The sequence below is a fragment of the Corynebacterium sp. HMSC064E07 genome, from assembly GCF_001815745.1.
GTDB classification, from domain to species: Bacteria; Actinomycetota; Actinomycetes; order Mycobacteriales; family Mycobacteriaceae; genus Corynebacterium; species Corynebacterium jeikeium_D.
This window is the reverse complement of the sequence record NZ_KV821813.1, coordinates 881-116,223: the sequence shown is the minus strand read 5'-3', so window position 1 is coordinate 116,223 and position 115,343 is coordinate 881. Positions and strand designations below refer to the sequence as shown.

The following is a 115,343-nucleotide window of genomic DNA, read 5'->3' as shown; positions in this document are numbered from 1 at the left end:
TGCATGATGGGCGCCCCTCCTCGGAAGTAAAAGCTGAATTGGGTTTGGGCGCAATTTTTCGAAGTATGTGCAAGAGAAGCGATGTCATCGCAATTCCGACGTGAGAGCACTGAAAAACAAGAACGTAAATTGGGCGGGTCATGTATGTGCGACCCAACTGTGAGTAATCAACTGTTGAATATTGAGTGTGCGGGCGAAAAGGCCCAGGAAGAGCCCCAAATGGCTAATAATGAAATGAATGGCAGCGTCGAGGAAAACCGCGAGGATCAGCGCGAAAACCGCGAGGACGCAATTGTGAAGGCCGAGGATGTAGTGGCCGAGGAAGCACCGGTGGTCGAAGAGAAGGCCGCTGAGGAAAAGACCGAAAAGGCCGAGGTCAAGGAAAAGTCCGAAAAGGCTGAGAAGAAGGCCGAAAAGAACAAAGACGACAACGACGACACCGTCGGCTTCGATGAGCTTGAGCTGCCGGATGACATTGTCAATGCAGTTCGCAAGGTTGGGTTTGAGACTCCGTCCCCAATTCAGGCTGCTACTATCCCGACTCTGATGAGCGGCCGCGACGTCGTCGGCCTGGCTCAGACTGGTACCGGTAAGACCGCGGCGTTTGCGCTGCCGATTCTGGCTCGCATTGATCGCTCCGTCCGCGCACCTCAGGCTCTGGTGCTTGCTCCGACCCGTGAGCTGGCGCTGCAGGTTGCGGACTCCTTCCAGTCGTTTGCTGATCACCTGGGCAAGATTCAGGTCCTGCCAATCTACGGTGGTCAGTCCTATGGAGTGCAGCTGTCGGGTCTGCGCCGAGGTGCGCAGATTATCGTCGGCACGCCTGGTCGTGTCATCGACCACCTGGAGAAGGGCTCGCTGGACATTTCCGACCTGCGTTTCCTGGTGCTGGACGAGGCCGATGAGATGCTGCAGATGGGCTTCCAGGAGGATGTCGAGCGCATTCTTGCCGACACCCCGGATGACAAGCAGGTCGCGCTGTTCTCGGCTACCATGCCGGCTGCGATTCGTCGCCTGTCCAAGCAGTACCTGACGGAGCCGGAAGAGATTACCGTCAAGTCCCAGACTCGCACTGCGGACAACATTCGCCAGCGCTTCCTGATGGTCAGCCACCGCAACAAGCTGGACGCGCTGACCCGCATCCTCGAAGTCGAGGAATTCGAAGCGATGATCATGTTCGTGCGCACCAAGCACGAGACCGAGGAGCTCGCCGAGAAGCTGCGTGCCCGCGGATTCTCCGCTGCTGCCATCAACGGCGACATCCCGCAGACTCTCCGTGAGCGCACGATTGATCAGCTCAAGGACGGTCGCCTGGACATTCTGGTGGCAACCGATGTGGCTGCTCGTGGCCTGGACGTTGACCGCATTTCCCACGTGGTCAACTACGACATTCCGCACGACACCGAGTCCTACGTCCACCGCATCGGTCGTACCGGCCGCGCTGGCCGCTCCGGCGAGGCGCTGCTCTTTGTCACCCCGCGTGAGGGACGCCTGCTGCGCTCGATTGAGCGTGCAACCAAGTCGCAGCTGCACGAGATGAAGCTGCCGACCGTCGATGAGGTCAACGACTCTCGCAAGCAGAAGTTCGCTGATGACTTGACCGAGGCGCTTGCTGATTCGCAGGTTCCGGTCTTCCGTGAGCTCATCGAGGAGTACGCAGAAGAGCACGACACCCCACTGGTTGATATCGCCGCCGCTATCGCTGCGCAGGCACAGTCGGGCGACTTCCTAATGAAGGAGCCGCCGCGTGGCCGTCGTAACGACCGTGACCGTGATCGTTTCGACCGCGACCGCAACCGTGGCCGCGATGGTCGCTCCCGTGGTGAGCGCGGTCAGGGCAAGCGCGCTGACCTGGTCGAGTTCGACCGCGAGGGCACCGCAACCTACCGCATCAGCGTCGGTCGTCGCCAGCACGTCCGCCCGGGTGCCATCGTCGGTGCCATCGCCAACGAGGGTGGCCTGTCCTCCAAGGACTTCGGACACATCGACATCCGTGGCGATCACACTCTGGTCGAACTGCCGGCCAACCTGCCGCAAGAAGTCATCAACAACCTCTCCGATACCCGCATCTCCGGCCAGCTCATTGGACTGAAGCTTGACGACGGCACCTCGGTCGACGACAGCGATAACTACCGCGGTGGCCGTGGTGGCTACCGTGGCGATCGTCGTGATGGCGGCCGCGGTCGCGGAGGATACCGTGGTGGTCGCGGTCGCGATGACCGTCGTGGTGGTGGCCGTGGCCGTGGTGGCTACCGTGGCAACTTCGATGACGGTGACGATTTCGGTGGCCGTGGTCGCGGTCGCGATGACCGTCGTGGTGGCGGTCGCGGCCGTGGTGGCTACCGTGGTGACCGTGATGACCGTCGCGGTGGTTACCGAGGCGGACGCCGCTAAACCTGCTAGGTGAAGTGAGCTGGGCGGTCGTCGTCAGGCGACTACCGACTACCGCCCTTGGCGCTGACCTAGAAAATAAAAAACTGCCGGTGCGCATGTACTTCCAAACCCGATTAGTCGGGCCGAAACGTACAGACGCACCGGCAGATTTGTTGTCTCTGAACGGTGAGCTCTAGATGAAGAACATCAGGATGCCGGCGACAACCCACAGCAGGGAGAAGATGCCGGAGAACATAGCCAGCTGGCCCTTCTGCTTGTCCCAGTCGAGCTCTTCAGCCTTCTTGCGACGCTCGATGAACTCCGGATCGTCAGCATCCTCGTCTTCGTCAGCGATGCCGAGGCCGGCCATCATCAGACGCTGACGCGGAATGACCAGGAAGAACAACAGTGCCCAGGCGATGATAGCCAGCAGAATTGCGGCGTGCATTGCCCCGGACTTCATGTAGGTCGACACATCGGTGAACATGACACCGAAGCCGAGCAGCGGCACGAGCAGCGACCACATGCCGTAGGTGCGCGAAATGGCGTGCATGGTGCGCGCGGCGCCGACCGTTCCAGCCTCTCCGCCGCGGGCTGCAAGCGCGAGCTTCGGGAACATCGAAATTGCGACAGTCACCGGTCCAAGCAGCAGGATTGCCGCCAGGACGTGAACCATAAGAACTACGTTTTGCACGTATTACCTTTCCACGACTGAATGTAGGCCTCGCGTTCAAGCGAGGAGTGGCCTGGATATTTCTTTATTAAGACCAGTCCTTAACTTAACGTGCTCGCACTATTTTCTCTATTTCGTGCCTTTTCTCGCGCGGATTCCACACGCAGCTGCCATCGCCTTCCAGTCTGCCGAGGATACGGGCAGGTCCCATTTAATGGCCACCGCTAAGTAACGATGCGAGTAGTCACACGCCTTTGCATCCTCGGGAAGCCATTCGGCCGGGCTGGCATCTCCTTTATCCCGGTTGACCGCGCTTCGTGTGGGCACGAGGTTGGTCTCGATATCGTTGCCAAATTGCCGACGCCTCTCGGAATCCCAGGCGTAGGCTCCGAAATCCCACGCCGCTGCCAACGGATAAATGTGGTCGATATCGACCTCATGCGCACCAACCGGGTCACCCGTGTAAGGGTCGGGGATTTCGCGCGGGGAGCCGTCGTCAAGCGAACACGCAGAGCCCCCGAACCAGGCCGCCAACACTTTATGGCGTGTATTGCAATCGGCAGAACCTGTCCAGACGTCAAAGCGCTCGCGTTTGTATCCGGTGACGGTGGGGCGGTCGGCGACGACGCGCACGGTGCGCAGTTGCTTGACGACGGCTTCCGTCTCCGACCCCGCGGGGGAGGAGGTGACGAGAACTCGCGTAAGCGCAAAGGATGAGACAAAGGCGGCAGTCAGGGCGGCGGCCAGGATGGCAAATAAAAAAGGGCGCATACCTAGTTGGGCGCGAAAAATACTTTTTCGGTTCCCTTGTAGGTATGCGCCGGGGCTAGCCTGCGGGGCTAGCGGAGGCCAAGCCTAGATCAAGGCGTTAGACCAGAGCCTGCTTTGCTGCGTGGTCGAACTCTTCCTTGATCTTCTCGTTCGGCTCCTTGGTAAGCAGCGTGACAATAATCATCACGACAGTTGCAGCGGCGAAGCCCGGGACGATCTCGTAGAGAGTGTCGCTGAGCGAGCTCATGCCCCATGCGAAGGAGACAACCGCACCGGTGATCATGCCGGCAGCAGCACCAGGGGTGTTCAGACGCGACCAGTAGAGGGCGGCCAGCAGCACCGGGCCGAATGCTGAGCCGAAGCCAGCCCATGCGAAGCCAACCAGATCCAGAATGGAGCTGTTCGGGTTAGCAGCGATGATTGCGGCGATGATGGCGATCAGCGCAACGGCGACGCGGGAGAGCGTCATGTAGGTCTTCGGACGCAGGGACTTGTTGACCGTTGCCTTAAACAGGTCCTCAATCAGCGCGGAGGAAGATACCAGCAGCTGCGAAGAAATGGTGGACATGATTGCTGCCAGCACTGCAGTCAGAATCAGGCCTGCAATCAGCGGGTGGAACAGGATGCGGGTCATGTCCAGGAAGATGGTCTCGTAGGAAGACGCATCAGTGACCGAAGCATCTGGGTTCGTAGCGAAGAAAACAGTTGCGGTCAGGGCCACGAGGACCGAGCCGAGCATGCACAGTGCCTGCCAGCCAACGCCCCAGCGGCGACCCTCAGTTGCGTCCTTTGCACTACGCAAAGCCATGAAGCGGACGATAATGTGCGGCTGGCCAAAGTAGCCCAGACCCCAGCCGAGCAGACCGATAATCGTGATTAGCGGAATGCCGGCGAACGGATCGAAGAAGGTCTCAACCGGCTGTCCCTCGCTGCCCGGGTACGGGTTGTTAGCAGCAAAGCTGAAGATGTCCGAGAAGGAGTTGCCGTTGTTAATCAGGTAGATAATGCCGACAGTCGGAACCGTCAGCAGCGCAATGAACATGATGATGCCCTGCACCGCGTCCGTGTAGGAGACAGCAAGGAAGCCGCCGAAAAGAGTGTAAGCGACAGTAATCCCCGCAACCAGCAGCATGCCGACGAGGTAGCTGCCACCGAACGTCGACTCCCAGTAGCGGCCACCTGCGACCATGCCCGAGGAGACGTAGAAGGTGAAGAACAGCAGAATAATCAGGCCTGCGGAAACGCGCAGTACCTTCGACGTATCGTGCAGACGGTTCTCCAGGAACGACGGCACGGTAATCGAGTTACGAGCAATCTTGGTGTAGCTACGCAGGCGCGGTGCGGTGAACTTCCAGTTCAACCATGCGCCTGCGACCAGGCCGATTGCAATCCAGGTCTGATTCAGGCCTGAAAGGTAAATCGCGCCGGGCAGACCCATCAGCAGCCAGCCGGACATGTCCGATGCACCCGCTGACAGTGCTGCGACGAACGGATGCAGACCGCGACCGCCAATCATGTATTCGTCATACTCTGCGGTCTTTTTCCATCCGGTCCAACCGATGTAGACCATCAACAGCAGATAAATGACTAGTGCGATGATGAACCATGTTTGTTGGTCCACAGGGCAACTCCTCATTATTTATTAGGCGTACAGTCGGACTCACGCACTGCCCAGCACGCCGGAAACCGTTTCCTGGCGCATCACTCAATTTCAATTGAGTCAGTCCGCTTGACGACGTTCACAGCGTCGCAGCAAAATCGAGCCAGAAAGTGGCCGACAGAAACAGCGGAACCTGCGATTCGCAATGAAACACAACTTCAGCTTCCAGGCTGCCTACGACAGTCAGCGGAGCCTACTGGCACATGCGAACCATGGCAGAACTATTGCGCGAGTCACACATTTTTAATTCTTGTAGCTCATACGACGTTTGCATGTGATGCGCTGCATTGCAAGATAAGAAGCGTTGAAAAAGGTTTTAAAAATCGGTTAAGTGCGACAAATTACCTGGGAAAAGGGGTATTTGGGTAGAAGGGGACTAATTTTTGCAAGATACATAATTCGAACATGCGTGCTAATGTTGTGGTGTGGTGGAAAAGCTGATCCGGGGTGCGTGGCAGAATCTTCATTGAACAAATATCTGGCGGCGAAGTCGCCGGGTGATTAGACGGTGATGACTGAGCAAGCAGTGGGGAGGAAGTAATGGGCCAAGTTGCTAAGTCAGCGGTGCCGTTGCTGCTGCACGCGGTCTGGAAGGATGATTCGGGTCTTCACCTGTGGGTGGAGCGGCCAGAGGGGCACCGGATTATTGCGGACGTGGATTTGCTGGAAGTCCCGGCGCATCAGCGTCGGCTTTTTGCAGTCCTGGACCGGGGGAGTCGAGCACAACTGACGCTAAAACTGCGCACACCGAAGGGGCGGGCAGTAGAGAAAGCGGTACCCACATGGGTGTTCCCGCCATGGGCTGCGGTGACAGCACTGGTGCAATTGCAGGAGGAAGTTTCCTCGACGGCGATGGCGCCGGATCTTAGGTTCTTTGTAGATGTTGTGCAGGGATTGGATGCTTTCGCACGCTCTGGGCGGGCATTGGTGGCGCTGACGTGGGAAGACAATGAGTGGTGGCCGACGTGGCGGATGTCTGAGGGGTTGAGTGAGATTGCCTGGCAGAGTCAGGTCGTTTCCCGTACACCACCGGTGTTGATTGATAACGGAGGTGCCACGGTGGCTGAGGATTTCATCAATCGGATGTTTCATTGGGTCACCAACGCGCTCCTGGCCGATTTGGATGAACCGGCAGAACAGCGCCAGAGCTTCGTGCGGTCGTTGTTGCAGTCGGAGTCCCTGGGGCGTGCGACACCGGGGGTGGCGCAGTCGCTGGCAAAGTGGAGGCTGTCGGCCGATGGTGAGGATGTTCGCCTGCAGCTAATGGTGCAGGAACCCGTTGGTTTTGAAGGCCAGCTGGAGGACTTGCCGGATGTGGATCTTCCGCAGCTGTTGGAGTTGCGGGATCGAGCGGATGACGAAGGCGGCTCAGTAACTCGCCTCAATCCTCGTTCAGCTGCGGTGGAACATGAGACTCTATGGCCATTGCGGATGTACTACCGCATCGGCGTCGCAGCTCCGGAACGCCTGAACCCAGAAATGTGTCGCCGGTCCGTGCTGTCGCTGCTTCGCCCGCAGCTATTGGCTGCACAAGAGGCATTTCCAACGCTCAAATATGCGAAAGCAGCGGGTCACCCGGGCTTAGATCTGCTGCTGACCTCAGAGCAGCTGATAGAGCTTATGACTGATGGCATCTCGCAGCTGGCAAAGGTCGATATCGATGTGATGCTGCCACCGAACTGGAAGTCGGTGGAGACCACCCTGCAGTTGCACACTGAAGTCGTCCAGCTAGACCCGACGGGGCCTGCTGGGCGCCGTTCGGAACCGAAACTCGGATTTGACCAACTGGTTGATTACGAGTGGAAGTTGGCCGTGGGGGATGCCGTACTGACGGAAGCGGAAATGCGTGAGCTCGCTGCATCGAGTACGGGGCTAGTGCATCTGCGTGACCACTGGGTGCACGCGAACCCAGAGGTAGCTAGAGAAGCCCTGAAGTTTTTGGTGGAGCAGACTAAGGCCGGGGAGGAAACCGGTAAAGGGCAAGCCACCCTGAAAGAGTTGGTCTTCGACGGTGGCTTGGAGTCGCAAGCACCAGCAGCAGTGCCCGTCGCCCCCAGGGATCCCTCTTGGCTCAAGGCGTTAGTGTCGAAGTACTCAGACGGTTCCACGGCCCTCGCAGAGTCGGTCGAGGTACCACCGAGTTTTGTCGGTGAGTTGCGGGAGTATCAACAGCGCGGTGTGGAGTGGCTGGCGGATATGTCCAACCGCGGCTTTGGTGTCATTCTCGCTGACGACATGGGGCTTGGTAAGACTGTGCAAATTTTGGCGCTGTTGGAGTTTGAGCGCTGCCGTCGTCAAGCGGATGCGAAGGATCAAGAGCACAAGGCTTCGCTTCTGGTCGTTCCGACAGGTGTGCTGCGCAATTGGGCAGCAGAAGCGGCAAAGTTCACTCCAGAGCTCAAGGTTGGGCTGCTGCATGGTTCACACCGCCCTCATGGTGAAGAACTACAGGAATTTATCGGGAAACACGATGTTGTTGTGACGACCTATGGTGTTGCTACCCGCGATGTGAACGAACTTTCCCAAGTGCAGTGGGATCATGTGATTGCTGACGAAGCGCAGGCAATTAAGAACCCCAACGCCCAGGTATCCAGAGCGCTGCGGAGCCTGGGCTCGCGACACAACATCGCCATGACTGGTACTCCGGTGGAAAACGACTTGGGCGAGCTGCGCACCATCATGGATTTCTGTAATCCAGGCATGCTGGGGTCGGCGAATGCATTTCGCAACAAGTTTGCGATTCCCATCGAGCGTGATGGGAATGCGGAAATGCTACTGCAATTGCAGTCGATTACAGCACCTTTTATTCTGCGCCGACTCAAGTCGGATCCAGCTATCGCGCCGGACCTGCCCAAGAAGAATGAGCAGGTGGAGATGGTTCCTCTCACGACGGAGCAGGCTTTCTTGTATCAGGAAGCTGTGAAGGACATCGAGGACAAGCTCAAGCGCTCGAAGCGGAATCGCTCTGGCAACTTCGGGCGAAAGAGCATCATCCTCGGCGGCATCATGAAGTTGAAGCAGATTTGCAACCACCCAGCGCACTACCAGCACGACGGCTCAGGGCTGCTTAATCATGGGCAGCATCGCTCGGGCAAGGTTGCACGGCTGGAAGAGCTCGTCGATGAGATTGTCCAAAACGGTGAACGCGCGCTTGTGTTCACGCAGTTCGTGGAGTTCGGCAAGATGCTCGCCCCTCATTTCAGCAAGCGCCTGGGCGTGGACATTCCGTTTATCCAAGGGGCAATGACTCCGGCACAGCGCGAGAAAGTAGTGGCAGAGTTTAATGCCCCGGACGGCCCACCAATCATTTTGCTGTCTACTCTCGCGGCAGGTGTTGGCATCAACCTGGTTGCCGCCAACCACGTCATTCATATTGACAGGTGGTGGAATCCAGCAGTTGAAAACCAGGCCACGGACCGTTCCTACCGCATCGGTCAGCGTAAAGACGTACACGTGCACAAGCTGGTCAGTGTGGGAACGCTGGAAGAGCGTATCGACGAGCTGATTTTCGAGAAGGCAGAATTGGCCGATGCGGTTGTACGCGCTGGTGAAACCAAGCTGACGGAGATGGACTTTCACCGTTTGCGGTCTCTGTGGCAACTGGACAAGGACAAGATTCAGTCACTGCGTGAATCGATGGACGCAGCGGAGGCAAAGTCCGGTGGGACGGTGACTGATGGGGTGAACCCGGAGGGCACGGCATCGGACTCCACAACCTCGGATGACGATTCGATTCCCAACAATGTGACCCCGTTTAGAGTCCAGAAGAGGTGGTACTGATGGCCGGTGACGGAGACGTGACATGGGGCGACAATGTCATCTTTGCCGAGTTTGGCAAGGGGCCCTCTGGAAAGCGTGGTCGTAAAAGGACTACGGCGCGAAGCGCGCCAGCAACCAGCTCGACGATTGAAAAGCTCCTGGCCACCCAGGACTGGGCTGGCGCATTTACCGGACAGCAGCGACGTGGAACCGCAGCGCGCGTGGCGGTCGAGCCACGTACAACTTTTGCCCGGTGGGTGTGGGAGTTCATCATCCGTGGCGCTGATTCGGGTCGTGTTCACAGAGGTGAGAAGTACAGGTTCGACGGCAATGTGCTGGGGCTTCGAATCGCGGATGGCTACATCATCGGTGAAGTGCAGGGCAGCCAGCCGGAACCATTTTCAGTCTTTATTCGGTTCCCACGGCGGGAGCAGAAACAAACTGACGACGTACTGCGGTGGTTGGTGAACAATCCGTCGGCCTTCACAGAGTTTGAGCACGGTGAATTGCCGTATGAACAGATGGAAATGCTGTTGTGCGATGGTGAAGAGCACATTTACAGCGAATGCACCTGCCCGGACCCGGCACCTGTGTGTAAGCACACCGTTGCAGTTGCCGCTCAACTCGTTGCCGATATCGACCGCGATCCGCTGTCGCTACTGCAGCTGCGCGATTATCCGCAGCGCGAATTGCAACGCCGGCTTCAGGAACTAACACAGCTACGAAACCGGACTGCGCCGAAGCGCCTCGGGCTTGGCGGCGCGGTTCGGGTGGATCCCGATAAAACCGCCGAGAAGTCGGATGAAGCTGGTGGAAATGATGGCGGTGACAACGAGCAGAAAAAGGTTGCCGAGCTTTTTGCTGTCGAAGCCGACTACTGGGGCAATGACTTGGAACGAGTCAGCGTTCCTTCGCTTGAGGTTATTGACCCACTAACAGTTACCGACCGCAGTTTGCTGCATGAAGCATTGCAGCCAACCTGCGTAATTTCGAGAGAGACCATTCGTGCAGTCGCCGATTTGGAAGATTGTTGGCAACATCTGCAGGAATCGCTGAGCCTGGGACAAAAGGAGCGCTAGTCATGAAATTCATTCACACCTCAGATTGGCAACTGGGAATGACTCGGTGGTTCCTAGAGCTCGACGGCGGTGAAGCCCAAGCTAGGTTCCACGAAAGTCGCCTCAACGCCATCGATCGCATCGGCGAGTTGGCGACCAGCGAAGGCGCTGAGTTCATTGTCGTCGCTGGAGACGTGTTCGATTCCAACACGTTGCCGGACAAGGTGTTCTTGCGAGCTCTTGAGCGAATCGCCAAGCTACCCGTGCCGGTGTATCTCCTACCCGGCAACCATGATGCGCTTGATGCTTCTTCCATTTATCGACGTAGCGCCTTCGAATCTTTGGAAGACCGAGGAGTTTACGTAATTCGCGACAGCGCGCCCATTGCCATCCGTGACGGGGTGGAACTCATCGGCGTGCCAGTGCGCGGCAAGTATTCGGCAGACGACATCGTGGCGGAAATAGCCACGGAGCTTGAGCCCGCCGATGGAATCCGAGTGATGGTCGCACACGGCCAAGTAGAAGGCTTTGGTGCTGATGCAGGAGCCACCATTGATCTGACCAGCTTGGAACAAGCTATTGAGCGCGGGGCGTTGCACTATGTTGCGCTGGGGGATTCCCACTCCACGAGCCAACTCGATCATGCTGGCAGAGTTTATTTCTCCGGCGCACACGAAACCACAGCGTACGACGACAAAGAACGGGATTCCGGCAATGCACTCGTCGTCGACATTGTAGAGAGCGGCCCCGAAAAGGGCTCAGTTACCGTGGCCTCCCACCGAGTGGGGCAGTGGGCTTTTCATGCCATTGACATGGATATCACTGGCGCGGAAGACCTCGATGAGTTCTTTGCTGAACTGGACGGTATCGAGGCGAAGACAGACACAGCGGTGAAGTATTCATTGCGAGGAACCGTGACACTGTCGGAGTCGACTACCTTTGAAAATCGACTTGAGCAGTATCAACAGCTTTTCGCTGCACTTTATCGCCGAGAAAGTGGTTCCGATTTGACGGTGGTTCCGTCCGAGGGGGATATCTCTAATCTCAATCTCACCGGTTATCCGCTCTTAGCTGCAGAAAAACTAACGGTCTTGAGCAAAGGGCGAACCGAGAGCGGCAGACCGTTATCAGAATCTGAAACCACTGCAGCAGCCGATGCGCTTCGCTTGCTGGCGCGCCTGGCCGGAGAGAAGGAATAAATCATGCGTTTTCACGACATCGAATTACACAATGTACGTGCGATTGATTCACTCTCAATCACAGGGCTAGCCGAGCGGGGCGTGGTAGTGATTTCCGGTGAAAACGAGTCGGGTAAGACGACAATCGCCAAAGCTATTCACGTTGCGCTGACGACAAAATGGAAGTCCAGGTCAAGCGAAGCGCTTAGTCTGAACAGTCACTCCAGCCAGGAAAAGCCGCAGGTTAAGCTCCGGCTGGAGCTTGACGGCTACGAATTTACGCTGGACAAGATCTTTGGTAGCACCAAGGACACCGGCACAATCGTCACCGTCCACTCTCCGACAGCCGAGGTTCTTAAAGATGACCAGGCGGAAGAGTGGCTGGCCGCACGAATGCACAATGCGGACACCAAGAACCTGTGGCAGGTTTTCGTTGCTGAACAGGGGCAAGCACAAAAGACACTCTCCTTGGGCGGGTATGCGCAGGTCACGAGCGCATTGCAGTCGGCATCGGGACAGCGCGCCGAAACCGCAGAAGAGGTAGGTCTGTTTGAAGCCGTTGAAGCTGAATACGGCAACTATTTCCAAAAAAATGGCAAAGAGCGCAAGCAGCTTACCGACGTAGACAAGGAGCTGGCGGAAGCCCAGCAGGTGCGCGACGAAGCGGCGAAAAAGGTCCGGGAATTCGAAGCGCTCAATGAGGAAGCTGCTCGTAATGAAGAAAGCCAAAACACGCAGCGGGCATCGTTGCCAGAGGCCAAAAACGAAGTCGAGCATTGGGCGCAGGCACTCGAAGAACTCGAAAAGTTCAGGGTTGCCGTGTCCCAGGCACAGGAGGTCTCCGCAGCGGCGAAGCAGCAGCTGGACTTAGCTAAACAGGCTCAGCAAGAGCGGGAAACCTTCATTCAGCAGGCACAAGATGCCAAGGACCAGCATTCCGTCGCAGAGAAGAGAGTTGCTGAACTTAAGGAAGCGTTCGATAAGGAGGTCGCAGCTTTAAAGAAGGCGCAGGAGGATCGCGATGCGGTTGTGACCGCGTACCGCGAAGCTCGAAAAGCAGAAGAGCTGGCTGCAGCTGAAGTCGCATTGGGGGAGAAGCGCGGCTTGGTTAAAGCCTTGTCGAAGCGAGTGGAGAAGCTCGATGCGCTCCGCGCGCAATTGGCAGAGCAAAAGGAGGTAATTGCTCGGAATTCCGTTACCGAGGAGGTAATGGAAAAACTGTTGACCTGCGAACGCGAAGTTGCAACAGCCACCGCTGTGCTGGAGGCGTCGAGCCCGAGTGTGCAGCTCTCGGCTAGTAGTGCGCAGGAGGTCACAGTCGACGGCGAGAAAGTGGGGCTAGCTCCGGAGGCTGAGACAGTTCAACGTGCGGTTACTAAGCCGTTGGCCATCGAAGTTGGCGACGTCACGGTTGCTATCCAGCCCGGAGACGGCTCAGATTCGCAGCAGCGCAAGCTAGAAAAAGCAGAGATATCGCTCAAGGAACAGCTTGAGGCGGCAGGCGCTGATTCCGTCGCGGAAGCACAAGAGGCACACACACGACGTCGTGAAGCGGAAAAAGCAAGATTCCAGGTGGAGACATCCATAACTGCGGTGTCCGACGGTGTGGAGTATCACCAGCTCACCGCAGAGTTGGACGATGCGAAGGAAGAAGCACGAGTACAGGGCGAGCGGTATCGGGCACTTGCGGGCGAGGATGCGCCGACGGAGATTGACTTGGTAGCGGCGAAGGCGCGGTTGGAAGAAGCTGCAGCGGGGCGTAGGGATGCCGAGTCGAAGCGTGACAATGCCGATATGCGCTTGTCGAAGCTGGAAAAGCGTCCTGCACACGCCAACTATACGAAGGCCAGCAGCGAGCTTGAAGGGGCTCGGTCCGTCCTGAAGGTCCGCGAAGATTCGCTCACGGCGGCGCGAGAAAAAGCCTCGGATGCCGAGATCTTTGCTGCGGTGGAAAACCGAGGCAAGGACTATGAGGCGGCAGAAGAGCAACTGGCTGCGGCTCAGAAGGAACTGGCGCAGCGGGATGCCGACGACGTGGAAGCATCGCTCGCGGGCGCTAAGCAGCGACGGGATGCAGTTGAGAATCGCCTGGCTGAGCTGGAAAAGCGTCGGCAAGAGATTCGGGTGCACTTGGACTATTTCGACAGTGCGAATGAGAAGCTGGCAGCTGCTGAGGGAGTAGTGGAGCGAACACAGCGAGATCGGAATTCAATGCGTCGACGTGCAGCTGCCGCCAAGACTCTCATGGAGGTAATGACACAGGCACGCGCGGCATCGCGGAATGCGTTGGCTGACCCCTTGCTCCGCAAGCTCGAAGAGTACGGTGGCGGTGTGTTCGGTGCGGGAACTCAGTTCACGATGAATGAGGACTTGCGGATTGAGTCACGGTCCAATGCCGATGGCAAGTTCGATGTCGATGAGCTATCTGGTGGAGCGCAGGAGCAGCTGGACATTCTGCTGCGCTTGGCCGTTGCCGGTGTCATGGAGGGCGGGCAAGGCGCTCCGGTGATTATTGATGATGCATTAGGTTATTCAGACGAACACCGTTTGCGGCGGATGAATAATGCTCTTGCCAAAGCGGGGCGCGATATGCAGGTATTAGTCCTGACGTGCGATGAAGCCCGGTTTGATCGTGTGACGGGAGCGGAGTTTATGAAAATTCAGGATTTGGTTTCAAGATAGTAGGCTCTGTACATATGCAAGATGTTCCGTGGTTAAGTGATGAAGAGCAGCGGTTATGGCGCTCAATTCTGAACGCTAAACGGGCCGTTGACAGGTCAATCGACCTTCAGCTGCAAGATTCTCTCGATATTTCCACTGCAGATTTTTCGGTTCTGGTTGTTCTCTCCGAGGCTGAAGACAATGTAGTGCGCATGCGCACCCTGTGCGAATCCCTGGAATGGGACCGCAGCCGAATGTCGCATCAAATTACTCGCATGGAGCGACGCGGGCTAGTAACTAAGGAACGCTGCGCCTGCGATAACCGTGGTATTGATGTCACGCTTACTGAACACGGTCGAACCGTGATTGAGAAGGCGGCGCCGAACCATGTGAAGCTTGTGCGCCATGTTTTGTTTGATGTGCTCGGTGAAAATATCGACTATCAGGGGATTTCCGCTGTGCTCGATAAGATTGCAGAGACCGCCAATGCTACGGTTACCGATTCAGTCGATGGAAAAGCAGAGTAGCCAGAAGTTTTTTGTGAGTGTTTTCTCATTTGTCTCCGCTACGAGGCTCTCACCATTAGCCTAGAGCAGTATGAACTCATTTGAATGGCTGAGTGATGATGAACAGCTCTTTTGGCAGTCGATGGTAGCTGCTTTTCGCGAGGTAGAGCGCAATATCGAGCGAAGCCTACGCACTCGAACCGGGCTGACGTTCGCGGACTTTACCCTGCTCATCGCTCTGCATGAGGTAGAGGATGGGATTCTGCACGTTGACAAGATTTGTGATCGACTGAAGTGGAACCATCCCCGCGCGCTGCTGCATACCAACAGGTTGGAAAAGCGCGGATTTATTCACACCGAAGACCACGGCGAAGACCCGGACTCGGATTATGTCGTCGTCTTAACAGGCGTTGGTCGGCACGTGTTTGCCGAGGCGGCGCCGGATTATGTAGACACTGTTCGCCAGGAAGTTATTTCACCACTTGCTAATGAAGACCGCGAAGTGATGCTGAGGTGCTTCCAGTCGGTTCTCGAAAGGAAGTAAGACTTCCACGCCCTGCTAGTAAAACAACCACTAGCAGGGCGCTTTTTTCTCTACGTTTCAAGCTGTAAGGTAAGGCGTGCCTAAAGCAAAGGGGTGACTGTTCACTTCTCTTTGTGCACCCTAAGTACCAAAAATTACGCAGAAATAAACAAGGCAGAAACTGAAACGCATGAGAGTCAATATTTTCGCCAAGGCTAAAACCGCGCCAAAGACCAAAACTCTGGCCGCAATCGGGTGTGCAGCGCTGAGCTTCGTCGCTACAGCATGCGGTGCGGACGCAGAGTCGAACGAGGCTGCCGACAACAAAGGAGAACTCACTGTCACTGATGTCGCAGGTCGCACTGTGACCTTCGACAAGCAGCCAGAACGAGTCGTGCTCGGTGAAGGCCGCGCCATGTTTGTCACCGCGATGCTTGACCAAGAAAACCCGGGTGACCACGTTGTCGCCATGGGCAGCGATTTGCATTCGGGCGCACCGTCGTTTGAAACCAAGCTTTTCGAGACGAACCCCGAGCTGAAGGATATGCCGACCATCGGCAATATCGCCAAGGGCGATGTCACAGTTGAAAACCTCATCTCCCACGACCCAGACGTGGTCGTCATGACCCTTGACCACAAGAAGGCCGCGGAGCAGTCCGGTTTCCTCACCAAGCTCGATCAGGCAGGTCTGAAGTACGTATTCACCGACTTCCGGCAAAAGCCCCTGGAGAATACCGCCAAGTCCGTCGAGCTCCTCGGCCAGATCGTCGATGAGCAGGACAATGCCAAGAAGTTCACCGACTTCTACACAAAGCGCGTCAACGAGATCACCGAACGTGCCGCCAAGCTCGAAGACAAGCCAAAGACCTTCGTCTGGCGAGCAGCCGGTCTCAAGGATTGCTGCTCGACCGTCAACAAGTCCAACCTCGGTGACCTTGTCACAGCAGCCGGCGGTGAGAACCTCGGAGACAGCCTCCTCGACACCGAATCGGGCGACGTGACCGCAGAGAAGGTCCTGTCCGTCCAGCCGGAGAAGATCATCGCCACCGGTGGTTCTTGGGCGCTCGATCCGAAGAAGCCGGAAGTGCTGCCACACGTCGAACTCGGCTACACCGCCACCCCAGAGACCGCACAGCGCACTCTGGAAGGCCTGCTGAAGACTCCGGGTTTTGACACCCTGACCGCGCCGAAGAAGGGGGACCTGTACGCCGCCTTCCACCAGTTCTACGACTCGCCGTACAACGTCTTCGCCCTCGAGCAATTCGCCAAGTGGATTCACCCCGAAGAGTTCGCTGACCTCGACCCAGTCGCTGACTTCGCCAAGTTCCACAAGGACTACCTACCCTTCGAACTCAGCGGCACCTTCTTCGCCGCGCTGGAGCCGACCAAGTAACCCATCTTCCACCATCGAAGAAGGAATCCGATGACTTACACCAATCTGCACGCTCCCGCGTCAGGGCTTGACGACGAACCCCGCGAGCCCACCTCCACCAACGACAGTGGCGGTCAAGAGTCGCAGCCCGCCACCGAACAGCACGAGTGTCCGTCGTCAAGCACGACCTACGACTCTGCGCGACAGTACCGACGACGCTCCGCCCGGAAGATTGCCGTTATTGCGGTGCTGGTGGGGCTGGCCGTGTGCGCGTTTGTAGTAGCGACGATCGTGGGGCCGATGTCACTGAGTGTGGGGGATGTCGTGCGGGGTATCGTGAGCCCGAATGACGTTGATGAAACCACTCGTACGGTGCTGTGGAAGCTGCGCCTTCCTGCATCAGTGATGGCAGTGCTGATTGGTGCAGCGCTGTCGCTTGCCGGTGCACAGATGCAGACAATCCTCGACAACCCACTGGCGGAGCCGTTTACCCTCGGTATTTCGGCTGCAGCGGCGTTCGGTGGGGCGGCATCGATTGTGCTGGGCTGGGTGATTATTCCGCATGCGCAGTTCAACCTGGCGGCCGTGGCCTGGGTATCATCCGTCATCGCGGTGGCGATTGTGGCGGCGGCGTCGGTATGGCGCGGCTCGGGTAAGGAATCGATGATTCTGCTGGGTATTGGTCTGGTGTTTCTATTCCAAGCGCTGTTGGCGCTGTTGCAATACCGCGCGACTACCGAGGCGCTCCAGCAGATTGTGTTCTGGACGATGGGCTCGCTACAGCGCGCGAACTGGGTGGCCAACGGCATTATTGCGGCGGCGCTGCTGATCGCCATTCCGTTCACCATTCGCTATGCGTGGGCGCTGACGGTGTTGCGGCTTGGCGATGCCCGCGCAAAAGCCGTGGGCATCAATGTGGATAGGCTGCGCATTGCGACGCTGATTGTAGCCTCGCTGCTGGCGGCAACCGCAGTGGCCTTTGCCGGCATCATCGGCTTCATCGGACTGGTCGGTCCACACATTGCGCGCATGCTGGTCGGTGAAGAACAGCGCTTCTTTGCCCCGGCATCGATGGCGGCAGGCGCGGCGCTGCTTGCGGCAGCTCATGCGGTATCCATCACGGTGGTGCCGGGTGTGGCAGTGCCGATTGGCATCATTACCGCAATCGTCGGTGTCCCATTCTTTGTCGGTTTGGTTTTCCTGCGTAAGAGGACGGTGTGGAACTAATGGGCGTATTTCTCGATGTCAACGAAGTAGCTGCAGGCTATGGTAAGCGGAAGGTGCTGCGCGGGGCGTCGATGCGCACGCTGAAGCCGGGTACGGTGACGGGTTTGCTCGGGCCAAACGCTGCGGGTAAGTCCACACTGATGACCACCCTGGCGGGGATTCGAAAGCCAATGGCCGGGGAGATTGCACTGACCCGTGACAATGAGCGGGTCGTCGGCTCCGAACTGCGCGATGTCGTCGGCTACGTGCCCCAGGATTTGCCAGCAAGTGCCTCGCTGACCGCATTCGAATCGGTACTGGTCTCTGGCCGGCGCGCCGGGCGTCTGCGCGTGCGCGGCTCCGAGATTGAGCATACTGCGGCGGTTCTCCGGAAGGTTGGTATTGAGCACCTTGCCGACCGCTTCGTCGGCGAGCTCTCCGGCGGTCAGCGTCAGCTCGTCGCCGTCGCGCAGATGTTTGTCCGCGATCCCGAGGTCATGCTTCTCGACGAACCCACCTCCGCCCTCGACCTGCGCCACCAGGTGGAACTCCTACAGCTCGTCCGCGCGGAAGTCGCCTCACGGAGCTCCTTGGCGCTCGTGGCAATCCACGATCTCAATCTCGCAGCCCGCTACTGCGATGAGCTTGTCATGCTTCACGACGGCCACGTGGTTGCCCAGGGGAGTCCTGCTGACGTTCTCACACCGGATCTTTTGGCCCGCGTCTATGGAATTCGAGCCCGCGTGCTTAATGATGGAGGCGTTCCTGTGGTGTGTCCTATTGAGGAAGACCAGGTTTCTGAGGCCGCATAGTGCGGATTTGGCTGGGGTGCGGGGCATTTCGCTAATCGCCCCAGCCAAGTGGTAACATCTTTTCTCGTTGCACTTGTTGTGCTTGTGCCACACGCCCCCGTAGCTCAGTGGATAGAGCGCCGGTTTCCGGTACCGAAGGTCGGAGGTTCGACTCCTCTCGGGGGCACGTCTTATCCCTTAAGCGGTTAGGTTCGATTAGATTCGCCTGGTTGCTTGAGGGATTTTTGTTTCGGGTGTACCTGGCGGAAGCGGACCAATCCGAGTTACTGACTGCGTTTATGACAAAAATGACCCAAAAAATGGCCTGAAAGTGTCATAAACTCACACAGTTTCACATGTGCAGCCCGTCGGGGGATCCCGGTTAATTGACCGGGCGACGAACCGTACCGTCCGGATAGCGGGCAAAGCGCCCCTCTTCAAAGGGTGCAACCGGATCGTTGGAATCAAACCGCCATGCGCCGAACTCGCCACGCTGGTAGGCATCGAATGCCTCAACGAGCTCTTCGCGGCTATTCGCGACAAACGGGCCATGCTGATACACGGGAGCGCCAATTGGTCGGCCTTGGAGGATGAGCGCGAAGGCCCCCTCGTCACCTGCAGAAATGTCCAGTGCCTCGGTTGAGCGTAGCACTGCGCCCTCTTGCACCAGCGTTTCGCCCTCGATAGTGAGGCTGCCGCGTAGAGAGTAGAGAGTCCGAATTGTCTCGGCATAATTGGTTGGTGGCAACGTTAGCTGTGCGCCCGGCTGCAGGCGCAGCACCCACACGGCTACATCGGAATCTGGTGCAGCGGCCCAGGATTCCGGTGGCGGAGCAAGCGGCTGAGTATCGCCGAATGCGCCCGCGATGACCTTTACGTCGTAGCCGTGGCCATTGTCATCAGTGCCGGTGACATGCGGAGTGTCTTCTGCCCAGAACATCTGGAAGTGCGGCTTTGCCTCCTTGCCTTCGGGCGGCAGGTTCAGCCAAATCTGAAACATGTGGTGAGGATTGGGGCCGTCGTTATGCAGAAGCGGGAACATTTCAGCATGCGCAGTGCCTGCGCCGGTGGTCAGCCACTGCGTGTCGCCGTCGCCGTAACGAGCCTGTGCACCTTCGGAGTCGGTGTGGTCGACGTAACCTTCCTCGACAATCGAGATAGTTTCAAAGCCGCGGTGTGGGTGGGAGGGGAAGCCGGGGACGGTTGTGCCGTGGTACATGGACCAGCCGTCCTTGCCGGAAAAGTCCATGCCGATATTACGGCCGAGCAGCGAGGCATCTGGTGTCATGGTTGTGCCCTTGGCCTGCGGGTATAGGTCGTAATGGTGGACCGCGAACAGGAAGGGATCCATGCCGGGGAGCTGTGGGTTGTCGGCTACTGAGAACTTTTGAATGATTGCGCTCATGGAAGGCTCCTTTAGCTAGGTTGTTCCATTTTCCATAACGCATTGTTGTCATGTCAATATTCCGAGGTTTGGTTGAAACCGCTGTGGAGCTTCGATTTGAGGTTTAGCCTGGAATCTATGACGGAAACCGAAGTTGCGCTGAAAAGACCCAAAAGCCCTAGTGCAGTATGGGGACAAGCAGTTATCTATGCTGCCATTTTCGGGTTCTTAATCGGAGTCATTGCATGGGCGGGATTGACAACTAAGTGGATTTTTCCCGGTGTGTTGCTACTAATCGCGGTTCAGTTCGTTTTTGATTACCGCAATAGGGAAGGGGTCTTTGACCCGGACTGGGAGGACAATGCCTTCAAATGGGATAAAAGGGCGCGACAAGGTTGGGCTGCAGTCCTTGCGCTGGTTATTGTGCTGGTAGTTGCATCAAATGTGCCGCGGCACCATGTTGGCGCTACCGCTGCGGTGACAATCGTGGCGGTAGCGGTGATGCTATTCGTGTCAGTCAAAAGGTACTGGCCAGGGCGATAACAGGGAGTATTCGCCCCTACCCAGCAATAATCACAATCAAGGTGCGCGGGCCGTGGACACCTTCGACGCGGGAAAGCTCGATATCCGAGGTCGCAGAAGGCCCGGAAATCATAGTGATTGGAGCCGTGGGGTCAACCTCTCGCAGGCGGGAAATGGCCTCCGGAATGCCAGAGACAATCGTTTCTGCTGGGACGACACAAATATGCTTATCCGGCACCAAGGTCAGGGCTCGGCGCCCGGAGGTAGCGGAGCCGTCCAGGAAAATGGTGCCGGTCTCCGCGCAGGTAACCGCAGAGCTGGTGACAATGGCATCGAGTTCGTCCAGTTCGCGGGCGTTGAAACCGGTATCGACGCGGATTTCGGTCGCCCCTTCAGCAGTCTCGCCAGAGCCAAGCCCCGCAACCCAGTCGCGGTCCAAGCCCTCGGGGATACCAATCAGCGAGGCCCCAACATCCGCAATAGCCTTCTTCACTGCGTCATTGATTTCAGTTGCCGAGCTGCCACAACGGCGCACATCGGCTTTGTAATCGGCGATGCGTTCGTCGGCAAGCGAAACGATGTCCTTGTGGGGCAGCTCCGAGCTTCGTTCATAGTCGCGTGGAACGGAGAAGTGCGCGCCGGGCTCGCCGGTGATAATGCCCACGTCAGAGGCTAAATCGCGGCCCTCAAAGGCAATCTTCTGCGCGTTGCGGATGCGGCCGAGAATGTCGTTTTTGGCGCCAGAGTTGGTCATCGCTAGGACTCCTTTTCGCTTTGGCCATTGATCTTGGTCGGTACCTGATGCGCCGATTCACGCGCCAACTGAGCGGAGAGATCCTCCGAACCCCACACGGAGCGGAAGGGCTTCTGCGGCGGCACCGGCGTGTCACGCACATCGGACCAACCGCTGAGGAACAGCGGCAGGGCGTGAATTTCGCCGTCCTTGAGGCCCAGCACGCGGGCGAGGGAGGCCATCTTTGCGCTCATATTCCAGAGCTTCTGATTGCCCATGATGAACCCGAGCGTGGCAAACAGCTTGCCCTCCACCGGCGGGCGGTGTTCCGTGACCTTACGGTGGCGCAGCTCCAGCAGTGCCGCAGGGATGTCAATTCGCACCGGGCAGACCTCAAAGCAAGCCCCGCACAGCGAAGACGCATAGGGCAGCGAAGCATTCGGATTATCGTAGGAATCCATGCCAGTGAGCTGCGGGGACAAAATCGCACCAATCGGGCCCGGGTAGACCGAACCGTAAGCGTGCCCGCCCACGTGTTCATAAACAGGGCAGATATTCAGGCATGCCGAGCAGCGAATGCACTTCAGCGCTTCACGCCCAATCGGATCTGCAAGAGTGGCCGAGCGCCCATTGTCCAGCAACACAATGTGGAAATTCTTCGGGCCGTCGCCGTCAGTCGTTCCCGTCCACAGAGAGGTGTAGGGATTCATACGCTCGCCTGTCGACGACCGTGGCAGTAGCTGCAAGAAGACTTCCAGATCCTGGAAGGTGGGAAGCAGCTTCTCAATACCCATCACCGAAATCAGTGTTTCCGGCAGTGTGAGACACATACGGCCGTTGCCCTCAGATTCGACGACGGCTACCGTGCCGGTTTCGGCTACACCGAAGTTGGCGCCGGAAATCGCAACCTTGGCCTCCATAAACTGCTCGCGCAGGAACTTACGGGATGCCTCGGCGAGATCGGCCGGATTGGCTTTCAGGTCCGGGTCGACTCCTGGGATTCCATTGAGGAAGATCTCGCGGATATCCTCGCGATTGCGGTGGATAGCAGGAACCAGGATGTGGCTCGGCATGTCGTCGGCAAGCTGAACGATGAGTTCCGCCAGGTCGGTTTCGCGGGCGGTGATGCCGGCGTCGGCAAGTGCTTCGTTCAAGCCGATTTCCTGTGTGGCCATCGACTTAATCTTGACGACCTTTTCTTCGCCGGTCTCTTTCACCAAGTCCGTGATGATGCGGTTTGCCTCGGCGGCATCGCGCGCCCAGTGGACGTGACCGCCGGCGTTCGTAACTGACTCTTCAAACTGCTCCAGCAGTTCCGGCAGACGCGCCATAACATCGCGCTTGATGTGGCTGCCCGCGAGCCGCAGCTGCTCCCAGTCATTCTTCTCGGCTACGACATGCGCGCGCTTCTGACGAATCGAACGCGTGGCATGACCGACATTTTCGCGCATGCGAGTGTTCTTGAGTTCCTCGTGCGCTGCGGCCGTGAACCCGCGCGTACCGCGCAGATGCCCGACGTTGTGCGGCGCGCGGGGAGGAAGGGCTGGCATGCCGACGTTAATTGCGACCATTACTGTTCACCTCGCAGGGAAGCCTCTTGGCGGTTGTGCACATCAAACGGGGTCTCCTTGGTGGAGGCCAGAATCTCGGCCATATGGATGGCGTGCACGCCAGAGTCCTGGCGACGCAACGCGCCACCGATATTGAGCAAGCAGGAAGCATCGCCAGCGGTGACGAACTCCGCTTCCGTAGCGCGGATATTGGCTGTCTTGTCGGCAACCATTGCAGCGGAGGTCTCCGCATTCTTCACCGAGAAGGTGCCGCCAAAACCGCAGCACTCCGCCGCGCCGGGCAGCTCGCGCAGATCGATTCCATCGACTGCGCTGAGCAGCCGCCACGGACGGTCGCCCACCTTGAGTACCCGCAAGCTGTGGCAGGTGGAGTGGTAGGTCACTGAGTGGGGGAAGTAAGCACCGACGTCAGTCACGCCAGCGACATCGGTGATGAACTCGGAGAGATCCAGCGTCTTGTTCGCGCAGGCCTGTGCCGCGTGGACTTGGGCACGGGTACCGTAGCGGCCCGCGATCATCGGATGCTGGTGGCGAACGGCGCCGGCGCAGGAACCGGACGGGGCGACAACGTAGTCAATCGAGGAATCTGCAAAAGCATCAGCGTAGGTGTCCAGCTGAGGAAGGACTTCCTTTTGGTACCCGGTGTTGACGTGCATTTGGCCGCAGCAGGTTTGTTGTGGTGGAAAGACCACATCGCATCCTAGGCGCGTGAGAACTCTGGCGGTCGCACTCACTGCATCTGGAAACATCATGTCCCCGATGCAGGTCGCGAAAAGTGCTACTTTCACGGTCGCTCCAAAAAGGGTTGAGGGGTAAGGCAATAATTTCCTACCTGAATGCTACGCCTAGCCCCGGATTAAATCTGTTCTCAACCTGAATTCGGCTGGACCGTGAAAGCGGTGTAGGACAGCCGGACGCGGTGGCCTGCAGATACCCCTCAAATCAATCTTTTGGTGGCTGATGTTTCCACGACTGCGATTGACCTAATAGGATAGGCAATCGTGAATCCTGCTGATCTTGCTGTACTAGTCCGAAAAGTCACCGTCGAGGTTTTGACTGCCCACGATGCCGATGTCTCTATCGTGCCGGAAAACCCGACCGTCGAGCGTCCGCGTAACCCTGAGCACGGCGACTATGCAACCAATATCGCCATGCAGCTGGGCAAGCGCGTCGGCATGGTGCCGCGTGACTTGGCAACTGAAATTGCCACAGCGCTCGGCGCTTCTGAGGGCATCGATGAAGCAACCATCGCAGGCCCGGGCTTTATTAACATCCGCCTGGCCTCCGATGCCCAGGGCAAGATCGTCGAGGACGTCCTGGCAGCGGGGGAGAAGTGGGGTCATGCCGACTTCAACTCCAACCTCGACGTGAACCTGGAGTTCGTCTCCGCGAATCCGACCGGGCCGATCCACCTGGGCGGTACTCGCTGGGCAGCAGTCGGTGACGCTCTCGGTCGTGTCCTGTCCGCCACCGGTGCCAAGGTCACTCGCGAGTACTACTTCAATGACCACGGTCGCCAGATTGACCGCTTCTCCGACTCCTTGGTTGCAGCCGCTCGCAACGAGCCGACTCCGGAAGATGGCTACGGCGGAGAGTACATCCAGGACATCGCCGCTGCTGTGCTGGAGAAGAACCCGCAGGCACTCGAGGGCTCTGAGGAAGAGGTCCAGGAGCACTTCCGCGCCATCGGCGTGGACATGATGTTCGAGCACATCAAGAAGTCTCTGCACGAGTTCGGCACCGATTTCGACGTTTACTTCCACGAAAACTCGCTGTTCGAGTCCGGTCAGGTAGAAGCAGCTGTCAATTCCCTGAAGGAAAACGGCAAGCTCTACGAAGCTGACGGCGCATGGTGGCTGAAGTCCACCGATTACGGTGACGACAAGGACCGCGTGGTCATCAAGTCCGACGGCGACGCAGCCTACATCGCAGGTGACATCGCATACGTTAAGAACAAGTTCGACCGCGGCCACAACCTGTGCATCTACATGCTGGGTGCCGATCACCACGGCTACATCGCGCGTCTGCGCGCGGCCGCTGCAGCGCTCGGCTACAACGCCGATGGCGTCGAGGTGCTCATCGGTCAGATGGTCAACTTGCTTCGCGACGGCAAGGCTGTCCGGATGTCGAAGCGTGCGGGCACAGTGGTCACCTTGGACGACCTGGTTGAGGCAATCGGCGTCGATGCTGCTCGCTACTCGCTAATCCGTTCCTCTGTGGACTCCAGCCTGGATATCGACCTGGGGCTGTGGGCTTCGCAGTCCAGCGACAACCCGGTCTACTACGTCCAGTACGGCCACGCTCGTTTGTGCTCAATCGGCCGCCGTGCCGAAGAGGCCGGTGTGACCAGCGAAGGCGCTGACTTCTCCCTGCTGGTAGAGGACCGTGAAGGTGAGCTCATCCGCACTATCGGTGAGTTCCCGGCCATCATCAAGTCTGCTGCTGACCTGCGGGAACCACACCGCATTGCCCGTTACTCTGAGCAGCTCGCCGGTGTCTTCCACCGCTTCTACGACACCTGCCAGATTCTGCCAAAGGCAGACGAAGAGGTATCTGAGCTACACCGTGCTCGTCTCGGCCTGGCTGAGGCTACCCGCCAGACGCTGGCCAATGCTCTGCAGCTGCTCGGTGTTACCGCACCTGAGCGCATGTAGTCGAACGCGCCCGTAAAACTACACCCCGTTGCTCCGCCCGGGTAACGGAGAAAGAGAGCTGTTTCGTGCCTATCGACGGCAATGGTTTCGAACTGGGTGGCTACACTCGACCCGATTCCACCCAATTTAATGAACTACCAGCGCATGTCTGGCCAACTACCGCCCGTCGTCGGGGCGATGACGAAGATAACCCCGGCTCGGTGGAAATTGGCGGCGTGAGCCTGGTCGACATTGCCAAGGAATTTGGCACTCCGGTTTTTGTCGTCGATGAGCAGGACTTCCGCTCCCGCTGCCGCTCGATGGCCAAGGCCTTCCGCGGCGCGGAGAATGTCCACTACGCATCCAAGGCTTTCCTGTCGAAGACCATCGCCCGCTGGGTAATGGAGGAGGGGCTGCATCTCGATGTCGCCTCGGGCAACGAGATGGCTATCGCTCTGGCTGCGGGATTCCCAGCCAAGGACATGACCTTCCACGGCAACAACAAGTCCACCGCTGAGCTGCGTGATGCTATCTCCGCCGGCGTGGGCAAGATTGTGCTTGACTCCCGTTCGGAGCTACGTCGCCTGTCCGAGGTAGCGGCTGAAGCAGGCGTGGTGCAGGACGTGCTCGTTCGCGTGAAGCCCGGTGTGGAAGCGCACACCCACGAGTTCATTGCTACTGCGCATGAAGATCAAAAGTTCGGCTTTTCCCTCGCGTCCGGTTCGGCGCTGGAAGCTGCCAACCTCGTAGAAGAGGACGACAATCTGCGCCTAGTTGGTCTGCACTGCCACATCGGCTCCCAGATTGTCGATTCCGACGGTTTCATTCTCGCCGCCGAGCGCGTGTTCTCACTGGTGGAAAAGCTGGTCGAACGTCACGGCACTGAAATCTCGGAACACTTCAACACCCTCGACCTCGGTGGCGGTTTCGGAATCGCCTACACCGCAGGCGAGCAGCCCCTCGACGTTGCTCCGCTTGCCGACGAGATCCTCACTGCTGTGGACAAGCTTGCGCAGCATATCGGCATTGCGACTCCGGCAGTGGCTGTTGAACCAGGTCGTGCCATCGTTGGCCCGTCCATGGTCACGGTGTACGAAGTGGGCACTTTGAAGGATGTGACCATCGATGACGGCATGACCCGTCGTTACGTATCGGTCGATGGCGGCATGAGCGACAATATTCGTCCGGCGCTTTACGGCTCGAACTATGATGGTCGCGTTGTTAATCGCGAGGTGTCCGGTTCCAGGATTCCCACCCGCGTCGTCGGAAAGCACTGTGAATCGGGAGACATTCTGATTAACGATGCGAACTACCCGAACGACATTGTCGAGGGTGATCTGTTCGCGCTCGCTGCTACTGGGGCATACTGTTACGCAATGGCCAGCCGCTACAACATGCTGACGCGACCACCAGTAGTGTCGGTATGCGATGGTCAAGTGACCCAAATATTAAGACGAGAAACCGTACAAGACTTACTAAGCCTGGAGTGTGAAACGCCACGATGACTGCCGCAACGAATAATCCTGGAAAGGGCGAGGGCCACAAAGTTGGTGTCGCTATTTTAGGTCTTGGCACAGTCGGTACTGAGGTTTACCGCCTGCTCAACGAGAAGGCTGAGGACTTCGAGCGCCGCATCGGCGGCCCGGTCGAGGTCGTTGGTATTGCTGTGAGCGACAAGACCAAGCCGCGTCCGAATGTGGATCAGGATCTTCTTACCGATGATGCTTTTTCGCTGGTTCAGCGCGATGACGTTGACCTGGTAGTCGAGGTCATCGGCGGCATTGATTACCCACGTCGCGTTGTGCTGGAGGCACTGCGTGCCGGCAAGTCGGTCGTGACCGCCAACAAGGCACTCGTCGCCGCTCACGGCGAGGAGCTCTCTGAGGCTGCCGATTCCTCGGGTGTCGACCTGTTCTTTGAGGCAGCTGTGGCTGCAGCTATCCCGGTCGTCGGGCCGCTGCGCCGTTCGCTGGCCGGTGACACTGTCAATAAGGTCATGGGTATTGTCAACGGCACTACCAACTTCATCCTTGATGCGATGGACTCCACTGGTGCGGACTACGACGAGATGCTGGCAGAGGCCACCCGCCTGGGTTACGCCGAGGCCGACCCGACTGCAGACGTCGAGGGCCACGATGCCGCTTCCAAGGCAGCTATTCTGGCCAGCCTGGCATTCCACACCCGCGTGACTGCTGATGATGTTCACTGCGAGGGTATTACCGAGATCACCGCTGACGACATCGCAGCCGCCAAGAGCGCAGACTGCACCATTAAGCTGCTGGCTACCTGTGAGCGGGTTACGGACGAAAATGGCAAGGAGTCCATTTCCGCCCGCGTGTACCCAGCGCTGATTCCACGTCGTCACCCGCTGGCAACTGTGCGTGAGTCTTTCAACGCTGTCTTCATTGAGGCCGAGGCCGCTGGTCGCCTGATGTTCTACGGCAACGGCGCTGGTGGTAATCCGACCGCCTCCGCAGTGCTCGGTGACCTCGTTGCAGCTGCTCGCAACATTGTCCACGGTGGTCGCGCACCGGGAGATTCCACCTACGCTAACCTGCCGATTCTCGACTTCGGTGACGTTCGCACCCGCTACCACATCGACCTGCACGTCGACGATCGTGTCGGAGTGCTTGCCGATGTCGCTCGTACCTTCTCTGATCACAACATCTCCCTGCGCACCGTCCGCCAGGAAGAGGGCGCCAACGGCGCTCGCCTGGTCATCGTGACCCACAAGGCACTGGAGAAGGATTTGGAAGCAACGGTCGACGAATTGCGCGCCAACGACGCGGTTTTGGCCGTCAACAACGTCATTCGTATCGAAGGAATGGATATCTAAATGGCACAGGAGCTTTTCCCGGGTCAGAAGGTCACCGTCACGGTTGCAGGTTCGTCAGCGAACTTGGGCCCGGGCTTCGACACCCTGGGGTTGGCAGTTGCGCTCTACGACATCGTCGAGGTCGAGGTCATCGAGTCCGGTGTCGTCGTTGAAATTCACGGCGAGGGCGAAGTCGACCTGCCGCGCAACGAATCTAATCTGGTTTTGCGCGCGATTCGCGCGGGCCTTCGCGCCGCAGGTGTCGAGGCACCGGGGCTGAAGGTTATTTGCCACAACACCATTCCGCAGTCGCGCGGTCTAGGCTCTTCCGCAGCCGCCGCCGTTGCTGGTGTCGCTGCCGCTAACGGTCTGGCGGGCTTCCCGCTTACCGACGACCAGGTAATCCAAGAATCCTCGGTATTCGAAGGCCACCCGGATAACGCTGGTGCATCCGTCCTCGGCGGGGCAGTGGTCAGCTGGACCGACAAGCCTGTCGATGGTCGCACCGCGCCCCAGTACCGAGCAGTGAGCATTCCGGTGCATGAGTCCATTCAGGCGACCGCACTCGTACCGGCATTCCACGCCTCCACGAATGCAGTTCGTCAGGTGCTGCCGAGCGATGTTTCGCATGTCGACGCTCGTTTCAATGTCTCTCGTACTGCGGTTATGACCGCAGCGCTGCAGTCCCACCCGGAACTGCTGTGGGAGGGAACGCGAGATCGCCTGCACCAGCCGTACCGCTCCGACGTGCTGCCGGTGACCGCAGAGTGGGTCAACCGCCTGCGCAACCGTGGCTACGCGGCATTCCTCTCGGGTGCTGGTCCGACCTGTATGGTTCTGGGAACTACTGCAGTAGATGAGAAGATCTTGGACGATGCCCGCGAGGCTGGCATCAAGGTCATGGAGCTGGGAATCGGTGAGCCGGTTAAGGTCGTGGTCGACGGCTAAGCCGCAGCTGCGGCCAGGTGCCGGGCCAGTGGCTTAGCCTGCTACCTACTTTTCGCCCGGCCCCTTCAGTTTCACGATGCTGTACTGACCTGCGCTCAAGTGCGAGCGCAGGTCTTTCTTGTCGAACTTGCCCACTGAGGTCTTATCGATTGAGTCCACGAAGGCCCAGTACTCCGGCAGCATCCACTTTGGCAGCTTTGGCCGCAGTTCATCGCGGAGCATTTCAGCGGTCTCCTTGCTCTGTTCAACTTCCGGCATCAGCACCGTAATGGCCAGTGGGCGCTCACCCCACTTTTTATCTGGCATGCCGATAATCGCGCACTCGAGTACCTGTGGGCTTTCCATTACGAAGTTTTCCAGCTGAGCGGAGTAGATCCACTCACCACCGGAACGAATGACATCGCGAGCACGGTCATGAATAGTCAGGTAGCCGTCGTGAGTAATCGAGCCGACATCGCCAGTGCGGAGCCACCCGTCCTCGGTGAACTGTTCGCTAGCCTCGTCGACCTCCGCACCGCGGAAGAAGTGCGCGGTGCCTCCATCTTGAGCCTCCGGAGAGCTGTAGTAGCCTCCGGTGACCGTGTTGCCGCGCACCTGCAGCTCACCCTGGTTGCGGTCATGCAGGTCGAGCACGCGGTCGTTGTCATCAACAATGCGGAACTGCATGATGTCCGGGAAACGTCCTTGGCTGACACGGTAGCGTTCGCGGGCCTCACCGGAGGCGCCGTACGGAGGTCGTGCCACGGTACCGATAGGCGAAGTCTCGGTCATGCCCCAGAAGTGGATGACATCGACACCGTAGCGCTCTTCCCATAGCCGAATCAATGCAGGTGGGACAGGAGAACCGCCCGAGAAAATCTCCTGCAGACTCATGCGCTTCGGAGGATTGCTGAGGTAGTGTGCCATGAGGTTAATCCACAGCGTCGGCACGCCCTGAGCTACGCGCGGCATTGAGGTTTCGATGATTTCTGCCAGACGCGGTGCGGACAGGTCCGCGCCGGGGAAGATTAGCGACGCCCCGCACATGAAGGAGGCCAGCGGCACGCCCCAGGACAGGACGTGATAAATGGGCACACAGCAAAGCCACGGGTTTCCATGCGAGATGGCAAAGGAGTCAGTGGTGCGCATATTCAGGCTGTGCAAGTACAGCGAACGGTGGCTGTAGACGACACCTTTAGGTGCGCCCTCGGTGCCCGTCGAATAGCACATGGCTGCACCGGAGTTTTCATCGAGCTCAGGCCAGTCGAAGCGGCTGGGGCGTCCGTCGATGAGCGATTCGTAGGAGTACCACGGGATACCATCCGGCAGTTGCTCAGCCACGTCAGACAGATCACCGATACCGATAATGATGACAGCGCGGACGCGCGGGCAGTGCGGAAGAACCTCGGCGAGTAGTTCGATCTCGGTCGGGTCCGCGATGATGACCTGGTCATCGGCGTGATTGATAATGTGCACAATCTGATCCGGCATGAGCTGCTTGTTCAGCGGCTGGAATACCGCGCCCATGGAGGCGACGCCGAGGAAGACCTCGAAGTGTTCGGCGCAGTTGTACATCAGGGTAGCGATGCGCTGATCCCCGTCGATGCCGAGCTCATCGCGAAGTGCATGTGCCAGCGCACTAGCGCGTGCGGCGATGGCGGCAAAAGTGGTGGTCTCGGGGCCGTCACTGTTCCAGGAGGTCACCGGAGTCCGACCGTGAATGGTGCGACCGTATTCCACAATCTGAGCGATATTGAGAGGAATATGAGGCATCGTACTGCGCATGAGCTCTACAGTACCGACTCACAGCCCCGCGACCTAGCGAAACGCAGGTGAGAACTAGTGTTGCTACCTGACTATTTGGTGACTATCCTTGGGCAATAGGTCGTTTTCAATACGCGGCTAGATACGTACTTCTTCATGTACTCCGCATGCCGTTGACCTTCGCAGTTGTTCACACAACGCGATGGCGCAACGTGACATTGAAAACACATAAATCAGTAGTGCGACTACATAGTCTTGCGGTGCTGTGGACCTAAAATTTCCTAACCATCTTCAGCCCGGACGCTCGGGTTTGAGATGCGGAAATAATGTAGGCAAGATGCCTCGGTTTAGTTTCAACGTCGAGGTCTTTTGCCTGGCTTTTTCGATAGTTTCCCGTCAGCTGCGGCTACTTTTCCGCACGTGGTAAAGGTTCGACGACGGAGCACACGCGGTGGCGGGCAGTAAGAGCGAAAAAGTGTCAATGACATAGCCCCCTGTAGAGAGTGACTGCAGGGAAGGTCGATGAAAGGACATCCGTGACCGATACGGACACCACTGCCACGGCAGGCGGCCCAGAGAATCTTGCGGCCCTCCGAATGGCAGAACTGCGTGAAATCGCTTCCAGCAAGGGCATTCGCGGCATCTCCGCCATGCGCAAGCATGAGCTGATTGAGGCCATTAAGAATGGTGCCCCGGCTGCTGGTTCCGCTCCAGCTCGGAAATCTCGCGCGAAGAAGGCTGCGGCTGGGGCTGCGGATACCGGCTCCAAGGCGAAGGATGCCAAGGAATCGCCGTCGGAAAGCGCGGATAAGGGTTCCAGTAAGAGCGCCGACAAGAGCGACAAGGGCAACGACAAGCGAGACGACGCCAACGCGGATGGTCGCGAGGAGATGTCCCGTTCTCAGCAGCGTCGAAATCGTCGTAACCGTGCTCGTCAGCGCGAGCAGGAGAATCAGGACGATCGCAGCAACGATAGCCGCGACGATTCCGATAACGGCAACGACCGCGGTGATCGCAACGACAATCGCAACGATCGTAATGATCGTAATGACCGCGGTGATCGCAACGACCGTAATAACCGCAACGATCGCAACAACCACGATCGAGACAACGACGATGAAGGCCGCGGCAACCGCAACAACCGCCGCGGTCGCAACAACAATCGCAATAACGACCGCAATAACCATGACGATGACGGTCGTGGCAACCGTAACCGCCGCAACCGTCGCAATCGCCGCGACCGTCGCGGACGCGATAACAACGGTGGGGGACACGGCGGTCAGGACGAGATCCGCGAGGATGACGTTCTCCAGCCGGTGGCTGGCATCGTCGATGTGCTAGATAACAAGACCGCATTCGTGCGCACGTCCGGATACCTGCCGGGCTCTAACGATGTGCTGGTGTCCGCGCAAATGGTTCGTAAATACGGTCTGCGCAAGGGCGACGCCGTCACTGGTCAGGTCCGCATGCCGCGTGAGAATGGCTCGGGCCAGGTCACTCATGGCAACGGCCGTAATCGCCGCAAGTACAACCCGCTGGTCAAGGTCGAAACTGTAAACGGCATCGATCCGGAGCAGGCAAAGCAGCGGCCGAACTTCGCTAAGCTCACCCCGCTGTACCCGAACCGTCGCCTGCGCCTGGAGACCGAGCAGAAGATTCTCACCACTCGCGTCATCGACCTGATTATGCCGATTGGTAAGGGTCAGCGTGCGCTCATCGTTTCGCCGCCGAAGGCCGGTAAGACCACGATCCTGCAGAACATTGCGAACGCTATCGCGACGAACAACCCCGAGTGCTACATGATGGTCGTGCTTGTCGACGAGCGCCCGGAGGAAGTCACCGACATGCAGCGCAGTGTCCGTGGCGAGGTTATTGCTTCTACCTTCGACCGCCCGCCGTCAGATCACACGGCAGTGGCCGAGTTGGCTATTGAGCGTGCAAAGCGTCTGGTGGAACAGGGGCAGGACGTCGTCGTACTGCTGGACTCCATTACCCGCCTTGGCCGTGCGTACAACAACTCTTCGCCGGCATCGGGACGAATCCTCTCCGGTGGTGTGGACTCCAACGCTCTGTACCCGCCGAAGCGCTTCTTGGGTGCTGCCCGAAACATCGAAGAAGGCGGCAGCCTCACCATCATCGCCACCGCGATGGTGGAGACCGGTTCCGCAGGCGACACTGTTATCTTCGAGGAGTTCAAGGGCACCGGTAACGCCGAGCTGAAGCTCGACCGTAAAATCTCCGAGCGCCGCGTGTTCCCGGCAGTGGATGTCAACCCGTCGGGTACTCGTAAGGATGAGCTACTGCTCAGCACGGAGGAGGCTCGCATTATGCACAAGCTGCGCCGCATCCTCTCCGCGCTGGAGTCGCAGGCTGCTATTGACCTGTTGATTAAGCAGCTGAAGAAGACCCGGAATAACAAGGAATTCCTGATGCAGGTGGCTTCTTCTGCACCAATGGCCGCCGACGTTGATGTGGACGACATGCTTTAGCTGGGGTTAGCCGCAAACCACAGCACCAACCAGCATTTCACCCATCACAATCTGAAGGAATATTCAATGGCTAATCAGGTTTCCGCAGTTGACGACATCCTCTCCGAATACCACGGGCTCGAGGCGCAGCTGGCTGACCCCGAGCTGCACAACGACCCGAAGGCTGCCCGTAAGGTCGGCAAGCGCTTCAATGAGCTGCAGCCGGTCATTCAGACTCACAAGAAGCTGACTGAGGTCCAGGATGACCTGGAGGCAGCTCGCGAGATGGCATACGAGGACTCCGAGTTCGCAGCTGAGGCTGAGCGTCTCGCTGCCGAGGCAGAGGAACTCGAGGAGAAGCTCGCCGACCTGCTGGCTCCGCGCGATCCGCACGACAGCGATGACATCGTTATGGAGCTCAAGTCCGGTGCCGGCGGTGAGGAGGCTGCGCTCTTCGCAGGTGAGCTCGCTCGCATGTACCAGCGCTATGCAGAAAAGCACGGCTTTACCACCGAGATTCTCGGTCTGTCCGAGTCTGATCTCGGCGGCGTGAAGGACATGACTATGTCCATCCGAGCCAAGACTCCGTCCCGCGACGGTGCGTGGAGCGTGTTCAAGTTTGAAGGTGGCGTCCACCGCGTGCAGCGCGTGCCGGTTACCGAATCTCAGGGCCGTATTCAAACGTCCGCCGCTGGTGTGCTGGTCTACCCGGAGCCCGACGAGGTCGAAGACATCCAGATTGATGAAAAGGATCTGCGTGTCGACGTCTACCGCTCCTCCGGTAAGGGCGGTCAGGGTGTTAACACGACTGACTCCGCCGTTCGCCTGACGCACCTTCCGACTGGTCTCGTTGTTACCTGTCAGAAGGAACGCTCGCAGATTCAGAACAAGGCCCGCGCTATGCAGGTCCTTGCTGCTCGACTGCAGCAGATGAAGGAAGAGGAGATCGCCGAGGCTGCCTCTGACCAGCGTAAGTCTCAGGTGCGCAACATGGATCGCTCCGAGCGCATCCGCACTTACAACTTCCCGGAGAACCGCGTTTCCGATCACCGCATCGGTTACAAGGCTCACAACCTGGACTCGGTGCTGGGCGGCGACATGGATGACCTGCTCAAGGCCCTCCACGACGCGGAGCGCGCTGAGCGTCTTGAAGCCGAGTAGCCCCACGCCCGCAGAAAATAGCTCGCCGACGTTACCGGATTCCGTCCGTACTCTCGGCGAGCTGTTTCGCTATGCGCGTCGCACGCTTGACGACGCGGCGCTGGCTTCTCCGGATGCCGACGCACGGGCGCTATTTGCAGCCGCAGTCGATGCGGGATCGGCAGACATTATCTTCCGCGGAGACGAACCGTACACCGATGAGGACGGTCGCAAGTATCTGGCCGAGATACTGGCCCGCAGAGTGGCTCGTGAGCCACTGCAGCACATCCTCGGTACGGCGCCGATGATGAGCCTGGAACTACAGGTCGGGCCCGGTGTTTTTGTACCCCGGCCGGAGACGGAACTGCTCGCGCAGTGGGCAATCGATCGAGCCCGTGAACTGGTCGCAAGTGGCGTCGTCAAGCCGAAAATCGTTGACTTGTGTACTGGATCCGGTGCGTTGGCGTTGGCGATCGCCGATGCCGTACCCGAAGCGGACGTGGTGGCTGTGGAGCTCTCTGAGCGGGCACGGGCGTGGGCTGCGAAGAATATCGAGACGTACGGCGATGGGCGTGTGCGTCTGATTGCTGGCGATGTCACGGATGTTCAGCTGATTGATGATGGCGCTGAGCTCGCAGAATGGGTAGGCGAGACCGACATTGTTGTGTCCAACCCTCCATATGTGCCCGAAGACACCGAAGTTGACCCCGAAGTGAGAGCTGATCCGCACTCTGCGGTCTTCGGCGGCGACGATGGGCTAGATGTCATTCGACCTATGATGAACCTAGTGGATGCGCTGGTGCGGCCGGGTGGAGTCATCGGCATCGAGCACGATGACTCTTCAGGAGACGATGTCAGTTCACTGCTAAAGGACACCTGGGATTACGCTGATGTAGAGGTCCACCGTGACTTTGCGGGCCGTGACCGTTTTACGGTGGGACGCAAAAATTGATCTTAAAAGCAAACTTTGAAGCAGGAGCACAAATCTGATGAGCAGGATTATGGACTGCAGCACAGATGAAAACCGCGAACGCGCAATTGCAGCAGCAGTAGATGCAGTGAAGGCAGGACGGCTGGTCGTTATGCCTACCGATACCGTCTACGGCCTTGGCTGCGATGCCTTTGATAACCAGGCCGTTGCCTCCTTGCTGCGTGCCAAGCACCGCGGCCCGGATATGCCGGTACCGGTGCTCGTGGGTTCCTGGAACACGATTGAGGGGCTCGTCCGCGAATACTCGCCAGCTGCTCGCACGCTGGTGGAGGCTTTCTGGCCGGGCGGACTGTCGCTGGTTGTGAACCAGGCGCCGAGCTTGCCGTGGAACCTTGGTGATACCGCGGGTACGGTCATGCTGCGCATGCCGCTGCACCCAATTGCTATCGAGATTCTGCGCCGCACCGGTCCGATGGCCGTGTCCAGTGCGAACATCTCCGGCCAGGCACCGGCCACCAATGCCGTGCGTGCCAAGCAGATGTTGGGTGGGGAAGCGGCTGTCTACGTCGACGGCGGCGAAGCCACGATTGGCACCCCATCGACGATTGTCGATATCTCGACTCCAGTGCCGCGGATTCTGCGCGAAGGCGCTGTGTCAGCAGCGGCGGTTGCCGAGGTTTTGAGTACTACGCCCGAGCGACTGCTGGGGCAGTAGTCTTGTCTACCTAAGGCTTTTCCTGTTTAGTATCTGCAGCGATTGTGTGGGTGAGTAGTACCTAGTGGCGGACATGAGCTTATTGGCAGCCCAGTCGGGTGGGGCAGGTGTGCCCATCCGCGAGCTCGCCATGCTCGTTTTAGTTTCCGCTGCTGTCAGTTATTTGCTCACTGGAGTGGTGCGTTATGTGCTGGTCCGCTCGGGCTGGTTGGATGCGCCCCGCACGCGCGATGTCCACGATATTCCGAAGCCCAGGCTCGGAGGCGTGGCGATGTACTCCGGGGTGGTCGCAGCTATCGCCCTTGCCTCGGTGATGCCGGCTCTCAACCGTGGTTTTCCGCCCATGACTCCAGATATGAGGGCAGTTGTGGCGGCCGCGTCGCTCTTGCTAATCGTCGGTATTTGGGATGACCTCTTTGACTTAGATGCCCTCACGAAGTTGGTGGGGCAGGTCGCGGCGGCACTTTTGATGTCATTTATGGGCGTCAATTGGTATCTGCTCTATATCCCGTTCAGTGGCGGCGCCACGCTCATTCTCGATCCAATCATGTCCACAGTCTTGACTGTCCTATTTACTGTGGCATTGATTAACGCCTTCAACTTTGTTGACGGCATCGATGGTCTCGCAGCTGGACTCGGCATGATCGCCGCAGCTGCAATCCTTGTCTATTCGATGGTCATGCTTCACGACCAAGGCGGAACCGTGTCTGCCTATCCACCCGCGATGATTTCCGCGTGCCTCCTCGGCGCTTGCCTGGGCTTCTTGCCGCACAACTTCGAGCCCGCACGCATTTTCATGGGCGATTCCGGTGCCATGATGATCGGCTTGCTGCTCGCAGCGGCATCGGTGTCGGCGTCGGGACGCATCGCGCCCTCCATGTACGGCACCGCTGACGTCATCGCTCTAATCTCGCCGGTTGTGGTCGTCATCGCAGCAATTAGCGTGCCAATGCTCGACTTGCTGCTTGCTGTCGTTCGCCGCGTCAGCCAGGGCAAGTCACCCTTCTCACCCGACAAAATGCATATTCACCACCGCCTCCTGTCGATGGGACACAGTCATCGCCGCGTGGTGCTAGTGCTTTACCTATGGGTGTCGGTCGTCGCGTACGCCGCCGTTGCCACCACCATTTTCCCCTTTGAATTTGTCGCTCTCACCTTCGGGATCCTGCTTATCATCGCGGTTGTCTTCACCCTCCGCCGTCGCAATGCGCTTGCCGACGACCGTTCAACGGGAGCGCGTCCCAGAAGTGGAAGTGGGGTCCGGCAGGTTATAAGACGTCGACGTGGACGCAGAAGGTACAATCTTCGACCGTGACTGAAAAAACAACTCCGGAGCCCGAGTCTAAATACGACGATTCGCGGCGACCGCTGCTGGCTGCTGCTCGCTCGGGCGCAATCGCGCTCGCTGTGATTACCGTGCTTTCGCTGCTGGTCTGGGGTGGCAAAAACGGTATGCCCGGTGTCTGGGGCGTACTCCTTGGTGCGGGCATTAGCGGAAGCTTCGTATTGCTTACCGTTCTAGGCATCCTCTTTACTGCTCGAACTTCGCCGTCCGTCACGCTTGCCGTTGTACTGGGTGGCTGGTTGTTGAAGATTGTCGTATTGATCGGTGTCCTGGTTGTTATTAGAAATCTTGAGTTTTATGACAACATGACTTTCTTCGTCACTGTTGTACTCACGCTGATGGTGACGCTGGGTGCAGAAGTGTGGGGAATGTCGCAATCTAACCTCACTTATGTGCAACCAATGAAGGACGAATAGCTCGTTAATAACTTGTTGACCTGCTGAGAGGCTGCAATGCGCCTCTAAAACCGCAGGTAATAAGCATATTGTCCAGTTTGTGCAGAAGATGCCACAAATAGAGGCCGAAACCCACAGCGGGGGTCGGCCTCTTTGTTGGTTTCGGGGTCGGAAACGCGGGGGTGTACCGGGTGGGGAAAATGAGTCAGAACTGTTATCCTGAGTTTCGGGTAAGACGGCCTGTAGCGAAATAACTATCATTTCCACAGGTACGGTCCCCGTGAGCGCCGTGCTGATGAGCGAATGGAATCCGCGGCGCGACACGTTAAATGACGTCCTTCGCACCGCTTGACAATAGTTCTAGCGGCCCAATCACGGGAGAGAACGCTGAGCGTTACAACACTTGCCGAGATGCGGGGTGAGTTTCACTCACCCAACTTGCAGGAGGAGTATTTCCCGGGTGAACAATTTGGCGACTTCATTTTAGGTGGCAGTGGCGACTGGTACGCCATGGACCGCCTGATGATTGTTCGTCTTTTGATGGCCGTGATCGTCGCCGTGTTCTTCGTCGTCGCAATGCGTCGTCCGAAGCTCGTGCCGACTGGTCTGCAGAACGTTGCGGAGTTGATGCTGGACTTCGTCCGCATCCACATCGCGGAGGAGATTCTGGGTAAGAAGGAGGGGCGTCGTTTCCTTCCGGTTCTGGCCACCATCTTCTTCCTTGTTATCTCGATGAATATTGCGGCTATTATTCCTGGCCTCAATATTTCGCCGAACGCCCGAATCGGTATGCCACTGGTTCTGGCCCTGTTCGCATACGTTGCCTTCATTTACGCGGGCTCGAAGAAGATGGGCTTCTTCAAGTTTGTGAAGTCGGCAGTCGTTATTCCGAACTTGCCACCGGTACTCCACCTCATCGTGGTGCCGATCGAGATTTTCTCCAACTTCGTTCTCCGCCCAGTTACGCTGACCATCCGTCTGATGGCCAACATGCTGGCGGGCCACATGGTTCTAGTCCTGCTTTTCGGTGCCACGAACTTCTTCTTCTGGCAGCTGAATGGTTGGACCGCCCTGTCCGGGTTGACCCTTGTCGCTGCGGTAGCATTCACGCTGTTCGAGATGCTGGTGATTTTCCTGCAGGCATACATCTTTGCCCTGCTGAGCGCCGTCTACATCGAACTGTCGCTGCACGCAGACGAGCACTAACCCATAACTAATGAGGCCGCAACTTCGGCAACAAGGCCTCGCAAATTTAATAGCAAGACCCACTTGACCCACAAAAGCCCCGGGCCTACTTAGAACAATCTTTAATCCGGGGCCATCCTTTAAGAAAGGGAACGGTTCATAATGAACGACGTCATCCTCTCCGCCCAGGACGCTGTCCAGGCTGTCGACACCAACGCTGGCCTGAAGACCATCGGTTACGGTCTGTCCACCCTGGGCCCGGGCCTCGGTATCGGTATCGTCGCCGGCAAGACCGTTGAGGGTATGGCACGCCAGCCTGAGATGGCCGGCCAGCTGCGTACCACCATGTTCCTGGGTATCGCCTTCACTGAGGCTCTCGCCCTGATCGGCCTGGTCGCAGGCTTCGTTTTCTAAGTCCGGACCTTCAAGCGGAGAACACGTAAACCATGACAGATTTCACCTTTTTGCTAGCGGCGGGTGACCTCCCGATGGGAGAGTCCATTAACCCGCTGCTGCCAAAGACCTATGACATCGTCTGGTCCGTTGTCCCGCTGGTAGTTATCCTGGTTCTCTTCTGGAAGCTCGTTCTTCCGAAGTTCCAGGAGGTCCTGACCGAGCGGGAGGACCGGATTGAGGGCGGCATTGAACGCGCTGAAGCTGCACAGGCTGAAGCCAAGGCCGCTCTGGAAAAGTACAACAGTCAGCTCGCAGAGGCCCGTACTGAAGCAGCAAAGATTCGCGACGAAGCCCGTGCACAGGGTCAGCGCATCATTGCAGACGCTACGACCAAGGCTAATGACGAGAGCGCACGAATCATCGAGTCCGGTGAGAAGCAGCTCGCTGCCCAGCGTGAGCAGGTAGTCGCAGAGCTGCGTAAGGAAATGGGCCAGAACTCCATCAATCTCGCTGAGCGCCTTCTGGGCGAGCAGCTTTCCGACGACGTTCGTAACTCGTCGACGATTGACAACTTCTTGTCCAACCTTGACACCGTGGCCCCGGCCGGAAAGTAGGCGACATGCACGCAGCAAGCCGCGAATCCCTGGCAGCCCTTAGCCAGCGACTGGACGCCGCTATCGGTGGCGACAATGTCGCTGTTGCTCAGGCTGCTCAGACTGGTTCCGAGCTTTTCGACATCGTCGAGGTCCTGGACTCCGACCGCGGCCTGCGTGTCGCTGTCGCCGACACCTCGGCGACTGCGGAACAGCGTTCCGGCCTTGTCCGGAGCCTGTTCGCGGGCAAGGTATCTGAGACGACTCTTAACCTCGTCGTGGATGCTGCCGCGCAGGTATGGTCCACCCCGCGTGAAATGCGTGAGGGTTTGGTAGAGCTGGGCCGTCGAGCCCTCCTTCGCTCTGCCGAAGGCCAGGGACAGCTTGAGACTGTTGAGTCTGAGCTGTTCCAACTGGGACACATCCTGGCTGAGCAGTCGCAGCTTGAACAGCTGCTGGCCGACAAGGCCGCAACCCCCGAAGCCAAGCGTGGGCTCCTCGCCTCTGTGCTGTACGGCAAGGTCACTTCCGTGACCGAAACCCTGGCACTGCAGGCTGTTGGCCGCCCATCCAAGCGCCCCGCGGACGACATTGACTCCCTGTCCCGGCTAGCCGCCGGCCTGCGGAACCACGTCGTCGCTCGCGTGACCAGTGCCACGGCCGTCTCTGACGAGCAAGAGCGAGCACTGGCGGACAAGCTCGGCCGAGTCTACGGCAAGGCGATGTCCATCCACACCGTGATCGACAAGTCGATTCTCGGTGGACTGGTCATCCGGGTTGGCGACGAGGTCATCGACGGTAGCCTTTCAACAAAGCTTGAGAAGCTGCGCGTCGGCCTCGGCTGACGGATGGTTTAGACGATTAATCACTGGAAGAATATTACCGAGAGCAGGAAGAACATGGCGGAGCTGACGATCTCCTCCGACGAGATCCGTAGCGCGATTGCGAACTACACCTCGAGCTACTCCCCGGAGGCCTCCCGTGAGGAGGTTGGCGTTGTTATCAGTGCAGCTGATGGTATCGCCCAGGTTTCGGGAATGCCGTCGGTCATGACGAATGAGCTTCTGGAGTTCCCGGGCGGCGTTATTGGCGTCGCTCAGAACCTTGACACCGACAAGGTCGGCGTTGTGGTGCTGGGTAACTTCGAGTCGCTTAAAGAGGGTGACGAGGTAAAGCGGACGGGTGACGTCCTTTCGATTCCGGTCGGGGACAAGTTCCTCGGTCGCGTAATTAACCCCCTGGGCCAGCCGATTGACGGCCTGGGCGACATTGAGGCTGAAGAGGACCGCGTCCTCGAGCTGCAGGCACCGACCGTGCTGCAGCGTCAGCCGGTTGAAGAGCCGATGGCTACTGGTATTAAGGCCATCGACGCAATGACCCCAATTGGTCGTGGTCAGCGTCAGCTGATCATTGGTGACCGTAAGACCGGTAAGACCGCGGTCTGCCTGGACACCATTTTGAACCAGAAGGCTAACTGGGAGTCCGGTGACCCGAGCAAGCAGGTGCGATGCATCTACGTTGCTATCGGTCAGAAGGGCTCCACCATTGCTGGTGTGCGCCAGACCCTCGAGGAGCAGGGCGCACTCGAGTACACCACCATCGTTGCTGCCCCGGCGTCGGATGCCGCAGGCTTCAAGTGGCTTGCACCATTCGCAGGCGCCGCACTGGGTCAGCACTGGATGTACCAGGGCAAGCACGTCCTGGTCATTTACGATGATCTGACTAAGCAGGCAGAGGCATACCGTGCCATCTCGCTGCTGCTGCGTCGCCCGCCGGGACGCGAAGCTTACCCGGGTGACGTCTTCTACCTCCACTCCCGTCTGCTGGAGCGTGCTGCGAAGCTCTCCGACGACATGGGTGCAGGCTCGCTGACCGCACTGCCGATCATCGAGACCAAGGCAAACGACGTGTCGGCCTTCATTCCGACCAACGTCATTTCCATTACCGATGGCCAGGTCTTCCTCGAGTCCGACCTGTTCAACCAGGGTGTCCGCCCGGCTATTAACGTCGGTGTGTCGGTTTCCCGTGTTGGTGGTGCCGCACAGACCAAGGGCATGAAGAAGGTTTCCGGTAACCTGCGTCTGGACCTCGCGTCCTACCGCGACCTGGAAGCATTCGCAATGTTCGCATCCGACCTGGACGATGCCTCCAAGCGTCAGCTGGAGCGCGGTCAGCGTCTGGTTGAGCTGCTGAAGCAGAAGGAAAACCACCCGCAGCCGGTCGAGTACCAGATGACCTCCATCTACCTCGCTGGTGAGGGCGAATTCGACGATGTCCCGGTTGAGGACGTCCGTCGCTTCGAGGCCGAGCTGCTTGAGCACCTGCAGGACACTCAGCCTGCAGTCTTCGAGCAGATTGACGGCGGCGTCGCCTTCTCTGACGAGTCCAAGGCTGCTCTGAAGTCCGCTACCGCTAACTTCAAGAAGTCCTTCCAGACTTCTGAGGGCGCACCGCTGGCTTCCGAGGCTCCGGTCGAGGCACTCGACGAGGGCGAGCTCAAGAAGCAGCAGATTACGGTCTCCCGCAAGACTGCCCAGAACTAGGCAGGTTGAGCTACTCAATGACCGTTTTCGCAATTGAAGGGAGGGAATAGGACATGGCGAATCTTCGTGAACTTCGAGCCCGAATCAAGTCGGTGAACTCGACCAAGAAGATCACCAAGGCCCAGGAGCTTATCGCAACCTCGCGCATTACCAAGGCGCAGCGTCGCGTAGCAGACTCCCAGCCGTACGCCGACGAAATCGAGAAGGTCATCGGACGTCTCGCATCGGCTTCGTCGTTGGATCACCCGATGCTCGTAAAGCGTGAGGGTAACCAGCGTGTTGCAGTCCTGGTTGTCACCAGTGACCGCGGCATGTGTGGCGGCTACAACCACAACGTCCTGAAGAAGGCTGCAGAGCTGCGTACCGCTCTGGAAGAGCAGGGGCATGAGGTCGTTCTCTACGTGACTGGCCGTAAGGGCACCGACTACTACGACTTCCGTGGTGTCGAGCTCGCCGGTACGTGGGAGGGCTTCTCCCAGGATCCGGACTACGCCGCAACCCACGACGTGCGTCGTCACCTCATTGATGGTTTCAACGCTACGGCCGAGGGCACTGCCAAGTACCGCGAAGGCCTGCGTGGCACCAACGGCGAGGCCGTTCAGGGCTTCGACCAGGTCCACGTTGTCTACACGGAATTCGTGTCCATGCTTTCTCAGATTCCGCGTGCACACCAGATGCTCCCGATTGAGCCTGTGTACGAGGATGTCGAGATTGCTCAGGGCGAGGACATGCTGTCCGATGGATCAGATGACCTCAAGCCGGACTACGAATTCGAGCCTGATGCAGACACCCTGTTGGCAGAGCTTCTGCCGCAGTACGTGTCCCGTACCCTGTTCGCAGTGATGCTCGAGGCCGCTGCCTCTGAGTCCGCTGCCCGTCGTAACGCTATGAAGTCCGCGACGGACAACGCTACCGAGCTGGTCAAGGACCTCTCGCGTGTTGCTAACCAGGCACGTCAGGCACAGATTACCCAGGAAATCACAGAAATCGTCGGTGGCGCCGGTGCGCTCGACGACAGCGGAGAAAGTGACTAGATATGAGCACAGCTCTAAGTGAGCAGAACACCACCACGGCTGTGGGCCGTGTTGTGCGTGTCATCGGTGCCGTCGTCGACGTGGAGTTCCCGCGTAACGAACTGCCGGCACTTTACAACGCGCTGACCGTGGAAGTTACCCTTCCTTCGGTCGCCAAGACCATTGTCCTCGAGACTGCACAGCACCTCGGCGACAACATGGTTCGTACCATTGCTATGGCCCCGACCGACGGCCTGGTCCGCGGTGCAGAGGTCAAGGACACCGGTAAGCCGATTTCGGTTCCGGTTGGTGACGTCGTCAAGGGTCACGTCTTTAACGCAATGGGCGACTGCCTGGACGAGCCGGGCCTGGGTCGCGATGGCGAGCAGTGGGGCATCCACCGTGAGCCGCCGGCCTTCGATCAGCTCGAGGGCAAGACCGAGATTCTGGAAACCGGTATTAAGGTCATCGACCTGCTGACCCCGTACGTTAAGGGCGGCAAGATTGGTCTGTTCGGTGGTGCCGGTGTCGGTAAGACCGTTCTGATCCAGGAGATGATTACTCGTATTGCACGCGAGTTCTCCGGTACTTCGGTCTTCGCCGGTGTTGGTGAGCGTACCCGTGAGGGCACCGACCTCTTCCTGGAAATGGAAGAGATGGGCGTTCTCCAGGACACCGCCCTCGTCTTCGGCCAGATGGACGAGCCGCCGGGAGTCCGTATGCGTGTCGCGCTGTCGGGTCTGACCATGGCGGAGTACTTCCGCGATGTTCAGCACCAGGACGTGCTGCTCTTCATTGACAACATCTTCCGTTTCACCCAGGCCGGTTCTGAGGTTTCGACCCTGCTGGGTCGTATGCCTTCCGCCGTGGGTTACCAGCCGACCCTGGCTGACGAGATGGGTGTTCTGCAGGAGCGCATTACGTCCACCAAGGGCCGTTCGATTACCTCTCTGCAGGCCGTCTACGTGCCTGCCGATGACTACACCGACCCGGCTCCGGCAACGACCTTCGCCCACCTCGATGCAACCACCGAGCTCGACCGCTCGATTGCATCGAAGGGTATTTACCCGGCAGTGAACCCGCTGACTTCGACTTCTCGTATCCTCGAGCCGTCGATCGTCGGTGAGGAGCACTACCGAGTTGCTCAGCAGGTTATTAACATCCTGCAGAAGAACAAGGAACTCCAGGACATCATCGCCATCCTCGGTATGGACGAGCTGTCTGAGGAGGACAAGGTGACCGTGCAGCGTGCACGTCGTATCCAGCGATTCTTGGGTCAGAACTTCTTCGTTGCTGAGAAGTTCACGGGTCTGCCTGGTTCGTACGTCCCGCTGAAGGACACCATCGTTGCCTTCGACCGCATCTGCAAGGGCGACTTCGACAACTACCCGGAGATGGCCTTCGACGGCCTGGGTGGCCTCGACGATGTCGAGAAGAAGTACGCTGAAATGCAGAAGAAGTAAGGGGCATCCTCATGGCTGAAATCACCGCTGAACTGGTTGCCGTTGAGCGACCGCTCTGGAAGGGCAAGGCCACTTTGGTCTCTGCCCAGACCACCGAGGGTGAGATCGGCGTGCTGCCCGGACACCAGCCGTTGCTTGGCCAGCTGGTCAACAACGGCACGGTGACCATCAAGACCGCAGACGGCAAGGTTCTTGTCGCTTCGGTACAGGGTGGGTTCATTTCCGTGTCTACCTCGAAGGTTTCGATCCTCGCGGATAAGGCAGTCTGGGCTGACGAGGTTAACCTCTCCGAGGCCGAGTCCAACCTGACTTCGGATGACCCTGCAGTAAAGGCTCAGGCTGAGTCGGAGGTCCGCGCGGCTCGTCGCGCTTCCACCAACTAGTCTGTTCGCCTGAACATCCGGTCGCACGACCGTATTCTTCCTGCTTCTTTAAACGGGGCGGGGAGCTCGCAAGAGAAATCTTGCCAGCTTCCCGCCCCGTTTTTCTTAGTTATTTTTCATGTCAGTGCAACAATCGGGTAGGGTTTGTAAAAAGCCTCTAATGCGCTTTTGAACCAAGGTTCGTCGTCTATTCACCCGGATGCGAGGCTGGCAGATAGTGTTTTCAAGCGTAACCATGATGTCAATCATGTTCATGATTATCGGTGCGATGTTGATCGTCGGCGGGGTCCTTGCCCTGTGGCGTTTCGCCAGCCTGCATGCAAAAGGTACTCCTGTTATTGCTCGTCGCCTTCCTGCAGGTGATGGCAGTCATTGGCGCCATGGTGTCATTGTTTATTCCGAGTCGACGTTGAAGATGTACAAGCTACGTTCGCTGCGTCCTGGCTGTGATGCCGAATTTGCCCGTCACGATGTCACTATTGTGGATCGCCGAGATCCGACTGACATCGAGGCGGGTTTTTTCGCGCCCGGGCTTCGGGTAGTCAGGATTAAAACGGGGAAAAATACCGAATGGGAGTTTGCTGTGGACTCGTCCTCGGACACTGCGCTGGTGGCGTGGGTGGAGTCGAAGCCGTCGTCACGCCAGACTCGTGAGTTTCCTACAGACATTGAGCGCCGTTTCCGTTCGGCTTATAACCGTGGCCGAGGAAGTCAGTATTAGCCTCGGACGACAGGCTATTGCTAAGGCTCTAGTGGGTATTGTTTTCTCCCGCGCGGCAGTCACGTTAGGGTAGGGGAATGCGCCTTGTGATTGCTGAATGCACCGTTGACTATGTCGGTCGCTTGAATGCCCATCTGCCTCATGCCCCGCGCTTGCTGTTGGTGAAAGCCGATGGGTCTGTTTCTGTGCATGCCGACGACCGTGCATATAAGCCTCTAAACTGGATGACACCGCCGTGCACGCTGACGGAGAAGGATATTCTCGACGAGTCGGGTGAAGACACTGGTGAAAAGCTCTGGGTCGTCGAGAATAAGAAGGGCGAGCAGCTTCGTATAACTATCGGCAAGGTGCTGGCTGATAGCACGTACGAACTGGGAGAGGACCCTGGCCTGGAGAAGGACGGGGTAGAAGCGCATCTACAGGAACTGCTTGCAGATCAGTTCACAACGTTTGGCGAGGGCTACACCCTGATTAGGCGCGAATACCCAACCCCGATCGGACCGGTGGACCTGCTTGGCCGCGATGAAAACGGCGCCACCGTTGCAGTCGAGGTTAAGCGTCGGGGCGGTATCGATGGCGTTGAGCAGCTAACCCGTTACTTGGAGATGCTGAACCGCGATGAGCTGCTGGCACCGGTGGAAGGGATTTTTGCTGCCCAGGAGATTAAGCCACAGGCCAAGACTCTGGCAGAGGATCGTGGGATTCGCTGTGTGACCGTGGATTACGACGCCCTGCGTGGCCTGGAGTCCAATGAATTGCGGTTGTTCTAGCCATGCCTAGGCGAAACCACAAGCGGCGCGGTAATCAACGAGGCAACCAACGCGGCGGGCGTAATAACCACGGCCAGAATCGCGGCAGCCTGCCCACATTTGGCAGTTCTTTCCAAAACACCCGCACTGAATCTGGGCCTGCCGGTTGGCAGGACGTGGACTTTGCGGTGCGTAACATCAGCGCTGGACAGTCGAACAAGGTTTATCGCTGTCCAGGGTGCGACCAGGAAATCATGCCCGGGACCTCGCACATCGTAGCTTGGCCGCAGGATTATGGTGCAGGCGCCGATGACCGGCGCCATTGGCACACTAACTGCTGGCGCAATAGAGCTCACCGCACTATCACGCGCCGCTGGGGATAGATTTACTTAGCCGGCTCAACGAGCTCCAGCAGGACGCCGCCGGCATCCTTCGGGTGGATGAAGTTGATGCGCGAACCTGCGGTACCGATCTTCGGCTCCGGGTACAGCACCCGGGTGCCCTGCTCCTTCAGGTGCGCCATCAGCGCCTCCAGATCAGTGACGCGAACTGCGTACTGCTGGATTCCTGGCCCCTTCTTGTCCAGGTACTTTGCAATCGTGGACTGGTCATTCAGTGGCGCGAGAATCTGAACCAGAGTGCCACCTTCAACCTTGTCGGCCGGGCCGACCATGGCCTCGTGGACGCCCTGCTCTTCATTGACTTCATCGTGGTAGTTGATGAAACCAAGGTTTGCGCGGTACCACTCGATAGCGGCATCAAAATCCGGGACTGCGACGCCGACGTGATCGACAGCGACTACGTACTTATGGGGAACGGGAATCTGTGTCTCACTCATAGTTTCCAGGGTACTCGCTATTATCGGCGCCATGATTGTCGCATTTTCTGTTGCCCCCACTTTCTCCAATCCTGAGCAGGGAATGGCGGAGGCGGTTGCTGAAGCCGTGCGTGTTGTGCGCGAATCCGGCCTGCCCAACGAGACCAATGCCATGTTCACCCTAGTTGAAGGCGAATGGGATGAGGTGATGGATGTCATTAAGCGAGCTACGGAAGCAGTCAGCCGTGTCAGTCCGCGTACTTCTCTGGTCATCAAAGCGGACATTCGCAACGGATATACCGGGCAGCTGCGTGCGAAAGTGGATGCGGTCGAGGATGCGCTGAAAGCCACCGACTAGTCTCTTGTTCGGATTGGGCACGTAGGCTCTACATAGGTCTTTACATAGGCTTTACGACGACACTGGAGAGGAACCCTTTTACGATGCCAGCTGGACATGGTCACGCACATGGCCATTCTCATGGTCACTCGCATGGAGCACACGGTCACCGCGAGTGCTCGACTCCGCCACCACCGCCCGGCACGGTTGATTTGGAGCAGCTCCACCAGCGCGCCGAAGCCGAACGTAAGCGCCGAGAGGAGATCGAGCGGGCAACCAGTGATCAGGGAAATGGGCTTCCTCCTGTAGTTGAGATTGCCCCGCAGACTCTTGAGGCAGAAGTCGTTCTGCGCTCGGAGCAGGTACCGGTAATTGTCTTGATCGGCATGGCTGGAGCAGCTGATTCGCTGCGTCTTCGGGCTGAGCTAGAAGGCATGGCTCGTGAGGCCAATTTGAACTGGATCCTGGCGTGGGCAGATGCTGAGGAGCATCCACAGCTGGCCCAGGCATTCGGTGTGCAGGCAGTGCCGACAGTCACGGCTGTGGCTATGGGCAGTCCCATTGGCATGTTTGTGGGTGAGAAAACCAGGGATTGGCTGGAGCAGTGGCTGGCGCAGGTTATGGAGGCCACTCGGGGGCGTCTCAAGGGGCTGCCGGCGGGAACTCGCATGGCTGGGGAGGGTAGCGGGCCGGAGGCTCCGGAGCCGACTGACTTCTTCGGCAACCCCGTACCCACCGATGACCCGCGTTTGGAGCAGGCCGAAGAGTTGCTCGAGGAGGGCAATTTCGACGGAGCGTTGGAGCTGTATGACGCTATGCTGCAGTCCGAGCCCGCAAATCAGGGGCTGAAGCGCGCTCACGCGAATGTGTCCTTCTTCGCCCGCGCTGCCAAAATCGATCGCAGCGCAGATCCAATTGCAAAGGCCGACGCTGCGCCGAAGGACGTCGCGCTCGCCCTCGATGCCGCGGATGTCACGATGCTTGTCGACGATCCAGCGAAGGCGCTCGATCGTTTGTTGAAGTTGCTCCCGCAGGTGTTTGGCGATGACCGTGAGGCCATCAAGTCGCGTCTGCTAGAGCTGCTTGTGCTATTCGATACCGCAGATCCAGTGGCATTGGATGCACGCCGGAGGATGGCTAGCGCACTGTACTAGGAGTACTGGACTAGGGGCACTGTACTAGGAGCCTGGAAAGCGCTCAGGCTCCTAGCTTGAAGCGTCGGTGTATGGCCAGTCATCCGGAGCCATGAAGTAGTAGACGCTGCCCATTACAGCGGCCATAAACGCCATTAGCAACAGGAAAAGTGTTGCTTTCATTGCCACATGACGCTCCGCATACCAGGCGTAAAAGGCGTCCAATTTTGCTGCCAACCAGATGTTCAGGCGACGTGTCGGCGGATGCACCAACGAGAGAATTCCCAGTGCAACAAAGATGCAGAGCCATCCGGGAGCAGGAGTTGGCAAAATGATAATGCCAACAATGAGCAATACGAAGCCTGCGACGAGAAGAACCGGGGAGAGTACCGGCCCATACCAGGTGTTGCGCATATGGGCATGGCGAATCTGCATGCGGTCCATCAAGCGATGTACCTTTTCCTTCATTGCGATTCACTTCCTCCGATTTTCGGTGCCGTGCGCTATTTCTAGCAGCGGTCTCGAACGAGGCATCGTTGAAGCATTAAGCATCAAATGTGCAGCTCAACTGCCTGGGTGCACCGTTGGACATTGATTCTTTTAATCATGTCTATATTTAATCCATTGTTGCACAAAAGCTGCGCCCCAGTGCAACGAGATTTTTCGGAAGGTGGTAATCTTCCAACAGTTCTCAGTGGTTTACAGCAGTTACCACTGCATCTCATTCACCTGTTCACCTCAGACAGTTCATACTGCGCTAGGTGCCTTTGGTCTTCAGTTTTCTGCAGCCAGGAGTTTTGCATGCGACTTCGCCCCAAAGCCCTTCGCGCTACTTCCGCCTCGGTCATTGTTGCGCTTTCGGCCTCGACTCTGTTGGCGGGGTGCACCATCGATGTCCCAAGCACCACCGGGTCCAAGGCCACCACTGCTACCACAAAACCTAATGCTCCAGATAACGGTTGGGATGCTTCCGAGGAAGTCACCTGGTCTGCTGCACAGGACGTCCTCGATACTGCGGCTAAGAGTTTCTCCGACAACTATGGCATTGATTTAGGTGTCTATTTGCGTGTCATTGACGGTCCATACAAAGGGCTCACGGCGTCGGTAGGCGAGGATACGAAGGAGTACTCCGCATCGACCATCAAGGCTCCGTTAGTGGTTACTGCGCTGAAGAAATTCGGCGATGACCTAGACAAGACGGTGACGGTCGATTGGGACAATGGTGTTGGCGGAAGCGTGATTGGCCCTGGCCAATACACGCTCGACGGGCTGTTGCAGTACGTGATGCGGTATTCGGACAACACCGCGGCGAATGGGTTGATTGACGCTGTCGGTGGTTTCGACGAGGTCAACAAAACCATCAAGGAAGCCGGTGTTGATGACAAGCGCTACCACCTGGGCAACAAGTTCAACATCCCCAATCCCAGCGGTGATCGGTCCTGGTTTACTCCCTCTCAAGCTGCGCTGTTCATGGCACGTCTCCAGGAAGTGGCCGATGGCACCTCAAAGCACAACTTCATTACCAAGGACACGGCACAAACTGCATTGACCTACCTCACTTACGGTGGTTCGCAGAAGTTTGTGATGTACGTCGGCTCCGCGGTCCAGAAGACCGGTGACACTGCCGAGGGCGTTAATGACCACGGTATTTTGTACACCGCAGCCGGACCCATCGCTTACGCCATTACGACGCGCTTTGATGAGGTGCCGCTCAATGAGCTTACCGACGGCCTGCTCGGCCAGCTGGGTTCCCAAATAGCCCCGCTTCTGCCGGATTACAATCGCCTTGGTAAGGATGGCAAGCCACTGACTGCTAAGCAGGCTGCGACGTGGAGCGCGGATGAGGATGGCGACGGCATTCCGGATCGTATCGGAACCGACAGCATGGATGGATCCACGTACACCGATGATTCAGATTCTGCGAATTACAACGAATCTTTGGAACCTGACTGGTTCAATCCGTTCCGAGGATAGGACCTGGATACGCTCCCCAAAACAAAATTGCCCGTGTATCAGATTTTCAGGCCGAAAGTCAGGCCACTGAAAACCGTGCAACACGGGCAATTCCTATGTGATTGCCTTCTGTTTGGCTGGATTCGGGACTAGCCCTGCCACTTCAGCCAAACGGCGGTGTTGGCCGGCAGCACCAAATCAATCGAGTGAGCCTGGCCGTTCCAACCGTGCTCGACCGCGGTCACAGTACCGTTTTCACCGTAGCCGGAGCCCTCGTAACGCGATGCGTTTGTGTTCAGAATCTCCGTCCATTGACCACCGCGCGGTACGCCAATCTTGTAGATTTCCTGCGTGGTTCCCGACAGGTTATAGACGCAGGCGACGACCGATCCATCGGTGCCGTAACGGACAAAGGACACAACATTGTTTGAGGAATCATCCGCGTTAATCCACTGGAAGCCCTCTGGGCGGTCATCCTGGGTGTAGAACGCCGGGTTTTCCTTGTAGATGGCGTTGATGTCCTTAACCAGCAGCTGAATGCCGCGGTGGAATTCGCCGCTCCAACCTTCGAGGTTGTCCCAAGCCACGGACTCATCGTGGTTCCACTCGTGGTTCTGGCCAAGATCCTGACCCTGGAATAGAAGCTGCTTGCCCGGGTGCGCCCACATGAAGGTCAGGAAAGTACGTAGGCCTGCGGCCTTATCCCAATCGCCGCCCGGCATGCGCTCCCACAGCGAGCCCTTGCCGTGCACGACCTCGTCGTGGCTAATCGGCAGAATGAACTCTTCCGAGTAGGCGTAGACCATAGCGAAAGTGAGCTCATGGTGGTGGTAGGAGCGGTAAATCGGCTCCTTGCTGAAGTACTCCAGCGTGTCATTCATCCAGCCCATGTTCCACTTCATAGAGAAGCCCAAGCCACCGTGTTCGGTAGGTGCGGTCACTCCCGGCCAAGAAGTGGATTCTTCGGCCACGGTGAGGAAGCCCGGGTTGTGCTTGTGTACAGTGGCGTTGAATTCCTGCAGGAACTGAACAGCATCGAGGTTTTCACGGCCACCGTACTGGTTCGGCAGCCACTCGCCTTCATTGCGGGAGTAGTCCAGGTACAGCATGGAAGCCACTGCGTCGACGCGCAGACCGTCGATGTGGAACTCTTCTGCCCAGTACAGTGCGTTGGCGTAGAGGAAGTTGCGTACCTCGTTGCGGCCGAAGTCGAAAACGTAGGTGCCCCAGTCGCGCTGCTCGCCGCGACGCCAGTCCGGGTGCTCGTAGCAAGCCGTGCCATCGAAGCGGGCAAGTGCGAACTCGTCCTTCGGGAAGTGCCCCGGAACCCAGTCCATGATGACACCGATGCCAGCGGCGTGGAAGGCATCAACTAGACCGCGAAACTGGTCTGGGGTGCCGAAGCGACTGGTCGGAGCGTAGTAGCCGGAAACCTGATAACCCCAGGAACCGGTGAACGGGTGCTCACATACTGGCATGAACTCCACGTGGGTGTAGCCCATGTCGACCACGTAGCGCACCAGCTTCTCCGCCATAACTTCGTAGCTCAGGCCCTGCTTCCAGGAACCCAAGTGGACCTCGTAGATAGAGATGGGCTCTTCGGTCCAGTCTGTGTTGGCGCGCTTTTCCATCCACGCTTGGTCACCCCAGGTGTAGTCGGAGGTCGCGACAATCGACCCGGTAGCCGGTGGGAGCTCAGCAGCACGCGCCATCGGGTCGGCCTTATCGCGGCGCTGTCCCTCCGGTGTCGTGATGGCGAACTTGTAGACTTCGCCCTCACCCACACCCGGGATGAACAGCTCCCAGATACCTGCACCACCCATAGAGCGCATTGGGTACTGCGCGCCGTTCCACATACAGAAGTCACCGACCACGGCTACGCCACGTGCGTTCGGAGCCCAGACCGTAAACGAGGTGCCTTCGACCGTACCCAGCTCTGTGTCGTAACTGCGAAGGTGAGCACCGAGAACCTTCCACAGTTCCTCATGACGTCCTTCGCCGATTAGGTGCAGGTCACCAGCGCCAATAGTGGGGAGGAAACGGTAGCCGTCGGCACGCTCTACGGTTTCGCCGGAGTCCCACGTAATGCGCAGGCGGTAGTCGAAGTCATCGCCGCCTGGGACGAGGGCGGTGAAGAAACCGTCGCCCAGGTTCTCCGCTTCAAACTCGCCGCGCGTGCTGACGACAGTAACTGCCTGAGCGCCGAAGACCCTCGTGCGAATAACCGTGTCACCGTCCACGACGTGTGCGCCGTAGATGCTGTGCGGATCGTGATGGGTGCAGTAGCGCAGGCGATCCATATCGCCGGAATCAATTGCGAGGCGGGGATCTGTGTGGGCTCCCATGGAAGGTCCTTCCGAAGCGTTTCTAGGTAGGTGAATGTGAAGTTGTTGAGTTCAGTTCTAAAGAAATAGAGGGAGGTAGGGGACAGTGGGCTGCTAACTCACCCGCCAGCCTAACGACGAATCGTTGCGACAGTGGTCAGGTCAGCGGCCCACTAACCCCGAAAGTTCCCAGCAAGCGTTCTAGCCCTCGTAGTCGGGGACGTCGCGCCAAGCCAACTTGTGGCGGAGCTTGACATCGATTTCCGGCAGCTTGATGATGTGCGCGACGTTTTCCCACGGTGCCAGGCGGACGTAGTTGTCCTTGCCCCAGTTGAACTGGTTGCCGGTAATCAGGTCAGTGACATCCATGCGGTCGTGGTTGCGGAGCCCAATGCGATCCATGTCGAGGTGCACGGTAGCTTCCTGGGCATTCCACGGATCGAGGTTGAGAACAACGAGGATGGCATCGCCGGTGACCGGATCGAGCTTCGAGTAAGCCAGCAGGTTGTCATTGTCGATGTCGTGGAAGTGCAAGTTGCGCAGCTGCTGCAGAGCAGGGTGCTCCCGACGAATCTTGTTCAGCGTGGCAATGAACGGCTCCAGCGAGTTGCCGGTGGCCAGTGCCTGGTCGTAATCGCGGCTGCGGAGCTGGTACTTCTCGCTGTCGAGGTACTCCTCGGAGCCCTCCTTGACCGGAACGTTTTCAAACAGCTCGAAGCCGGAGTACATGCCCCACAGCGGAGACAGGGTTGAAGCCAGCGCGGCGCGGATGGCGAAGGCGCCACGGCCGCCCTTGACCAGGAAGTCATGCAGAATATCGGGGGTATTGACCCATAGGGATGGGCGAGCGATGTCCGCATGGCGGGTAATCTCCTCGCCGAATTCGGTCAGCTCTTCCTTCGTAGTCTTCCACGGGAAGTAGATGTAGGACTGAGTGAAGCCAGCCTTGGCCAGGCCGTAGAGGCGGGCCGGGGCGGTGAAGGCCTCGGCGAGGAAGATGACCTCCGGGTTGGTTTCGTGAACGGTTTCAATCAGCCATTCCCAGAAGTTGCCCGGCTTGGTGTGGGGGTTATCCACGCGGAAGACCTTGACTCCACGCTTGACCCAAAACTTCACTACACGCAGAACCTCTGCGTACAGGCCCTTGGCATCGTTGTCGAAATTCAGCGGGTAGATGTCCTGGTACTTCTTCGGCGGATTCTCGGCGTAGGCAATGGTGCCGTCCGGCAGCACGGTGAACCACTCCGGGTGAGCCTTAGCCCAGGGGTGGTCCGGTGCACACTGGAGCGCTAGGTCGATAGCGACCTCGAGGTCGCGCTCCTTAGCAGCCTTGATGAATTCCTTGAAGTCCTTTTCGTCACCGAGGCTCGGGTGGATGGCGTCGTGGCCACCTTCTGCGGAGCCGATAGCCCACGGAGATCCGACATCGCCCGGTTCCGGGGTCAGGGTGTTGTTGCGACCCTTGCGATTGATTTCACCGATTGGGTGAATCGGGGGCAGATAGACCGTGTCGAAGCCCATGCGCTGAGCGCGATCAAGCTGTGCAACCGCAGTCTTGAATGTGCCGTGCAGCAGCTCGCCATTTTCGCCGTAACCACCGTTGGAACGGGGGAAGAACTCATACCAAGAGGAGTACAGGGCTTCGCGGCGGTCAACCTTGATCTTGCGGGTCTTTCCGCGGGTCAAAAGGTCGCGCACCGGGTGCGCCTGCAAAATGGCGCGGGTCTCGTCGGAAAGCGCGGCTGCAATGCGGGCGCGAAGATCGCCGTCGCCGCGCAGACCTGCGGCGATGGAGCGTAGGTGGTTGCGGTGGATAGCAGCGGCACCAGCGGCGGCGCGGTCGAAGAGAGCGGCGCCAATTTCTAGATCATTAGCGAGTTCAGCTTCGCTCTGACCGGCCTCGAACTTCTTGGTGATAGCGTTGCGCCACGTTGCCATCGGGTCGGACCAGGCATCAATGCGAATGGTCCACAGCCCCGGAACGTCTGGGACGAAGGTGGCATTGACCTGATTTGGATCATGGTCAGAAAAGTGCATTGGAATGCGCTGTGAGCGGGAAGCAAAAGCTGATTCCTTCGGCCCCTTGACGTTGAGCGTGGCGTTCATCGCGTCATGGCCTTCTCGCCAAATGACGGCAAAGGTTGGGACGACTTCACCCACTACGGCCTTCGATGGAGTTGCACCACCGTTGATTTGAGGACGGATGTCATCAATACCGATTCGACCAGTCATAAAAGACGTTCTCCTAATTGTCGGCGAGCTAGGTGAAAATCGAAGCAAAACCATCTCGAGTGAACTCGATTTGCTCTCTACCGAGGATAGATGAGAATGTCCAAGCGCACATTTGGGCAAAGTTAGGGCACCATGGATGTGTGGCTGAATTGGAAGAAGACTTTAACGAAGATTTACTACTCGACTTTCGCGACGTAAACCTCATCCGTGGTGGCCGTACGCTGGTCGGGCCGGTCGATTGGCAAGTAGAACTTGACGAACGCTGGGTCATCATGGGGCCGAACGGTGCAGGCAAAACTTCTTTGATGCGCATTGCTGCAGCGGAGGAGTTCCCGTCTTCAGGGGTGGCCCATGTGATGGGCGAGCAGATTGGGCGCACCGACATGCGTGATCTGCGCACCATGATTGGTTTGACATCATCGTCGATTGCTCACCGCATTCCCAATGACGAAAAGGTCGCGGACCTTGTTATTTCCGCCAGTTACTCCGTCCTGGGGCGCTGGCGTGAGACCTATGAAGAGATGGATTTCGAACAGCTCTCCGAGATTCTCGAGCGCATGGGTGCTGAGCATCTTGCAGACCGCACCTGGGGCACTCTCAGTGAGGGAGAGCGCAAGCGCGTACTCATCGCACGAGCCATGATGGTCAACCCCGAATTGCTGCTTCTCGACGAGCCGGGAGCCGGACTCGACCTCGGCGGTCGCGAGGACCTCGTCGGTTACTTAGGCGAACTCGCACTCGACCCGGATGCGCCGGCGATGGTGATGATTACGCACCACCCGGAAGAAATTCCGTACGGCTTCACCCATGCGATGCTCCTCGACGAAGGCAATGTCATCGCACAGGGGCTTATTGACGACGTCCTGACCAGTGAGAACCTGACCAAGGCTTTCCACCAGGAAATCGTCGTCGATCGCATCGATGATCGCTACTTTGCGCGCCGGGCACGGCCTGCTGGAAAGCACCGGAAGAAGTAGACGCTCATGGCGGTTCCGACACCTGAAACCCCGAATACACCCGCGTCGCCGAAACTGGCTGCGACTGTGTTGCTGCTCCGCGACACCCACTGCGGGCTCGAGGTCTACGTTCAAGAACGCGTATCCTCAATGCGTTTTGCGGCCAACATGACCGTGTTCCCCGGCGGTGGAGTAGACCGGCGTGATTTCCCCGCTGTCGCGAATGAGGGCATGGCCGTGACCGAGCCGTCGGAAGCCGACCCCGAGTCGCGGATCGCGCAGGCTTTTAACGTCGACCGCGTGCGGGCGCACGCGCTCACCTGCGCGGCCGTGCGTGAGACCTTTGAGGAAACAGGCACTCTGTTGGTTCGCGATGCTGGCGGTGAGATTGTCGCAGATGCCCACCGCTTCCACCGTCAGCGACGACAGTTGGAAGCCCACGAGTTGTCATTGACGGGTTTTCTTAGCAATGAAAATCTGGCGCTCGATGCCGAACTCGTCAGTCCTTGGGCTAACTGGGTGACACCCGAATCCAACCCCATTCGTTACGACACCTATTTCTTCCTCGCCGCGCTTCCCGACGGTCAAAGAGCCGACGGTGACACCTCTGAGGCATCATCTTCAGGTTGGTTCCGACCGACTACGATTTTGGATGGATGGCGCCGTGGGCTACTTGGCCTCATGCCTCCGACCTGGGCGCAACTGACTCGCTTGGACGGTGTCAGTACTGTGGCGGAGGCTCTCGAGGCGGCCAGAAACACTCCGGTGCGACGCACCAGTAGTGACTTCCTCGGGGAACCTTTTATGGATGAGTACTTTGCCGTTGCCACCCACATGGGGCATTTGCGCAAAGGTATGAACCGTTAGCCGACTACTCAACCCCCGTTAACCGGCTGATCCCTAGTTGGAAGGAGATAACGAGTGTCCCTGTCCGCTGCAGAGGTGGCCGCTGTTGCTGCTCACCCGGAGTGGCTAGATGAGGCCGACCAGCTCGCGCTCACTAAAAAGTCTCTGATTGCAGACTCCGCGCATCTACGCCAACACTGTGGCGAGTTTGGTCGCGCGGTCATTGAAGTCGCGGCAGCTCGGCGTTCTGCGGTCAGCAAACTGCCAGGGGACTGGATCTTCTCTTCCGAAGCAGCGCAACAGGCCACGCCCTTTGTCGTCGCGCTGGCTCGCGCTCGTAGGCTTGCGCTTCTCGGTATCGAAGCAGTGGCCGATGTGACCTGCTCCATTGGTACTGAAGTGGCAGCGATTGACCACGAGGGTCTGACCGTTGTCGGGTCTGATCTCGACCTTGCACGGCTGGCCATGGCGCGGCATAACGTCGGCAAGAACATCTTCGCGCAGGCCGATGCTTTGCAACCGGCCTTTGACGCACCTGTCATTGTCGCTGACCCTGCACGCCGTTCCGGTGGGCGTAGGATCACCAACCCGGAGGATTTGCTCCCGTCGCTGCCGGCGCTCATAGCCGCCTGGCCCGACAAAGAACTAGCTATCAAATGTGCGCCGGGCCTCGACTTCAGCGAGTGGAGCGGGGAAGTGGCTGTCACTTCGGTGGACGGTGCGGTCAAGGAGGCGTGTCTATATACGCCGGGGCTGGCCGGAGTTACCGATGGGCAATCCGTAACGCGATCGGCGATGGTTATCCAGACCGTCGATAAGCACAGGCCGTTAGAGTTGTCGGCGGTGGACGTGCAGACCTACGACGACACCATGCCTGACGACGTCGATGTGCGCGCTGCCGGCCGGTACATCATTGATCCGGATGGGGCGATTGTGCGCGCCGGGCTGGTGCGGCATTTTGCGGCGGCGCATGGGCTCTGGCAGCTCGATGAGCGGATTGCGCACGTCAGTGGCGATGTTTTGCCGCAGGGGATTGCCGGGTTCGAAGTTATTGAGCAAGTGGGGTTGAAGCAGGTTCGCAAGGCACTGGCAGCGTTGGATTGCGGATCGGTGGAGATTCTCGTGCGCGGGGTAGACGCCAACCCCGACGCGTTGCGCAAGCAGTGGAAACTTAAGGGCTCCAGGGCATTGGCGGTGGTTGTCACGCGCATCGGACGGAGCGCGACGGCGTTTATCTGTCAGCCCCGGGAGATCGGTTAAGGACCGCTTTACGACGGAAAACTGGTGGGGGTAGCCCGTTGGGGATCGGTGTTTGCTGTCGGCGAATACTGCGGAGATAGCTGCAGTTGATTGCGTACTATTAACGTCTGACATGCGGAAATAGCATGTTGGCGGGCGGGCTGTGCTCGTGGTGTAGAAAAAAATTTAAAAAAATAACGACATTGTTATCTGGATCACCTTCGCATTGGCGATAGGTTCTGTTATCTTCAACACAGACGACCTAGAGCGTGGCCTGGTTCACTTTATTGTGAGGCGGCTTGCGAAGTAAGGTCAGATAAACGTTCACCAGTAATCAACCAGTAAGGACGACAGAAAAATGCCGAACATCGTGGTTCTGGTCAAGCAGGTTCCGGACACCTGGTCCGAGCGTAAGCTCACCGATGACAAGTTTGTCCTCGATCGTGAGTCTGCAGACGCAGTTCTCGACGAAATTAATGAGAACGCTGTTGAGGCTGCCCTGCAGCTGAAGGAAGAGCACGGCGGAAACGTTACCGTCGCAACTGTTGGCCCGGATCGTGCCATCGAGGCACTGCGCAAGGCTCTGTCCATGGGTGCAGACGACGCCGTCATTCTTTCGGACGACGCACTTGAAGGTTCCGACGCTGTTCAGACCGCATGGGCTCTGTCCAACGTCATTGACACCCTCGAAGATGTTGACCTCATCGTCACCGGTAACGCCTCCACCGACGGTGGCACCGCTTCCGTCCCGGCTATCCTCGGTGTCTACCGCGACCTTCCGGTTCTGACTCACCTGCGTTCCGTCGCTATCGACGGTGACTCCATCACCGGTGAGCGCGAGGTCGAAGACGGCATCTACCAGCTCAAGGCATCCCTGCCGGCAGTCGTTTCCGTCACTGAGAAGGCTAATAGCCCGCGCTTCGCATCCTTCAAGGGCATCATGGCCGCTAAGAAGAAGCCGGTCACCGAGCTGACTCTGGACGATGTTGCTGCTGAGGCAGAGCAGGTTGGTCTCGAAAACGCTGCTACCGGTGTCACTGGCTCCACTCCGAAGCCGGCTAAGACCGCTGGTGAGCGCATTAACGATGAGGGAGACGGCGGCGCCAAGCTGGCCGAGTACCTCAAGGCCCAGAAGTTCATCTAAGGCGCTTGACGCGAATAGAAGACAAATAGAGATACAAGTAGGAGAAAGATCACTATGACCGACGTCCTCGTTCTCGTCGAGCACGCAAATGGCGAGCTGAAGAACACCACCGCTGAACTGCTGACCGCTGCTTCCGCATTCGGCACCCCGGCCGCAGTTGTCGTGGGTACCCCGGGTACCGCTGCTGGCTTCGCAGACACCCTGGCCTCCTACGGCGCTGGCGAGATTCTCGCTGCTGAGTCCGACGATGCCGACAAGTACCTGATCACCCCTGAGGTTGACGTTCTCGTCGGCCTGGCCTCCGAGCGTGAGGTTCCGGTGCTGGTTTCCGCTTCCGCAACCGGCAAGGAAATCGCTGGCCGCGTCGCTGCGCTGACCGGTTCCGGTCTGCTGTCCGACGTTGTTGCTATCAACGATGACGCTTCCGTTAAGTACTCCATCTTCGGTGGCGAGTACATCGTCGACGGTGTCGGCTACGGCGCATCCCCGGTCTACGCTCTGCGTCCGGGCTCCGTTGACCCGGAGGAGAAGTCCGGTTCCGCTGACGTTACCGAGATTGCATTCCCAGAGATCGGCAACAACGCTGTCGAGATCGTTTCCTTCGCACCGGCTGAGGGCGGCGACCGTCCGGAGCTGACCGAGGCTAAGCTGGTTGTTTCCGGTGGCCGCGGTGTCGCATCCGAGGATGGCTTCAAGAACGTTGTTGAGCCGCTGGCAGACGTTCTCGGCGCAGCTGTTGGTGCTTCCCGTGCTGCTGTTGACGCTGGCTACTACCCGGGTCAGTTCCAGGTTGGCCAGACCGGTAAGACCGTTTCCCCGGACCTCTACGTTGCTCTGGGTATTTCCGGTGCTATCCAGCACAAGGCAGGTATGCAGACCTCCAAGACCATCGTTGTGGTCAACAAGGACGAAGAGGCTCCGCTGTTCGAGATTGCTGACTTCGGTGTCGTCGGTGACCTGTTCGACGTTGTCCCGCAGGCTATCGAGAACCTGAAGTAATACGCACTTGCCTTAAGGCTGCTAGTTGCGTAAGGCTGCTGGCCGAGAGTCAACTCGGCTAGCAACTACCCGCTCGGGGTGGGCACAGATTTCCTGTCTGTTCCCGCCCCGAGCATTTTTTGGTCCTACTCATCTGTTCGTGCAGACAGTGAGGTTTAACTATGGCGGATAGTGAGCATAAGGCGCACGCAGCGTTATACTGCCTGCATGCTTAATGACCACATCGTTGCCGCTCCGGACGAGAAGAGTGAAATGAAGTCTGCTGCGAAGACCCGTTACTTTGTGGATCATGCCGCGACTACACCATTGCGCCCAGAAGCGCGCACGGCAATGGTCGAGAACCTAGGTCTGGCCAACCCCTCGGGGCAGTACGCCACCGCACGCATTGCGAAAAAGGTTCTGGAAGAGTCCCGAGAAGAAATTGCAGAGCTGCTCAGTGCCGATCCCATCGAGGTAGTTTTTACTTCCGGTGGAACTGAGGCCGACAATCTAGCGATTTCAGGCCTGTACTTCAAGGCCTCTGGCTCGGACATTGTGGTTCCACCAATCGAGCACGATGCAGTGTTGAAGACATGCCACCATCTGGAAAAGGAACACTGGGCCAAGATTGTTGAGGCTCCTGTAGGTGCTGATGGTCGCGTTGACATGGTGCAGTTCCCGGAGATGAGTCGGCAGAACACCGCGCTGGTGACGTGCATGTGGGCGAACAATGAGACCGGCACCATCCAGCCGGTGGAGGAGATTGCCAAGCGGGCGAAGGATGCTCGCGTGCCTTTCCATATCGATGCTGTGCAGGCAGCCGGACATCTGCCCATTGATTTCCACGCAAGTGGCGCCACTACAATGGCCATCTCCGCGCACAAGTTCGGCGGTCCCCGTGGGATTGGGGCGCTGCTTGTTCGTCGTGAAGCGAAACTTACCCCGCATAACAACGGCGGCGGGCAGGAACGCGGACTGCGTTCGGGCACGCAGGACGTGGCGTCGGCGGCGGGCATGGCGGCAGGACTGCGCGCGGCGGTGGACACGATGGCGGCGGACGATGAGCGAATCCGCGGTCTGACGCAGCAGCTCATCAGGGCAATCATGCACATCGACGGTGCGATTATCCACACCAGCGAGCTCGCTTTGCCGGGGCATGTCTACGCCAGCTTCCCGGGCGCGGAGGCCGATAGTTTGATCATGCTGTTCGATGCGGCGGGAATTGACTGTTCTACGGGATCGGCATGTAGCGCGGGCGTTAATCGTCCCTCGCACGTGCTGATGGCGATGGGCGTTTCGGAGCCGGAAGCGCGGTCGTCGATTCGTTTTACGCTGGGGTACACCTCGACGCAGGCGGATGTCGACGCCGTCATTTCGGCGCTGCCGGAAACGGTCGAGCGGGCGCGGCGTGCTGGCATGGCTTAGTTTTTGCCCCGTGGTGGTACGGTGACACGTGCACAAAATCTAGAGGGGAAAGGTTGCAACGCAATGCGAGTTCTTGCAGCAATGAGCGGTGGTGTGGATTCGTCCGTGGCTGCGGCGCGTGCATTGGCCGCAGGTCACGAGGTCGTCGGCGTGCACTTGGCGCTGTCGAAAGATCCGCAGTCCGTTCGCGCCGGATCCCGCGGCTGCTGTTCGCTAGAGGACTCCGGCGATGCCCGCCGCGTCTGCGATGAGCTGGGCATTCCTTTCTACGTCTGGGATTTCTCCGAGCGCTTCAAAGAAGAGGTCATGGATGACTTCTACGACTCCTACGAGCGCGGCGAGACGCCGAACCCATGCCTGCGCTGCAATGAACGCATCAAGTTCGCCGCTCTACTAGAGCGCGGCATCGCGCTCGGCTTCGACGCTGTGGTCACGGGGCACTACGCTTTGCTTGGCGACGACGGCCTGTTGCGCCGCGGCCGCGATGCGAAGAAGGACCAGTCCTATGTCCTGGGCGTGCTGGATCGCGAGCAGCTGCAGCGCTCGATGTTCCCGGTAGGAAACACCGAGAAGCCAGAGATTCGTGAAGAAGCCCGCGGGATGGGACTAGGCACTGCCAACAAGCCGGACTCTTACGACATCTGCTTCATCCCGGATGGCAATACCAAGGCGTTCCTGGGCGCGAAGATTGGCCGTCGCCCGGGCACCATTGTGGATAAGGAAACTGGCGACACTGTCGCTGAGCACGACGGTGTCTACGGTTTCACCATTGGTCAGCGCAAGGGGATTGGCCTGGCGGGGCCGATGCCTGATGGCAAGCCGCGCTATGTCACCGGCATTGACGCAGAGACCGGCACGGTGACAATCGGCACGGCTGCGGACTTGAATGTCAACGTGCTCGAGGCTGACCGTGCCATCTGGCTGGCCAACCCGGATGAGGTACTCGCTGCCTCGGAGGCCGGCAAGCTGCAGGTGCAGGTGCGTGCGCACGGTCGCCCCATCGACTGCCGCATTGAAGTGCTGGCAGGACCTGACGATGACGTCACCGGACGCGGTGGCGCCTTCCGGCTGCGCCTGAGCGATCCGCTTCGTGGTGTCGCTCCTGGTCAGGCCGCTGTTTTGTACCACACTGACACTGCGGGCGACTACGTGCTGGGCTCCGGCACGATTGTCTCGACCGCCCGTGAAGAGGACTTGTCGTGACCTCCTTTGTCGGCCTTGGCCCGATGCCGGGCCGCAATCCACACGAGGCGGCAGAGATTGTCATTGGCGAATGCCTGGAAGGTCACGTCACGCTACCGACGTTGCCCGCCCGTGGGTTCGGCGCCGATGCCGTCGGTCGCACGGCCGCCCTCATGGCTGACCTCGTCGTGGACAGGGGAGCGCGCTCCTGGAAAGTCGCCGACCGTCGTGGTCGCGCGAGTGCCTTGGCCACTGATTATCTCCACCGAGACATCGACGCGTGCGAGGAAGCGTGGGGACGCACCCCGCAGAAGATTCGCCTGACCGCTCTCGGCCCATGGACGATGGCGACTTCGGTGGAAAATGCCGCAGGCCATCTCATCGCCGTTGACCGCGGCGCCGTGAAGTACTTCGCGCAGTCGCTGGCCGCGGGATTGGCTTCCCACATCGCCGATGTCCGTCGGCGTTTCGACAGCGACATCGAGGTACTTCTGGCAGAACCCGCACTCGGCGCAGTCGTACAGGGCAAGATCAAGGCTCCGTCCATGCTGATGGGCAACGCGGGCTATCTCCCCGCCCAGGGGCACCGCGAGATCGCGGAGATCTTCCTCGAGGTCACGGGGCCGCTGCGTGACGACGACATCGAAGTGACCATCGCGCTGTCGAGCCCCGATGGCCTGGCTGTTCAGGCCTTGGCGGATTCCGGTGCGGCCGGAGTGTGGCTACCTCGCAAAGAACTGACCACCACGCAGCAACTGGATTTTGCGGCTGCCGTGGTCGGTGCCGATATGTCCCTGGAGCTGGGTATTGTGCCAGTGACGGTCACGGAGCGAGAAGAGCACACGGGCGTCCCGGTGGCGACACCGGCTCGAGCACTCGCTGAGCAAGCAGCGCTGTTCTGGGATGAGCTGGGCTATTCGCGCCTACAGATTGCTGAGAGCCTGAATCTGGCGCCGATGGGCGGCTTTGCTGCCAGCTCCAATGAAGAAGCACAGGCGCAACTCGGCGCAGGCCGCAATGCCACGGAGCTTCTTCGTCGGGCAGCCGGTGACTTGGCTCGCGACGAATAGCGACCTTATTCCACCAGCGTATTGAGGTAGTCGGCGAAGTAGGGAAGTGTGAATTCCACGTATCCGGTCGACGCTGACACAATCAGCTCACGGTAAATCAGGTCATGGCGAAGCTGTGAGATGCCAGAGAGTTTGCGTCCCATGGTCTCTGCGATGACGCTCGTGGCCACGGGCTTTCCATTGGGGGAGAGGCGCGCCATCGCTTTGAGAAAATCAATCTGGCGAGGTGACACTTTCCGCAGGCTGGGCGCATGAACTTGCAGCCCGATGCGGCGGATGGATTCCGCTGCGGCATCCGAGACATGCTGAGCGGTAATGGTGTCCGAGTGGGCCAACCTGGCCTTCGCCCAAGCGACTGAGCCAATGGTCTGTATGAGATACGGGTAGCCGTGGCTGAGTTCAGCGGCCAGCTCGACGGCATCCTCGGTCATCGCGCGTTCGCCGAGTTCTGCAGTTCTGCGAATGATGTCCTTGGTGGTCTCCACGTCCAATCGGCCCAGAGACACGCGTTCGGCACGGCGTAAGAATGTTGCGCCCTCTAGCTGGAGCAAGTCTTCGATACCGCTGGGCAGCCCGGCTGCGACAAAGGCAATCTCCGCATCGTCGCGATTTAGGTCCTGGATTGCATGGGCAATTTCGTTGAGCTGTGCGGGTTCTGCACTTTGCACCTCGTCGAGAGTGAGCAAGATGCCGGATCCCTGTGGCATGAGGAGAGCCGAGAGATCCTGAAGTTGGCTGAGCAGATTCCTGCCGGGCTCGGGCTGAGAAGTGCTGACTTCCGTCTTAAACCCGCCAATGCCGGCGATGGACAGGCCGGTGAGGTGACGGCCCTTGCCCGTCGGTGCACTGTCAATGGCACTGAAAGCGCGCGGAATGGTGACATCGGTGAGCTCAGAAATCATTTCAGAGCCGATGTGAGCACGCAGCACAATCCATCCCAGTTGCTTTGCTGCGGTTTCAAACTCGTTGAGAAGTACCGTCTTGCCGATTCCGCGGGTACCGGAAATTAGCGCGGTTCGCCAGGGATTACCGGGGCCTTCCGCCAGGGCCAGCTCAAACGAGTCCAGCTCGACATCGCGCCCACCGATGATGGCCGGGGATCGGCCGAATGTGGGGTGGAAAGGATTGCGTGGGATGGAGATGGCCTTGTCGCTGCGAGTGGTCACGCATCAATCATAGCAATGGATAATCCGCATCGGCTTGGATAACTTGGATATTCCGCCGATGTTTTGGATATTCGGTTTTCGTTGGATAATCACAAAACTCTGGATATTGGGAGGGCCGGGGAGGGTGAGGGGGTCGCTGCTCAGTCCATCGGCCACCCAAAGGTGAAGTCCGACGTATCCTTACCCTTTTCGGTCAGGTACTGCTGCAGGTTCTTCTTGTACTGGTAGTACGCGACGGCCTGCAGCTCCATCAGCTCTTCTCCCGATTTTTCGGTTAGCTCCCGGTAGTGGCGCGCCATCACCCATGCGATGCGCGCAGCCGCCAGAGCATCTTCGGTGGCATCATGTGCCCCGTCCAGGCGCACCTGATAATGGCGGGAGACATCAGTCAATGTGCGTTTTTCGCGACGTTCCGGGTCGAAGTAATTATCCAGCACAAAGGGGTCGACGACGAGGCCGTCAACGGTAAAACTGGGATCCTGCGAGCGCAGTACCGTCAGATCATAGGCCGCGTTATAGGCCACTACGGTCAGACCATCGCGCCAGGCAGCTCGAAGGCCGGCAATGGTATCCGCTAGCACTTCATCGTGCGGGCGTCCCTCCGCGCGAGCTTTTTCAGTGGTGATGCCATGCACATCAGACGCAGCTTGCGGAATTTCGACACCGGGATTAGCGAGCATGATGGTGGAATCTTTGCCCTGCTCAGTCAGTCGGACCAGTGCGGAAGTGACAATCTTGCAGGTGCGAGGATCCGTGCCGGTAGTCTCCAGATCAAACGCGAGCATGCGTCGCGGATCGAAATTATGCATGTCTCAACTGTAGCGGAGAGTGCGGATTCGCTGAGGGGCAGGAACAAGGTCAAGAGAATTTCCGTGTCCTCCGGCGCATCCGGACAATGACATAGAATGAGCGACGTGACTTCCTCGACCGATGAGAACTCCGACCTGTCAACCTCCGATTTGTCTTCGTTTTCCAGCGCCCCCGCCTCCGAGCCAGCGCCGGCGGACGTCCGGGAGAAGTGGCAAGATCTAGCAACTCGCATTCGTGAAAACGCTGCGCTGTACTACACCGCGCAGCCGGTTATCTCCGATGCTGAATACGACGAGATGTTCCGTCAACTGCAGCGGTTAGAGGAGCAGTGGCCCGATCTGGTGGTGCCGGACAGCCCCACGCAGCAGGTCGGTGCGCAGGTCGACACGCCTGCCGACGGGGAAGTGTTCGAGCCTGTTGAGCACCTCGAACGCCTTTACAGCTTGGACAATGTTTTCGATGAGCAGGAGTTGCGCGGCTGGCTGGCCCGCACCCCGGCCAGCACGTATCTGACCGAGCTGAAAATCGATGGCCTGTCTATCGATCTGGTCTATGAGAATGGCCGCCTTGTCCGGGCGGCCACCCGCGGAGACGGCCGCGTGGGGGAGAACGTCACCGCCAATGCGCGCACTATCGAAGATATTCCGCATGAAATCAGCGGCGAGAACATCCCCGACGTGCTCGAGGTGCGTGGTGAAGTCTTTATCTCGTTGGAAGAGTTCGAACGCATCAACGCCGATCGCGTCGAAGCGGGTCAGAAGCCGTTTGCCAACCCCCGTAACGCCGCCGCCGGTTCCCTGCGACAGAAGGATGTTGCAGAAGTGGCCAAGCGCCGGTTGTCCATGATTTGCCATGGAATTGGTCATATCGAGGGCTGGCGTCCACAGTCCCAGCACGAGGCATATCGTGCCTTGGACGAGTGGGGTTTCCACGTGTCGCCGTATACAAAGCAGGTTCATTCCGCGGATGACGTCGTTAAGCAGATGCAGTACTGGGGCGAGCACCGCCACGACGCCATCCACGAGATGGACGGGCTTGTGGTCAAGGTTGACTCCCTTTCCGAGCAGCGCGCGTTGGGCGCGACCTCGCGGGCGCCGCGCTGGGCGATTGCCTACAAGTATCCGCCAGAAGAGGTCACCACGGACCTGCTGGACATTCGAGTCTCCATCGGCCGAACTGGTCGTGCGACGCCATATGCCGTGATGAAGCCGGTCTTCGTGGCCGGGTCAACTGTCGAGATGGCGACGCTACACAACCCTTCCGAGGTGCACCGAAAGGGTGTGCTCATCGGGGACCGTGTGACCATCCGCAAGGCCGGTGACGTGATTCCAGAGGTACTCGGCCCCGTGGCCGATCTCCGAGATGGTAGCGAGCGAAAGTACATTTACCCGACTCTCTGCCCCGAGTGCGGTACTCGTTTGGCTCCGGCAAAGGACAGCGATGCCGATTGGCGTTGCCCCAATACCCGCTACTGTCCAGGTCAGCTGCGGCGTCGAATTGAATTCCTCGCCTCCCGCTCCGGGTTCGATATCGAAAACCTGGGGGAGAGGGGCGCTGCCGATTTGATTCATCGCGGCGTGCTTGCCGACGAGTCCCGCCTCTTCGACCTCACCGAGGAAGATTTGCTCGGCACTGAGGTCTACACTACGGCTTCGCGGAAAACCCTGAACGCCAATGGTAAGAAACTGTTGGCCAACATCGAGGCAGCTAAGGATAAAGAGCTGTGGCGCGTATTGGTCAGCCTGTCCATTCGTCATGTGGGTCCAACAGTGGCGCGGACCTTGGCACAGAAGTTCGGCTCGATGGAGGCGCTGCGCGCTGCGAGCCGCGAGGAGATTTCGGCCATCGATGGCATTGGCGAGATCATCGGCGATTCCGTGGCTGACTGGTTCGAGGTGGACTGGCACCGCGAGGTTGTCGAGCGCTGGGAAGCTGCCGGTGTGCGTATGGCCGATGAGGTCGCCGATCGTCCAGATCAGGTGCTAGAGGGATTGACCGTGGTAGTCACCGGCTCTTTGGAGGACTTCACTCGCGACAGCGCGAAGGAAGCCATTATCTCCCGTGGCGGTAAGGCCGCAGGGTCGGTGTCGAAGAAGACCGACTACGTGGTGGTTGGCGAAAACGCCGGTTCCAAGGCCACAAAGGCCGAGGAACTGGGCTTGCCCATCCTCGACGAGGATGGGTTCAAGCGGTTGCTGGAAACTGGTCAGGCCTAGCTGGGGCTTGGCCCAGCCAGGATTTGACCCAGCCGGGCCTAAATCTTGGTCTCTTCCAGCTTCCAGACCTCATTGGCGTAATCGCGGATAGTGCGGTCGGAGGAGAAGCGGCCCGAACGGATGATGTTCAGGAAGCACTTCTTGGCCCACGCCAGCTCGTCGCGGTAGTCCTCGGCCATGCGGTCGCGGGTCTCGCGGTAGTCAGCGAAGTCGCCGAGGACGTAGTAGACATCGGCTGGCTCGTACCCGTTGGACTCCAGCAGCGAGAAGTGCAGGTCGTGGAACATTCCGCTGCCACCGTCAGCAAAAGTGCCGTCGACAAGCGAATCGACCGCGCGCTTGAGACCCGGCACCGTTTCGTAAGTGCCACGCGGGCTGTAGGTGCGACGCAGCTCCGGCAGCTCCTCTTCCAGCGCACCGAAGATGTAGGCGTTCTCTTCGCCGGCGGCGTCGACGATTTCGACGTTTGCGCCGTCCATGGTGCCCAGCGTCAGTGCGCCGTTCATCATGAACTTCATGTTCGAGGTACCCGAAGCCTCCTTACCGGCAGTGGAAATCTGCTCGGAGACGTCGGTGGCCGGGATGATGTGCTCTGCCGGGGTGACGTTGTAATTCTCAACGAAAGCGACCTGCAGGCGACCGTCCATGTCCGGATCGTTATTGACCTTGTCCGCGATAGCGTTGATGAACTTAATGATGGCCTTCGCGCGAACGTAGCCTGGGGCGGCCTTGGCACCGAAGATGAACACGCGCGGTGGCACGTCCAGCGCTGGGTCTTCCTTGATGCGGTAGTAGAGATCGAGGATGTAGAGCGCGTTGAGAAGCTGGCGCTTGTACTCGTGCAGACGCTTAATCTGGGTATCGAAGATGGCGTCCGGGTTCACCGAAATACCCTGGCGGTGTTCCAGCCAGGTGGCGAAGTCCTTCTTGTTCTCGTGCTTGATGTCGAGAATCTCACGCAACACGGCCTCGTCGTCAGCAAACTTTTCGAGCTCAGCGAGCTTGTCCAGGTCGGTGACCCAGGCGTCCGAACCCGACAGGCGAGTCAGCAGTGCCGACAGGCGCGGGTTGCACTGGTTGAGCCAGCGGCGCGGGGTGACTCCGTTGGTCTTGTTGTTGAAGCGCTCCGGCCAGATATCGTGCCAGTCCTTCAACGTTTCGCGCTTAATGATTTCCGTGTGCAGAGCGGCAACACCGTTGATGGAGTACGCGGCGTAGCAGGCAATCCATGCCATGTGGATACGCCCGTGGGAAATCGGCGCCATGTAGTCAATCTTGCCCTGGTCGAAGCCGCGCTCCGCGAGGTCTTCGCGGAAGCGGCGGTCGATCTCACGGGTGATCTCCAGAACGCGGCCGAAGAGACGGTCAAAAATGGAGTATTCCCAGGTCTCCAACGCTTCTGCCAGAACGGTGTGGTTGGTGTAGGCGAAGGTGTTGGACACGACGTTCCAGGCGTCGTCCCAGCTCATATCGTGCTCATCCAGGAGCAGACGCATCAGCTCTGGGATCGCGAGCACCGGGTGGGTGTCATTGAGCTGAATGGAGTTGTACTTGTGGAAATCGCGCAGGTCCTCGCCGTGATTCTCGATGTAAGAATCAATCATCGTCTGCAGCGAAGCCGAGACGAAGAAGTACTGCTGGCGAACGCGCAGGACCTTGCCGTCATAGGTCGAGTCATTCGGGTAGAGCACGCGGCACAGGTCATGGACGCGCTCCCGTTCGACAATGGCGTCGGTGAAACGCTGTGAGTTGAAGGCGTCATAGTCGAACTCACGCATTGGCTCCGAGTGCCACAGGCGCAGCGTGCCGACGTTATCGGTGCCATAGCCGGTAATTGGCATGTCATATGGAACAGCGCGCACGACCAGGTCATCAAAGGTGACAATCTTGGACAGTTCCTCGCGACGAATAACGAAGGGGTAGCCCTCTTCCATCCACGGATCCGGGTGCTCATCCTGGAAGCCGTTTTCAAAGCTCTGCTTGAACAGACCGTAGCGGTAGAGGATGCCATAACCGGTCACCGGCAGATTCTGCGTGGCACAGGAATCCAGGAAGCAGGCGGCCAGACGCCCCAGGCCACCGTTACCGAGAGCGGCGTCGTGTTCGGCCTCGAGCACGTCTGTCAGATTCTTGCCGTACTTTTCCACCGCAGCGGAGGCCTCATCCACGAGGCCTGCATTGAGCAGGTTGTTCAGCAGGGCGCGACCCATGAGGAACTCGGCGGAGAAGTAGTGCTGCTGGCGGGTAGCAGCGTATGCCTCCGTGGTGCGCTGCCAGTTGTCCGCTAGGTCATCGACAACAACCCGTGACAGACCGGACCAGAATTCCATCTCAGTGGACGACTGGGGGACACGGCCGGATTCGGCACGCACGTGGGATCCGACGAGGTCACTCAAGTTCGACATCAAAGAAGCTCCTTATTGACTGGTATCATTTCCAGACTTTACCGCTAAGCGTGAATCACTGCGCTCCATAGGGGAGGATCCATAGGGTAAGAGCTTCGAGCAGAAGGGAGCAGCCCACAGAAGGGAGCAGCCCACTAGCCGCTGCTAGTCGATAATCGCACCGACAATCGTGCCAATACGTCCCAAGTGCTCAACCTCACTTGGCAGGAAGTCTGGCCCGCCGGGCCGGCCAATAACGAGAACGAGGCCCTTGCCCATTGGGGTAGCGGCAATGGAGGAGTCCATAACCGTCCAGTCCTCCGGAAGCCACGTTTCTTCGTCCGGATCCAGGTTTCGTGGCGAGTCAATCGGGGCTTCCGGCAGAGTCCGGCCGTTATCCTCTGGAGCAGCGGTAGAGGAAGCGCGACGTACCCACCGGCCATCGCTCTGTTCGCCGAGGACGATAGCCCAGCCGGCAGTCATAGTCTGAGGCAGGCCGTCGACGACATCTCCGAGGGCACGATCCAAATTCTTCGTGTGCTGTGAGAACTTGGCCAGCAGCGCAATCTGTCCGCGGCGGTCGACCGAGCCGGAAAAAGGCCTAATTGAATCGACTTCCACTCCGCTAATGGACTGAGCCGCCGTAATCAGTGTGTCTGGGAGCAGGCCCATGGGCAGGTCAACCACGATGTCGTCGACAACAACGCCATTAGCGCCGTAATCTACGACATCGACACTGCGAATATCACCCTCTACTTCGCCCAGGGCAGCCGCGACGTAGCCAAGTGCGCCTGGTTCGTCGGGAAGCTGGATGCGAAGGAGGTAACTCATGGCTGTGTGTACAACCTTTCGAATAATTGAGAGTGATTCTTGCGGTGTAACTATAGAAGTAGTGATTTAGGCTACAGGGTAAACCTTTGAAATGTAAGACCCTGCGGACAACTGCTTGGCGACAACGACTACTGTTGGCAAGTACAGCCCGCTCGCGCGGTTCAAAATCAGTTTCAACTAAACTTCTGTGCACTAGCTTCGTACGAAGAAATGAAAGGGGTACTAGCGTGCCAGCTATCTCACGCGATGAGGTCGCACACCTAGCGCGATTGTCCCGTCTGGCTCTGACTGACGCGGAACTCGACGAGTTCGCCGGTCAGATCGACGGCATTATTAACCACGTCCAGGCCGTTCAAAAGGTGGCTGCGGATGATGTGGAACCGATGAGTCACCCCTCTTCGCTGTCCGGTGTGATGCGCGAGGACGTCGTCAAGCCGACGCTGACTGCGGAGCAGGCGCTGGACCAGGCGCCGTCGCAGGACCGCCAGCGCTTCGAAGTTCCCCAGATTCTCGGCGAGTAGGAGTACGTGGAAGAAATGATTGCAGCTAACCCGAACCTGCATGCCGCTGTTGCTGAGGACCCGATTCTGGGGCTGAGCGCTTTTGAGCTCGCACAGAAGATTCACGCTCGTGAGCTGACCTCGGTAGAGGTCACCCAGGCGTTCCTCGACCGTATCGCGGCAATTGATGAGGACATTCACGCATTCCTGCACGTCGGTGCCGAAGAGGCCCTGGCTGCAGCTCGCAAGGTCGATGAGTCGCTGGATGCTGGCGAGGAGCCGGCCTCCGCGCTGGCCGGTGTTCCGCTGGCGCTGAAGGATGTCTTCACTACCACCGATGCGCCGACCACCTGCGCTTCCAAGATGCTCGAGGGCTACATGAGCCCTTACGACGCAACGGTTACTGCCAAGCTGCGTGCAGCTGGCATCCCAATTCTGGGTAAGACCAACATGGATGAGTTCGCCATGGGCTCGTCGACTGAAAACTCCGCTTACGGCCCGACTCACAACCCGTGGGATGTTGAGCGCACCGCAGGCGGTTCCGGTGGTGGCTCTTCCGCGGCGCTGGCCTCCGGTATGGCTCCGCTGGCTATCGGTACTGACACCGGTGGCTCGATTCGTCAGCCAGCAGCTCTGACCGCAACGGTCGGCGTGAAGCCGACCTATGGCACGGTATCCCGCTACGGCCTGGTCGCTTGCGCCTCCTCGTTGGATCAGGGTGGGCCGACCGCGCGAACCGTTCTGGACACCGCGCTGCTGCACGAAATCATTGCTGGTCACGACGAGAATGACTCGACTTCCACGGAGCAGCCGATTGCCGATGTGGTTGCTGCTGCCAAGGAAGGTGCTACCGGTGACCTCACGGGGGTTAAGGTCGGCATCGTCAAGCAGTTCGACCGCACCGAGGGTTACCAGGCCGGCGTACTGGACAGCTTCCACGAGGCCGTCGACAAGCTTAAGGAAGCTGGCGCAGAGGTGGTCGAGGTCGATTGCCCGAACTTCGACCACGCACTGAGCGCGTACTACCTGATTCTGCCGTGTGAGGTCAGCTCCAACCTGGCTCGTTTCGACGGCATGCGTTACGGCCAGCGTGTTGGTGATGACGGTTCGCACTCGGCCGATGAGGTCATGGCTATGACCCGTGCCGCTGGTTTCGGCGATGAGGTTAAGCGACGCATCATCATTGGTACCTACGCGCTATCGGTCGGTTACTACGATGCCTACTACATCCAGGCACAGCGCGTCCGTACCCTGATTCAGCAGGACTTCGAGCGGGCCTTCGAACAGGTAGATGTCCTGATCTCGCCGACCACTCCGACCACTGCGTTTAAGTTGGGCGAGAAGGTTGACGACCCGCTGAGCATGTACATGTTCGACCTGTGTACTCTGCCGCTCAACCTGGCCGGCATGTGTGGCATGTCCGTGCCGTCGGGCCTGGCTGAAGACACCGGCCTGCCGGTAGGCCTGCAGATTATGGCTCCGCGCCACGGTGACGATCGTCTGTACAAGGTCGGCGCTGCCTACGAAAAGGTTCGCGGCTCGATTGCATAAAGACGCTCAATAAGCCTTAGTCGGTTTTCTGCAACCGTCGTTTTCTCACTGAAGTGGGAGAGCGGCGGTTGTTGTCGTGTCGGGGAGAGTTTCATACATACGCAGGAACGCAAACATGGAGAGAGTTAGATTTAAAAACCCACCGCGGTTTATGCCTTGGATCTATGGGCTGGTCATTGTCATAGCCATTGCCGTCAGTCTGGTCGCTGCGGTGGTCTTCGGCTCGGCGGATATCACCTGGTCCACCACGACACAGGTCATTTCGCATCACATCTTCGGCATTGAGCTCGATGAATCTGTGCCCGCCAGTTCGGACACCATCGTCTGGAATCTCCGCGCTCCCCGGGGTATTCTCGCAGCGATTGTAGGGGCGGGGCTAGCTGTCTCCGGTGTGGCTATGCAGACATTGGTCCGTAACCCGTTGGCAGACCCATATCTGCTAGGTATTTCCGCCGGCGCCGGTGCCGGTGCGACCGCGGTGATTATCTTTGGTGCTTTCTCCGGTAGCCCCATCGCGCCGCTGACATTCGGTGCACTCCTCGGTGCAGTAATGGCCACCCTCGCGGTCGGTGCTTTCGCCACTGCAGGCGGTGGGCTGACTCCGCTGCGTTTGGTGCTCTCCGGCGTTGTGCTCTCCGCTGCGTTTTCCGCGCTGAGTAGCTTCATGGTCTTCGCTGGGCCAGACCCGAGGGCCGCGCAGTCCGTGATGTTTTGGATGCTGGGCTCTGTTGCCGGTGCGACATGGCTGAAGACGCTCTTCCCGCTCATTGTCCTCATCGCAGTACTGTTGTTTTTCCTGGTCAAAGCCCGTCATCTGGATGCGCTGGCAACTGGTGAGAGCACCGCAGCGGCCGTAGGTATTGATGTTTCTCGGCTACGCACACAGGTATTTGTGCTCCAGGCTGTCCTCGTTGGCACGCTCGTTGCGGTCTCTGGCGGCATCGGGTTTGTCGGCCTGGTGATTCCACACTTGACCCGCATCTTGGTAGGGGCCACGCACCGCGTTGTCCTACCGGTTGCTGCCCTCATGGGTGGACTGTTTCTCATCTGGGTGGACATCATCGCGCGCGTAGTGGGCGGAAGCCAGGAAATGCCGCTGGGAGTAGTCACGGGATTGGTTGGCGCACCACTTTTCCTCTACCTCATGAGCCGCTCGCACTACAGCTACGGAGGTGCTGAGTAAATGAGCGCTCTACCAAAATCTGTACTCGCCGCTAAAGATATGCGCTGTGATATCGCTGGGCGCACCATTGTCAGCGGAGTCAACCTCAACTTCGGTGCAGAACCCATGACCGCCATCATTGGTGTTAACGGCGCGGGTAAATCCACGTTGCTGCGTGCGCTCGGTGGAATCACGAAACCGGCCACGGGCGAGGTCGAGATTAACGGCAAATCGATGAGCTCAATCAGCTCGAAGCACCGCGCCCGCGATCTGGCTTTCGTCGCGCAAAACGAGGTTCCACCCGCCGAAATGCGCGTGCGCGACTTTGTCTCCCTGGGGCGCTTGCCCTACCAGCGCCTTTTTGGTGGCAACACCGCCGAGGACAATTCCCACGTCGACCGTGCGCTGGAGCTCGTGGGGTTGGAAGCGGTTGCGCAACGCCTGTGTGGGCAACTCTCGGGTGGGCAACGTCGTCGCGTGTGTCTGGCGCGTGCCATCGCCCAGGACTCGCCAATCATGCTTCTCGACGAGCCCACTAACCACCTCGACGTGCGCCATCAACAATCCGTCCTCCGTCTGGCCCGCTCCAGCGGAGCGTGTGTCATTGCCGCGATCCACGACTTGGACCTGGTGATGAACCACTTCGACCGCGTCATCGTGGTCGCGGACGGCGGTATCGCGGCCGACGGCATTCCCGCAGAAGTGCTTACCCGCGACTTTGTCGCCCAAATCTTTCAGGTTGAATCCTGTCAGCTCAATTCCCCCGCTGGCCGCCGCCACCTCGCAATCGATAGCGAGCTGGATGCTGCCACCATCAACTAGGAGTACTCCCTTGAATAACGCACATGCTTTCCGACGTCCCCTTCGTGCCTCAGCAGCTGGTATCGCTGTGGCTGCTCTGGCATTCGGAGCCGCCGCCTGTGGCTCTGATGAGGGAACGCAGGCCTCGTCGTCAGGCCTTACCCTCACCAACTGCGGTGAAGAAGTCAGCTACCCGGGTGTAGCTAAAAAGCTGCTGATTAATGACGGCAATATTGCTTCGCTGGCGCTGGCTGTCGGTGCTGCGGATGAGATCACAGCGGTGAGCTCTATGGCCTCGCATCTGCCGGTGTTGACCGCAGCTTATGGCGATGCAATTGCGCAGAAGCCAGAAGTTGCGAAGGAATACCCGAATCTGGAGCAGGTCATTGCGGCCGAACCGGATGTGATGCTGGCGGGCTGGGGCTATGGCTTTAGTGAAGACAAGGGCATTACCCCGGAATCGCTTTCCGAGCACGGTATCGGTGCCTACACCCTGACGGAATCTTGCCGTACTGGTGACGCAGCCTCGGCGGGCAAGGAAGGCAGTGGCGACCCGGGGCATACTCGTGGTCTGGTGGATCCGTGGGAAGCTGTCAAAATTGATTTGAAGAATATCGCTACCTTGACCGGACACGACGGTGAGGGCGACAAGGTTATTGCAGATATTGATAACCGACTGCAAGCCCTGGATGCCGCGCCAAAGGGAGATAAGAAGCCAGTGGGCTTCCTCTTTGATTCTGTCGGTGAAGCACCAATTACCTCGGGTTCCTTTGGCGCACCGCAGGGCATCCTGGAAAAGGCCGGTGCAATCAATGCGACCGAGTCGATTAAGGACACTTGGACTACGACCTCCTGGGAGCATGTCGCGGAGATGAATCCTGACTTCATCGCGCTTGTGGACTACCCAGGTCAGACCTTCGAAGAGAAAATCAAGGTTTTGCGCACGAATCCGGCAACGAAGGATCTCGAGGCGGTCAAGGAGAACCGCTTTATTAACCTGCCGATTGCATTGTGGACGGAGTCTCCGCTGAACGTCGATGCCGCAGAGTACGTGCGCAAGGCGCTCGAGGAATATGGTCTTGTGCCGGCGTCGGAGGTGACGACGAAGATGGAGCTACCGTCTGAGCTACCAGGGCAGGAGTACCTGCAGAAGTAGTTTCGACCAAGGCCGTCAAGCACGAACTGACTAACGCGACTAAGGTGGGCATCATGCGAATTGCGACCCTTACCTCCGGTGGAGATTGTCCCGGTCTGAATGCCGTTATCCGTGCAATTGTCCGTACCAGCTCGAGCGAGTACGGCTCAACCGTCGTCGGTTTTGAGGACGGTTGGATTGGTCTTATGGAAGACCGTAGGGTCCAGCTTTACGACGATGAGCGGATTGACCGTATGCTGCTGCGTGGCGGCACGATGCTGGGCACCGGCCGCGTGCATCCGGACATTCTCATGTCTAACCTCGACCGCATCAAGGAAAATCTCTCTGATGCGGGCATCGATGCCCTGATCCCAATCGGTGGCGAAGGTACGCTGAAGGCCGGCAAGTGGCTTTCGGACAATGGGGTGCCGGTCGTCGGTGTTCCGAAGACTATTGATAATGACGTCAACGGTACGGACTACACCTTCGGTTTCGACACGGCTGTGGCTGTTGCCACCGACGCGGTTGACCGTCTGCACACCACTGCGGAATCCCACCAGCGCGTCATGATTGTTGAGGTCATGGGTCGACACGTGGGCTGGATCGCTTTGCATGCGGGTATGGCCGGCGGTGCTCACCACATTGTCATTCCGGAAAAGCCATTCGACATCAACGAGATTGTGAAGTCGATGGAGCGCCGTTTCCAGATGGGTGAGAAGTACGGCATTATCGTCGTCGCTGAGGGCGCCACCCCGAAGCCGGGCACCATGGAGTACGAAGAGGGCGGTGTCGACCAGTTCGGCCACCAAACCTTCAACGGCATTGGTCAGGTTATTGGTGCGGAGATTAAGAAGCGCACCGGGTACGACGTTCGCACCACGGTGCTGGGTCACATTCAGCGTGGCGGTACGCCGACTGCGTACGACCGCGTGCTTGCTACCCGCTACGGTGTCCACGCCACCCGAGCAGTACACGAGGGGGACTTCGGCAAGATCGTCGCTCTGCACGGTGAGAACATCGAGCGTATCGACATCGACGATGCGGTTGCTGAGTTGAAGGTTGTGCCGGATGGCCGTTACCGCGCAGCTGCTGCGCTGTTTGGTTAAACGCGTCGGTTAAGCACGCGTTGCTAAACATTTAGGCACATCTTCGTAACAAAATAGGCATACTGCCCGAGCTGGTGTATCAATCACCAGCTCGGGCAGTATGCTTTGTAAGGTTCCGGTTTTTGAAAAATAGACTTATATTTAGGATTTTCTCGTTATGTGGAAAAGAGCCACAACAATCGCGATGGCCTTTGTCGGCCTAACTGTCGGTGCCGGATTCGCATCCGGCCAGGAAATGATGCAGTACTTCGTGGCATTTGGCACTAACGGCTTGTGGGGCGTGGTACTTGCCTCCGTCGTGATGATTGCCAGTGGCCTGGCAGTGCTGTCAATTGCCAGCTACTTGCAGGCTGATGAGCACTCCGAGGTCTTCGACGTAATCACCCGCAGTTGGGTTTCGAAGATTTTGGATATCGCCGTGATGATCACGCTGTTCTGTACCGGCTTCGTCATGTTCGCCGGTGCCGGTGCGAACTTGAACCAGCAGTTCGGACTTGAGGTGTGGATTGGCGCCGTCATCATGGTTGCCCTGACTTTGGGTGTAGGCATGCTGGATGCCGACAAGGTCAGCCGCGTGATTGGCATGATCACTCCATTCATTATCGTGTTCCTGCTTGGAGCCGGTATCTACACTTTGTTCACCACCGACACGTCGATGTCGGAGGCCGCGCAGTACACCAATGAACTGTCGACATCGCTGCCACACTGGTCTATTTCTGCCCTGAACTATGTCGGTTTCTGTGTGATGGTGGCCGTATCGATGTCGATTGTCATCGGCGGTAGCTACCTGAACCCGCGTGAAGCTGGCATCGGTGGTCTCATGGGCGGGAGCATCTATGCAGGTCTGCTGACGCTGGTGACCTTTGCCCTCTTCTTCAAGGTCAAGGATGTTGGCCACGAAGATATGCCGACCCTGGCAATCGTCAATGACATCCACCCGGTCCTGGGTACCGTGATGGCAATCATCATCTACGCCATGATTTTCAACACGGCCATTGGCATGTTCTACGCGCTGGGCCGCCGCCTAACACGCAATACCCCGCAGCGTTTCCGCCTGGTATTCATCGTGACGGTGCTGATTGGTTTTGGCCTAAGTTTCTTTGGGTTCAAGGCCCTGGTTGGCTCCATCTACCCGGCCCTTGGCTACGTCGGTATCGCTCTTATCGTGATTCTGTGTGGTGCGTACCTGGCTGGACGTAACAAGCTGATGGAGGAGTCGAAGCGTCGCGGCCGTATCCGTAAGCTCGCACGCCGGAAGATGCACCCGAACAAGAAGTTCACCACCGCCGATCAGAAGAAGCTCGACCGCGCTTTGGCCAACTCCAACATTTCCAACGTCGATCTTCAGGAGAGCGTCCGCGACGACATCGTCGAGGAACTGGTCAGCGACGATAATGTTGAATTCACCGAGGATGACGCCGAGCGCATCGTAGAAAAGGATAATGAGCGCCTGGAGAAACTTTCCGAAATCGAGGAAGCCTCCGATGATGACAATCCTCGCGAGACCGCGAGGGACTCCTTCCCAGGCGAGGCCACAGCCACTGCGCCGAAGAAGCTTGCCGGACAGACTAAGAATGCATTCAAGCGCGTGGCTCACCCTAAGCCGAAGAAAGAAAAGTAACTAGCGCGACTAGGCAGCTCGAAAATTTAGGCAGCTCGAAAATAGAAGGCATCGCACCGGTAGGGAAGGGCGATGCCTTCTTCGTATGTGTGCCCCAAGTGTTCGTGGAGATACCAATGCAAGTTCGCCTCCACCTTGGCGCGAGTGGCGGGCTTGGAACGAAGCCAATAGGAACGGGTTCGTGCCAGCAGCACGATGTCCTCGATGGTCAGTGTCTGCTCCCAGGCCAGACGCACCTCATCGACTAGCTCCAGCTCCGGGCCAACCTCGGGGTAGAAGCCGGGACGCAACACGTCGCCGGCGTGCATTATGCGGCTGAGCCGATGCACCCACGGTACGGAAACATCCAAGGTGTTCCACACCAACATAGCCACGCTATCCGCGCGTAGCACCCGAGTGAGTTCTTTACTTGCAGCTGTCGGGTCCACCCAGTGCCATGTCTGCGCACATGTTGCTACATCGACGCTGTTGGACTCCAGTCCCGTGCGCTCCGCAGTGCCTTCCAGGCATTCCGCCGCTGGCACATTGTGCATCAGTGCTTGCCGCATCGCGGTGGAGGGATCGAGTGCCAGCAGGGTGGCATCGCGGTAGACGTCGGCAAGCGAGGCGGTGAGCTTCCCAGTGCCGGCGCCGATATCGGCGACTACCTGTGGGTGCGGTGCGAGACGGGTAAGCGCTTCGATGACGGTTGGAGGATATCCGGGGCGCACGCGGTGGTAGCCCGTGGCTCCGTCGGCGCTTTCCTGCAGGTCGTTGTCGAAAGTAGCGCCTGCGCGGTGGCGGTCAGCGGCGTCGCGGAACGTTGGCGTATCGCGTGCTGACGTCGGTGGAATCGGTGGGTGTTCGTTAACTCCGGGCACGACTTATACCCTAGGGCACGCCTGCGGGGCCATCGCTAGTAGACTCTACAAACATGACCGCTGCATACGCTGATGACTTGATGGACTTTGATGAGGTCCTCGAACGTTTTGACCCGGTAATGGGCATGGAGGTTCACGTCGAGCTCTCGACGAATACCAAGATGTTCTCCTCCTCCTCGGCGCACTTTGGTGCCGAGCCGAATAGCAACGTCGATCCCTGCAGCCTCGGCCTACCTGGCGCGCTGCCTGTGGTTAACCGTCAGGGCGTTGAGTGGGCCATCAAGATTGGCCTGGCGCTGAACTGCGAGATTGCTGAGTCCTCCCGCTTCGCGCGCAAGAACTACTTCTACCCGGACCAGCCGAAGAACTACCAGATTTCGCAGTACGACGAACCAATCGCCTACGACGGATATCTTGACGTTCAGCTTGACGACGGCACGGAGTTCCGTGTCGAAATCGAGCGCGCTCACATGGAAGAAGACACCGGCAAGCTGACGCACTTGGGCGGTGCCGATGGTCGTATTCACGGCGCCACGCGTTCGCTGGTGGACTGCAACCGCGCAGGTATTCCGCTGATTGAGATCGTTACTAAGCCAATTCTCGGTGCAGGGGAGCGTGCCCCAGAGGTTGCTCGTGCGTACGTTTCTGCGCTGCGTGACCTGGTGAAGTCCCTCGGTGTCTCCGATGCCCGCATGGACCAGGGCTCGATGCGTGTGGACTCCAACGTTTCCCTGCGCCCAATCGGCCAGGAGGAGTTCGGCACTCGTACCGAGACTAAGAACATCAACTCCCTGAAGTCGGTTGAACAGGCTGTTCGCTACGAGATGCAGCGCCAGGCTGCTGCGATTACTAATGGCGAGGAGATCGTTCAGGAAACCCGCCACTACCAGGAGACCGACGGCACGACCTCCAAGGGCCGCCCGAAGGAATCGCAGTCGGATTACCGCTACTTCAACGACCCGGATCTGCCACCTGTGATTGCGCCGCGTGAGTGGGTGGAGGAAATCCGCGCAACTCTGCCGGAGCTGCCGTGGGTGCGTCGTGCCCGTATTCAGGAAGAGTGGGGTCTGAAGGACGAGGAAATGCGCGACCTGGTTAACGCCGGCGCTCTCGACCTGATTGTCGACACCGTTGAGGCTGGTGCCGGCCCGGCTGAGGCTCGTTCCTGGTGGGTCGCTTACCTGGCGCAGAAGGCCAACGAGGCAGGCGTGGAGCTGGCTGAGCTCGCGATTACCCCGGCACAGGTTGCACGTGTGATTGCACTGATTGAAGAGGGCAAGCTGACCAACAAGCTGGCCCGTAAGGCCGTTGACGGCGTGCTCGCAGGCGAGGGCGATGTTGATGAGGTCGTTGCTGCCCGTGGCCTGGAGGTCGTTCGCGACGACGGTGCTATTGAGAAGGCCGTCGACGATGCACTGGCTGCTAACCCGGACATCGTCGAGAAGTACCGAGCTGGCAACAAGAAGGTCGTCGGTGCCATCGTGGGGCAGGTCATGAAGGCCACCCGCGGCAAGGCAGACCCGGCTCAGGTCAACCAGCTGATTGCGAAGAAGCTGAGCTAGCCTCCCTGAAAGCTAATCCGGGGAACCGCCGGCGGCACCATCGCTCGGCAGTCTGACGACGCGCTCGTCGGACTCCGACGGTTGTGCCCCGGCGGTTTTGTTGGTCGTGGCACCCCAAACTTCAATACCCTGATTTGCTGCGACAGCCGCTACATACGAGATGTGGCCGAAGTCGCCGTCGACAAGCACTTCAGGGGAACCCTTGACCTCCCACGCCGCGTCGGGCCCACTTGACTTCGGACCCACCGGCATGGAGATGACCTTCTGCGCGTCTGGGATGGCAATGACCACGCGGTCACCCATCACTGCGCATCCACCGATGGAATCGTTCAGGTCCACACCGCCGAGGGGATTAATCACAGGGCCGGTGAGCTGAACCAGCTGTGGGGTGCCGTCGAGAATGGCGGTTGCCAACGGCGGCATTCCGTCCGGACCATGGCAGAACTGCTGAAACTCAATGCCTGGATCTCCCACGAGCAATTTGCGCGGGGACAGGGTGTCCGAAGTTCGGTCAAAATAGATTCCGAGAATGCCGGGCTCGCTGAGGTCCGGAAGTTCGCGCACATCAGCGGTGCTGCCCTCCACGAGGGTGACGCGCGCAATGGTGTCGTCGTTACGCAAAACAAAGACCTGACGGTCCTCTTCAACCGAGGGACTGGGCAGCAGTTGTTTTGCAGGGGCGCCGAGCCGTGCGACCTCACGCGGTGTCTTACCCGGTGCGACAACGGTGAGTGCACCGTCGTCGGTGGCGACGAGAGCCTCCCCAGGGCCGGTTGAGGCTAGCGCGGTGGTAAGCGGTAGGCAGGCCGCGAGAGTGACATCGTCGAGGTCGCAGGGACCTTTGTCTTTGGCTTTGCTTTCCGTGGTTGGGACCGGGGTAGAGGGCAAATCAGGGGAGGAAAACTTCGGCATGGCAATGCCTGTCGGTTCCGACTTGTCTTCAGTAAACGGTGACTCAAGCGCGCTCGAGGCACTCATGCAGCCGGAAAGAGAGACCATCCCGACGACACCAGCGGCGAGCGCAGCACGACGACGCCGCCCGCGAGCGCGAGCCTGTGCACTGCTGGTGTGGACGAGGTGGAATCCCATAGGCATACACAATACAGCCTCGTTTCCCGGCCACGCCTGCGACCAAAAGTGAGGCAGTAGTTTTAATGTGGACGATGTGAGCGACTCAGAGAAGTACCCGAACGACCGCGCCCTCGAGAATGTGGAGGACGGATTCGATGACGATCTCGACGTCCCGACCTACCGCAAGCTCGCTGAGCCAATGAACGAAGAAACAAACCGTGACGACAGCGACAACACCGCAACGCAGATTTTTCCGGGTGTGCCGGAAAAGCGCGTAGAGGAGGAGTCGGAGGCGGAGGTAGACCAAGAAAACCTGCCGCCGGAAGCCGAGACCGATAGCGGTGCTGAAGCCGAGGTGGAAACCGAGTCTGAAACAGAAACAGTGACTGAGCCGAGCCCCGAGCCGGAGCCTGAAGTTCAGGAAGCCCCGAAGAAGCGCTACGACGCCTACGCCGCTGCAGGCCGCACGGCACCTCAGGTGATTAGCCCTGCCGGTAAGCCTTCGCCGCGGGATGAACAGGCCGAAACTGAATTGGCACCCGCGGCCGATAAAGAGTCGGAGGTAGCCCCGGAGTCGGAGGCGACCGAAATCTTTGAGCAGCCGGCCCGTAGCGAGCGCGTTGATTCAGATGAGGATTTCAGTCAGCCGACGCAAGCCTTCTCGGCTTCTGAAGCAGCAGCAGCGTCCGCAGCGGGAACTGCCGCAAATAAGTCGGAAGCACAGTCAGCATTCGACGATGAGGCGGAGTCAACCTATGGCTCTGCACGCAATTCCGCAGCTGAGACTCAGTATTTCGATGAATCGGATTTCGCTGAACCGGCTGCCTCTCGCGATACCGCTGGTGCCGCTGGTGTTGCAGGAGCAGGCGTAGGGGCCGCCGGGGCAACTGCTGCTACGACTACCGCCGCTGCTGACGACGATGAAGACACGGACTTTTACGACGACAACGAACCGGAGCACCGTCGCGGCACCACCGATTTCGGCCTTCTGCTGCTGCGTCTTGGATTGGGTGCGCTGTTGTTGGTCCATGGCCTGACAACGCTGCTCGGCTGGGGTAACTCCGGTGGCACCACTGCGCTGGAGACACAGTTTAGCCAGAACAACTTCGCCCTCGGCCCTGTGATGGCCACTGCCATCCCAACGGTTCAGCTCATCGCGGGTGCCCTGCTCATCTTAGGGCTTGCGACACCGCTGGCCGCAGCATTGGCGCTGGCATTGTCCGCCTACCTCAGCATGTTTGATGTGGCTACCTCTGCCAATGGCGTGAATATCGTCGGCCAGGATTCCAGCAACCTTCAGCTACAACTGTTGATGACCGCCATGGCACTTGGCTTGCAGTTCACCGGTCCGGGCCGCATCGGTATCGACTTCGGACGCGGCTGGGCTCGTCGCCCACTGGCATCGTCTTGGATCTTCGGAATTCTGTCCATCGCTGCAGCAATTGGCCTGTGGTGGCTGACGACCAGCACGCTGCCGTTTGTTGGCTAAGGCAGTTCGCAGCTACACAAACAGTCGAGCGGCCTAAACTAGGTTCTCGGTTAGGGGCGGGGTACAATGCCCCCTATGCCAAAGTCGAGACACGCACTAAAGACCACCCTCGCGGTGGTCTTTTTCATGTCTTCGATAGGCGCGACAACGTCGATCCACTCACCGTCGACAGCTGCTGCCGACGAGCACAGTGAGGTTGCAGCCTCCGTCTCGTCGGCAAGCGTCTGGCCGACACATCAGGTGAGTCTGCCACGCATGGACCTCAACGCCGAAGGGTTGATTGAGGTTGACCCACGCACGCAAATGGCGGTGAGCTACGAACCGGTGGGCGTGGGGTACAGCAGCCAGGCATCGCAACGCCCGCTGCCGGCGCTATCCCTGATTAAGTTGTATATCGGTCAGTATGTGCTCGAACACGGCACTGCCGACGATGCCGAGCGCGTCGAAAAGATGATTTCGCGTTCCGACGACGATTTGGCAGCCGACTTCTACCGGAAGTACCCGGAATCGGTCGATTCCGTTGCGACCGAGTACGGCCTGTTCAACACCTCCGGCGGAGAAAAGTGGGGAGTATCGAGGACCACCGCGGAAGATGTGGTGTCTTTTATTTCCCAGCTCCGTCTGAAGCATCCTAATTCTGAGGTGCTTGAGGCGATGCGACACTGGTCGCCGATTGCTGCCGATGGCTATCGACAGAATTTTGGTCTTGCCGGCCTGCCCGGTTCTGAAGGCGCGAAGATGGGCTGGTCCAACCGGCGTTCGTGGCACTCTTCCGTTGTTTTTGGCCCCGGATATGTAATGGCGGCCATTACCGAGGGTGGCAAAAATGCACACACCGAGGACGTCGCTGAGGGGATTGCCGACGTCGAGTGCCGGGATTTGGTGAAGCCCACGCGGAAGACTGGGCGCAAAGCTACCCTAGAAACGCCAAAGGCCCGTGCGGTAAGCACAGGCCTTTAAGCGGGTTTGATCTAGCTAGTCGACAATGCGGACCGCGCCCTTATCCGCACTGGACGCCATCTTGGCGTATGCGCGCAGCGCCTTGGACACCTTGCGCGGACGCGGCTTGTGCGGAGTAAACGGCTTGTCGCGCTTGAGCTCCTCATCGCGGCGAGCGGCCAGCTCCTCGTCGGACACCTGAATTTCGAGGCGTCGTTCAGCGACATCGATGTACACCGGGTCGCCGTTGCGGACGAGACCGATTGCACCGCCGGCAGCGGCCTCCGGGGAAACGTGGCCGATAGACAGTCCGGAGGAACCGCCGGAGAAGCGACCATCGGTGACCAGTGCACAGACCTTACCCAGGCCAGCGCCCTTGATGAATGCGGTCGGGTGCAGCATCTCCTGCATGCCCGGGCCACCGGAAGGACCCTCGTAGATGACAAAGAGAACTTCGCCCGGCTGCAAGGTGCGGTTCAAGATGACCGAGACAGCCTCTTCCTGGCTCTCTACGACACGAGCGGTGCCTTCGAAGTGGAACTGATCCTCGCCGATACCCGCGGTCTTCAGGACAGCACCGTCTTCGGCGATGTTGCCGCGCAGGACACACAGACCGCCTTCCTTCGTGTAGGCGTGGTCGAAGTCGCGAATGCAACCATTTACGGAGTCCGTATCTAGGCTCTCCCAGCGGTTGGACGTGGAGAACGGCTCGGTGGTGCGGACACCGCCAGGGGCTGCGTGGAACAGCTCAATCGCCTCGTCAGTGGCCTTGCCGCCGCGGATATCCCAGTTGTCCAGGTGTTCCTCCAGAGATGGGGAGTGAACGGAGCGGACATTCATTTGCAGCAGGCCCGCGCGGCGCAGTTCGCCGAGGATGGCTGGAATACCGCCGGCGCGGTGGACGTCCTCCATGTAGTAGTCCGAGTTCGGTGCCACCTTGGACAGACAAGGCACGCGGCGGGAAATGGCGTCGATGTCAGAGAGATTGAAGTCGATCTCGCCCTCCTGTGCGGCAGCGAGAATGTGCAGCACGGTGTTGGTGGAACCGCCCATGGCAACGTCGAGCGTCATTGCGTTGACAAAGGCATCGCGGTTGGCGATGTTGCGCGGCAGCACGGACTCGTCACCATCGTGGTAGTAGCTCTTCGCCAAGTCCACAATCAGTTCACCGGCGCGGGTGAACAAATCGCGACGGGCCTGCTGAGTCGCCAAGGTAGAACCGTTGCCCGGCAGGGACAGGCCGAGGGCCTCGGTCAGGCAGTTCATCGAGTTTGCGGTGAACATACCCGAGCACGATCCGCAGGTCGGGCACGCCGAGCGCTCGATGTCGAGCAGATTCTTGTCATCGACCTTGTCGTTCGCGGATGCAGAAATAGCCGAGATGAGGTCAGAGCCGGGCTTGACGACGCCATCGATAACAACCGAAGATCCCGATTCCATCGGCCCGCCGGAAACGAAGACCACCGGGATATTCAGACGCAGAGCCGCATTGAGCATGCCCGGCGTGATCTTGTCACAGTTGGAAATACAGACCAATGCGTCAGCGGTGTGAGCGTTGACCATGTACTCCACAGAGTCAGCAATAATCTCACGGGACGGCAGCGAGTAGAGCATGCCGTCGTGCCCCATCGCAATTCCGTCATCGACAGCAATGGTGTTGAACTCACGGGGGACACCGCCTGCTGCGGTCACAGCTTCTGCGACGATGTCGCCAACGTCCTTCAGGTGCACGTGCCCCGGAACGAACTGAGTGTAAGAGTTTGCAATTGCGATAATCGGCTTGCCGAAGTCGCTATCGGTCATGCCAGTTGCGCGCCATAGGGAACGCGCACCTGCAGCATTACGGCCGGCAGTGGTGACTTTAGAGCGAAGGGGAATCATGGGGGCTGCCCTTCCTAGATAGGGTGCAAGGTAATTAATTATCCATATTAATCACAAAAAGCCCCTAATGTCTCATTTCGTGGTCACTAGTGTCCGCATAATGAGATTTAGGGGCTTTGTGGACTGCTTATATGTTACTCGGCAGTGGTGTCACTTTTAGGCTTGGCACCTTTGGCTTTAGCGCTTTTAGCCTTGGCATCGGCCTCAACCTCACTGACCTTCTTCATTACCGAGTAGCCATCGCGGTCGAAAACCTCGACCTTGTCATTTTCCGCCATGCGAGCCGAAGCAATCGGATCTGGAATCAGACCGCCGGTGGCTTCCTTCAACTCCGGTAGCGAATTAAAAGAGATGGCCGGCAGGGCGATGCGCTCATCGGACTTGGTCACTGCAAAGGCGCGACCGCCCTTGTTGAAGAAGATGCCCGCAAATTCGCTCCAGGGCACCGAGCGGCGCTTGGCCAATAGGTACACCGCGGTGATACCGCGTGGTCCCACAGTGGTGCGTACTCGGAAAATCCAAAGCGTATAAATCAACGGTGCCAGGAAGGTAACGGCCAGCCACGGGGCAAAACCGGTGGCAATTACACACAGCACGAGCATGAACGCAACGATGAACAGATGCGTCTTCTGTGGGCGAAATCGCTGCGTCGCAATTTTTGGCTGTGGAGTCGAGTCAGTCATGGCCTTTGATTGTAGCGGGTAGTTCGGATTCGCCAATGCACGGTGGGCGGTTGCGCGTTATTGCGTATCAGCGGAGTTCGGTTCCGCGTTGTTAGTGGAGTCTGTCGACTGTGATCCGCCAGAGCTCTCGTTGTCGGTGTTGCTCTGGTCAGAGTCCGGCTCGGTGGAGGTGGCGGTCGAAGGTGCGCGGTTCTGCGTGCTCTGAGGCTGCTGTGAAGTCTCGGACGGCTGATTCTGTGGCGTCTGAGTCTGCTGCGAAGTCTCGGTGGGCTGCACACTCTGTGTAGTGCTAGTCGGCTGGTTCGATGACTGCGGAGCTGACGACTCTTCCGGGTCCTCTTCCTGTGTCGTTACCCGATCGCTCCACCTGCTCGGTGCCAACCATCCAGATGGGCCGTCCTCAGTTTCGACTGTCATCAGGTTCAAAATGAAGAGGATCAGTAAGGCTACCAAGAGCACAATCGTCGAAACGCGAGCGCGTCCACCTGCGGAGAGGATTCGACGAACCTTCTGGCGCGTCGTGAGTGTCTTCCAGTCAGGGTGGCTAGCCAGTTTGCGGATGACATTGTTGCTTCCGCTGTCTTCCTGCTCGCGTCGGGCATCATCGAGGTTGGCACCTGCATGTGGCAGGTCGGATCGCTCGTTCCCGACTTGCTTGTCGACGGTCTGAGTTTCCATCAGCTTGGTTTCTGCGGTATCCGGCTGGACAGTAGTGTTCGCTACCGCTTCGACAATTTCGGTTGGAGCACTGTCGCCGTCGTCAAGCTGTTGTTTTTTCTCTTGCTTAGCATCGGCCTGTCTAAGCTGTTCGATCATCGTGTCATCACGGACGTGGCCGGTGATTTCTTCGGCGGGGGCAAACGGAGTCTGTTGGGCGCGCTCGCCGTAGTCATCCCACCAAGTGTCGATGACTGCGGCGCGGATGGCGCGCTCGATGAGCCATTGGTCGCCCGGTTTGCAGTCGACAATCAAGCGCATAGTGACGGTCCACGGCAGGCCCATAACCGTTGGCGGGTTGAGTTCCGTGGAGGACTGCAGCTTGATCTCGGAGAGAACTGCGTCCTTGACGGAGTCCAGTGTGATTGCACGCTTGGCGGCGGCGACAGTGCGCTCTTCCAAATCCTTAATGGAGCCACCGGCGGTCATCGGTACGGGAACTTCAACGACAGCACGGGACCACTGTGAGGAGTAGTTGATACACATACGTGCCTCGGAGTTCGGAACGATGATTTCCTCGCCGTTAAGGGTTCGGATGGTGGTGGCGCGCAATGTCATATTGACCACGTCACCCTGCACGGTCCCCGAAGGGGCGTGGAACTCAACCCAGTCGCCAATGCCGTACTGCTTCTCGGCAATGATGAACAGTCCGCCAAGGAAGTCGGCGATGACTCCCTGTGCGCCAAAACCAACAGCGGCGGAAACGACCGTCGCGGGGATAGCGGCGGCGGTCAGTGAGATTCCGAATTTCGACAGAATCGCGATGATTAAGACGAAGTATGCAATGACTTCGACGATGTAAACCACAGCGCCAATCAGTGCGCGCCGTCCCTTGGACTGCTCCTCTGAAGAGGAGATGTTTCCGTCCGCAATTGCCAGAACGAAACGTCGGATACGGGGAACAAGAATTAGCAGAATGGCCAGACATGCGATGGCAAGGCCGTTATTGGCCACCCATTGCCATGTCCGTAACAACATGTATTGCAAGAATTCCATGCCATCCACCGTAGGTCGTTCGCCTTAATATGCGCTGAGTTTAAAGGTAAAGAATTATGCATAAAGACGAGCTTTGGACTTGGGGCTTGCGGGGCTCGGGCGTGTAGGGCTCGGGTGTGCAGGCTTGGGTGTGCAGGCTTGGGTGTCCCCGGGGTCGTGGTCGGGGAGTTTCTGGGTAGAGTGATTCCCAAAGTTGGGGCGGGGTTCTCGTTGGAATCGGGTGGGTGCTCGGGGTGTGATACGGATGGCGTGTCCAATTGATGGGATTGACTTCTCACTATGTGGACGTTAGGGTTGTAGCCAACGCCACATTCGTAGCTTCTTTGCGTGAATGTGTGTTGAGTAGTTGCCCACCATGATCCAGGAGCGAAATCGTGAACGCGCACGAGCAGCACACCCCATCGCCCGCCCAATTCGCGGCTAAGGCGCGCACCAGCGCCCCCGAGCGAATTTCTGGTGCACAAGCCATTGTCCGATCCCTTGAAGAGCTTGGTGTCGAGGTAGCCTTCGGTATTCCCGGTGGTGCAGTGCTTCCGCTCTACGATCCGATTTATGACTCGGAGAAGCTTCGTCACGTCCTGGTGCGCCACGAGCAGGGAGCTGGCCACGCTGCCACTGGTTACGCGCAGGTTTCCGGCAAGGTTGGTGTCTGTATCGCGACTTCCGGCCCGGGTGCTACTAACCTGGTGACCCCGCTCGCGGATGCTCAGATGGACTCCGTTCCGGTTGTCGCTATCACTGGTCAGGTCGGTCGCCCGCTGCTGGGTACTGACGCTTTCCAGGAGGCTGACATCCGCGGTGTGACCATGCCGATTACGAAGCACAACTTCATGGTCACCGAAGCTGAGGACATCCCGCGCGCGCTCGCTGAGGCATTCCACCTGGCTTCTTCTGGTCGTCCAGGTCCGGTTCTGGTCGATGTCCCGAAGGACCTCCAGAACACGATGATCGACTTCACCTGGCCACCGGAGATCAACCTGCCGGGTTACCGTCCGGTGACAACCCCGCACCAGCGACAGATCGACGAAGCCGCTGAGATGATTGCTGCGGCAAAGCGTCCGGTGCTCTACATCGGTGGTGGCGTCATTAAGGCCGATGCTTCCAAGGAGCTGGTCGAGTTCGCCGAGCAGACTGGGGTTCCGGTCGTGACCACGCTGATGGCTCGCGGCGCATTCCCGGACTCGCACCCGCTGCACATGGGTATGCCGGGCATGCACGGCAAGGTGTCAGCCGTCGCTGCTCTGCAGAAGTCCGACCTGCTCATCACTATTGGCGCGCGTTTCGACGACCGTGTTACCGGTGATCTGAATTCCTTCGCGCCGAACGCGAAGGTAATCCACGCCGACATTGACCCGGCAGAGATTGGCAAGCTCCGCGAAGTTGATGTTCCCATCGTCGGCGATGCCCGCGAGGTCCTTGCCGCACTTAGCGAGTCCTACACCAAGCTCGGTCTTAGTCGCCCGCAGATTGCCGACTGGCTGAAGCTTCTCGACGGTCTCCGCGACGAGTTCCCCCTCGGGTGGGAAGAGCCCGCTGATGGTGCAATCGCTCCGCAGTTTGTAATTCAGACTCTGTCCGACATCGTTGGTCCAGAGGCCATCTATGCCGCTGGCGTCGGCCAGCACCAGATGTGGGCAGCGCAGTTCGTCCAGTACGAGAACCCGCGCACCTGGCTTAACTCCGGTGGTGCCGGCACGATGGGCTACTCAATCCCGGCTGCGATGGGTGCCAAGGCGGCTGCTCCAGAAAAGGAAGTCTGGGCCATCGACGGTGATGGTTGCTTCCAGATGACCAATCAAGAGCTGACCACCTGTGCAATGGAAGGTTTTCCCATCAAGGTTGCCTTGATTAACAACGGTAATCTGGGCATGGTTCGTCAGTGGCAGACGCTGTTCTACGATCAGCGCTACTCCAACACCAAGCTGCGCCCGGAGGACAACTCCTACCTGCCGGACTTCGTCCAGCTCTCCGAGGGGCTTGGCTGCGTGGCGATCCGCGTGACCAAGAAGGAAGATGTCGCGGCGGCGATTAAGAAGGCACGCGAGATTAATGACCGACCGGTGGTTATTGACTTCATTGTCGGTGAGGATGCTCAGGTGTGGCCGATGGTGGCAGCTGGCAAGTCCAATGATGAGGTCGAATACGCCCGCGGTCTGCGCCCGCTGTTCAACGATGAGAATTCAGCAGCTGAGGCCCCGGCTGACATCCACGGCACTGTTGTGGACAACTCCGAGGACGCCGCGAAGCAGCCCGACGCTAACCACCCGTCCATGAAGACCCGCTAATCGGGATCCGAAGCAACAGGAAGTGAGTCCCAAAATGGCTGAACTGCACACTCTATCCGTGTTGACCCTCGATGAGCCGGGTATTCTGGTCCGCATTGCGGGCATGTTCACCCGCCGAGGTTTCAGCATCCAGTCGATTACCTCGGGTGAAACTGAGACCGAGGGAGTCAACCGCATCACCGTCGTGGTTGAGACGGAGACGCTGCCGATCGAACAGATTACTAAGCAGCTGAACAAGCTGGTGCCCGTGCTGAAAGTGGTCCGCCAGCCCCCAGAGACCATGGTGTCGCGCGGACTGCTGATGGTGAAGGTTTCCTGCGACAACACCAATCGTCCGCAGGTAGTCGATGCCGCCAATCTCTTCCGTGCCCGTGTGGTGGACGTTTCTCAAGAGTCTGTCATCATTGAGGCGACGGGTGAGCGCTCGAAGCTTGTAGCCCTGCTGGAGGTCCTCGAGCCGTTTGGTATCCGTGAGCTCATTCAGTCCGGTACCGTCGCAATGGCACGTGGGCCGAAGCCGATGCTCCAGGCCCGCTAACAACTAAACGCTAAGATTTTTAACGAATCCGATTCGAAAAGAGGCTAACTTTAATGGCTATTGAACTGCTGTACGACGACGATGCTGATCTGTCCATCATCCAGGGACGTAAGGTTGCCATCCTGGGCTACGGTTCCCAGGGCCACGCTCACGCTCAGAACCTGCGCGAGTCCGGTGTCGAGGTTGTTATCGGTCTGCGTGAAGGCTCCAAGTCCGCTGTGAAGGCTCAGGAAGCTGGCTTCGAGGTTAAGTCCAACGCAGATGCCGCTGCATGGGCAGACGTCATTATGGTGCTGGTTCCGGACACCACCCAGGCAAAGGTTTACAGCGAGGACATCGAGCCGAACCTGAAGGACGGCGACGCGCTGTTCTTCGGCCACGGTCTGAACATCCACTTCGACCTCATCAAGCCGGCTGACAACATCACCGTCGGTATGGTTGCTCCGAAGGGCCCGGGTCACCTGGTTCGTCGTCAGTTCGTCGATGGCAAGGGCGTTCCGTGCCTGATTGCCGTTGACCAGGACCCGAAGGGCGAGGGCCGCGACCTGGCTCTGTCCTACGCTGCAGCTATCGGTGGCGCCCGCGCTGGCGTTATCCCGACCACCTTCGAGGCAGAGACTGTGACCGACCTCTTCGGTGAGCAGGCTGTTCTCTGTGGTGGCACCGAGGAACTGGTCAAGGTCGGTTTCGAGGTTCTGGTTGAAGCTGGCTACGAGCCGGAGATGGCATACTTCGAGTGCCTGCACGAGCTGAAGCTGATTGTTGACCTGATGTTCGAGGGCGGTATTGCCAACATGAACTACTCGGTCTCCGACACCGCTGAGTTCGGTGGCTACCTGTCTGGCCCGCGCGTTATTACCGCTGATACCAAGCAGCACATGCGCGAGATTTTGTCTGACATTCAGGACGGCACCTTCACCAAGCGCCTGATTGCCAACGTCGAGGGCGGCAACAAGGAGCTCGAGGACCTGCGCGCTTCCTACAACAACCACCAGATTGAAGAGGTCGGCTCCAAGCTGCGCGACCTGATGAGCTGGGTTAAGGTCGACGCTCGCGCTGAGACTGCCTAAGTTTGTTGCTTAAGCGAATCCCTCGCTTGTTCGCGAAGTAGGGCTTCATCACTGAGCTTCACCGCCGTGATGAGGCCCTTTTCGTATCTCTCTTACTAGTTTTCTTTCACTGAACCGTGTGGGGTAGACGTGTGGAATAAACGTCTGAGCTAAAAGCAACTACTGCCAAACGGGTGTAGCCCCAGTCCTATCCGGGGTTCTAATCTGGGGTGAAAGGTCTCCCTCAACAAAGACGTTCGATAGTCTAATCGTTGAAATCAAATCATTTCACGGAGGTAAATGTGCGAGTATCCGCAATGACGCGGCGCGTGACGGCAACCGTTGCCCTGACGGTCAGCCTGGCGTTGGGGTCAAGCGCCTTGGTCGCGTGTGGAAATTCCGACAGCGCTGTTTCCACGAAGAAGGTGGACGCTGAATCGACGGTGCTTAGCGACGACATCGCAGCGTCGGAAAGTCTGATCGACAGTTCGGAAGCGGTTGTCGTTTCCTCGGCTGGCTCTGCTGAGCAGCGTAGGGCGGCAGGCATCGCGGTTGCTGCTGGTCTGCCGATGCTAGTGGCTGGTTCTGCCGAAGATGCGGAAGATGACACTACTGCCAAGAGCCCGAAGAAGGATGCTCGTGGCCGTGATACTGGCGCCGATATCGCCGATGTGGAAAAAGAGATTGACCGCCTGGGCGCAAAGACAGTCCTTACTGTGGGGGCAGTTGACCTGACTGGCGAAGAGGGCCGTCAGATCATTGCGGATCCGGGTACGACCGATGGCCTTAAGGAGCTCGTCGGTACCGAGTTTAAGGTTCTCAAGGAGACGGAGTCGAAGCCGACTCGCGCTGTCGTTGAGATGGATCCGGAGAAGCCAACTGTCGTCGAGGGCGATGCAACGAAGGATGGGGCAGCCAACCAAGAGGCTCAGGATCGCGCCAGCGATGGGCAGGACGACAAGGGACAGGAGAGCGTCACCCTGCCGAAGGGATCTCCGAAGGAGGTCAAGGACACATTGGCACTGGCCGCACCGGGTACCGGTTTGGCCTCCATTGCTACGGCCCGCGCCGCTGGCCTGAAGGTCAGTTGGTTGCCGGTGGGCGACGCGCGTGCTACCTCTGAGTCGATTTCCGCTGCTCGCGACGGCGAGTCCCTGATTGCTCTGGGTAAGGTTTTTGGCGATAAGGACAAGTTTGATCAGTCCATCGAGCTTGCCAAAGATGACAAGGTTAAGGAGCTGCCAGGTGGAGGCACACTGCTGTTCCCCGGTCGTCATCTGATTGCAACGTATGGTCACCCAGGTGTCGCTCCATTGGGCGTGATGGGCGAGGATGATCCGGAGGATGCCGTCGCACGTGCGAAGGACTACGTCAAGCAGTACGAGAAGTTCGCTGATGACCCGGTACTGCCGGCCTTCGAGATTATCGCTTCGGTCGCGCAGGCTGACCCGGGGCCACGCGGTGACTACTCCGAGCCGGCTCCGGTTGAGACTCTGAAGCCGTACGTCGAGGCCATGACCAAGGCCGGCGGCTACGTCATCATCGACCTGCAGCCGGGTAGTGCAGACTTCCTGGACCAGGCCAAGTTCTACGAAGAACTGCTGAAGATGCCAAACGTCGGTCTGGCGCTGGACCCGGAGTGGAAGATGGAACCGGGGCAGGTTCCGGCGACCCAGGTTGGTCACGTTAAGGCTGAAGAAGTCAACCGCGTTGCTGATTGGCTGGCTGAGCTGACTCGTAAGAACAACCTTCCGCAGAAGATGCTGATGCTGCACCAGTTCCAGCTACAGATGATTCGCGACCGTGAGACGCTGGATCTGTCGCACCCGGAGCTCGCATTCGTTCTGCATGCCGACGGCCATGGCACCGCGCAGGAGAAGTTTGAGACCTGGAACGTCATGCTGCAGGATTTGCAGCCGGAGATTTTCGAGGCGTGGAAGAACTTCATCGACGAGGATCAGCCGATGTTTACTCCTGAGGAGACCATGAACATCGAGCCGCGTCCGTGGTTGGTTACGTACCAGTAGGTTATAGACCAGCAGAAATAAAAATATAACGCGAAATATTTGCCGACTTGAATGTCGGGGGCAACGGCGCTTACTCCCTAAACAAAGGGTAGTAAGCGCCGTTTTGCTTAGGTAAGTCCCCCCGTGTCTCACCCCCAGAGTTTATGATGAGACGTAATGCGCGTGCACGCTTTAGTAGTTTTCTTAAGTGACACCGCACATACTGCATAAACTTTTCGAGACAAACCAGGAGATGCTTGTGAGCCAGAACGCTCGCCCCGTTGTCCTCATCGCCGACAAGCTGGCACAGTCCACTGTGGACGCATTGGGGGATTCCGTTGAGGTCCGTTGGGTAGATGGCCCGAACCGCGCTGAGCTCCTGGCTGCGGTTGGTGATGCTGACGCACTTCTCGTCCGCTCCGCTACCACCGTGGATCAGGAAGTCCTCGAGGCTGCTCCGAATCTGAAGATTGTCGGTCGCGCCGGCGTTGGCCTGGATAACGTCGACATCGATACCGCTACCAAGCGCGGCGTCATGGTTGTCAACGCTCCGACCTCCAATATTCACTCTGCATGTGAGCACGCAATCGCACTGCTGCTGGCCACCGCTCGCCAGCTGCCGGCTGCGGACGCGTCCCTGCGTGAAGGGGAGTGGAAGCGCTCTTCCTTCAAGGGTGTCGAAATCTTCGGCAAGACCGTCGGTATCGTCGGTTTCGGTCACATCGGTCAGCTGTTTGCGCAGCGTCTCGCTGCTTTCGAGACCAACATCATTGCGTACGATCCGTACGCGAACCCGGCCCGTGCTGCTCAGCTCGGTGTTGAGCTGGTTGAGCTGGAAGACCTGATGGCTCGCGCTGATTTCGTGACCATCCACCTGCCGAAGACCAAGGAAACCGCCGGCATGTTCGATGCTGAGCTCCTGGGCAAGGCCAAGAAGGGCCAGATCATCATCAACGCTGCCCGCGGCGGTCTCGTCGACGAGCAGGCGCTTGCCGACGCAATCAAGGCTGGCAACATCCGCGGTGCTGGCTTCGACGTGTACGCGACCGAGCCGTGCACGGATTCCCCGCTGTTTGGCCTGCCGGAAACTGTTTGTGCTCCGCACCTGGGTGCCTCCACCGTCGAGGCGCAGGACCGTGCAGGTACCGATGTCGCTAAGTCCGTACTGCTGGCCCTGGCTGGCGAGTTCGTCCCGGATGCAGTCAACGTTTCCGGTGGCGCTGTCGGCGAAGAGGTGGCCCTGTGGCTCGAGCTGGCTCGTGAGCTGGGTCTGGTTGCTGGCGGTCTGCTCGAGGGCGCTCCGGCTGCTGTTGAGGTCACCGCTCGCGGTGAGCTGCACACTGAGGACGTTAACGTTCTGGGTATGGCAGCAATCCGTGGACTGTTCTCTCTCATGGTGGAAGAACCGGTCACTTTCGTCAACGCTCCGCGTATCGCAGAAGAGCGTGGTGTGACCTTCACTGTCGAGACCGAGCCGGAGTCCGTCTCCCACCGCTCCGTACTCGAGGTCAAGGTCATCGGTGCTGATGGCTCCACCGCTACCGTCGTTGGTGCTCTCACTGGCCTGAACCGCGTCGAGAAGATTGTCCGTATCAATGGCCGCGGCATCGACATGCGCGCTCAGGGCCGTAACCTCTTCCTGCTGTACAACGACGTTCCGGGCGCTCTGGGTCGCGTTGCTACCACCCTGGGTGAGTCCGGCATCAACATCGAGGCTGCTGCTCTGTCTCCGCAGGAAGCAGATCAGACTGCCATCCTGGTGCTGCGCGTTTCCAAGGAGGTTCCGGAGGAGCTCGTCGGAAAGATTACCGAGGAGATCTCCGCTACCCACGCTCTGCAGCTCGAGCTGGACTAGTTCTGAGCGCCTAGGCGTTTTAGAGCTAGTCTCTAGCGCAGCTTCTACTGCATGAAAAAATCCCCTCCGCATGGAGGGGATTTTTGTTTCCCAGCTGATCTATGCAGCCGTAGCCCTACTGCCTAGCCCTTCATCGAGCCCTTCTCAATCATGTTGACGTGGAAGTCGAAGGCAGTACGCAGGTCGTGCGGGGTAGACATGCCCGGAGCGGTCTTCAGCGCGCGCTCGTAGTACTCCTCCAACAGTGGCTGGTACTCCGGGTGTGCAACGGAAATCATCTTCGCCACGCGGTCACGCGGTGCCAGGCCACGCAGGTCAGCGAATCCACGCTCGGTGATGATGACCATGGCGTCGTGCTCGGTGTGGTCAATGTGCGAAGCGAACGGAACGATAGTCGAAATCGCACCGTCCTTCGCCAGCGACGGCGAGATGAACGAGGAAACGAAGGCGTTACGGGTGAAGTCACCGGAACCACCGATGCCGTTCATCATGCGGCTGCCGTTGATGTGGGTGGAGTTGACGTTGCCGTAGATGTCGGCCTCAATCATGCCGTTGGTGGCGATTAGGCCGACGCGACGGACAACCTCCGGGTGGTTAGAAATCTGCTGCGGGCGCAGAATGATGTTCTCGCGGTAGCGAGCAGCCTCGTTGTTCATACGCTCGGCCGCTTCCGGAGACAGGGAGAAGGAGGTAGCCGAAGCGACGGTCATCTTACCTGCGTCAATCAGGTCGATCATGCCGTCCTGAATAACCTCGGTGTAGGCCTTGATGTTCTCAAACTTGGAGTCCAACAGACCCGCCATCACGGCGTTCGGAACGTTACCGACGCCCGACTGCATGATGTACTGGTCGTAAGCCAGGCGACCCGCGCGAACTTCGCCCTCGAGGAAGTCGAGGAAATGGCCGGCAATAGCCTTCGAGGTCTCATCCAACGGCTTGAACGGGGAGTTGCGGTCCGGCGCGTTGGTCTCGACAACTGCGACAACCTTGTCCAGGTTGATGTCGATGTAAGGGGTACCAATGCGGTCACCCGGGGCGTTGATCGGCACCGGCGTGCGGTTAGGCAGGTGCTGAATGCGGTAGATGTCGTGCATGCCCTCGAGTTCCTCGGACTGCCACGAGTTGACCTCGATGATGATCTTGTCAGCGTTGTCCATCCACTCGACGTTGTTGCCAACGCTTGACGACGGAACGAGGTGTCCATCTTCCGTAATACGAGTGACCTCAACAATTGCGGCGTCAATCGGCAGGAAGCCCTGCTCGATGTACAGCGCGGAGTGGGAGAGGTGGATGTCCTGGTACTTCGCCTTGCCGGAGTTGATGGACTTACGCAGTGCCGGATCGCCCTGGTACGGCATGCGGTAGCGAATGATGTCAGCTTCTGCCATCACGCCGTCACAGTCTGGGGCAGTGGAAGCGCCTGTGTAGATGTCGACAGCGAACTCTTCACCCTTGGCGTGAAGTTCCTTGCCACGGTTTGCCAGCGCAGTCGGCAGGGCCTTCGGGTAGCCAGCACCGGTGAAGCCAGAGATGCCGAGGGCATCACCATGATTGATAAACTGTGCAGCCTCGTCGGCGGTCATTACCTTGCCGCGCAAACCGGCATGTGCGATGCGATCAGACATGTCATCTCCTAGATAGACTGTTCGACTTTAGTTTTGTCGCCTAACCTAGCATGCGCTAACAGTGTGTTGCCACACCCGCAGGTTGAGAAGTGATTTATGACACTCTGATCGCTTCAGCGGGTCGTTTATCGGCGCTCTTCCAGGGGCTTTGTTACAGCAATTCCCGCACTTCTTCGTCAGTCAGCATGGCATCCTCGAATGCCTGCAGTGTGGCCTCTGGGTTAAATTTCACACCGATGAGTACGACCTCATTGGATGGTGGGACATCGGTCTGCGCCCACATGACGGCAGGGGTGATTTTCAGGTTCGGCCCCGCCTGACTCCACACGTGGGCGACTTCGAGGCGGTCGGAAATCCAGCAGTGCCCCTTGGATCGTACGAGCCCCTTTGTGCCGCGGAGAGCCTTAATCAGTCGTTCGCGGTCGAAGGGGCGGTTGCCTCGGAAAACAACCGAAGAAATGCCGTATTCTTCAGTCTCCGGCGTGTGGGGATTCGCAAGTTCTTCTGCATATCCGTGGAAAGTGGCCGCGGTACCTTCGTCGTAAAGCGATGCGTCGAGAATGGCAGAGGTGGCGATTTCGCCGTTAGTCACGCGGACGATGCGTGCGCGGGGGTTCATGGCGCGGATTGTTTCCTCGGTGCCGCCGGTGAGCTTTTCGCCGGCGAGGTCGGATTTGGTGATGAGGATGAGATCGGCGAATTCCACCTGGTCGACAAGGAGGTCAGCGACCGTGCGTTCGTCGTCAGGCAGTGCGCGTCCCTGGCGGAGACTGTCGAGGAATGTAGAGGCGTCGACGAGCGTGACCATCGTGTCGATGGGGGCGATGTCGGCGAGGCGACGGCCATCGTCGAATTCCCACTCGAAGGTAGCGGCGACTGGCATGGGCTCGGAGATGCCGGTGGATTCGATGACGATGTGTTCGAATTTGCCGCTGCGCGCGAGCTTGCCGACGTTTTCCACGAGGTCATCTCGCAGCGTGCAGCAGATGCAGCCGTTAGACATTTCGATGAAACGGTCCTCGCCGCGCTCGAGATATGTGCCCTGCTCGATGAGGGCGGCATCGACGTTGACTTCCGAGAAGTCGTTGACGATGACCGCGATTTTGCGCCCCTGTGAGTTTGCCAGGAGGTTGTTGAGGAGGGTGGTCTTGCCGGCGCCCAGGAATCCGGACAGGACGGTGACGGGAGTGGTCTGGGTGGTGCTATCAGAAAATTCGGTAGAAGTCACCCGACAAGATTAGCGTACTGAAAATGATTATCAATAACTAGTGCATGAATTGGGCTATGTGAGGGGTTGTAAATGTGTCGCATGGCTGATTGTCGACTGGTTGTGACGTAGGGCATAAAACGGTGTTGTAGTCGGCTTTAGTGGCGTATGGAATGTGCCTAAAATGGGGGCGCTTTCGGGCATCTGAATGAAAGGCGCTAACCGCTTCGTTGATAGGGTTGGGGGTGTGCTTTGGTGTTCGAAGTGCTACCCCCGATAGTCGCGTTGGGGGATATAGAAAGGTGAATTCATGTCAGATCGTATTGCCCATGCTGGTCTCAAATCCAAGGTGATGACCGCGCAGGAGGCGGCGCAGTTCATCAACCACGGAGACATGGTGGGCTTTGCCGGATTTACCGGTGCTGGCTACCCGAAGGTTGTCCCGCCGGCTCTCGCTGAGCGCATGGAGGCCGCTCACGAGCGTGGCGACGAGTTCAAGATTAAGGTCTTGACCGGCGCGTCTACCGCTCCGGAACTTGATGGTGCGCTGGCGAAGGCCAATGGTGTTGAGTGGCGTATGCCGTACCAGTCCGACCCGGGAATGCGTAACCGTATCAATGCAGGCGATGCCTTCTATAGTGATATTCACCTGTCGCACTCTGGCCCGATGACTGAGCAGGGCTTCTTTGGTCCGGTCAATGTTGCCGTGGTCGAAGCTGTTCGCATTAAGGCCGATGGCTCCCTGATTCTTTCCTCTTCGGTTGGTAACAGCATTTCTTACCTCAATGCTGCAGAGAAGATCATTATTGAGGTCAACTCCTGGCAGTCCGAGGACCTCGAGGGTATGCACGACATCTACAGTGTCGGCCTGCCTCCGAACCGTAAGGAGATTCCGATTGTGAACCCGGGGGACCGCATCGGCACTCCGGATGTTCAGATCGATGTCGATAAGGTTGTCGCTGTCGTCGAGACGAACGCCGAGGACCGTAACTCGCCGTTCAAGCCGCTGGACGATGACTCCAAGGCTATTGCTGGCTACCTGCTCGACTTCCTCGATGGCGAGGTCAAGGCCGGTCGTCTGCCGGAGAACCTGCTGCCGATGCAGTCGGGTGTCGGTAACATTCCGAACGCCGTTCTCGCAGGTCTGCTCGACTCCAAGTATGAGAACCTGACCTCCTTCACTGAGGTTATCCAGGACGGCATGGTCGACCTGATGGATGCTGGCAAGCTGACCGTGGCTTCCGGTACTGCATTCTCGCTGTCTCCTGAATATGCAGCTCGTATGAACGAGAATGCTGCTGACTACCGCGAGAAGATCGTTCTGCGGCCGCAGGACATCTCCAATAACCCGGGTCTGGTCCGCCGCATGGGGCTGATTACCACCAACGGCATGATTGAGGCTGACATCTACGGCAACGTCAACTCCACTCACGTGGCTGGCTCCCGCATGATGAACGGCATTGGCGGTTCCGGTGACTTCACCCGAAACGCCTACATCTCTACGTTCGTGTCCCCGTCGCTGGCTAAGAATGGCGACATTTCCGCAATCGTGCCGATGGTCTCTCACGTTGACCACACTGAGCATGACGTGATGGTCATCATCACTGAGCAGGGTCTGGCTGACCTCCGTGGGCTGGCGCCGCGTCAGCGTTCCCGTGTTGTCATTGAGAAGTGTGCGCACCCGATGTACAAGGAGGCGCTGCTCGAATACGTTGAGCGTGCTGAGAGGGCCACCCCGTACCTGCATACTCCGCATGACCTGGGTACTTCTTATGACTTCCACCGTCGTTTCCTCGAAAACGGTTCCATGAAGCCGGTCGACTAGGTTTCTAGTGCGGTTCCCGCTTTACGACGAAGTTTGCGTCGTAGGGCGGGATTTTCTTTCGGCTTTAGTTCGAAATAGTGTTCGAATAATGTGGAGATTTTTGGGGTGCGCAGCGGTTTGAATCCGGGGTGGGGGATATGGTGTGGGCGAATTGATAAAGAACTGTTCGTTAGGGGACCTCGTTAGGGAGGGGACAGTGCAATGTCAGAGTTGGAATCGTGTGGGGAATTTCGGTTCAGCCATGAGGTGAGGGCTCATTCGCTCGCTGAAGTGATGCGCGAGATTAATCGTCTGCAGATGGTTATCGCTCAGCGGGTCGCACCACCAGATGATGGCGATGTCGAAGCTCATTTGGCTTATTGGTCGGTGGTGCTTGGAATCTCACGCGCCGAAGTGAACAAATATATGGAAATTGGCTACATGCTTGGACGTATGCCGCAACTAGCGGAAATGTGTCAGGAGCGCGGGCATTTGTCGATGAGGCATTTAGCAATGCTTGGTAAGCATACCCGGCCTGTGGCTGATGACAAGGTTGACGCGGTGGAGTCGGGTCTCGTGGACGTCGTTAAGCCTAGGCGCGACGGGGAGGCGCTCCGTGGCGTGCGTGCGATGGCAACGCGGGTGCAGCGAGTGATTGGTGAGTGTGCTCCGGAAGTGCGGCCACGTGATGTGGATGTCGCTGGGTTGCAGGCTGATAGGGTCCTGGCCCGGAATGTGGAGGCGACCGTAGGTGCTGCAATTGATGCGGCGGCATACCAGGTCGAGGCGGATGGAGAGTCGGCGGATAATCCCGCGGAGTCGGAGGAGGTACGGGAGGTTCAAGCTGCGGCTCTCGACTACTTTGGCGATCGTATGACGGCTAAGGAGTTTGTCGCAGTTGATGAACATGGTGACGCTGGAGTTACGACACTGACTACTGTCCTCGAGCGGCATCATGCAGTGGAAGCCCTTGCAATTATCGACGCAGTGGCTAAGAAGATGAAAGTGAGTCGCGCGGCAGCTTTCATGCATGCGTTACGCGGTACTTGTGAGGTGGAGGTGAATCTGGAACTCTTCCGAGTGCTCTCTCCCGGGGAGGATGGCGAACCGGAAAACACTCCAGTGTGGCTCGCTGGGGCTGGTTGGCTTTCTTCGCTGGTGGCCGAGTCTTGGCTGAAGCGGGTATCGACATTGCGGGTGCTGGGGGATAGTGCGGTTGAGGGGTATCGGCCCTCCGAGTCTCAGCGTGCATTCGTGCGTGCCCGTGACGGTGTGTGTAGTTTTCCTGGATGCGATGTCCCCGCGGAAAAGTGCGATATCGACCATATTGTGGAATTTGATCACAGCCTTTCCGGTGGTGAGCGGCAAAAGGAAGGGGTCACGCACACAGATAATCTCCATTGTCTCTGTCGAAGGCACCACAACCTCAAAACTGCCGGTATGTGGCGAGTTGTTCGAGGTGATGATGGGATCGAAGCTTGGACGTTCCTCTCTTGTGATGAAGGGCCGTTTGCGCAGTCGGAAAAAGAGCACACTGGGCATGGTCGTTACACCTTTGCCTCGCAGACTGAAAAGAAGACCGCTGCGCTGGCTGAGCACAATGAGAAACGTCGCAAATTGCATGACAATCTCCGCGGCCTAGTGGATAAGGTGCGGCGGGATATGGAAAAGGAGAGAGCAGTAGGCGGGGTGGATTGTGAAAACGATGGAGATGGTAAAAATCGCGCAGACAGTGACGGGGGTGAGCGCTAGGTTCTGCTACACTCATTTGTGTCCATATAGTGAGAAGGGTATCTCAAAAAATGACTGAGGCAGGAAAGCTGAAGATCGCCGTCATCCCGGGTGATGGCATCGGCACGGAAGTTACGGCAGAGGCACTGAAGGTGCTCAAGGCTGCTATCGGCGAGTTCGACACCACCGAGTACGACCTCGGCTCGCGTCGCTACTTGCGCAATGGCGAACTGCTTACCGACGCCGATCTCGACTCCCTGCGTGAGCACGACGCTATTCTGCTCGGTGCTATCGGTGACCCGGCGAACGTTCCTCCGGGTGTTCTCGAGCGCGGCCTGTTGCTGAAGATGCGCTTCGCGCTGGATCACCACGTCAACCTGCGTCCTTCCAAGCTCTTCCCGGGTGTCGAGTCACCGCTGAAGAACCCGGGCGAAATTGATTTCGTGGTCGTCCGCGAGGGAACCGAAGGTGCTTACACCGGTAACGGCGGTGCGATTCGCGTCGGCACGCCACACGAGGTTGCCAACGAGACCTCCGTCAATACCCGCTTCGGTGCTGAGCGCGTTGTTCGCTACGCCTTCGAGCTGGCTATGACCCGTCGTAAGAAGCTGACCCTTGTCCACAAGACCAATGTGTTGGTGCACGGTGGCGGTATGTGGCAGCGCACGGTCGATGAGGTCGCTAAGGAATACCCAGAGGTAGATGTCGATTACTCGCACATCGACGCTGCGACGATCTACCTCGTCACTAATCCTTCGCGTTTCGACGTCATCGTCACCGACAACCTCTTCGGCGACATCATTACTGATGAGGCTGGTGCAGTGTCGGGCGGTATCGGCCTGGCGGCGTCCGGCAACATTGACGCCTCTAATACCAACCCGTCCATGTTTGAGCCCGTTCACGGCTCCGCTCCCGACATTGCTGGCAAGGGGATCGCTGACCCGACCGCAGCCATTCTGTCGGGTGCCATGATGCTGCGCCACCTGGGTCGTGAGGAAGACGCTCAGCGCATCGAGGCTGCTGTGGAAGCTGACATGGCTACTCGCGGTAGTGGCCCGATTAAGACCACTGAAGTTGGCGACCGCATTGCTGCTGCTTTGAAGTAGCGCAGTAAAAAATAGGGAGGGAGAGGGCTAGGCAATCACAGTTTTGCCATCGACGGTAGTGATGTGAGTCTTACCGTCGGCGGTGTGCTCGATGAAGTCCGACGCATGTCCGACCTGGCGAAGTACATCGATGATGGTGTCAAGGGGGTATGGGGATGAGCTTCCTGCGCCGTTATCGGAATCATCCCCTCCCAGTCCTGCCACTAGCGCATCCCTCGTAATCTCCGCATGTCCCAGGTGCTGAGCCGCCTCGTGGAAGACATGCACAATCACGCCTTCGATGCTGCCGCACCACCAACGGTCCTTATCGGTAGGAATAACAGCAGGAGCACCAGCGCGGTCCACGCCTTGCAACTCCACCAGCGCGGATTCAATGGCCGCGCGGTCACGGTGGTAAATCTCCAGCCCTTCCGAAACACTGCAATGAGCAGAAAACTCCCCATCGCGATCACGGACATAATCACGCCCAAGGCAGACGCGCTCGAGCCAGTACCTCGCGGATCCGGTCACATGTCGTAACAGCACGGCCAGGGAGTTAATGGCTGGGATGGGGAGGGTTGCATTGAAGGCGTCGTCGTCAAGCGTGGCGACGAGTGCCGCGAGCTTGTCCATCCTGCCGAGGATGTGGGCGTCGAGCGGCCATTCGGAATTTGTTGAAGCGCTGTGTGTGGAATTGGTCATAAGGTCGAGTATTCCCGCAAATCAGTCCTATTGGGAGCAAAAATAGGGGATAATTGACCCCATGACCGTCGAGCTTGCGGAAATCGCAGACTTCCTCAGCCATACTCGCCCCTTTTCGGACCTCAACGATGAAGAGCGCGCGACTATCCCACCGCTTTTGACCATGCGCTATGCCCGTCGTGGAACGGAGATTATCCGGGCGGGTGCGGATAACAACAGCTGTTTCATTATTCGCTCCGGCATGGTGGATCTCTTTGACCCAGCTGGCACGCTGTTGGACAGGCGAGATGTGGGAGATCATTTCGGCTATTCGACGCTGCTGAGCAGTGACCCTTCGCTATACACGATGACGGCAGTGGAGGACTGCGTATTCCTAGTGATCTCCAAGGAGGTTTTTGACCAGCTCAATGAGCAGTTCGTAGAGGTCCGGCGCTATTACGGCGGTGAGAACGCGCGCATTCGCGCAGTGGCATCGAAGCTGCGGAGTACTGCGGCATCGGAGTCATTGCGCACACGGGTTGCGGATCTGATGGAAACATCGCTGGTGACCTGCAGTGCTGATGCGACAGTACAAGAGGCGGCGCAGATTATGACGGAGCGGAATGTCTCCAGTTTGCTCGTAATGGAGTCTGCAGGCGCCAACCAGAGCCCGCTCGTCGGCATCATCACTGACCGTGACCTCCGTCGTCGAGTGCTGGCAGAGGCGAAGCCCGCGGCGACGCTTGTAAGCGAAGTGATGACCGGGAACCCGGAAACCATCAGTCCCGACCTGCTGGTTTTTGAGGCCATGCTGCTGATGGCTGAGCGCGGTTACCATCATCTGCCGGTGCACGACGGGACGAGAGTGGTCGGCATGATTGTCATTGGTGACCTGCTGCGCAGTCTGCACACCGATCCCGTGTACGCGACGGCGACGCTGGCGCGGAAGAGCGATATCTCGGAGATTGCGGAGATTGCTCAGAACGCGCGGCGGATTGTCGGCCGGTTTATTGACCGAGGTGATTCGGGGGAGGAGGTCGCCAAGCTGCTGACTGCCGTGGCCGATGCTGTCACCCGACGCCTGGTTGCGCTGGCGGAGGAAAAGCTTGGGCCGCCACCAGTCAGCTACGCCTTTGCGGTACTGGGTTCGCATGGGCGCGGGGAGATGGGGCTCGCGTCCGATCAGGACAATGCGCTTGTTCTCGCCGACGACTACGACGCCGACGCTCATGCTGACTATTTCGCCGCGCTTAGCGACGAGATTTGCACCAACCTCGACCGAGTCGGTTATCCGCTCTGTCCAGGGGACATGATGGCCAGCAATCCTGCGTGGAGGATGACCAAGTCGCAGTGGCTGCGCACGTTCCACGGGTGGATTACCGCACCGGAGGCGGAGGCGCTGTTACATGCACAGACCTTCTTCGACATGCGAGCGGTAGCGGGCGATGTGCAACTGGTAGAGGAATTGCGCGCGGCCTACCTACCGCTGGCCCAGGGGTCGCAGCGCCTGCACGCGCACTTGGCCAAGCTCTCGGCCTGGCGGGAGCCGCCGCTCGGCTTCTTCCGTGGCCTGGTGCTGGAGAAGGGCGGCGAGTACGCAGAGACCCTGGACATCAAGAAGGGGGGAACTGCTGCTGTGGTGCAGATGGCGCGCCTATTTACTGTGGCGGCCGGGCTGCCGCAGCTGTCCACGCGTGAACGCTTGGCGGCGAGTGCGGGTGCCGGAAGCGTGAGCCGTCAGGGTGCGCAGGATCTGGCGGATGCGTTCGAGTTCCTGTGCACGGTGCAGCTTCATCACCAGCAGGCCCAGTTCAACGCTGGCGAGCAGCCGAATAACCACATCTACCCGAAGCGTCTCTCCAGCCTGGAACGCGAGCACCTGCGCGATGCGTTTGGTGTTATCCGCAAGTTGCAGCAGAGCCTCGGGGCGAAGTATCCCATCCGGGCGATGTCGTGAGCGCGCAATGTTGAAGTTTTTCAAACCCCGCAAGAAACTCTTGGACGCACCTATCCGCGACAATGCTTGGCTCGCGGTCGATGTGGAAACCACCGGTCTGGATCCCTCCAAAGATCAGTTGCTTTCCATCGGTTGGGTTGCCGTCGAAGGCCGCGACATCGTGCTGGAAGAGTCGGGTCACCTTCTCATTCGCCCAGAGCGCGAGGAGGTGAGCGTCGGCGAGTCGGCGACGGTGCATGGGCTTACCGACGACATGGTCGCAACCGGGGTAGAGGCAGAGGTGGCCGTCGGCAAGCTGTTAGAAGCTCTACGGGGACGGAAGCTGCTGGCGCACTACGCGCGGATGGAAGTTGGTTTCCTAGATCCGTTGTGCCGGAAGTACTTCGATGCGCGTTTTGATGTGCCGGTGGCGGACACTATGACACGTGAGTACGACGCGATTCTGCGGGCCAACCGTGAGCCGGTCCGTGATGAGCTGCGGTTGTGGTCACTGTGCGACAAGTACGGCATTCCCCGTTTTAAGGCCCATCACGCGTTCAACGATGCGCTGGCCTGTGCGCTGGTGTGGCTTGCGCAGGAATCCCGCGGAGTTTAGAGCGCAGAGTATAGAGAGTGGGGGTCGTTGCATAATTATCGCAATGTGACGTGTACCCTATTTTTATGCGTATTGCTCGAATCGCCCACCCAGAGGGCATGTGCTTCGCGCTCGTTGAGGGCGAAGGCAGTGAAGTTACTTTGCACGAAATCGAAGGGCACCCTTTCGGTCAGCTGAATAAGACTGGCCGTTCCTGGCCGCTTGCCGACGTACGTCTGCTCGCCCCAATGCTGCCGTCGAAGGTCATCGCTATTGGTCGTAACTACGCTGACCACGTCGCCGAGGTGTTCAAGAAGTCGGCAGAATCGCTGCCGCCGACGATGTTCATTAAGCCGCCGACGGCCGTCATTGGCCCGGAAGCGCCGATTCGCATTCCGGATTTCGCCACCAACGTCGAGTTTGAGGGCGAGCTGGCACTGGTTATTGGTAAGCCGTGCAAGAACGTCAAGAAGGAAAACGCTCACGATGTGATCTTCGGATACACCATCGTCAATGATGTTTCTTCCCGTGACCTGCAGTTTGCCGATGGTCAGTGGGCGCGCGCAAAGGGCATCGATACCTTCTGCCCGCTTGGTCCGTGGATCCAGACGGAGCTGGACTACAACGAGCTGCCGATCAAGGCGCACCTGACTCACGAGGGTGTTACCGAGACCAAGCAGGATTCCAACTCCAACCAGATGATTATGTCCATCCCGGAGATTATCGAGTTCATCACTGCCTCGATTACGCTGCTGCCGGGTGATGTCATCTGCACCGGCTCCCCGGCCGGTACCGCTGCGATGTTCCCGGGTGACCGCATCGAGATTGAGATCCCGGGTATCGGCAAGCTGGCCAACCCTGTGGAGCGGGCTTAAGCTGCCAGGGCTTAAGCTGCTAGGGCCTATGCGCCCTGGCTTAAGCGCCCTTAACTCCAAAAGCGCGGAGTACAGTGCCCATCTTGGCGCTGGTCTCCGTGACTTCTTCTTCTGGGTCGGAGTGCGACACAATGCCGCCTCCGGCCCATAGTCGTGCCACGGACCCCTCAGTGTCGATTTCGGCACAGCGAATGGAGACCACGAACTCACCGTCGCCATTCTCATCGCACCAGCCGACAGCGCCCGAGTAGAAGCCGCGGTTGGTCTCTACGGCCTGAATAACGCCGAAGGCGGATTCCGTCGGCGTGCCACAAATGGCTGGTGTCGGGTGCACCACCAGCGCCAAATCCAGCGCGGACAGCGACGGATCCTTCAACCGACCGCGGATATGCGTGGCCAAGTGCCACATCTCGGCGGTGCTCATCAGCTCGGGGCTGTCCGGAACATCCAGCGAACTGCACAGTGGCGCCAAGTTGTCGGCGATGTCGTCGACGACGAAGGCATGCTCGTCTAGGTTCTTGCGCGAGTCCGCTAAACGACGGGCCGACGCCCGGTCCACCTCTTCATTCCGGGACCTCGGCAGCGACCCGGCCAAGGGAAACGCCTCAACGATGTCGCCCGTACGGCGGACCAGCATCTCCGGGGAGGAACCGATGAGCAACTTGCCCTCATAATCGGAACCGGCGGGGGAGAGATCCACGACAAAGCCATCGCGGTTGGGGGATCCGTCGATCAGCCGCGATGCGAGTAGGAGCGGGTCAATCGGGGGATCGATTTCGAGTTCCACGGCGCGCGCGAGCACGACCTTTTCCAGCGCCGAGTACTCGATTGTGCGGATGGCTGCGGCGATGCGCTCAGCGTGCTCGTCGAGCGGGGGATCGTAAGCGACGATGTTGGCGTGGGGCTTCGGTGCGTTCCAACGGTAGTGCGCGGGTGGCTCCAGCGGCTGCGAGGAGCGGATGACTTCCCGGGGAACGGTCAGGGCGGCGGGCTTGTCCAAGTCGAAGGGCAATGCGCCGACTACCATCTTGTGAATGCCCGAGTGCAGTCCCTCGGCCGCGAGCCAGGGGTCGGAAAGCTGCTCTTCAATACCTTGCGTGCGGATGGAGCCGTGTGCCCGGGAGAGCAAAAAGTCCGGAGCGGTGGTCGGGCGGGACGTATCCCAGCGCGTCGAACGCTTCGGAGTCGCTGCAGGGTCGTTCGACGGGTGAGAATTCTCCTGCTTCTCTTCTTCGTTTCCGCCGCCCAGAGAGGGGTGGTTTTCCATGGACATAGCCCTAACCCGCCTCCTCAATCTAAACCCAGTTGTGCTCCAGTTTAAGGGGCAGGCTAACCCCTACCCAAAAAGGGCATACCCGCAGCGGTAATCGTCAGCTGATCGATGACTGCACTCGCCGGCAGATTCGCGGCGTAGAGGAAGGTCTCCGCAGCCTGCGTGGCATCGAACATTGGCTCGCTGCCTGTGAACGTCCCCAATAGGTCAGTCTGCGCATTGCCAATGTCAATGCGCGTTGCCGTAATGCCATACTCGCGTCCGTCCAGGGCAAGCACATGGGTCATTCCGGCAAGCGCGCTTTTCGACGTCGCGTACGCCGCCGTATGGGCTCTCGGTACCTGCGCCGCGATAGAACAGTTGACCAGGATTCGGCCGCCTGCTTGGTCCGCCTTCCCATCACGCCCCGCTTTCATCCGCGCGAACGCCTCGCGTGCGCATAGGTACGAGCCGACCACATTCGTATCGATGACCGCCCGGAAGTCCTCAATGTCGGTCTCTCCGAACTCTGCGGGCGTGCCGGGCAGCCCCGCATTGAGCACCGCAACATCAATGGTTCCCGTAGCTACCTGCGCGTCCTCAAACATCGCACGGACCTGCTCGGGGTCGGTGATGTCACACCTGGAGAAGGTGATGTTGTCCGCTTCGGCGGCAACGGCCTCGAGCGCGTCGATACGCCTGCCGCAGATATGCACGTGCCAGCCATCGGAGGCGAAAGCCAGAGCAATTTCGCGACCAATGCCCGCGCCGCCACCAGTTACTACTACCGTTTTGGTCATGAGCACTATTATTAACTGTTCTACGGTCTACGCACACATGTCCCCGCACGACGCCGTCAACGCCGCGCGTGACGACGGCTACGCGGCCGTGGAATTCTGGTGGCCTTTTGACCTCGCAGTGCCCGCACCCGATGAGGTTTCCGCTTTTTGTGACCTCTTTGACGACAGCCTCGGTCTTTATGCCATGAATCTGTGGGGAGGGGACATGGCAGCGGGGCAGCGAGGAGTGCTCGATACAGACGGGCTGCCCGCGGGGCACCTGGAAGCAGTGAGCCAGATTGCGCGGGCCACTGGGCTGAAATGCTCGAACGTGTTGCTGGGGCGCTCGGGGGAGCTGACCGATTTGCAGGTGCAAAGACTGACTGAGATTACTGCCCAGCTGGAGCTCAGTGGGGTTCGCGCGTTGATTGAGCCACTGTCCGGGATGAGTGATTATCCCATTACAGATCCGTGGCAAGCCGAGGAGTTAGCTCAACAGACTGGTGCTGGTGTGCTCGCGGACTTTTACCATTTTGCAGCTAATGGCGTCGACGTGGATGCTTGGCTCACTGAGGTGGAGACTGGAAGAGTGAGCCTGCCGGCGCACGTCCAGATTGCCGATTTCCCAGGCCGCGGCGCGCCGGGCACCGGTGAGGCACCACTGCGCAGCTGGGTTGAGCGGCTGCGCGCCGCCGGATACGCCGGCGAAGTGGCCGGGGAGTGGGCTCTGTAACCCTATGCAAACCCTATGCATGCCTGCAGGTGGGAGGGCGGGTATCGTGGGAAAGCATGTCAGATGTTCGCGTACGCTTTTGCCCGTCGCCAACCGGTACCCCGCACGTTGGCCTCATCCGCACCGCCCTGTTCAACTGGGCATATGCCCGTCACACTGGTGGCAAGCTGGTCTTCCGCATCGAAGATACCGATGCCGCTCGCGACTCCGAAGAGTCTTATCAGGCAATCATCGAGGCCCTGAATTGGCTCGGTATTGACTGGGACGAGGGCATCGATGTCGGCGGTCCGCACGGTCCGTACCGCCAGTCGCAGCGCAAGGACATCTACGCCGATGTATTGCAGCGCCTCATTGACGCCGGTGAAGCGTACGAGGCCTTTTCCACCGCTGAAGAGGTTGAGGAGCGCCACAAGGCCGCCGGCCGTGACCCGAAGCTGGGCTACGACAACTATGACCGCAACCTCACCGAGGAGCAGAAGGAAGCCTTCCGTGCAGAGGGGCGCAATCCGGTGATTCGCCTGCGTATGCCGGACGAGGACATTGTCTTCGATGACCTCGTTCGCGGTCGTATCGAGTTCAAGGCCGGCCTGGTTCCGGACTTCGTTATTGCCCGCTCCAACGGTGAACCGCTCTACACCCTGGTTAACCCGGTTGATGACGCTCTGATGGAGATCACTCACGTCCTGCGTGGTGAGGATCTGCTGCCATCGACCCCGCGCCAGATCGCTCTCTACGAGTCGCTGAAGCGCATCGGTGTCGCCAAGTTCACCCCGGAGTTCGGTCACCTGCCGTTCGTTATGGGCGAGGGTAATAAGAAGCTGTCCAAGCGTGACCCGCAGTCCAATCTCTTCATCCACCGCGATAACGGTTTCATCCGCGAGGGTCTGCTGAACTACCTGGCACTGCTGGGGTGGTCTATGGACGGCGACCAGGACATCTTCACGATGGACGAGATGGTTAAGGCCTTCGATATCCACGATGTGCTGTCCAACCCGGCTCGCTTCGATCAGAAGAAGGCCGACGCTATCAACGCGGACCACATCCGCATGCTCGATCCGAAGGACTTCGAGCAGCGTCTGCGCACGTACCTGGAAAGCCACTTTGACTTCCCGGCCGACTACCCGGCGGATAAGTTCGCTTTCCTGGCAACGCTGCTGCAGACCCGTGTGAAGACGCTTTCCGACGCCTGGGACCTCTCGAAGTTCCTGGTTGTGGAAGAGGACGAGTTCACCTTCGATGAGCGCTCGGCACGCCGTAACTTCAAGGAAGACGCTGTTGCTGTCCTGGAGGCCACCATTGCAGCTGTGGAGCCGCTCAGCGAAGAGGACTTCATCACCGAGAAGCTCGAAGCTGCACTTCAGAAGGCCCTCATCGAGGACCTGGAGCTGAAGCCACGCAAGGCCTTCGGCCCGGTGCGCGTGGCTGTAACTGGTGCTCAGGTATCGCCGCCGCTGTTCGAGTCCATGGAGCTGCTTGGCCGCAGCCGCAGCCTGAGCCGACTGCGCAAGGCTCTCGAGGTCACTCCTTTTACTGCTGCTCAGTAAAGAGTGCGAGCTGGGCTGAGCGAAGCAGGTTCGTGTAAGAGCCCGCTTCCTTGCCCACCTTCTGCGGGTCGCGGTTCAGCATGTTCATGGAGGTTTCGCGGTAGTCCTTGACCAGCGACCCCATGTGGTTATTGAAGAACTCGTGCCAGTCGGTTCCCCAGTAGACCGTGCCGTCTTCGTTTTGCTTGAGCAGTGCGGCAAAGGCGTACACGAGTGGGTAGATGAACCCGTCCGGAATCGCGTAGCCGATGGGCTGGCGGTAGAACTTCGAGTACTTCTGTGGAGTTTTGCCAGTCCGCGGATTCTTCTTGTTGGCCTTGTCAACAGCATCAATGCCGCCGAATTTGCCGCCACTCTTGTTGTAGAGATCGGGTAGCTCCGCGTTGATGCGCTCGAAAATATCGATGAAGTCACGCGTGAGGTTCAAGGCACTGCGGACCTTCTCGTTGTAGAGAACGACCTCTTCGGTGCGCTCATTGATACTTTCAGTGCTGGGCTTAGTGACCTCTGGGGAACTCATGACATCCTCGAAGCGGTCAAGCAGCTTGGCCTTTCCGGAGTAGAGGCTGGTAGGGGTCGGTGCTTCAATCTGCTTGCCGTCGGCATCCTTCGGCAGGTCAATACAGGACAGTGGAATCCACGCCATAGCGATGACATCGCCCACCTTTAGTCGACCAGTATCGTTGGTGCGCCACTGCACGTTGTCGCTAATTCCCTGCGGCAGAGCATGCTTCAGATCGTCAAAGTAGCCGGCGCGATTGAGCTTTGCTTCCGCCTTGAGCTCCGCATTGTTGTTGCGGGCGGCACAGATATCGAGCAGAGCATCGGAGAAGTCCTGCACAGTGTCCTCGTCCCGAGCACCGGGCACGAGTACCTCTACCGGAACCTTGGCATCGAGCTCGGTGAGGCTTTCGTCGGCAAGCAATTCCTCGATTTCCTCGGAGCGCTCCATCCAGACCTCCTTCATTTCGGACCACGTCTTGATTTTGCGGCTAGGCGGTGGAGTGAGCTTGCCCAGGACGAACAGCGCAATAGCCAGCGAGTTGTGGCCGCCGTCGAGGATGCCTTCGATGCGACGGTTGCTGAAGGTGAAGCGGTAGAGATTGTCTTCACTGGTGAACTGAGTGGAGGCCAGGAGCACACCCTTGGACTTGTAGGCGAAGAGCTCCGGCGTGGTGTCGATGGTTTCCATGATGGCATCGGTGATGCGGCCGGTGCGGGACACGCGTGGGTTGGCATCGAGGTTGAGGCCCGAGATGATTTTCGCGAACTGACGGATAGTGACAGTGCCGATGACGCGGCCGATGGTGCCGTTCATTTGCTCCGTGATGTCGGAGAACTCCAGCTCGAGTGTGATGGGGGCGGTTGCTGTTGCCGTTGTTGTGGGGGAAGTCATGATGCTTGCCTTTCAGGGATGGTTTGTGGTGTGTGGCGGCTGTTTGCCAGCCGCTTCACCACGAAGTGTCTCCTGAAGGGCGGATCGACTTTGAGCTGCGATCGAATGGGCTTTCGATCTGGGATTGCGTTAGTTAGATGCACTGCATTGGTTATGCATTAGTTATGCGCTCTGCTGAGGTGGGCTGTGGGGAACTCGCGAATTTAAACGAACCTTTGACAACGAACCTTTGACCAGGTGATTTGCTCTTGTTCACGCCAATTGGCTATATTATTCCTCGTTGCGTTCAGCAGCGATGGCCTATGGTGTAATTGGCAACACAACGGTTTC

The 115,343-nt window shown here is 58.7% G+C and carries 93 protein-coding genes and 1 tRNA gene; 67 read left to right on the top strand and 27 right to left on the bottom strand.

Annotation, left to right across the window (positions count from 1 at the left end):
- The first annotated feature begins 219 nt into the window (after positions 1–219).
- Positions 220–2,394 carry a DEAD/DEAH box helicase gene (locus tag HMPREF3053_RS04985; RefSeq protein ID WP_070767373.1) on the top strand — a complete coding sequence of 725 codons (2,175 nt, stop codon included), beginning with the start codon at positions 220–222 and terminating at the stop codon, positions 2,392–2,394.
- 172 nt (positions 2,395–2,566) lie between these two features.
- Here HMPREF3053_RS04985 and HMPREF3053_RS04980 read toward each other — a convergent pair whose 3' ends face one another.
- The 3 genes from HMPREF3053_RS04980 to putP form a co-directional block, all read right to left on the bottom strand.
- A complete protein-coding gene (locus HMPREF3053_RS04980) occupies positions 2,567–3,067 on the bottom strand; it encodes a hypothetical protein (RefSeq protein ID WP_049172012.1) in 501 nt (166 codons plus the stop codon).
- A 108-nt stretch (positions 3,068–3,175) separates the two neighbouring features.
- Entirely contained in the window at positions 3,176–3,817 is a 642-nt protein-coding gene (locus HMPREF3053_RS04975) for an HNH endonuclease family protein (protein WP_070767372.1), read from the bottom strand.
- 97 nt (positions 3,818–3,914) lie between these two features.
- A complete protein-coding gene (putP, locus tag HMPREF3053_RS04970; RefSeq protein ID WP_070603715.1) occupies positions 3,915–5,438 on the bottom strand; it encodes a sodium/proline symporter PutP in 1,524 nt (507 codons plus the stop codon).
- 579 nt (positions 5,439–6,017) lie between these two features.
- Between putP and HMPREF3053_RS04965 the strand changes: the two genes are divergently transcribed.
- The 10 genes from HMPREF3053_RS04965 to HMPREF3053_RS04920 all read left to right on the top strand — a co-directional run bounded on the left by HMPREF3053_RS04965 (position 6,018) and on the right by HMPREF3053_RS04920 (position 18,718).
- Entirely contained in the window at positions 6,018–9,257 is a 3,240-nt protein-coding gene (locus tag HMPREF3053_RS04965; protein ID WP_070767371.1) for a DEAD/DEAH box helicase, read from the top strand.
- Positions 9,257–10,315 carry a hypothetical protein gene (locus tag HMPREF3053_RS04960; protein WP_070767370.1) on the top strand — a complete coding sequence of 353 codons (1,059 nt, stop codon included), beginning with the start codon at positions 9,257–9,259 and terminating at the stop codon, positions 10,313–10,315. Before HMPREF3053_RS04965 ends, HMPREF3053_RS04960 begins: the two co-directional genes overlap by 1 nt.
- 2 nt (positions 10,316–10,317) lie before the next feature.
- On the top strand, positions 10,318–11,493 hold the full coding sequence (locus HMPREF3053_RS04955; protein WP_070767369.1) for a metallophosphoesterase family protein: 1,176 nt from the start codon (positions 10,318–10,320) through the stop codon (positions 11,491–11,493).
- A 3-nt stretch (positions 11,494–11,496) separates the two neighbouring features.
- Positions 11,497–14,154, top strand: a complete 2,658-nt coding sequence (locus tag HMPREF3053_RS04950) for an ATP-binding protein (RefSeq protein WP_070767368.1) — start codon at positions 11,497–11,499, stop codon at positions 14,152–14,154.
- Positions 14,155–14,168: 14 nt separating this feature from the next.
- Positions 14,169–14,660 (top strand): MarR family winged helix-turn-helix transcriptional regulator, encoded by a 492-nt coding sequence (locus HMPREF3053_RS04945; RefSeq protein ID WP_070437900.1) that lies wholly within the window; start codon positions 14,169–14,171, stop codon positions 14,658–14,660.
- Between the two features lie 70 nt (positions 14,661–14,730).
- Positions 14,731–15,183, top strand: a complete 453-nt coding sequence (locus HMPREF3053_RS04940; protein ID WP_070437896.1) for a MarR family winged helix-turn-helix transcriptional regulator — start codon at positions 14,731–14,733, stop codon at positions 15,181–15,183.
- 169 nt (positions 15,184–15,352) lie between these two features.
- Positions 15,353–16,555, top strand: coding sequence for an ABC transporter substrate-binding protein (locus HMPREF3053_RS04935; RefSeq protein ID WP_070767367.1), 1,203 nt, complete (start codon positions 15,353–15,355; stop codon positions 16,553–16,555).
- A 30-nt stretch (positions 16,556–16,585) separates the two neighbouring features.
- Entirely contained in the window at positions 16,586–17,761 is a 1,176-nt protein-coding gene (locus HMPREF3053_RS04930; protein WP_049194113.1) for a FecCD family ABC transporter permease, read from the top strand.
- On the top strand, positions 17,761–18,552 hold the full coding sequence (locus tag HMPREF3053_RS04925; protein ID WP_069358831.1) for an ABC transporter ATP-binding protein: 792 nt from the start codon (positions 17,761–17,763) through the stop codon (positions 18,550–18,552). The genes HMPREF3053_RS04930 and HMPREF3053_RS04925 overlap by 1 nt, the downstream gene beginning before the upstream one ends.
- A 93-nt stretch (positions 18,553–18,645) precedes the next feature.
- Positions 18,646–18,718, top strand: a tRNA-Arg gene (locus HMPREF3053_RS04920).
- Between the two features lie 195 nt (positions 18,719–18,913).
- Here HMPREF3053_RS04920 and HMPREF3053_RS04915 read toward each other — a convergent pair.
- A complete protein-coding gene (locus HMPREF3053_RS04915) occupies positions 18,914–19,936 on the bottom strand; it encodes a pirin family protein (protein WP_070767366.1) in 1,023 nt (340 codons plus the stop codon).
- 117 nt (positions 19,937–20,053) lie between these two features.
- Between HMPREF3053_RS04915 and HMPREF3053_RS04910 the strand changes: the two genes are divergently transcribed.
- A complete protein-coding gene (locus HMPREF3053_RS04910) occupies positions 20,054–20,458 on the top strand; it encodes a hypothetical protein (protein WP_016422442.1) in 405 nt (134 codons plus the stop codon).
- A 16-nt stretch (positions 20,459–20,474) separates the two neighbouring features.
- Here HMPREF3053_RS04910 and HMPREF3053_RS04905 read toward each other — a convergent pair whose 3' ends face one another.
- From HMPREF3053_RS04905 to HMPREF3053_RS04895, 3 genes are read right to left on the bottom strand one after another with little or no spacing between them, the layout of a single operon-like run.
- Entirely contained in the window at positions 20,475–21,191 is a 717-nt protein-coding gene (locus HMPREF3053_RS04905) for a LutC/YkgG family protein (RefSeq protein WP_016422443.1), read from the bottom strand.
- 2 nt (positions 21,192–21,193) lie between these two features.
- Entirely contained in the window at positions 21,194–22,741 is a 1,548-nt protein-coding gene (locus HMPREF3053_RS04900) for a LutB/LldF family L-lactate oxidation iron-sulfur protein (protein WP_070767365.1), read from the bottom strand.
- Positions 22,741–23,529: a (Fe-S)-binding protein gene (locus HMPREF3053_RS04895; RefSeq protein WP_042388597.1), complete on the bottom strand. Its 789-nt coding sequence runs from the start codon at positions 23,527–23,529 to the stop codon at positions 22,741–22,743. The genes HMPREF3053_RS04900 and HMPREF3053_RS04895 overlap by 1 nt, the downstream gene beginning before the upstream one ends.
- Before the next feature lie 213 nt (positions 23,530–23,742).
- Here HMPREF3053_RS04895 and argS point away from each other — a divergent pair, with 213 nt between their 5' ends.
- From argS to thrB, 4 genes are all read left to right on the top strand, one after another.
- Complete coding sequence (gene argS, locus HMPREF3053_RS04890) at positions 23,743–25,395, top strand: arginine--tRNA ligase (RefSeq protein ID WP_049172039.1); 1,653 nt, start codon at positions 23,743–23,745, stop codon at positions 25,393–25,395.
- Between the two features lie 65 nt (positions 25,396–25,460).
- A complete protein-coding gene (gene lysA / locus HMPREF3053_RS04885; RefSeq protein ID WP_070549675.1) occupies positions 25,461–26,879 on the top strand; it encodes a diaminopimelate decarboxylase in 1,419 nt (472 codons plus the stop codon).
- On the top strand, positions 26,876–28,210 hold the full coding sequence (locus HMPREF3053_RS04880) for a homoserine dehydrogenase (protein ID WP_016422448.1): 1,335 nt from the start codon (positions 26,876–26,878) through the stop codon (positions 28,208–28,210). Before lysA ends, HMPREF3053_RS04880 begins: the two co-directional genes overlap by 4 nt.
- Positions 28,211–29,137 carry a homoserine kinase gene (thrB, locus tag HMPREF3053_RS04875; protein ID WP_049190091.1) on the top strand — a complete coding sequence of 309 codons (927 nt, stop codon included), beginning with the start codon at positions 28,211–28,213 and terminating at the stop codon, positions 29,135–29,137.
- Positions 29,138–29,182: 45 nt separating this feature from the next.
- On the opposite strand, the gene HMPREF3053_RS04870 is transcribed toward thrB, so the two are convergent.
- On the bottom strand, positions 29,183–30,901 hold the full coding sequence (locus tag HMPREF3053_RS04870) for a long-chain fatty-acid--CoA ligase (RefSeq protein WP_049172045.1): 1,719 nt from the start codon (positions 30,899–30,901) through the stop codon (positions 29,183–29,185).
- A gap of 515 nt (positions 30,902–31,416) precedes the next feature.
- On the opposite strand from HMPREF3053_RS04870, the gene rho reads away from it, so the two are divergent.
- The 16 genes from rho to nucS all read left to right on the top strand — a co-directional run bounded on the left by rho (position 31,417) and on the right by nucS (position 46,941).
- Positions 31,417–33,369, top strand: coding sequence for a transcription termination factor Rho (gene rho / locus HMPREF3053_RS04865; protein ID WP_049172046.1), 1,953 nt, complete (start codon positions 31,417–31,419; stop codon positions 33,367–33,369).
- Between the two features lie 66 nt (positions 33,370–33,435).
- Complete coding sequence (prfA, locus tag HMPREF3053_RS04860) at positions 33,436–34,509, top strand: peptide chain release factor 1 (protein WP_005509382.1); 1,074 nt, start codon at positions 33,436–33,438, stop codon at positions 34,507–34,509.
- Positions 34,496–35,440 (top strand): peptide chain release factor N(5)-glutamine methyltransferase, encoded by a 945-nt coding sequence (gene prmC, locus HMPREF3053_RS04855; RefSeq protein ID WP_049172049.1) that lies wholly within the window; start codon positions 34,496–34,498, stop codon positions 35,438–35,440. Before prfA ends, prmC begins: the two co-directional genes overlap by 14 nt.
- A 37-nt stretch (positions 35,441–35,477) precedes the next feature.
- Positions 35,478–36,134, top strand: a complete 657-nt coding sequence (locus HMPREF3053_RS04850) for an L-threonylcarbamoyladenylate synthase (protein ID WP_005509411.1) — start codon at positions 35,478–35,480, stop codon at positions 36,132–36,134.
- An 82-nt stretch (positions 36,135–36,216) separates the two neighbouring features.
- Positions 36,217–37,449 (top strand): glycosyltransferase family 4 protein, encoded by a 1,233-nt coding sequence (locus HMPREF3053_RS04845; protein WP_224783720.1) that lies wholly within the window; start codon positions 36,217–36,219, stop codon positions 37,447–37,449.
- A complete protein-coding gene (locus HMPREF3053_RS04840) occupies positions 37,446–37,895 on the top strand; it encodes a Cg1360 family ATP-synthase-associated protein (RefSeq protein ID WP_005509564.1) in 450 nt (149 codons plus the stop codon). Before HMPREF3053_RS04845 ends, HMPREF3053_RS04840 begins: the two co-directional genes overlap by 4 nt.
- Before the next feature lie 390 nt (positions 37,896–38,285).
- Entirely contained in the window at positions 38,286–39,080 is a 795-nt protein-coding gene (gene atpB / locus HMPREF3053_RS04835) for a F0F1 ATP synthase subunit A (RefSeq protein ID WP_016422455.1), read from the top strand.
- Positions 39,081–39,221: 141 nt separating this feature from the next.
- Entirely contained in the window at positions 39,222–39,473 is a 252-nt protein-coding gene (locus HMPREF3053_RS04830; protein ID WP_016422456.1) for an ATP synthase F0 subunit C, read from the top strand.
- Between the two features lie 32 nt (positions 39,474–39,505).
- Positions 39,506–40,069: a F0F1 ATP synthase subunit B gene (locus HMPREF3053_RS04825; protein ID WP_005509352.1), complete on the top strand. Its 564-nt coding sequence runs from the start codon at positions 39,506–39,508 to the stop codon at positions 40,067–40,069.
- Between the two features lie 5 nt (positions 40,070–40,074).
- A complete protein-coding gene (locus HMPREF3053_RS04820) occupies positions 40,075–40,893 on the top strand; it encodes a F0F1 ATP synthase subunit delta (RefSeq protein WP_048735245.1) in 819 nt (272 codons plus the stop codon).
- A 54-nt stretch (positions 40,894–40,947) separates the two neighbouring features.
- A complete protein-coding gene (gene atpA / locus HMPREF3053_RS04815; protein ID WP_005509387.1) occupies positions 40,948–42,591 on the top strand; it encodes a F0F1 ATP synthase subunit alpha in 1,644 nt (547 codons plus the stop codon).
- Positions 42,592–42,644: 53 nt separating this feature from the next.
- A complete protein-coding gene (locus HMPREF3053_RS04810; RefSeq protein WP_005509705.1) occupies positions 42,645–43,625 on the top strand; it encodes a F0F1 ATP synthase subunit gamma in 981 nt (326 codons plus the stop codon).
- Between the two features lie 2 nt (positions 43,626–43,627).
- On the top strand, positions 43,628–45,067 hold the full coding sequence (atpD, locus tag HMPREF3053_RS04805; RefSeq protein WP_005509621.1) for a F0F1 ATP synthase subunit beta: 1,440 nt from the start codon (positions 43,628–43,630) through the stop codon (positions 45,065–45,067).
- An 11-nt stretch (positions 45,068–45,078) separates the two neighbouring features.
- Entirely contained in the window at positions 45,079–45,450 is a 372-nt protein-coding gene (locus HMPREF3053_RS04800) for a F0F1 ATP synthase subunit epsilon (RefSeq protein ID WP_049172054.1), read from the top strand.
- A gap of 217 nt (positions 45,451–45,667) precedes the next feature.
- Positions 45,668–46,171: a DUF2550 domain-containing protein gene (locus HMPREF3053_RS04795; protein WP_016422460.1), complete on the top strand. Its 504-nt coding sequence runs from the start codon at positions 45,668–45,670 to the stop codon at positions 46,169–46,171.
- A gap of 77 nt (positions 46,172–46,248) precedes the next feature.
- Positions 46,249–46,941 carry an endonuclease NucS gene (nucS, locus tag HMPREF3053_RS04790; RefSeq protein ID WP_005509457.1) on the top strand — a complete coding sequence of 231 codons (693 nt, stop codon included), beginning with the start codon at positions 46,249–46,251 and terminating at the stop codon, positions 46,939–46,941.
- Between the two features lie 364 nt (positions 46,942–47,305).
- On the opposite strand, the gene mce is transcribed toward nucS, so the two are convergent.
- Complete coding sequence (gene mce, locus HMPREF3053_RS04785; RefSeq protein WP_005509354.1) at positions 47,306–47,758, bottom strand: methylmalonyl-CoA epimerase; 453 nt, start codon at positions 47,756–47,758, stop codon at positions 47,306–47,308.
- Positions 47,759–47,789: 31 nt separating this feature from the next.
- Here mce and HMPREF3053_RS04780 point away from each other — a divergent pair, with 31 nt between their 5' ends.
- Entirely contained in the window at positions 47,790–48,095 is a 306-nt protein-coding gene (locus HMPREF3053_RS04780; RefSeq protein ID WP_070767364.1) for a thiamine-binding protein, read from the top strand.
- An 83-nt stretch (positions 48,096–48,178) separates the two neighbouring features.
- Positions 48,179–49,228: a co-chaperone YbbN gene (locus HMPREF3053_RS04775; protein ID WP_070546753.1), complete on the top strand. Its 1,050-nt coding sequence runs from the start codon at positions 48,179–48,181 to the stop codon at positions 49,226–49,228.
- A 51-nt stretch (positions 49,229–49,279) separates the two neighbouring features.
- On the opposite strand, the gene HMPREF3053_RS04770 is transcribed toward HMPREF3053_RS04775, so the two are convergent.
- Complete coding sequence (locus tag HMPREF3053_RS04770; protein ID WP_016422463.1) at positions 49,280–49,675, bottom strand: TIGR02611 family protein; 396 nt, start codon at positions 49,673–49,675, stop codon at positions 49,280–49,282.
- 333 nt (positions 49,676–50,008) lie between these two features.
- Between HMPREF3053_RS04770 and HMPREF3053_RS04765 the strand changes: the two genes are divergently transcribed.
- Entirely contained in the window at positions 50,009–51,181 is a 1,173-nt protein-coding gene (locus tag HMPREF3053_RS04765; protein WP_070767363.1) for a serine hydrolase, read from the top strand.
- 128 nt (positions 51,182–51,309) lie between these two features.
- On the opposite strand, the gene glgB is transcribed toward HMPREF3053_RS04765, so the two are convergent.
- Both glgB and HMPREF3053_RS04755 read right to left on the bottom strand, forming a co-directional pair.
- Positions 51,310–53,505, bottom strand: a complete 2,196-nt coding sequence (glgB, locus tag HMPREF3053_RS04760) for a 1,4-alpha-glucan branching protein GlgB (RefSeq protein ID WP_070767362.1) — start codon at positions 53,503–53,505, stop codon at positions 51,310–51,312.
- A 180-nt stretch (positions 53,506–53,685) separates the two neighbouring features.
- Entirely contained in the window at positions 53,686–55,716 is a 2,031-nt protein-coding gene (locus tag HMPREF3053_RS04755; RefSeq protein WP_049172064.1) for an alpha-1,4-glucan--maltose-1-phosphate maltosyltransferase, read from the bottom strand.
- 140 nt (positions 55,717–55,856) lie between these two features.
- Between HMPREF3053_RS04755 and HMPREF3053_RS04750 the strand changes: the two genes are divergently transcribed.
- The 8 genes from HMPREF3053_RS04750 to HMPREF3053_RS04715 all read left to right on the top strand — a co-directional run bounded on the left by HMPREF3053_RS04750 (position 55,857) and on the right by HMPREF3053_RS04715 (position 64,556).
- A complete protein-coding gene (locus HMPREF3053_RS04750; RefSeq protein WP_048735276.1) occupies positions 55,857–56,693 on the top strand; it encodes an ABC transporter ATP-binding protein in 837 nt (278 codons plus the stop codon).
- 6 nt (positions 56,694–56,699) lie between these two features.
- Complete coding sequence (locus HMPREF3053_RS04745) at positions 56,700–57,539, top strand: NUDIX hydrolase (protein ID WP_070767361.1); 840 nt, start codon at positions 56,700–56,702, stop codon at positions 57,537–57,539.
- Between the two features lie 54 nt (positions 57,540–57,593).
- A complete protein-coding gene (locus HMPREF3053_RS04740; protein ID WP_070767360.1) occupies positions 57,594–58,778 on the top strand; it encodes a THUMP-like domain-containing protein in 1,185 nt (394 codons plus the stop codon).
- 337 nt (positions 58,779–59,115) lie between these two features.
- The gene (locus tag HMPREF3053_RS04735) at positions 59,116–59,901 is read left to right on the top strand and encodes an electron transfer flavoprotein subunit beta/FixA family protein (RefSeq protein WP_049194091.1); all 786 of its coding nucleotides are present in this window, start codon (positions 59,116–59,118) and stop codon (positions 59,899–59,901) included.
- Between the two features lie 54 nt (positions 59,902–59,955).
- A complete protein-coding gene (locus HMPREF3053_RS04730) occupies positions 59,956–60,900 on the top strand; it encodes an electron transfer flavoprotein subunit alpha/FixB family protein (RefSeq protein ID WP_016422471.1) in 945 nt (314 codons plus the stop codon).
- Positions 60,901–61,152: 252 nt separating this feature from the next.
- The gene (locus tag HMPREF3053_RS04725) at positions 61,153–62,304 is read left to right on the top strand and encodes a cysteine desulfurase family protein (protein ID WP_049194138.1); all 1,152 of its coding nucleotides are present in this window, start codon (positions 61,153–61,155) and stop codon (positions 62,302–62,304) included.
- Positions 62,305–62,367: 63 nt separating this feature from the next.
- Positions 62,368–63,507, top strand: a complete 1,140-nt coding sequence (gene mnmA / locus HMPREF3053_RS04720; protein ID WP_049190095.1) for a tRNA 2-thiouridine(34) synthase MnmA — start codon at positions 62,368–62,370, stop codon at positions 63,505–63,507.
- Positions 63,504–64,556 (top strand): uroporphyrinogen decarboxylase/cobalamine-independent methonine synthase family protein, encoded by a 1,053-nt coding sequence (locus tag HMPREF3053_RS04715; RefSeq protein ID WP_070549671.1) that lies wholly within the window; start codon positions 63,504–63,506, stop codon positions 64,554–64,556. Before mnmA ends, HMPREF3053_RS04715 begins: the two co-directional genes overlap by 4 nt.
- Positions 64,557–64,561: 5 nt before the next feature.
- Here HMPREF3053_RS04715 and HMPREF3053_RS04710 read toward each other — a convergent pair whose 3' ends face one another.
- Positions 64,562–65,722 carry an ATP-binding protein gene (locus tag HMPREF3053_RS04710; protein ID WP_070767359.1) on the bottom strand — a complete coding sequence of 387 codons (1,161 nt, stop codon included), beginning with the start codon at positions 65,720–65,722 and terminating at the stop codon, positions 64,562–64,564.
- A gap of 140 nt (positions 65,723–65,862) precedes the next feature.
- Positions 65,863–66,531 carry a 3'-5' exonuclease gene (locus tag HMPREF3053_RS04705; protein ID WP_048735295.1) on the bottom strand — a complete coding sequence of 223 codons (669 nt, stop codon included), beginning with the start codon at positions 66,529–66,531 and terminating at the stop codon, positions 65,863–65,865.
- A 96-nt stretch (positions 66,532–66,627) separates the two neighbouring features.
- On the opposite strand from HMPREF3053_RS04705, the gene ligA reads away from it, so the two are divergent.
- Positions 66,628–68,748 carry an NAD-dependent DNA ligase LigA gene (ligA, locus tag HMPREF3053_RS04700; protein WP_141744765.1) on the top strand — a complete coding sequence of 707 codons (2,121 nt, stop codon included), beginning with the start codon at positions 66,628–66,630 and terminating at the stop codon, positions 68,746–68,748.
- A gap of 38 nt (positions 68,749–68,786) precedes the next feature.
- Here ligA and HMPREF3053_RS04695 read toward each other — a convergent pair whose 3' ends face one another.
- On the bottom strand, positions 68,787–71,153 hold the full coding sequence (locus HMPREF3053_RS04695; RefSeq protein ID WP_049172083.1) for a glycogen/starch/alpha-glucan phosphorylase: 2,367 nt from the start codon (positions 71,151–71,153) through the stop codon (positions 68,787–68,789).
- A 144-nt stretch (positions 71,154–71,297) separates the two neighbouring features.
- Complete coding sequence (locus HMPREF3053_RS04690) at positions 71,298–71,963, bottom strand: ACT domain-containing protein (RefSeq protein WP_048735304.1); 666 nt, start codon at positions 71,961–71,963, stop codon at positions 71,298–71,300.
- A 227-nt stretch (positions 71,964–72,190) separates the two neighbouring features.
- On the opposite strand from HMPREF3053_RS04690, the gene gatC reads away from it, so the two are divergent.
- From gatC to HMPREF3053_RS04655, 7 genes are all read left to right on the top strand, one after another.
- Positions 72,191–72,484 carry an Asp-tRNA(Asn)/Glu-tRNA(Gln) amidotransferase subunit GatC gene (gene gatC, locus HMPREF3053_RS04685; RefSeq protein WP_005509328.1) on the top strand — a complete coding sequence of 98 codons (294 nt, stop codon included), beginning with the start codon at positions 72,191–72,193 and terminating at the stop codon, positions 72,482–72,484.
- Between the two features lie 15 nt (positions 72,485–72,499).
- Positions 72,500–74,014 carry an Asp-tRNA(Asn)/Glu-tRNA(Gln) amidotransferase subunit GatA gene (gene gatA / locus HMPREF3053_RS04680; RefSeq protein ID WP_049172086.1) on the top strand — a complete coding sequence of 505 codons (1,515 nt, stop codon included), beginning with the start codon at positions 72,500–72,502 and terminating at the stop codon, positions 74,012–74,014.
- Positions 74,015–74,129: 115 nt separating this feature from the next.
- Entirely contained in the window at positions 74,130–75,197 is a 1,068-nt protein-coding gene (locus HMPREF3053_RS04675; protein ID WP_370449368.1) for a FecCD family ABC transporter permease, read from the top strand.
- Positions 75,198–75,998, top strand: coding sequence for an ABC transporter ATP-binding protein (locus HMPREF3053_RS04670; RefSeq protein WP_049172090.1), 801 nt, complete (start codon positions 75,198–75,200; stop codon positions 75,996–75,998). It begins immediately after the preceding gene.
- A gap of 10 nt (positions 75,999–76,008) precedes the next feature.
- Positions 76,009–77,133 carry an ABC transporter substrate-binding protein gene (locus HMPREF3053_RS04665; protein WP_049172092.1) on the top strand — a complete coding sequence of 375 codons (1,125 nt, stop codon included), beginning with the start codon at positions 76,009–76,011 and terminating at the stop codon, positions 77,131–77,133.
- A gap of 53 nt (positions 77,134–77,186) precedes the next feature.
- Positions 77,187–78,218 (top strand): ATP-dependent 6-phosphofructokinase, encoded by a 1,032-nt coding sequence (locus HMPREF3053_RS04660; RefSeq protein WP_038628534.1) that lies wholly within the window; start codon positions 77,187–77,189, stop codon positions 78,216–78,218.
- A gap of 157 nt (positions 78,219–78,375) precedes the next feature.
- A complete protein-coding gene (locus HMPREF3053_RS04655; RefSeq protein WP_049172094.1) occupies positions 78,376–79,839 on the top strand; it encodes a membrane protein in 1,464 nt (487 codons plus the stop codon).
- 26 nt (positions 79,840–79,865) lie between these two features.
- Here HMPREF3053_RS04655 and HMPREF3053_RS04650 read toward each other — a convergent pair whose 3' ends face one another.
- Positions 79,866–80,699, bottom strand: coding sequence for a class I SAM-dependent methyltransferase (locus HMPREF3053_RS04650; protein ID WP_049194081.1), 834 nt, complete (start codon positions 80,697–80,699; stop codon positions 79,866–79,868).
- 53 nt (positions 80,700–80,752) lie between these two features.
- Here HMPREF3053_RS04650 and gatB point away from each other — a divergent pair, with 53 nt between their 5' ends.
- The gene (gene gatB / locus HMPREF3053_RS04645) at positions 80,753–82,261 is read left to right on the top strand and encodes an Asp-tRNA(Asn)/Glu-tRNA(Gln) amidotransferase subunit GatB (protein ID WP_016422487.1); all 1,509 of its coding nucleotides are present in this window, start codon (positions 80,753–80,755) and stop codon (positions 82,259–82,261) included.
- A gap of 12 nt (positions 82,262–82,273) precedes the next feature.
- On the opposite strand, the gene HMPREF3053_RS04640 is transcribed toward gatB, so the two are convergent.
- Positions 82,274–83,350 (bottom strand): glucose dehydrogenase, encoded by a 1,077-nt coding sequence (locus HMPREF3053_RS04640; protein ID WP_224783716.1) that lies wholly within the window; start codon positions 83,348–83,350, stop codon positions 82,274–82,276.
- Positions 83,351–83,426: 76 nt separating this feature from the next.
- Between HMPREF3053_RS04640 and HMPREF3053_RS04635 the strand changes: the two genes are divergently transcribed.
- Positions 83,427–84,821: a DoxX family membrane protein gene (locus HMPREF3053_RS04635; protein WP_239271930.1), complete on the top strand. Its 1,395-nt coding sequence runs from the start codon at positions 83,427–83,429 to the stop codon at positions 84,819–84,821.
- 75 nt (positions 84,822–84,896) lie between these two features.
- Positions 84,897–85,781: a hypothetical protein gene (locus HMPREF3053_RS04630; protein WP_239271932.1), complete on the top strand. Its 885-nt coding sequence runs from the start codon at positions 84,897–84,899 to the stop codon at positions 85,779–85,781.
- 15 nt (positions 85,782–85,796) lie between these two features.
- Here HMPREF3053_RS04630 and ilvD read toward each other — a convergent pair whose 3' ends face one another.
- From ilvD to HMPREF3053_RS04615, 3 genes are all read right to left on the bottom strand, one after another.
- On the bottom strand, positions 85,797–87,641 hold the full coding sequence (gene ilvD / locus HMPREF3053_RS04625; protein WP_070546729.1) for a dihydroxy-acid dehydratase: 1,845 nt from the start codon (positions 87,639–87,641) through the stop codon (positions 85,797–85,799).
- A gap of 134 nt (positions 87,642–87,775) precedes the next feature.
- Positions 87,776–88,324: a PH domain-containing protein gene (locus HMPREF3053_RS04620; protein ID WP_070437865.1), complete on the bottom strand. Its 549-nt coding sequence runs from the start codon at positions 88,322–88,324 to the stop codon at positions 87,776–87,778.
- 57 nt (positions 88,325–88,381) lie between these two features.
- Positions 88,382–90,037 carry a mechanosensitive ion channel family protein gene (locus HMPREF3053_RS04615; protein WP_070546847.1) on the bottom strand — a complete coding sequence of 552 codons (1,656 nt, stop codon included), beginning with the start codon at positions 90,035–90,037 and terminating at the stop codon, positions 88,382–88,384.
- A gap of 374 nt (positions 90,038–90,411) precedes the next feature.
- Between HMPREF3053_RS04615 and HMPREF3053_RS04610 the strand changes: the two genes are divergently transcribed.
- The 5 genes from HMPREF3053_RS04610 to serA all read left to right on the top strand — a co-directional run bounded on the left by HMPREF3053_RS04610 (position 90,412) and on the right by serA (position 97,770).
- The gene (locus HMPREF3053_RS04610; protein WP_049172103.1) at positions 90,412–92,322 is read left to right on the top strand and encodes an acetolactate synthase large subunit; all 1,911 of its coding nucleotides are present in this window, start codon (positions 90,412–90,414) and stop codon (positions 92,320–92,322) included.
- 34 nt (positions 92,323–92,356) lie between these two features.
- Complete coding sequence (gene ilvN / locus HMPREF3053_RS04605; RefSeq protein ID WP_048735338.1) at positions 92,357–92,860, top strand: acetolactate synthase small subunit; 504 nt, start codon at positions 92,357–92,359, stop codon at positions 92,858–92,860.
- Positions 92,861–92,913: 53 nt separating this feature from the next.
- A complete protein-coding gene (gene ilvC / locus HMPREF3053_RS04600; RefSeq protein ID WP_038628558.1) occupies positions 92,914–93,930 on the top strand; it encodes a ketol-acid reductoisomerase in 1,017 nt (338 codons plus the stop codon).
- A gap of 281 nt (positions 93,931–94,211) precedes the next feature.
- Entirely contained in the window at positions 94,212–95,936 is a 1,725-nt protein-coding gene (locus tag HMPREF3053_RS04595) for a hypothetical protein (protein WP_049172104.1), read from the top strand.
- A gap of 238 nt (positions 95,937–96,174) precedes the next feature.
- On the top strand, positions 96,175–97,770 hold the full coding sequence (serA, locus tag HMPREF3053_RS04590; protein WP_049190146.1) for a phosphoglycerate dehydrogenase: 1,596 nt from the start codon (positions 96,175–96,177) through the stop codon (positions 97,768–97,770).
- A 122-nt stretch (positions 97,771–97,892) separates the two neighbouring features.
- Here serA and HMPREF3053_RS04585 read toward each other — a convergent pair whose 3' ends face one another.
- Positions 97,893–99,395: an acetyl-CoA hydrolase/transferase family protein gene (locus tag HMPREF3053_RS04585; RefSeq protein ID WP_048735346.1), complete on the bottom strand. Its 1,503-nt coding sequence runs from the start codon at positions 99,393–99,395 to the stop codon at positions 97,893–97,895.
- 151 nt (positions 99,396–99,546) lie between these two features.
- Positions 99,547–100,623, bottom strand: a complete 1,077-nt coding sequence (locus HMPREF3053_RS04580) for a GTP-binding protein (RefSeq protein WP_049190124.1) — start codon at positions 100,621–100,623, stop codon at positions 99,547–99,549.
- A 289-nt stretch (positions 100,624–100,912) separates the two neighbouring features.
- Between HMPREF3053_RS04580 and HMPREF3053_RS04575 the strand changes: the two genes are divergently transcribed.
- The 3 genes from HMPREF3053_RS04575 (at position 100,913) to HMPREF3053_RS04565 (ending at position 105,243) form a co-directional block, all read left to right on the top strand.
- Positions 100,913–102,427 carry an acetyl-CoA hydrolase/transferase family protein gene (locus HMPREF3053_RS04575; protein WP_070429316.1) on the top strand — a complete coding sequence of 505 codons (1,515 nt, stop codon included), beginning with the start codon at positions 100,913–100,915 and terminating at the stop codon, positions 102,425–102,427.
- 201 nt (positions 102,428–102,628) lie between these two features.
- Positions 102,629–104,158, top strand: coding sequence for an HNH endonuclease signature motif containing protein (locus HMPREF3053_RS04570; RefSeq protein ID WP_070549664.1), 1,530 nt, complete (start codon positions 102,629–102,631; stop codon positions 104,156–104,158).
- Positions 104,159–104,226: 68 nt separating this feature from the next.
- Positions 104,227–105,243, top strand: a complete 1,017-nt coding sequence (locus HMPREF3053_RS04565) for a 3-isopropylmalate dehydrogenase (protein WP_088611968.1) — start codon at positions 104,227–104,229, stop codon at positions 105,241–105,243.
- Positions 105,244–105,270: 27 nt separating this feature from the next.
- On the opposite strand, the gene HMPREF3053_RS04560 is transcribed toward HMPREF3053_RS04565, so the two are convergent.
- The gene (locus HMPREF3053_RS04560; protein WP_070549663.1) at positions 105,271–105,924 is read right to left on the bottom strand and encodes a mycothiol transferase; all 654 of its coding nucleotides are present in this window, start codon (positions 105,922–105,924) and stop codon (positions 105,271–105,273) included.
- A gap of 61 nt (positions 105,925–105,985) precedes the next feature.
- Here HMPREF3053_RS04560 and HMPREF3053_RS04555 point away from each other — a divergent pair, with 61 nt between their 5' ends.
- From HMPREF3053_RS04555 to HMPREF3053_RS04545, 3 genes are all read left to right on the top strand, one after another.
- Positions 105,986–107,860 (top strand): DUF294 nucleotidyltransferase-like domain-containing protein, encoded by a 1,875-nt coding sequence (locus HMPREF3053_RS04555; protein WP_070767358.1) that lies wholly within the window; start codon positions 105,986–105,988, stop codon positions 107,858–107,860.
- Positions 107,861–107,867: 7 nt separating this feature from the next.
- Entirely contained in the window at positions 107,868–108,455 is a 588-nt protein-coding gene (locus HMPREF3053_RS04550) for a 3'-5' exonuclease (RefSeq protein WP_048735364.1), read from the top strand.
- A 65-nt stretch (positions 108,456–108,520) separates the two neighbouring features.
- Complete coding sequence (locus HMPREF3053_RS04545) at positions 108,521–109,309, top strand: fumarylacetoacetate hydrolase family protein (protein ID WP_049172137.1); 789 nt, start codon at positions 108,521–108,523, stop codon at positions 109,307–109,309.
- Between the two features lie 40 nt (positions 109,310–109,349).
- Here HMPREF3053_RS04545 and HMPREF3053_RS04540 read toward each other — a convergent pair whose 3' ends face one another.
- Both HMPREF3053_RS04540 and HMPREF3053_RS04535 read right to left on the bottom strand, forming a co-directional pair.
- A complete protein-coding gene (locus tag HMPREF3053_RS04540) occupies positions 109,350–110,582 on the bottom strand; it encodes an isochorismate synthase (RefSeq protein ID WP_016422507.1) in 1,233 nt (410 codons plus the stop codon).
- 56 nt (positions 110,583–110,638) lie between these two features.
- Positions 110,639–111,361 carry an SDR family oxidoreductase gene (locus tag HMPREF3053_RS04535; RefSeq protein ID WP_049190148.1) on the bottom strand — a complete coding sequence of 241 codons (723 nt, stop codon included), beginning with the start codon at positions 111,359–111,361 and terminating at the stop codon, positions 110,639–110,641.
- Between HMPREF3053_RS04535 and HMPREF3053_RS04530 the strand changes: the two genes are divergently transcribed.
- Positions 111,360–112,073 (top strand): TIM barrel protein, encoded by a 714-nt coding sequence (locus tag HMPREF3053_RS04530; protein WP_246819375.1) that lies wholly within the window; start codon positions 111,360–111,362, stop codon positions 112,071–112,073. The two genes, HMPREF3053_RS04535 and HMPREF3053_RS04530, sit on opposite strands and share 2 nt — an antisense overlap.
- A 56-nt stretch (positions 112,074–112,129) precedes the next feature.
- The gene (gltX, locus tag HMPREF3053_RS04525; protein ID WP_070767356.1) at positions 112,130–113,617 is read left to right on the top strand and encodes a glutamate--tRNA ligase; all 1,488 of its coding nucleotides are present in this window, start codon (positions 112,130–112,132) and stop codon (positions 113,615–113,617) included.
- On the opposite strand, the gene HMPREF3053_RS04520 is transcribed toward gltX, so the two are convergent.
- The gene (locus HMPREF3053_RS04520; protein ID WP_224433166.1) at positions 113,601–115,013 is read right to left on the bottom strand and encodes a hypothetical protein; all 1,413 of its coding nucleotides are present in this window, start codon (positions 115,011–115,013) and stop codon (positions 113,601–113,603) included. The two genes, gltX and HMPREF3053_RS04520, sit on opposite strands and share 17 nt — an antisense overlap.
- Positions 115,014–115,343: the final 330 nt, after the last annotated feature.

What these genes read in the sequence shown, in the direction of transcription:
- HMPREF3053_RS04705 (WP_048735295.1), bottom strand. Translation starts at nt 66,531, where the DNA reads ATGCATAATTTCGATCCGCGACGCATGCTCGCGTTTGATCTGGAGACT.
- HMPREF3053_RS04675 (WP_370449368.1), top strand. Translation starts at nt 74,130, where the DNA reads ATGGAGAGAGTTAGATTTAAAAACCCACCGCGGTTTATGCCTTGGATC.
- atpD (WP_005509621.1), top strand. Translation starts at nt 43,628, where the DNA reads ATGAGCACAGCTCTAAGTGAGCAGAACACCACCACGGCTGTGGGCCGT.
- HMPREF3053_RS04800 (WP_049172054.1), top strand. Translation starts at nt 45,079, where the DNA reads ATGGCTGAAATCACCGCTGAACTGGTTGCCGTTGAGCGACCGCTCTGG.
- mnmA (WP_049190095.1), top strand. Translation starts at nt 62,368, where the DNA reads ATGCGAGTTCTTGCAGCAATGAGCGGTGGTGTGGATTCGTCCGTGGCT.
- gltX (WP_070767356.1), top strand. Translation starts at nt 112,130, where the DNA reads ATGTCAGATGTTCGCGTACGCTTTTGCCCGTCGCCAACCGGTACCCCG.
- HMPREF3053_RS04745 (WP_070767361.1), top strand. Translation starts at nt 56,700, where the DNA reads ATGGCGGTTCCGACACCTGAAACCCCGAATACACCCGCGTCGCCGAAA.
- HMPREF3053_RS04520 (WP_224433166.1), bottom strand. Translation starts at nt 115,013, where the DNA reads ATGACTTCCCCCACAACAACGGCAACAGCAACCGCCCCCATCACACTC.
- HMPREF3053_RS04670 (WP_049172090.1), top strand. Translation starts at nt 75,198, where the DNA reads ATGAGCGCTCTACCAAAATCTGTACTCGCCGCTAAAGATATGCGCTGT.
- HMPREF3053_RS04575 (WP_070429316.1), top strand. Translation starts at nt 100,913, where the DNA reads ATGTCAGATCGTATTGCCCATGCTGGTCTCAAATCCAAGGTGATGACC.
- ilvN (WP_048735338.1), top strand. Translation starts at nt 92,357, where the DNA reads ATGGCTGAACTGCACACTCTATCCGTGTTGACCCTCGATGAGCCGGGT.
- HMPREF3053_RS04770 (WP_016422463.1), bottom strand. Translation starts at nt 49,675, where the DNA reads ATGAAGGAAAAGGTACATCGCTTGATGGACCGCATGCAGATTCGCCAT.
- HMPREF3053_RS04985 (WP_070767373.1), top strand. Translation starts at nt 220, where the DNA reads ATGGCTAATAATGAAATGAATGGCAGCGTCGAGGAAAACCGCGAGGAT.
- HMPREF3053_RS04810 (WP_005509705.1), top strand. Translation starts at nt 42,645, where the DNA reads ATGGCGAATCTTCGTGAACTTCGAGCCCGAATCAAGTCGGTGAACTCG.
- glgB (WP_070767362.1), bottom strand. Translation starts at nt 53,505, where the DNA reads ATGGGAGCCCACACAGATCCCCGCCTCGCAATTGATTCCGGCGATATG.
- HMPREF3053_RS04825 (WP_005509352.1), top strand. Translation starts at nt 39,506, where the DNA reads ATGACAGATTTCACCTTTTTGCTAGCGGCGGGTGACCTCCCGATGGGA.
- gatA (WP_049172086.1), top strand. Translation starts at nt 72,500, where the DNA reads ATGATTGCAGCTAACCCGAACCTGCATGCCGCTGTTGCTGAGGACCCG.
- HMPREF3053_RS04975 (WP_070767372.1), bottom strand. Translation starts at nt 3,817, where the DNA reads ATGCGCCCTTTTTTATTTGCCATCCTGGCCGCCGCCCTGACTGCCGCC.
- HMPREF3053_RS04935 (WP_070767367.1), top strand. Translation starts at nt 15,353, where the DNA reads ATGAGAGTCAATATTTTCGCCAAGGCTAAAACCGCGCCAAAGACCAAA.
- HMPREF3053_RS04640 (WP_224783716.1), bottom strand. Translation starts at nt 83,350, where the DNA reads ATGGGATTCCACCTCGTCCACACCAGCAGTGCACAGGCTCGCGCTCGC.
- nucS (WP_005509457.1), top strand. Translation starts at nt 46,249, where the DNA reads ATGCGCCTTGTGATTGCTGAATGCACCGTTGACTATGTCGGTCGCTTG.
- HMPREF3053_RS04960 (WP_070767370.1), top strand. Translation starts at nt 9,257, where the DNA reads ATGGCCGGTGACGGAGACGTGACATGGGGCGACAATGTCATCTTTGCC.
- HMPREF3053_RS04660 (WP_038628534.1), top strand. Translation starts at nt 77,187, where the DNA reads ATGCGAATTGCGACCCTTACCTCCGGTGGAGATTGTCCCGGTCTGAAT.
- HMPREF3053_RS04540 (WP_016422507.1), bottom strand. Translation starts at nt 110,582, where the DNA reads ATGTCCATGGAAAACCACCCCTCTCTGGGCGGCGGAAACGAAGAAGAG.
- HMPREF3053_RS04555 (WP_070767358.1), top strand. Translation starts at nt 105,986, where the DNA reads ATGACCGTCGAGCTTGCGGAAATCGCAGACTTCCTCAGCCATACTCGC.
- HMPREF3053_RS04530 (WP_246819375.1), top strand. Translation starts at nt 111,360, where the DNA reads ATGAGCACTATTATTAACTGTTCTACGGTCTACGCACACATGTCCCCG.
- prfA (WP_005509382.1), top strand. Translation starts at nt 33,436, where the DNA reads ATGGCTAATCAGGTTTCCGCAGTTGACGACATCCTCTCCGAATACCAC.
- HMPREF3053_RS04765 (WP_070767363.1), top strand. Translation starts at nt 50,009, where the DNA reads ATGCGACTTCGCCCCAAAGCCCTTCGCGCTACTTCCGCCTCGGTCATT.
- HMPREF3053_RS04940 (WP_070437896.1), top strand. Translation starts at nt 14,731, where the DNA reads ATGAACTCATTTGAATGGCTGAGTGATGATGAACAGCTCTTTTGGCAG.
- mce (WP_005509354.1), bottom strand. Translation starts at nt 47,758, where the DNA reads ATGAGTGAGACACAGATTCCCGTTCCCCATAAGTACGTAGTCGCTGTC.
- HMPREF3053_RS04950 (WP_070767368.1), top strand. Translation starts at nt 11,497, where the DNA reads ATGCGTTTTCACGACATCGAATTACACAATGTACGTGCGATTGATTCA.
- HMPREF3053_RS04870 (WP_049172045.1), bottom strand. Translation starts at nt 30,901, where the DNA reads ATGCGCAGTACGATGCCTCATATTCCTCTCAATATCGCTCAGATTGTG.
- HMPREF3053_RS04630 (WP_239271932.1), top strand. Translation starts at nt 84,897, where the DNA reads ATGCCAAAGTCGAGACACGCACTAAAGACCACCCTCGCGGTGGTCTTT.
- HMPREF3053_RS04930 (WP_049194113.1), top strand. Translation starts at nt 16,586, where the DNA reads ATGACTTACACCAATCTGCACGCTCCCGCGTCAGGGCTTGACGACGAA.
- HMPREF3053_RS04830 (WP_016422456.1), top strand. Translation starts at nt 39,222, where the DNA reads ATGAACGACGTCATCCTCTCCGCCCAGGACGCTGTCCAGGCTGTCGAC.
- HMPREF3053_RS04560 (WP_070549663.1), bottom strand. Translation starts at nt 105,924, where the DNA reads ATGACCAATTCCACACACAGCGCTTCAACAAATTCCGAATGGCCGCTC.
- HMPREF3053_RS04545 (WP_049172137.1), top strand. Translation starts at nt 108,521, where the DNA reads ATGCGTATTGCTCGAATCGCCCACCCAGAGGGCATGTGCTTCGCGCTC.
- HMPREF3053_RS04730 (WP_016422471.1), top strand. Translation starts at nt 59,956, where the DNA reads ATGACCGACGTCCTCGTTCTCGTCGAGCACGCAAATGGCGAGCTGAAG.
- gatB (WP_016422487.1), top strand. Translation starts at nt 80,753, where the DNA reads ATGACCGCTGCATACGCTGATGACTTGATGGACTTTGATGAGGTCCTC.
- HMPREF3053_RS04850 (WP_005509411.1), top strand. Translation starts at nt 35,478, where the DNA reads ATGAGCAGGATTATGGACTGCAGCACAGATGAAAACCGCGAACGCGCA.
- HMPREF3053_RS04880 (WP_016422448.1), top strand. Translation starts at nt 26,876, where the DNA reads ATGACTGCCGCAACGAATAATCCTGGAAAGGGCGAGGGCCACAAAGTT.
- HMPREF3053_RS04615 (WP_070546847.1), bottom strand. Translation starts at nt 90,037, where the DNA reads ATGGAATTCTTGCAATACATGTTGTTACGGACATGGCAATGGGTGGCC.
- thrB (WP_049190091.1), top strand. Translation starts at nt 28,211, where the DNA reads ATGGCACAGGAGCTTTTCCCGGGTCAGAAGGTCACCGTCACGGTTGCA.
- ilvC (WP_038628558.1), top strand. Translation starts at nt 92,914, where the DNA reads ATGGCTATTGAACTGCTGTACGACGACGATGCTGATCTGTCCATCATC.
- atpA (WP_005509387.1), top strand. Translation starts at nt 40,948, where the DNA reads ATGGCGGAGCTGACGATCTCCTCCGACGAGATCCGTAGCGCGATTGCG.
- HMPREF3053_RS04725 (WP_049194138.1), top strand. Translation starts at nt 61,153, where the DNA reads ATGAAGTCTGCTGCGAAGACCCGTTACTTTGTGGATCATGCCGCGACT.
- HMPREF3053_RS04585 (WP_048735346.1), bottom strand. Translation starts at nt 99,395, where the DNA reads ATGTCTGATCGCATCGCACATGCCGGTTTGCGCGGCAAGGTAATGACC.
- HMPREF3053_RS04965 (WP_070767371.1), top strand. Translation starts at nt 6,018, where the DNA reads ATGGGCCAAGTTGCTAAGTCAGCGGTGCCGTTGCTGCTGCACGCGGTC.
- HMPREF3053_RS04900 (WP_070767365.1), bottom strand. Translation starts at nt 22,741, where the DNA reads ATGGTCGCAATTAACGTCGGCATGCCAGCCCTTCCTCCCCGCGCGCCG.
- HMPREF3053_RS04925 (WP_069358831.1), top strand. Translation starts at nt 17,761, where the DNA reads ATGGGCGTATTTCTCGATGTCAACGAAGTAGCTGCAGGCTATGGTAAG.
- HMPREF3053_RS04910 (WP_016422442.1), top strand. Translation starts at nt 20,054, where the DNA reads ATGACGGAAACCGAAGTTGCGCTGAAAAGACCCAAAAGCCCTAGTGCA.
- ligA (WP_141744765.1), top strand. Translation starts at nt 66,628, where the DNA reads ATGAGCGACGTGACTTCCTCGACCGATGAGAACTCCGACCTGTCAACC.
- HMPREF3053_RS04945 (WP_070437900.1), top strand. Translation starts at nt 14,169, where the DNA reads ATGCAAGATGTTCCGTGGTTAAGTGATGAAGAGCAGCGGTTATGGCGC.
- HMPREF3053_RS04780 (WP_070767364.1), top strand. Translation starts at nt 47,790, where the DNA reads ATGATTGTCGCATTTTCTGTTGCCCCCACTTTCTCCAATCCTGAGCAG.
- HMPREF3053_RS04655 (WP_049172094.1), top strand. Translation starts at nt 78,376, where the DNA reads ATGTGGAAAAGAGCCACAACAATCGCGATGGCCTTTGTCGGCCTAACT.
- HMPREF3053_RS04690 (WP_048735304.1), bottom strand. Translation starts at nt 71,963, where the DNA reads ATGAGTTACCTCCTTCGCATCCAGCTTCCCGACGAACCAGGCGCACTT.
- HMPREF3053_RS04955 (WP_070767369.1), top strand. Translation starts at nt 10,318, where the DNA reads ATGAAATTCATTCACACCTCAGATTGGCAACTGGGAATGACTCGGTGG.
- HMPREF3053_RS04775 (WP_070546753.1), top strand. Translation starts at nt 48,179, where the DNA reads ATGCCAGCTGGACATGGTCACGCACATGGCCATTCTCATGGTCACTCG.
- atpB (WP_016422455.1), top strand. Translation starts at nt 38,286, where the DNA reads ATGCGGGGTGAGTTTCACTCACCCAACTTGCAGGAGGAGTATTTCCCG.
- HMPREF3053_RS04620 (WP_070437865.1), bottom strand. Translation starts at nt 88,324, where the DNA reads ATGACTGACTCGACTCCACAGCCAAAAATTGCGACGCAGCGATTTCGC.
- HMPREF3053_RS04735 (WP_049194091.1), top strand. Translation starts at nt 59,116, where the DNA reads ATGCCGAACATCGTGGTTCTGGTCAAGCAGGTTCCGGACACCTGGTCC.
- ilvD (WP_070546729.1), bottom strand. Translation starts at nt 87,641, where the DNA reads ATGATTCCCCTTCGCTCTAAAGTCACCACTGCCGGCCGTAATGCTGCA.
- HMPREF3053_RS04550 (WP_048735364.1), top strand. Translation starts at nt 107,868, where the DNA reads ATGTTGAAGTTTTTCAAACCCCGCAAGAAACTCTTGGACGCACCTATC.
- HMPREF3053_RS04535 (WP_049190148.1), bottom strand. Translation starts at nt 111,361, where the DNA reads ATGACCAAAACGGTAGTAGTAACTGGTGGCGGCGCGGGCATTGGTCGC.
- HMPREF3053_RS04755 (WP_049172064.1), bottom strand. Translation starts at nt 55,716, where the DNA reads ATGACTGGTCGAATCGGTATTGATGACATCCGTCCTCAAATCAACGGT.
- HMPREF3053_RS04905 (WP_016422443.1), bottom strand. Translation starts at nt 21,191, where the DNA reads ATGACCAACTCTGGCGCCAAAAACGACATTCTCGGCCGCATCCGCAAC.
- HMPREF3053_RS04820 (WP_048735245.1), top strand. Translation starts at nt 40,075, where the DNA reads ATGCACGCAGCAAGCCGCGAATCCCTGGCAGCCCTTAGCCAGCGACTG.
- HMPREF3053_RS04915 (WP_070767366.1), bottom strand. Translation starts at nt 19,936, where the DNA reads ATGAGCGCAATCATTCAAAAGTTCTCAGTAGCCGACAACCCACAGCTC.
- HMPREF3053_RS04695 (WP_049172083.1), bottom strand. Translation starts at nt 71,153, where the DNA reads ATGTCGAACTTGAGTGACCTCGTCGGATCCCACGTGCGTGCCGAATCC.
- HMPREF3053_RS04570 (WP_070549664.1), top strand. Translation starts at nt 102,629, where the DNA reads ATGTCAGAGTTGGAATCGTGTGGGGAATTTCGGTTCAGCCATGAGGTG.